The 115,343-nt window shown below is 43.3% G+C and carries 109 protein-coding genes and 2 pseudogenes (2 of these 111 running past the window's edge); 60 read left to right on the top strand and 51 right to left on the bottom strand.

Translation table 11 applies throughout. The annotated features are described in order from the left end of the window. The 3 genes from CXF83_RS06605 to CXF83_RS06595 form a co-directional block, all read left to right on the top strand. A protein-coding gene (locus tag CXF83_RS06605) for a FecCD family ABC transporter permease (protein WP_101091428.1) crosses the window boundary here: on the top strand, positions 1 to 921 show its 3' portion. It extends 96 nt beyond the left edge of the window; 921 of the gene's 1,017 nt are visible here — the last part of the coding sequence; the start codon falls outside the window, past its left edge; its stop codon occupies positions 919 to 921. Next, positions 922 to 1,755: a heme ABC transporter ATP-binding protein gene (locus CXF83_RS06600; RefSeq protein ID WP_101091427.1), complete on the top strand. Its 834-nt coding sequence runs from the start codon at positions 922 to 924 to the stop codon at positions 1,753 to 1,755. Positions 1,756 to 1,895: 140 nt separating this feature from the next. Next, positions 1,896 to 2,456 carry a GNAT family N-acetyltransferase gene (locus tag CXF83_RS06595; RefSeq protein WP_308303112.1) on the top strand — a complete coding sequence of 187 codons (561 nt, stop codon included), beginning with the start codon at positions 1,896 to 1,898 and terminating at the stop codon, positions 2,454 to 2,456. A gap of 163 nt (positions 2,457 to 2,619) precedes the next feature. Here the strand turns inward: CXF83_RS06595 and CXF83_RS06590 are convergent, their stop codons facing one another. Next, positions 2,620 to 3,564, bottom strand: coding sequence for a carbon-nitrogen hydrolase family protein (locus CXF83_RS06590; RefSeq protein WP_101091426.1), 945 nt, complete (start codon positions 3,562 to 3,564; stop codon positions 2,620 to 2,622). A gap of 365 nt (positions 3,565 to 3,929) precedes the next feature. Between CXF83_RS06590 and CXF83_RS06585 the strand changes: the two genes are divergently transcribed. From CXF83_RS06585 to CXF83_RS06535, 11 genes are all read left to right on the top strand, one after another. Continuing rightward, positions 3,930 to 4,463, top strand: a complete 534-nt coding sequence (locus CXF83_RS06585; RefSeq protein ID WP_101091425.1) for a dihydrofolate reductase family protein — start codon at positions 3,930 to 3,932, stop codon at positions 4,461 to 4,463. Between the two features lie 131 nt (positions 4,464 to 4,594). Beyond that, complete coding sequence (gene hutW, locus CXF83_RS06580) at positions 4,595 to 5,947, top strand: heme anaerobic degradation radical SAM methyltransferase ChuW/HutW (RefSeq protein WP_232775048.1); 1,353 nt, start codon at positions 4,595 to 4,597, stop codon at positions 5,945 to 5,947. Positions 5,948 to 6,007: 60 nt separating this feature from the next. Then, a complete protein-coding gene (locus CXF83_RS06575; RefSeq protein ID WP_101091423.1) occupies positions 6,008 to 6,337 on the top strand; it encodes a DUF2956 domain-containing protein in 330 nt (109 codons plus the stop codon). Positions 6,338 to 6,649: 312 nt separating this feature from the next. Continuing rightward, a complete protein-coding gene (torE, locus tag CXF83_RS06570; RefSeq protein ID WP_101091422.1) occupies positions 6,650 to 6,820 on the top strand; it encodes a trimethylamine N-oxide reductase system protein TorE in 171 nt (56 codons plus the stop codon). A gap of 41 nt (positions 6,821 to 6,861) precedes the next feature. After that, entirely contained in the window at positions 6,862 to 8,040 is a 1,179-nt protein-coding gene (torC, locus tag CXF83_RS06565) for a pentaheme c-type cytochrome TorC (RefSeq protein ID WP_101091421.1), read from the top strand. Positions 8,041 to 8,054: 14 nt separating this feature from the next. Continuing rightward, positions 8,055 to 10,547: a trimethylamine-N-oxide reductase TorA gene (torA, locus tag CXF83_RS06560; protein ID WP_101091420.1), complete on the top strand. Its 2,493-nt coding sequence runs from the start codon at positions 8,055 to 8,057 to the stop codon at positions 10,545 to 10,547. After that, on the top strand, positions 10,544 to 11,197 hold the full coding sequence (gene torD / locus CXF83_RS06555) for a molecular chaperone TorD (protein WP_101091419.1): 654 nt from the start codon (positions 10,544 to 10,546) through the stop codon (positions 11,195 to 11,197). The genes torA and torD overlap by 4 nt, the downstream gene beginning before the upstream one ends. 235 nt (positions 11,198 to 11,432) lie before the next feature. Further along, a complete protein-coding gene (locus CXF83_RS06550) occupies positions 11,433 to 11,735 on the top strand; it encodes a hypothetical protein (RefSeq protein ID WP_101091418.1) in 303 nt (100 codons plus the stop codon). Positions 11,736 to 11,828: 93 nt separating this feature from the next. Continuing rightward, entirely contained in the window at positions 11,829 to 12,368 is a 540-nt protein-coding gene (locus CXF83_RS06545) for a type II secretion system protein (protein WP_269801702.1), read from the top strand. Between the two features lie 59 nt (positions 12,369 to 12,427). Then, positions 12,428 to 13,060, top strand: coding sequence for a type B chloramphenicol O-acetyltransferase (gene catB / locus CXF83_RS06540; protein ID WP_101091417.1), 633 nt, complete (start codon positions 12,428 to 12,430; stop codon positions 13,058 to 13,060). Between the two features lie 406 nt (positions 13,061 to 13,466). Next, on the top strand, positions 13,467 to 14,108 hold the full coding sequence (locus CXF83_RS06535; RefSeq protein WP_101091416.1) for a LiaF domain-containing protein: 642 nt from the start codon (positions 13,467 to 13,469) through the stop codon (positions 14,106 to 14,108). 82 nt (positions 14,109 to 14,190) lie between these two features. Here CXF83_RS06535 and CXF83_RS06530 read toward each other — a convergent pair whose 3' ends face one another. Further along, entirely contained in the window at positions 14,191 to 15,021 is an 831-nt protein-coding gene (locus CXF83_RS06530) for a LytTR family DNA-binding domain-containing protein (RefSeq protein WP_101091415.1), read from the bottom strand. Positions 15,022 to 15,225: 204 nt separating this feature from the next. On the opposite strand from CXF83_RS06530, the gene CXF83_RS06525 reads away from it, so the two are divergent. The 4 genes from CXF83_RS06525 to CXF83_RS06510 all read left to right on the top strand — a co-directional run bounded on the left by CXF83_RS06525 (position 15,226) and on the right by CXF83_RS06510 (position 18,529). Beyond that, a complete protein-coding gene (locus CXF83_RS06525; RefSeq protein ID WP_232775047.1) occupies positions 15,226 to 15,711 on the top strand; it encodes a DUF2141 domain-containing protein in 486 nt (161 codons plus the stop codon). A gap of 94 nt (positions 15,712 to 15,805) precedes the next feature. Then, positions 15,806 to 17,323, top strand: coding sequence for a carotenoid oxygenase family protein (locus CXF83_RS06520; protein WP_101091414.1), 1,518 nt, complete (start codon positions 15,806 to 15,808; stop codon positions 17,321 to 17,323). A 240-nt stretch (positions 17,324 to 17,563) separates the two neighbouring features. Then, positions 17,564 to 17,809 carry a YdcH family protein gene (locus CXF83_RS06515; protein WP_101091413.1) on the top strand — a complete coding sequence of 82 codons (246 nt, stop codon included), beginning with the start codon at positions 17,564 to 17,566 and terminating at the stop codon, positions 17,807 to 17,809. Positions 17,810 to 18,184: 375 nt separating this feature from the next. After that, on the top strand, positions 18,185 to 18,529 hold the full coding sequence (locus CXF83_RS06510; protein WP_101091412.1) for a TM2 domain-containing protein: 345 nt from the start codon (positions 18,185 to 18,187) through the stop codon (positions 18,527 to 18,529). A gap of 234 nt (positions 18,530 to 18,763) precedes the next feature. Here CXF83_RS06510 and CXF83_RS06505 read toward each other — a convergent pair whose 3' ends face one another. Both CXF83_RS06505 and CXF83_RS06500 read right to left on the bottom strand, forming a co-directional pair. Beyond that, complete coding sequence (locus CXF83_RS06505; RefSeq protein WP_101091411.1) at positions 18,764 to 19,441, bottom strand: 2OG-Fe(II) oxygenase; 678 nt, start codon at positions 19,439 to 19,441, stop codon at positions 18,764 to 18,766. A 181-nt stretch (positions 19,442 to 19,622) separates the two neighbouring features. Continuing rightward, positions 19,623 to 20,849 (bottom strand): hypothetical protein, encoded by a 1,227-nt coding sequence (locus tag CXF83_RS06500; protein WP_232775046.1) that lies wholly within the window; start codon positions 20,847 to 20,849, stop codon positions 19,623 to 19,625. 203 nt (positions 20,850 to 21,052) lie between these two features. Here CXF83_RS06500 and CXF83_RS06495 point away from each other — a divergent pair, with 203 nt between their 5' ends. The 3 genes from CXF83_RS06495 to CXF83_RS06485 all read left to right on the top strand — a co-directional run bounded on the left by CXF83_RS06495 (position 21,053) and on the right by CXF83_RS06485 (position 23,778). Next, positions 21,053 to 21,739 carry a response regulator transcription factor gene (locus tag CXF83_RS06495; protein ID WP_101091471.1) on the top strand — a complete coding sequence of 229 codons (687 nt, stop codon included), beginning with the start codon at positions 21,053 to 21,055 and terminating at the stop codon, positions 21,737 to 21,739. Further along, positions 21,732 to 23,129, top strand: coding sequence for an ATP-binding protein (locus tag CXF83_RS06490; protein ID WP_101091410.1), 1,398 nt, complete (start codon positions 21,732 to 21,734; stop codon positions 23,127 to 23,129). The genes CXF83_RS06495 and CXF83_RS06490 overlap by 8 nt, the downstream gene beginning before the upstream one ends. 169 nt (positions 23,130 to 23,298) lie before the next feature. After that, the gene (locus tag CXF83_RS06485; protein WP_101091409.1) at positions 23,299 to 23,778 is read left to right on the top strand and encodes a YbaK/EbsC family protein; all 480 of its coding nucleotides are present in this window, start codon (positions 23,299 to 23,301) and stop codon (positions 23,776 to 23,778) included. Between the two features lie 567 nt (positions 23,779 to 24,345). Here CXF83_RS06485 and CXF83_RS06480 read toward each other — a convergent pair. The 3 genes from CXF83_RS06480 to CXF83_RS06470 all read right to left on the bottom strand — a co-directional run bounded on the left by CXF83_RS06480 (position 24,346) and on the right by CXF83_RS06470 (position 26,217). Then, positions 24,346 to 24,552: an AbrB/MazE/SpoVT family DNA-binding domain-containing protein gene (locus CXF83_RS06480; RefSeq protein WP_101091408.1), complete on the bottom strand. Its 207-nt coding sequence runs from the start codon at positions 24,550 to 24,552 to the stop codon at positions 24,346 to 24,348. A gap of 398 nt (positions 24,553 to 24,950) precedes the next feature. Beyond that, positions 24,951 to 25,475, bottom strand: a complete 525-nt coding sequence (locus CXF83_RS06475) for a hypothetical protein (RefSeq protein WP_101091407.1) — start codon at positions 25,473 to 25,475, stop codon at positions 24,951 to 24,953. Further along, positions 25,468 to 26,217 carry a winged helix-turn-helix domain-containing protein gene (locus CXF83_RS06470; protein ID WP_157822918.1) on the bottom strand — a complete coding sequence of 250 codons (750 nt, stop codon included), beginning with the start codon at positions 26,215 to 26,217 and terminating at the stop codon, positions 25,468 to 25,470. Before CXF83_RS06470 ends, CXF83_RS06475 begins: the two co-directional genes overlap by 8 nt. 657 nt (positions 26,218 to 26,874) lie before the next feature. Between CXF83_RS06470 and CXF83_RS06460 the strand changes: the two genes are divergently transcribed. Beyond that, positions 26,875 to 27,684, top strand: coding sequence for a cytochrome c3 family protein (locus CXF83_RS06460; protein WP_101091404.1), 810 nt, complete (start codon positions 26,875 to 26,877; stop codon positions 27,682 to 27,684). 17 nt (positions 27,685 to 27,701) lie between these two features. Then, complete coding sequence (locus tag CXF83_RS06455; RefSeq protein WP_101091403.1) at positions 27,702 to 28,196, top strand: hypothetical protein; 495 nt, start codon at positions 27,702 to 27,704, stop codon at positions 28,194 to 28,196. An 89-nt stretch (positions 28,197 to 28,285) separates the two neighbouring features. Here CXF83_RS06455 and CXF83_RS06450 read toward each other — a convergent pair whose 3' ends face one another. Together CXF83_RS06450 and CXF83_RS06445 are read right to left on the bottom strand one after the other, a co-directional pair. After that, the gene (locus CXF83_RS06450) at positions 28,286 to 29,767 is read right to left on the bottom strand and encodes a protein adenylyltransferase SelO (RefSeq protein WP_101091402.1); all 1,482 of its coding nucleotides are present in this window, start codon (positions 29,765 to 29,767) and stop codon (positions 28,286 to 28,288) included. Positions 29,768 to 29,869: 102 nt separating this feature from the next. Next, complete coding sequence (locus CXF83_RS06445) at positions 29,870 to 31,171, bottom strand: NAD(P)/FAD-dependent oxidoreductase (RefSeq protein WP_101091401.1); 1,302 nt, start codon at positions 31,169 to 31,171, stop codon at positions 29,870 to 29,872. Positions 31,172 to 31,671: 500 nt separating this feature from the next. Here CXF83_RS06445 and CXF83_RS06440 point away from each other — a divergent pair, with 500 nt between their 5' ends. Continuing rightward, positions 31,672 to 32,193 carry a hypothetical protein gene (locus CXF83_RS06440; RefSeq protein WP_101091400.1) on the top strand — a complete coding sequence of 174 codons (522 nt, stop codon included), beginning with the start codon at positions 31,672 to 31,674 and terminating at the stop codon, positions 32,191 to 32,193. Between the two features lie 68 nt (positions 32,194 to 32,261). Here CXF83_RS06440 and CXF83_RS22810 read toward each other — a convergent pair. Then, positions 32,262 to 32,516: pseudogene (locus tag CXF83_RS22810) on the bottom strand (hypothetical protein); the annotation flags it as partial. 416 nt (positions 32,517 to 32,932) lie between these two features. On the opposite strand from CXF83_RS22810, the gene CXF83_RS06430 reads away from it, so the two are divergent. Together CXF83_RS06430 and CXF83_RS06425 are read left to right on the top strand one after the other, a co-directional pair. Beyond that, on the top strand, positions 32,933 to 37,066 hold the full coding sequence (locus tag CXF83_RS06430; RefSeq protein ID WP_101091399.1) for a collagenase: 4,134 nt from the start codon (positions 32,933 to 32,935) through the stop codon (positions 37,064 to 37,066). Positions 37,067 to 37,297: 231 nt separating this feature from the next. Then, entirely contained in the window at positions 37,298 to 37,639 is a 342-nt protein-coding gene (locus tag CXF83_RS06425; RefSeq protein WP_232775045.1) for a DUF6482 family protein, read from the top strand. A 71-nt stretch (positions 37,640 to 37,710) separates the two neighbouring features. Here the strand turns inward: CXF83_RS06425 and CXF83_RS06420 are convergent, their stop codons facing one another. Next, positions 37,711 to 38,427, bottom strand: a complete 717-nt coding sequence (locus CXF83_RS06420; protein WP_180961012.1) for an AraC family transcriptional regulator — start codon at positions 38,425 to 38,427, stop codon at positions 37,711 to 37,713. A 187-nt stretch (positions 38,428 to 38,614) separates the two neighbouring features. Here CXF83_RS06420 and CXF83_RS06415 point away from each other — a divergent pair, with 187 nt between their 5' ends. The 4 genes from CXF83_RS06415 to CXF83_RS06400 all read left to right on the top strand — a co-directional run bounded on the left by CXF83_RS06415 (position 38,615) and on the right by CXF83_RS06400 (position 42,329). Continuing rightward, positions 38,615 to 39,859 (top strand): MFS transporter, encoded by a 1,245-nt coding sequence (locus CXF83_RS06415; protein ID WP_101091398.1) that lies wholly within the window; start codon positions 38,615 to 38,617, stop codon positions 39,857 to 39,859. Positions 39,860 to 40,002: 143 nt separating this feature from the next. Beyond that, positions 40,003 to 40,701 carry a DUF3313 family protein gene (locus tag CXF83_RS06410; protein ID WP_101091397.1) on the top strand — a complete coding sequence of 233 codons (699 nt, stop codon included), beginning with the start codon at positions 40,003 to 40,005 and terminating at the stop codon, positions 40,699 to 40,701. A gap of 405 nt (positions 40,702 to 41,106) precedes the next feature. Then, positions 41,107 to 41,706: a Crp/Fnr family transcriptional regulator gene (locus CXF83_RS06405; protein ID WP_145991653.1), complete on the top strand. Its 600-nt coding sequence runs from the start codon at positions 41,107 to 41,109 to the stop codon at positions 41,704 to 41,706. Between the two features lie 110 nt (positions 41,707 to 41,816). Beyond that, positions 41,817 to 42,329 (top strand): YgjV family protein, encoded by a 513-nt coding sequence (locus CXF83_RS06400; RefSeq protein WP_101091395.1) that lies wholly within the window; start codon positions 41,817 to 41,819, stop codon positions 42,327 to 42,329. 121 nt (positions 42,330 to 42,450) lie between these two features. Here the strand turns inward: CXF83_RS06400 and CXF83_RS06395 are convergent, their stop codons facing one another. Together CXF83_RS06395 and CXF83_RS06390 are read right to left on the bottom strand one after the other, a co-directional pair. Further along, complete coding sequence (locus tag CXF83_RS06395; RefSeq protein WP_101091394.1) at positions 42,451 to 43,833, bottom strand: Na+/H+ antiporter NhaC family protein; 1,383 nt, start codon at positions 43,831 to 43,833, stop codon at positions 42,451 to 42,453. 276 nt (positions 43,834 to 44,109) lie between these two features. After that, the gene (locus tag CXF83_RS06390) at positions 44,110 to 45,048 is read right to left on the bottom strand and encodes a hypothetical protein (RefSeq protein ID WP_101091393.1); all 939 of its coding nucleotides are present in this window, start codon (positions 45,046 to 45,048) and stop codon (positions 44,110 to 44,112) included. A 456-nt stretch (positions 45,049 to 45,504) separates the two neighbouring features. Between CXF83_RS06390 and CXF83_RS06385 the strand changes: the two genes are divergently transcribed. The 3 genes from CXF83_RS06385 (at position 45,505) to CXF83_RS06375 (ending at position 48,416) form a co-directional block, all read left to right on the top strand. Next, positions 45,505 to 46,620, top strand: coding sequence for a permease (locus tag CXF83_RS06385; RefSeq protein ID WP_101091392.1), 1,116 nt, complete (start codon positions 45,505 to 45,507; stop codon positions 46,618 to 46,620). A gap of 183 nt (positions 46,621 to 46,803) precedes the next feature. Further along, positions 46,804 to 47,037, top strand: coding sequence for a ribosome alternative rescue factor ArfA (locus tag CXF83_RS06380; protein ID WP_101091391.1), 234 nt, complete (start codon positions 46,804 to 46,806; stop codon positions 47,035 to 47,037). A 452-nt stretch (positions 47,038 to 47,489) separates the two neighbouring features. Next, entirely contained in the window at positions 47,490 to 48,416 is a 927-nt protein-coding gene (locus CXF83_RS06375) for a DMT family transporter (RefSeq protein ID WP_101091390.1), read from the top strand. 53 nt (positions 48,417 to 48,469) lie between these two features. On the opposite strand, the gene CXF83_RS22970 is transcribed toward CXF83_RS06375, so the two are convergent. Continuing rightward, positions 48,470 to 49,249: a DUF3465 domain-containing protein gene (locus CXF83_RS22970; RefSeq protein ID WP_257985280.1), complete on the bottom strand. Its 780-nt coding sequence runs from the start codon at positions 49,247 to 49,249 to the stop codon at positions 48,470 to 48,472. A gap of 13 nt (positions 49,250 to 49,262) precedes the next feature. After that, positions 49,263 to 50,129, bottom strand: a complete 867-nt coding sequence (locus tag CXF83_RS06365; RefSeq protein WP_101091388.1) for a 3'-5' exonuclease — start codon at positions 50,127 to 50,129, stop codon at positions 49,263 to 49,265. Positions 50,130 to 50,275: 146 nt separating this feature from the next. Between CXF83_RS06365 and CXF83_RS22965 the strand changes: the two genes are divergently transcribed. Next, positions 50,276 to 50,407, top strand: coding sequence for a hypothetical protein (locus CXF83_RS22965; RefSeq protein ID WP_257982761.1), 132 nt, complete (start codon positions 50,276 to 50,278; stop codon positions 50,405 to 50,407). Between the two features lie 83 nt (positions 50,408 to 50,490). Here CXF83_RS22965 and CXF83_RS06360 read toward each other — a convergent pair whose 3' ends face one another. After that, a complete protein-coding gene (locus CXF83_RS06360) occupies positions 50,491 to 51,345 on the bottom strand; it encodes a pirin family protein (protein WP_101091387.1) in 855 nt (284 codons plus the stop codon). 135 nt (positions 51,346 to 51,480) lie between these two features. Further along, positions 51,481 to 52,809, bottom strand: coding sequence for a BamA/TamA family outer membrane protein (locus CXF83_RS06355; RefSeq protein WP_232775044.1), 1,329 nt, complete (start codon positions 52,807 to 52,809; stop codon positions 51,481 to 51,483). A gap of 341 nt (positions 52,810 to 53,150) precedes the next feature. On the opposite strand from CXF83_RS06355, the gene CXF83_RS06350 reads away from it, so the two are divergent. Both CXF83_RS06350 and CXF83_RS06345 read left to right on the top strand, forming a co-directional pair. Continuing rightward, positions 53,151 to 53,549, top strand: coding sequence for a hypothetical protein (locus tag CXF83_RS06350; protein WP_101091386.1), 399 nt, complete (start codon positions 53,151 to 53,153; stop codon positions 53,547 to 53,549). A 276-nt stretch (positions 53,550 to 53,825) separates the two neighbouring features. Further along, on the top strand, positions 53,826 to 55,091 hold the full coding sequence (locus tag CXF83_RS06345; RefSeq protein WP_198553513.1) for a hypothetical protein: 1,266 nt from the start codon (positions 53,826 to 53,828) through the stop codon (positions 55,089 to 55,091). A 22-nt stretch (positions 55,092 to 55,113) separates the two neighbouring features. Here the strand turns inward: CXF83_RS06345 and CXF83_RS06340 are convergent, their stop codons facing one another. Next, positions 55,114 to 55,992, bottom strand: coding sequence for a LysR family transcriptional regulator (locus CXF83_RS06340; RefSeq protein WP_101091384.1), 879 nt, complete (start codon positions 55,990 to 55,992; stop codon positions 55,114 to 55,116). Between the two features lie 140 nt (positions 55,993 to 56,132). On the opposite strand from CXF83_RS06340, the pseudogene CXF83_RS06335 reads away from it, so the two are divergent. Then, positions 56,133 to 56,644: pseudogene (locus tag CXF83_RS06335) on the top strand (lactoylglutathione lyase family protein). Here CXF83_RS06335 and CXF83_RS06330 read toward each other — a convergent pair. Together CXF83_RS06330 and CXF83_RS06325 are read right to left on the bottom strand one after the other, a co-directional pair. Continuing rightward, positions 56,641 to 58,251 (bottom strand): diguanylate cyclase domain-containing protein, encoded by a 1,611-nt coding sequence (locus CXF83_RS06330; RefSeq protein ID WP_101091383.1) that lies wholly within the window; start codon positions 58,249 to 58,251, stop codon positions 56,641 to 56,643. The pseudogene CXF83_RS06335 and the gene CXF83_RS06330 sit on opposite strands and share 4 nt — an antisense overlap. A 73-nt stretch (positions 58,252 to 58,324) precedes the next feature. Then, positions 58,325 to 59,128, bottom strand: a complete 804-nt coding sequence (locus CXF83_RS06325) for a hypothetical protein (protein WP_101091382.1) — start codon at positions 59,126 to 59,128, stop codon at positions 58,325 to 58,327. 523 nt (positions 59,129 to 59,651) lie between these two features. Here CXF83_RS06325 and CXF83_RS06320 point away from each other — a divergent pair. Next, entirely contained in the window at positions 59,652 to 60,305 is a 654-nt protein-coding gene (locus tag CXF83_RS06320) for a thiol:disulfide interchange protein DsbA/DsbL (protein ID WP_101091381.1), read from the top strand. Positions 60,306 to 60,402: 97 nt separating this feature from the next. Here CXF83_RS06320 and CXF83_RS06315 read toward each other — a convergent pair whose 3' ends face one another. The 6 genes from CXF83_RS06315 to CXF83_RS06290 all read right to left on the bottom strand — a co-directional run bounded on the left by CXF83_RS06315 (position 60,403) and on the right by CXF83_RS06290 (position 67,200). Beyond that, positions 60,403 to 61,404 carry a glycosyltransferase gene (locus tag CXF83_RS06315; RefSeq protein ID WP_101091380.1) on the bottom strand — a complete coding sequence of 334 codons (1,002 nt, stop codon included), beginning with the start codon at positions 61,402 to 61,404 and terminating at the stop codon, positions 60,403 to 60,405. Positions 61,405 to 61,494: 90 nt separating this feature from the next. Continuing rightward, the gene (locus CXF83_RS06310) at positions 61,495 to 62,025 is read right to left on the bottom strand and encodes a cytochrome b/b6 domain-containing protein (RefSeq protein ID WP_101091379.1); all 531 of its coding nucleotides are present in this window, start codon (positions 62,023 to 62,025) and stop codon (positions 61,495 to 61,497) included. A 27-nt stretch (positions 62,026 to 62,052) separates the two neighbouring features. Next, complete coding sequence (gene hemG / locus CXF83_RS06305; protein WP_101091378.1) at positions 62,053 to 62,595, bottom strand: menaquinone-dependent protoporphyrinogen IX dehydrogenase; 543 nt, start codon at positions 62,593 to 62,595, stop codon at positions 62,053 to 62,055. Between the two features lie 179 nt (positions 62,596 to 62,774). After that, entirely contained in the window at positions 62,775 to 64,427 is a 1,653-nt protein-coding gene (locus tag CXF83_RS06300; protein ID WP_101091377.1) for a di-heme oxidoredictase family protein, read from the bottom strand. A gap of 136 nt (positions 64,428 to 64,563) precedes the next feature. Then, positions 64,564 to 65,712 (bottom strand): imelysin family protein, encoded by a 1,149-nt coding sequence (locus CXF83_RS06295; protein WP_101091376.1) that lies wholly within the window; start codon positions 65,710 to 65,712, stop codon positions 64,564 to 64,566. A gap of 75 nt (positions 65,713 to 65,787) precedes the next feature. Beyond that, complete coding sequence (locus CXF83_RS06290; RefSeq protein WP_443018873.1) at positions 65,788 to 67,200, bottom strand: hypothetical protein; 1,413 nt, start codon at positions 67,198 to 67,200, stop codon at positions 65,788 to 65,790. Positions 67,201 to 67,752: 552 nt separating this feature from the next. On the opposite strand from CXF83_RS06290, the gene CXF83_RS06285 reads away from it, so the two are divergent. Together CXF83_RS06285 and CXF83_RS06280 are read left to right on the top strand one after the other, a co-directional pair. Beyond that, complete coding sequence (locus tag CXF83_RS06285) at positions 67,753 to 68,940, top strand: MFS transporter (RefSeq protein WP_101091375.1); 1,188 nt, start codon at positions 67,753 to 67,755, stop codon at positions 68,938 to 68,940. Positions 68,941 to 68,996: 56 nt separating this feature from the next. After that, the gene (locus tag CXF83_RS06280; protein ID WP_101091374.1) at positions 68,997 to 69,857 is read left to right on the top strand and encodes a TIGR03899 family protein; all 861 of its coding nucleotides are present in this window, start codon (positions 68,997 to 68,999) and stop codon (positions 69,855 to 69,857) included. Between the two features lie 172 nt (positions 69,858 to 70,029). Here the strand turns inward: CXF83_RS06280 and CXF83_RS06275 are convergent, their stop codons facing one another. The 3 genes from CXF83_RS06275 to CXF83_RS06260 form a co-directional block, all read right to left on the bottom strand. Beyond that, a complete protein-coding gene (locus CXF83_RS06275; protein WP_101091373.1) occupies positions 70,030 to 70,491 on the bottom strand; it encodes a hypothetical protein in 462 nt (153 codons plus the stop codon). A 1,121-nt stretch (positions 70,492 to 71,612) separates the two neighbouring features. After that, the gene (locus tag CXF83_RS06265; RefSeq protein WP_198553511.1) at positions 71,613 to 72,053 is read right to left on the bottom strand and encodes a DMT family transporter; all 441 of its coding nucleotides are present in this window, start codon (positions 72,051 to 72,053) and stop codon (positions 71,613 to 71,615) included. A gap of 2 nt (positions 72,054 to 72,055) precedes the next feature. Next, positions 72,056 to 72,520, bottom strand: coding sequence for a DMT family transporter (locus CXF83_RS06260; RefSeq protein WP_101091372.1), 465 nt, complete (start codon positions 72,518 to 72,520; stop codon positions 72,056 to 72,058). 106 nt (positions 72,521 to 72,626) lie between these two features. Here CXF83_RS06260 and CXF83_RS06255 point away from each other — a divergent pair, with 106 nt between their 5' ends. Continuing rightward, positions 72,627 to 73,526 carry a LysR family transcriptional regulator gene (locus tag CXF83_RS06255; RefSeq protein WP_101091371.1) on the top strand — a complete coding sequence of 300 codons (900 nt, stop codon included), beginning with the start codon at positions 72,627 to 72,629 and terminating at the stop codon, positions 73,524 to 73,526. 155 nt (positions 73,527 to 73,681) lie between these two features. Here CXF83_RS06255 and cysC read toward each other — a convergent pair whose 3' ends face one another. From cysC to cobA, 5 genes are all read right to left on the bottom strand, one after another. After that, complete coding sequence (cysC, locus tag CXF83_RS06250; RefSeq protein WP_101091370.1) at positions 73,682 to 74,299, bottom strand: adenylyl-sulfate kinase; 618 nt, start codon at positions 74,297 to 74,299, stop codon at positions 73,682 to 73,684. Positions 74,300 to 74,380: 81 nt separating this feature from the next. Continuing rightward, the gene (locus CXF83_RS06245; RefSeq protein ID WP_101091369.1) at positions 74,381 to 76,105 is read right to left on the bottom strand and encodes an SLC13 family permease; all 1,725 of its coding nucleotides are present in this window, start codon (positions 76,103 to 76,105) and stop codon (positions 74,381 to 74,383) included. Between the two features lie 2 nt (positions 76,106 to 76,107). Continuing rightward, positions 76,108 to 77,547 (bottom strand): sulfate adenylyltransferase subunit CysN, encoded by a 1,440-nt coding sequence (gene cysN, locus CXF83_RS06240; RefSeq protein ID WP_101091368.1) that lies wholly within the window; start codon positions 77,545 to 77,547, stop codon positions 76,108 to 76,110. 44 nt (positions 77,548 to 77,591) lie between these two features. Next, a complete protein-coding gene (cysD, locus tag CXF83_RS06235; RefSeq protein ID WP_101091367.1) occupies positions 77,592 to 78,500 on the bottom strand; it encodes a sulfate adenylyltransferase subunit CysD in 909 nt (302 codons plus the stop codon). 41 nt (positions 78,501 to 78,541) lie between these two features. Continuing rightward, positions 78,542 to 79,357: a uroporphyrinogen-III C-methyltransferase gene (gene cobA, locus CXF83_RS06230; protein WP_101091366.1), complete on the bottom strand. Its 816-nt coding sequence runs from the start codon at positions 79,355 to 79,357 to the stop codon at positions 78,542 to 78,544. A 407-nt stretch (positions 79,358 to 79,764) separates the two neighbouring features. Here cobA and CXF83_RS06225 point away from each other — a divergent pair, with 407 nt between their 5' ends. The 4 genes from CXF83_RS06225 (at position 79,765) to CXF83_RS06210 (ending at position 84,046) form a co-directional block, all read left to right on the top strand. Continuing rightward, complete coding sequence (locus CXF83_RS06225; protein ID WP_101091365.1) at positions 79,765 to 80,712, top strand: phospholipase A; 948 nt, start codon at positions 79,765 to 79,767, stop codon at positions 80,710 to 80,712. 80 nt (positions 80,713 to 80,792) lie between these two features. Continuing rightward, complete coding sequence (locus tag CXF83_RS06220) at positions 80,793 to 82,274, top strand: S41 family peptidase (protein ID WP_101091364.1); 1,482 nt, start codon at positions 80,793 to 80,795, stop codon at positions 82,272 to 82,274. Positions 82,275 to 82,342: 68 nt separating this feature from the next. Next, on the top strand, positions 82,343 to 83,206 hold the full coding sequence (locus CXF83_RS06215) for a PA4780 family RIO1-like protein kinase (RefSeq protein WP_101091363.1): 864 nt from the start codon (positions 82,343 to 82,345) through the stop codon (positions 83,204 to 83,206). Between the two features lie 189 nt (positions 83,207 to 83,395). Further along, positions 83,396 to 84,046 (top strand): 5-formyltetrahydrofolate cyclo-ligase, encoded by a 651-nt coding sequence (locus CXF83_RS06210; RefSeq protein WP_101091362.1) that lies wholly within the window; start codon positions 83,396 to 83,398, stop codon positions 84,044 to 84,046. A gap of 29 nt (positions 84,047 to 84,075) precedes the next feature. Here the strand turns inward: CXF83_RS06210 and ung are convergent, their stop codons facing one another. Then, positions 84,076 to 84,744 (bottom strand): uracil-DNA glycosylase, encoded by a 669-nt coding sequence (gene ung / locus CXF83_RS06205; RefSeq protein WP_101091361.1) that lies wholly within the window; start codon positions 84,742 to 84,744, stop codon positions 84,076 to 84,078. Between the two features lie 224 nt (positions 84,745 to 84,968). On the opposite strand from ung, the gene CXF83_RS06200 reads away from it, so the two are divergent. The 3 genes from CXF83_RS06200 (at position 84,969) to CXF83_RS06190 (ending at position 86,493) form a co-directional block, all read left to right on the top strand. Continuing rightward, positions 84,969 to 85,514 (top strand): type II secretion system protein, encoded by a 546-nt coding sequence (locus CXF83_RS06200; protein WP_101091360.1) that lies wholly within the window; start codon positions 84,969 to 84,971, stop codon positions 85,512 to 85,514. Between the two features lie 36 nt (positions 85,515 to 85,550). Then, the gene (locus CXF83_RS06195; RefSeq protein ID WP_101091359.1) at positions 85,551 to 86,096 is read left to right on the top strand and encodes a prepilin-type N-terminal cleavage/methylation domain-containing protein; all 546 of its coding nucleotides are present in this window, start codon (positions 85,551 to 85,553) and stop codon (positions 86,094 to 86,096) included. A gap of 76 nt (positions 86,097 to 86,172) precedes the next feature. Next, positions 86,173 to 86,493, top strand: coding sequence for a DUF3144 domain-containing protein (locus CXF83_RS06190; protein ID WP_101091358.1), 321 nt, complete (start codon positions 86,173 to 86,175; stop codon positions 86,491 to 86,493). Positions 86,494 to 86,559: 66 nt separating this feature from the next. Here CXF83_RS06190 and CXF83_RS06185 read toward each other — a convergent pair whose 3' ends face one another. Next, the gene (locus CXF83_RS06185) at positions 86,560 to 87,174 is read right to left on the bottom strand and encodes a LysE family translocator (RefSeq protein ID WP_101091357.1); all 615 of its coding nucleotides are present in this window, start codon (positions 87,172 to 87,174) and stop codon (positions 86,560 to 86,562) included. A 623-nt stretch (positions 87,175 to 87,797) separates the two neighbouring features. Between CXF83_RS06185 and CXF83_RS06180 the strand changes: the two genes are divergently transcribed. Genes CXF83_RS06180 through CXF83_RS06170 form a run of 3 tightly spaced genes read left to right on the top strand, consistent with a single transcriptional unit; the run spans position 87,798 to position 91,627 of the window. Next, positions 87,798 to 89,186 (top strand): hypothetical protein, encoded by a 1,389-nt coding sequence (locus CXF83_RS06180; RefSeq protein WP_101091356.1) that lies wholly within the window; start codon positions 87,798 to 87,800, stop codon positions 89,184 to 89,186. Next, positions 89,186 to 90,517 carry a glycosyltransferase family 2 protein gene (locus CXF83_RS06175; protein ID WP_101091355.1) on the top strand — a complete coding sequence of 444 codons (1,332 nt, stop codon included), beginning with the start codon at positions 89,186 to 89,188 and terminating at the stop codon, positions 90,515 to 90,517. Before CXF83_RS06180 ends, CXF83_RS06175 begins: the two co-directional genes overlap by 1 nt. Before the next feature lie 54 nt (positions 90,518 to 90,571). After that, the gene (locus CXF83_RS06170; protein WP_101091354.1) at positions 90,572 to 91,627 is read left to right on the top strand and encodes an HlyD family secretion protein; all 1,056 of its coding nucleotides are present in this window, start codon (positions 90,572 to 90,574) and stop codon (positions 91,625 to 91,627) included. Positions 91,628 to 91,911: 284 nt separating this feature from the next. Here CXF83_RS06170 and CXF83_RS06165 read toward each other — a convergent pair whose 3' ends face one another. The 3 genes from CXF83_RS06165 to CXF83_RS06155 all read right to left on the bottom strand — a co-directional run bounded on the left by CXF83_RS06165 (position 91,912) and on the right by CXF83_RS06155 (position 95,017). Further along, positions 91,912 to 93,381 carry an AAA family ATPase gene (locus CXF83_RS06165; RefSeq protein ID WP_101091353.1) on the bottom strand — a complete coding sequence of 490 codons (1,470 nt, stop codon included), beginning with the start codon at positions 93,379 to 93,381 and terminating at the stop codon, positions 91,912 to 91,914. A gap of 93 nt (positions 93,382 to 93,474) precedes the next feature. After that, a complete protein-coding gene (locus tag CXF83_RS06160; protein WP_101091352.1) occupies positions 93,475 to 94,614 on the bottom strand; it encodes an HlyD family secretion protein in 1,140 nt (379 codons plus the stop codon). 1 nt (position 94,615) lies between these two features. Then, positions 94,616 to 95,017: a DUF3302 domain-containing protein gene (locus tag CXF83_RS06155; protein ID WP_101091351.1), complete on the bottom strand. Its 402-nt coding sequence runs from the start codon at positions 95,015 to 95,017 to the stop codon at positions 94,616 to 94,618. A 287-nt stretch (positions 95,018 to 95,304) separates the two neighbouring features. Here CXF83_RS06155 and purT point away from each other — a divergent pair, with 287 nt between their 5' ends. After that, a complete protein-coding gene (purT, locus tag CXF83_RS06150; RefSeq protein ID WP_101091350.1) occupies positions 95,305 to 96,480 on the top strand; it encodes a formate-dependent phosphoribosylglycinamide formyltransferase in 1,176 nt (391 codons plus the stop codon). Positions 96,481 to 96,570: 90 nt separating this feature from the next. Here purT and CXF83_RS06145 read toward each other — a convergent pair whose 3' ends face one another. From CXF83_RS06145 to CXF83_RS06125, 5 genes are read right to left on the bottom strand one after another with little or no spacing between them, the layout of a single operon-like run. Beyond that, on the bottom strand, positions 96,571 to 97,524 hold the full coding sequence (locus CXF83_RS06145) for a D-2-hydroxyacid dehydrogenase (RefSeq protein WP_101091349.1): 954 nt from the start codon (positions 97,522 to 97,524) through the stop codon (positions 96,571 to 96,573). Positions 97,525 to 97,580: 56 nt separating this feature from the next. Then, complete coding sequence (locus CXF83_RS06140) at positions 97,581 to 98,192, bottom strand: outer membrane beta-barrel protein (protein WP_101091348.1); 612 nt, start codon at positions 98,190 to 98,192, stop codon at positions 97,581 to 97,583. Positions 98,193 to 98,227: 35 nt separating this feature from the next. Continuing rightward, positions 98,228 to 99,007: a co-chaperone DjlA gene (djlA, locus tag CXF83_RS06135; RefSeq protein ID WP_101091347.1), complete on the bottom strand. Its 780-nt coding sequence runs from the start codon at positions 99,005 to 99,007 to the stop codon at positions 98,228 to 98,230. Then, positions 99,007 to 99,675, bottom strand: a complete 669-nt coding sequence (murU, locus tag CXF83_RS06130) for an N-acetylmuramate alpha-1-phosphate uridylyltransferase MurU (RefSeq protein ID WP_101091346.1) — start codon at positions 99,673 to 99,675, stop codon at positions 99,007 to 99,009. The genes djlA and murU overlap by 1 nt, the downstream gene beginning before the upstream one ends. Continuing rightward, entirely contained in the window at positions 99,672 to 100,673 is a 1,002-nt protein-coding gene (locus tag CXF83_RS06125; protein WP_101091345.1) for an aminoglycoside phosphotransferase family protein, read from the bottom strand. The genes murU and CXF83_RS06125 overlap by 4 nt, the downstream gene beginning before the upstream one ends. Before the next feature lie 156 nt (positions 100,674 to 100,829). Here CXF83_RS06125 and lptD point away from each other — a divergent pair, with 156 nt between their 5' ends. The 7 genes from lptD (at position 100,830) to CXF83_RS06090 (ending at position 109,886) form a co-directional block, all read left to right on the top strand. Then, positions 100,830 to 103,154, top strand: a complete 2,325-nt coding sequence (gene lptD, locus CXF83_RS06120; RefSeq protein ID WP_101091344.1) for an LPS assembly protein LptD — start codon at positions 100,830 to 100,832, stop codon at positions 103,152 to 103,154. A gap of 124 nt (positions 103,155 to 103,278) precedes the next feature. Then, the gene (gene surA / locus CXF83_RS06115; RefSeq protein ID WP_101091343.1) at positions 103,279 to 104,583 is read left to right on the top strand and encodes a peptidylprolyl isomerase SurA; all 1,305 of its coding nucleotides are present in this window, start codon (positions 103,279 to 103,281) and stop codon (positions 104,581 to 104,583) included. 5 nt (positions 104,584 to 104,588) lie between these two features. Beyond that, a complete protein-coding gene (gene pdxA / locus CXF83_RS06110) occupies positions 104,589 to 105,572 on the top strand; it encodes a 4-hydroxythreonine-4-phosphate dehydrogenase PdxA (RefSeq protein WP_101091342.1) in 984 nt (327 codons plus the stop codon). A gap of 15 nt (positions 105,573 to 105,587) precedes the next feature. Further along, positions 105,588 to 106,394, top strand: coding sequence for a 16S rRNA (adenine(1518)-N(6)/adenine(1519)-N(6))-dimethyltransferase RsmA (rsmA, locus tag CXF83_RS06105; protein ID WP_101091341.1), 807 nt, complete (start codon positions 105,588 to 105,590; stop codon positions 106,392 to 106,394). A gap of 154 nt (positions 106,395 to 106,548) precedes the next feature. Further along, complete coding sequence (apaG, locus tag CXF83_RS06100) at positions 106,549 to 106,929, top strand: Co2+/Mg2+ efflux protein ApaG (RefSeq protein WP_101091340.1); 381 nt, start codon at positions 106,549 to 106,551, stop codon at positions 106,927 to 106,929. A 15-nt stretch (positions 106,930 to 106,944) separates the two neighbouring features. Beyond that, positions 106,945 to 107,769: a symmetrical bis(5'-nucleosyl)-tetraphosphatase gene (locus tag CXF83_RS06095; protein WP_101091339.1), complete on the top strand. Its 825-nt coding sequence runs from the start codon at positions 106,945 to 106,947 to the stop codon at positions 107,767 to 107,769. Between the two features lie 95 nt (positions 107,770 to 107,864). Continuing rightward, positions 107,865 to 109,886 (top strand): methyl-accepting chemotaxis protein, encoded by a 2,022-nt coding sequence (locus tag CXF83_RS06090; protein WP_101091338.1) that lies wholly within the window; start codon positions 107,865 to 107,867, stop codon positions 109,884 to 109,886. Positions 109,887 to 110,167: 281 nt separating this feature from the next. On the opposite strand, the gene CXF83_RS06085 is transcribed toward CXF83_RS06090, so the two are convergent. The 7 genes from CXF83_RS06085 to rplU all read right to left on the bottom strand — a co-directional run bounded on the left by CXF83_RS06085 (position 110,168) and on the right by rplU (position 114,315). Next, a complete protein-coding gene (locus CXF83_RS06085) occupies positions 110,168 to 110,563 on the bottom strand; it encodes a DUF3718 domain-containing protein (RefSeq protein ID WP_101091337.1) in 396 nt (131 codons plus the stop codon). A 106-nt stretch (positions 110,564 to 110,669) separates the two neighbouring features. After that, positions 110,670 to 111,152 carry a dihydrofolate reductase gene (locus tag CXF83_RS06080; protein ID WP_101091336.1) on the bottom strand — a complete coding sequence of 161 codons (483 nt, stop codon included), beginning with the start codon at positions 111,150 to 111,152 and terminating at the stop codon, positions 110,670 to 110,672. A gap of 21 nt (positions 111,153 to 111,173) precedes the next feature. Beyond that, a complete protein-coding gene (locus tag CXF83_RS06075) occupies positions 111,174 to 111,644 on the bottom strand; it encodes a threonine/serine exporter family protein (protein WP_101091335.1) in 471 nt (156 codons plus the stop codon). Continuing rightward, positions 111,641 to 112,402 carry a threonine/serine exporter family protein gene (locus tag CXF83_RS06070; protein ID WP_101091334.1) on the bottom strand — a complete coding sequence of 254 codons (762 nt, stop codon included), beginning with the start codon at positions 112,400 to 112,402 and terminating at the stop codon, positions 111,641 to 111,643. Before CXF83_RS06070 ends, CXF83_RS06075 begins: the two co-directional genes overlap by 4 nt. A gap of 26 nt (positions 112,403 to 112,428) precedes the next feature. Beyond that, positions 112,429 to 113,595: an Obg family GTPase CgtA gene (gene cgtA / locus CXF83_RS06065; RefSeq protein WP_101091333.1), complete on the bottom strand. Its 1,167-nt coding sequence runs from the start codon at positions 113,593 to 113,595 to the stop codon at positions 112,429 to 112,431. 138 nt (positions 113,596 to 113,733) lie between these two features. After that, positions 113,734 to 113,988, bottom strand: coding sequence for a 50S ribosomal protein L27 (gene rpmA / locus CXF83_RS06060; RefSeq protein WP_101091332.1), 255 nt, complete (start codon positions 113,986 to 113,988; stop codon positions 113,734 to 113,736). Between the two features lie 15 nt (positions 113,989 to 114,003). Then, on the bottom strand, positions 114,004 to 114,315 hold the full coding sequence (gene rplU, locus CXF83_RS06055) for a 50S ribosomal protein L21 (protein WP_020914101.1): 312 nt from the start codon (positions 114,313 to 114,315) through the stop codon (positions 114,004 to 114,006). Between the two features lie 281 nt (positions 114,316 to 114,596). Between rplU and ispB the strand changes: the two genes are divergently transcribed. Continuing rightward, on the top strand, positions 114,597 to 115,343 hold the 5' portion of the coding sequence (gene ispB / locus CXF83_RS06050; RefSeq protein ID WP_101091331.1) for an octaprenyl diphosphate synthase. It continues 225 nt past the right edge of the window; the window shows 747 of its 972 coding nt (coding positions 1-747); its start codon is at positions 114,597 to 114,599; the stop codon falls past the right edge of the window.

The raw sequence follows: 115,343 nt of genomic DNA, 5'->3' as shown, positions 1-115,343 counted from the left end.
AGCGTGAGCTTCAGTGCCGTCATTAACTGGGCGACTCAAATTGATATAGGCAGTGTAGCCCCACACGAACAGTTAGTGATCGACCAAGTCCGCCTACCGCGCACATTGTTGGCGTTAGCTGTGGGGGCTGTGCTGGCTCAGTGTGGCGCGGTGATGCAGGGGTTGTTTAGAAACCCACTGGCAGATCCCGGTATTATTGGGGTGTCGTCAGGTGCCGCTTTTGGCGCCGCTATCTGCATTGTGCTGTTTCCCCAAGGCGGTGAATACGCCGTGGCAATCAGTGCCTTTCTAGCCGGGTTGGTAACCACCTTAGTGGTTTACCGTTTAGCCAGTAGCCCTAGCGGGACTTCGGTTGTATTACTGCTGTTATCTGGCGTAGCCGTGGCAGCACTTGCTGGCGCGGGCATAGGTCTACTCACCTATATGGCCGACGATATGGCATTGAGGGATCTCACCCTGTGGCAGCTCGGTTCTATCGCCGGCGCGCAATGGCATTACGTCATATTAAGCTTGATCGCCTTAGCCGTTGTTAGTTGGCAGTTTAACTGCTCAGCGAAGGCGCTTAATGCGTTATTACTGGGTGAAGCTGAAGCGCGTCATTTAGGCTTAGATGTTGATAAGTTAAAACTCAAGCTCATCGTACTTTGCGCTATTGGCGTGGGAATATCGGTTGCCGCAACTGGCATTATTGGCTTTATCGGCCTAGTCGTGCCGCATTTAGTAAGGATGATGGTGGGGCCTGATCATAAACAGCTACTGCCACTCAGTGCCATACTCGGCGCTGCATTACTCGTGCTGGCCGATATCGGTGCTCGCGCCATTGTTGCGCCATCAGAACTCCCCGTGGGGCTGGTCACAGCGCTTATCGGCGCGCCATTCTTCATCGTGTTATTACTCAAACAACGCAGTAAGTTGGTCTAAATGAATTATTCAACTCAGTCACAGCCAGCGGGTATAGCGGATCATCTATCGAATGCAAGCAGAACTACAGTCATAGAGATCGAGCATCTTTCAGTGCGTATTGGTCAAAAACCAGTATTAACCGACATAAACCTCAGGTTAAAAGCCGGCGAAGTCACTGCCCTTTTAGGACCTAATGGGGCCGGTAAATCAACCTTACTAAAAAGCTTATGCCAGGAAATTGAGCTTGAAGCAGGCCGGATTAACATTCACCAGCAACCACTGACGATGTGGGATAGGCAAAAACTGGCAAAATTGTTAGCGGTACTGCCACAACACGCCTCACTGACGTTTCCATTTCAAGTTCATCAAGTAGTCGAAATGGGGTTATATCCGTTAACGCTCAACCAGCGACAAGGTGAGCAGTTGATTGATGCACAATTGGAACAGGTTGCCTTGAGCCACTTAAAATACCGCAGCTACCCTACGCTCTCGGGCGGCGAGAAACAGCGAGTGCAATTAGCCCGAGTATTAACCCAGTTAGCTCAATCAGATAAGCCGCCAATTTTACTGTTGGATGAACCCACCTCAGCACTGGATTTAGCCCAGCAGCACAGAGTATTAAAGCTGGTAAAATCGTTAGCTTATGAACAAAATTATGCCGTCGTAGTGGTACTTCATGACCTTAATCAAGCATCACGCTATGCCGACAGATTGGTGATTTTACAACAAGGAGAAGTTGTCAGTGATGGGCCACCGCACGAGGCGTTAACCCCTGCAACCATTAGGCAGGTTTGGCAATACGATCCTATTGTAGTGAATGAGCCCGGGCAGCTGACACCACTATTATTTTAAACTACGCTTCCTAAAAAGTTTAAAGCCGCTTTATAAGCAGTATTTAAAGTAATTGGTATAAACAATATGTCAGAGTTTGTTCTAGAATCAATATCAACAACTTATAGGTATTTATTTATATCGAACTAAATGGGTGGATGATGACGCTCTATAAATTTAACCGGACAACCAATAACATCAACGCTGAAAAGGTCATGCGGATCAATTATCGCAAAGAGTGCGAAGCCGATATCGACGCCATTGATACGTTAACTCAGCTCGCTTTTATCAATGTCGAGCATTCAACACATACCGAGCACTTTATTGTTCGTCGCCTAAGAGACGCAAGCGCATTGAGTGTGTCTTTAGTTGCAGAAACAAATGGCGAGATTATTGGCCATGTCGCGCTGTCGCCAGTGACTATCTCCGACGGCAGCGTAAGCTGGTATGGTCTTGGCCCTATTTCGGTCAGGCCTGACTATCAAGATAAAGCCATCGGTTCAAGCTTGATAAGTGAAGCATTGAGCGAACTAAAAAAGCTCGGTGCTAACGGTTGCGTATTGCTAGGCGAGCCCGATTTTTACAGTCGTTTTGGCTTTACGGCAAATGCTTTAATCGTACTTGAGGGCGTGCCAGCAGCCTATTTTCTGCAACTGACCTTCTCCGATAAAGAGCCTCGCGGCATCGTAAACTACCACAGCGCTTTCTCAGCAACTCGTTAAGCCGAGCTTAAAATGATAACGGTAGCCTTGGATAAGCAAGGCTAGTTTTGAGCTGGCCAAACGCACCGACTCGGTGCGTTTTAGATTTAGCAAAACGAGTAATAGATAAAACAGACTGAAGTATATGAAGTAGCAATAATGCCAGTCCAGCTGCAGCACCTTGTTAACGATTGTTTTTAAAGTGAATGGGTGATTGTCTAGTCTTGTCTACTTCCAGTTTAAATACATCAGGTCTTGAGTAGTGCCCTGCGACATCCAAAGCACGCTTAGAAGTTGAGGCCAAATCAACATCAATATCCAAAATGATATAGCCTTTCTCTTTAGATAATGGCCCTGACACTATTTCACCGCTAGGCGATACCACAAGCGAATCTCCGGGGTTAATCCATTCTTCATCAGCCGGGTAAATTTCATCTATATTTGGAAAGTCCGTAGGTAAATCTTTTCGCTCTAAAGCAACACCACAAGATAAAACCCAACACTTACCCTCCCGAGCAATGTGCTGCATAGTGCCAGTCCAAGCATCACCACTGTCATAGGTTGGTGCAATATATATTTCTATCCCTTGCGAATATAGAGAGTACCTTGCCAGAGGCATATAATTTTCCCAGCATATTAGGCTACCAATTCTACCGACTGGAGTATCAATAACATTTAAACCATGCCCATCTCCAAACCCCCATACCATTCGCTCTGGGTTTGTGGGCATGAGTTTTCGATGATGATTGATAATTTGACCTTGAATATCAATGGTTATTACTGAGTTATATATTGTGGATTGGCTATTAGCATTATCTCGTTCGTTAATACCACATACGACTGTAACGCTATTGTCTTTGGCTGCTTCTAGCATAGGGTTGAGATCGTCCGAACTTAGATTAATCGCATTTTTGAGTAATCTAACATGTAGCTCTTCACTGATCCCCCAGTCACCACCAGGTCTAAGCCGCCATATCCAAGCAGGGTATCCTGCTATGAATGCCTCTGGAAAAACAATCAGTTCAGCCCCTTTGGCGGAGACGGAATTAATGATCTCTACAGCTTTTTCTATGGTACGTTTTTTATCAAGAACGTAAGGAGACTCTTGAATAAGTGCGATTTTTTTCATCATTAACTCCCTTTCGACAAGTCGTTTAATTAGCGCTCAAAACTTCGAAAAAAGAGTAAGTCCAGAACGTTAGCTGGCTAATGATTGTTAAATAACACCGCTGAGAATTGCCATTACAATCATTAAGTGCACTTAAATAATAGAAGCCTTTAAGTTTCTTTGGTGGCTCATCTTAAAAAACAAATTAAGCTAAAAATCATCATCCATGACGATGAAGTGCCAGCATAGGAAATCTGAAAAATGAATTTGCCACGGCATAAACCAGAACAACATCATTAATGGCACTCTCTTACAGCATCAATTTTCACCTCCATCTATAATACTTTTCAGCTCAAAGCGTTAACTTTCTATACCGGAGACATACCATGACCAATATCGTTTTTATCGCCACCAGTCTCGATGGTTTCATTGCAGACAAAGACAATAAAGTCGATTGGCTCCATGAAACCCCAAACCCTGATAATTCTGATCTCGGTTACAACGCTTTTATCGGGCGAGTACAGGCGTTAGTCATCGGCCGAAATACCCTAGAAACCGTTCTCAGCTTCGGTATTGACTGGCCCTATACTAAGCCCGTATTTGTGCTCAGCAATACCATGAAGGCGGTACCGGCAGGACTCGAAGATAAAGTGTTTTTAGTGAAAGGCCCACTGACAGAGGTCATGACGAAAATACACGGTCAAGGTTACAACAACCTCTATATTGATGGCGGTTTGACCATACAGAGCTTCTTAAAAGAAGATTTGATTGATGAGCTGATTATCACCACTATTCCAGTACTCTTGGGCGGCGGGATCTCATTATTTGGCGGGTTGGTCGCACCACTTAAGTTTAAGCATGTAAAGTCAAAACGCTTTGTTGATTACTTGGTACAAAATAGTTTTATTAGAGTGCGATAACTTCTACTCGCAAACACAACATCCAAAGCTTAGATTTACAATGCAAAGCAACAGATATTGATCCATCGCACCAAAGTGCTACTTGATAATGATTATCATTGCCTTTGAATTGATTTTACGATTTGAGAGTAATGATGATCCTAACGCCGACCATGACTGGCATAGCAAGTCCTGAACCATTGCAAAATGCCTTTAAAGTCAAAAGTGTTCCCCATGCCGGTCGCAGTGGCAGTCGCCCTGTCAACTTAACACCGGCACTTTGGCATCAATGGTGGCAACAACCCAGCAAGAGTAACCAACGGGCACTGTATATCCATATTCCCTTTTGTCGTAAGCGCTGTAGCTTCTGTAATTTCTTTGAAAATGGCACTAATCCTGAGCGAATTAGCCGCTATGTTAGCCGCCTCTGCGAACAGTTAAGGATTGCTGCAGACACGCCTTTAGCCCAAAGTCAGCCATTTGATACCGTCTATGTTGGCGGCGGCACACCGACCGATATGCAGGCCGATGAGATCGCGATGTTAGGCGCAGCGATAAGCAAATTCCCATTGATAAAGAATGCCGAAGTGTCGCTCGAAGGCCGCCTCAATGGCTTTGATGATGACAAATGGCACAGTGCGTTAGATAACGGATTTAACCGCTTCTCGTTTGGAGTGCAAAGCTTCGATACTCATGTACGCCAAGCCGCCGGACGCTTTGATGATAAAGACACCTTACTCAGCCGCCTTAATGAGTTGAGCCAACATCCGAGCGCCAGTATCGTCATCGATCTTATTTTTGGGCTACCCGGTCAGACCTTAGATATTTGGCAACAAGATCTGCAAGCCGTTATCGACAGTGGTGTACATGGGGTCGATCTCTATCAATTGATAGGCCTCGGCGGCACTCGCATCGACCGGGCTAGCGAGAAAGGCAAAATACTTGGCACCGACGAAAGTGAATTTCAGGCCGATAGCCAAACGCGGGCGCAGATGTACGCCTATGGCGCCAACTTACTCGAATCAAACCAGTGGCAACGGTTATCCAGCTGCCACTGGCGTCGCGACAACCGTGAACGCAGCATCTATAACTCACTTGCCAAAAGCGGTATCGAAATACTGCCGTTTGGCGCCGGTGCTGGTGGCAGTATCCATGGCCATGGGGTAATGAATGCCCGCAGCTTAACCAACTGGCACCTAGCCCACTCACAATCCACTGACGTTATAGATGAGGCAACCCCCACTAAAGTGCCCGGAATGGCATTGAGCCCAAATCCATCAGCCGAACTCGATGCGATTTTTAAACGCGGCCTAGACGGTGGAACACTGCAATTTTCTCAACTAGAGGCCAGCTTACAGCAGCAGTTACAGCCACTCTTTCATGCATGGCAAACCAATGGTCTGGCGCAACTTAATAACGACGCCCTTACTTTGACCTTGGCTGGGCGCTTTTGGAACGTGAATATGCAAACGGGTTTGTTTGAGTTTTTGGCTGAAAATAAGTAAGTAAATGATAAATGAGCTCATGTTATAGTGAGCTTATTCTTAGCTAAGCATTCATAAAATATGGCACAGCCGATCTCAGACGAAACTAAAAACGAAGCCGTAAAAGTGGCAAAATCAATTCAAAAACCAGGGCAAACTAAAGAGCAAACGAAACTCATTGCGCTAGGAATTGAAAAAGGCATTGCGGAGTATAAAAAACAGCAAAAAGGCAAAGCACGTGTTCGCGACAAACAGAAAAAACAGCAAGTGCGTGCTAAAGCCCGTACCACTGAAAACGAACATGATGTCGAGGATAATATAGAAGATCGCGCGGCCAGCCCCTACTTACCCTGGGGATTATTAACCCTCAGCTGGATTAGCTTTATCAGCTATATCGTCATCAGCAAGTAATCCACAATACTGTCGATTAATCATCACCGTTTAGCCGCGCACTTTTCAGCGCGGCGTTATTATTGAGCCATCATCCTGTTTTAACCTGCACTTCGACATTCACACCTCCAAAACCGGGTCTACACCAATCGACTAAAAACACAGTAAACACCTGATATTAAACTATAAAAACTCACCAAAACACTGCACCATAATTCTGTTCATATATTGTCATAACTTGTCTTAACTTGTTCATTGTTACCCACATCGCTGTTCACAACCTCTCCTTATAATGGCCTCATCAAAGAAAGGGTTAGCTGGAGCTAAATAGTCATGACGAATCAAAACCCCACAAAAAAATACACTAGTAATAAGAAGGATGAACTTAAAGCATTATTTTTTATCATCTTTATTTTATTTCCTGCATTAAGCATCGCTTTTGTTAGTACCTATGGCTTCATCATTTGGATGATCCAAGCATTTGGTGGCGTTGTCGCTCACTAATCCCCTTTTCCACTTTTTAAACTTATTACGAGGATGCGATTATGAGATGGTTGCTTAACATCTGGCGCACATTAAACAAACCGACACAATACCTCACACTGGGCTCAGTCAGTGTTTCAGCCTTTATTATGGGCATTATCTTTTGGGGTGGTTTTAACACTGCACTTCAAGCAACAAATACTGAAGAGTTTTGTATTAGCTGCCACAGCATGGAAAGCATGCCTTATAAAGAGCTGCAAGAGACAGTGCATTGGTCAAATCATTCCGGCGTTCGCGCAACCTGCCCAGATTGCCACGTACCCCATGATTGGAGCCGTAAAATTGGCCGCAAAATTGAAGCCTCTCACGATATGTGGGGCTGGTTACTGCAAACCGTCAATACACCTGAAAAATTCGAAGACAAACGTCTAGAAATGGCCAGCCGTGAGTGGAAACGATTCGACCGTGATAACTCTCTTGCGTGTAAAAACTGCCACAACTATGACTCAATGAAATGGGACAGCATGTCTAAGCTAGCGCAAAAGCAGATGAAACGCGCAGCTAAACTCGACCAAAGCTGTGTTGATTGTCATAAAGGTATCGCCCATAAGCTTCCCGATATGGGCACCGCTCGTGCACCAGAGTTAATTGCAGAAGTCGGTTCCGGCGTTAACGGCTTAGAGGTTAACAAAACCTATTTCTCAGCATTGACTAAACCTGTTTATTTCAACGAAAAAACCGATGTTGAGGCTGGCACATTAAACATCGCCACTAAAGTGAAAGTGTTAGAACTTAAAGGCAACCGCGCCAAGATTGGTATCAACGGTTGGAGAAAGAAAATTGGTGCAGGTCGCGTTATCTACTACGACTTTGGCTTAAATATTCTATCGGCTCAGCTAACCAAAGATGCAGCACTTGAAGAGGGTGTAATCACCACCTTCGAAGAGAAAGAAGACCCAATGACAGGCCTTAAATGGCAACGTGTAGAAACCGTAATCTGGACAGATACCGACTACCTACTCAGCGACCTACAGCCACTTTGGGATTATGCGCGTAGCACATATAGCACCAGCTGTAGCGTATGCCATACCCAACCGGACGAGAGTCACTTTGACGCCAACACATGGCCTGGTATGTTCCAAGGCATGATCGCCTTCGTCAATATGGACCAAGATACTCAAGCTTTAGTGCAAAAGTACTTACAAGAGCATTCATCAACTTTCAATAAGTCGGCTCACTAATAGGACATCACATTATGAAAAGAAGAGACTTTTTAAAAGGCTTAGTCGGCACATCTTATGTTGTACTTAGCGGGTCGTCAGTCCTTGCGCCATTGAATGCGTTAGCCGCTTCAGCAGCCAAGACTAACGAAGGTTGGCTCACCACAGGATCGCACTTTGGTGCTTTTAAAATGAAGCGCAAAAATGGCGTGATAGATCAAGTCATTCCATTTGAAAGAGACAAGTATCCAACCGACATGATTAACGGTGTTAAAGGCTTGGTCTATAACCCGTCGCGTGTACGCTACCCTATGGTGCGCTTAGACTTCTTACTCAAGGGTCACAAAAGCGATACCACGCAACGAGGCGACTTCCGCTTTGTGCGAGTGACATGGGATAAAGCGCTGTCTTTGTTTAAAGACTCGCTTGATGAAGTACAAACTAAATATGGTCCATCAGGGCTACATGCTGGCCAGACTGGCTGGCGCGCAACAGGCCAGCTGCACTCAAGCACGAGCCATATGCAACGCGCCGTAGGCATGCATGGCAACTTCATTAAAAAGGTTGGCGACTACTCAACAGGGGCAGGACAAACCATTTTGCCTTACATCTTGGGTTCAACCGAAGTGTATGCCCAAGGCACATCATGGCCGCTTATTCTTGAAAATTCTAAGACCATTATTTTATGGTCAAACGATCCGTACAAGAACTTACAAGTGGGTTGGAACGCTGAAACGCATGAGTCATACGCTTACCTTGCGCAGCTGAAAGAGAAAGTGGCTAAGGGTGAAATACGCGTTATCAGTATCGATCCTGTTGTCACCAAAACGCAGCAGTATTTAGGCTGTGAGCAGCTGTATGTTAATCCACAAACTGATGTGGCATTAATGCTAGGTATCGCCCATGAAATGGTGGCTAAAAATCTGCATGACACTAAATTCATTGAAGGATACAGCTTAGGATTCGATAGATTCCTACCTTATATCCAAGGCGAAACTGATGGTGTAGAGAAGACACCTGAATGGGCTGCTGAGATCACAGGAGTTTCCGCTGAGATCATCCGCGATCTCGCAAAAGTGATGACTAAAGGTCGCACTCAAATGCTCATGGGCTGGTGTATTCAACGCCAGCAGCACGGCGAACAACCTTATTGGATGGCAGCGGTACTTGCCACTATGACAGGCCAAATTGGTCTACCTGGCGGCGGTATTAGCTATGGTCACCACTACTCAAGCATTGGCGTGCCATCATCAGGTGCAGCAGCACCTGGCGCTTTCCCACGTAACTTGGACGAAGACCAAAAGCCACTGTTCGATAGCAATGACTTTAAAGGCACTAGCAGCACCATACCAGTTGCGCGTTGGATTGATGCCATTCTAGAACCAGGCAAAACCATTGACTCTAACGGTTCAAAAGTCACCTTCCCAGATATCAAGATGATGGTGTTTTCCGGTAATAACCCTTGGAACCATCACCAAGATCGTAACCGCATGAAGCAAGCGTTCCAAAAGCTTGAGTGTGTGGTCACTATCGATATGAACTGGACTGCGACCTGTCGCTTCTCAGATATCGTTCTGCCAGCGTGTACCACTTTTGAGCGTAACGACATCGACGTCTACGGCAGTTATGCTAACCGCGGTGTACTGGCGATGCAGAAGATGGTTGAACCGCTGTTTGACAGCTTGTCAGATTTCGAAATTTTCACTCGCTTTGCCCGCCTAATGGGTAAAGAGAAAGAGTACACCCGTGGTATGACGGAACGTGACTGGCTAAACAAGCTTTACACTGACTGTAAAAATGCCAATGCGGGTAAGTTTGACATGCCAGACTTTGATGCGTTCTGGAAAGAGGGTTACGTTCACTTCGGTGAAGGTAAACCTTGGACACGTCACGCAGCCTTTAGAGAAGACCCTGAGATCAATCCTTTAGGAACTCCTTCTGGCTTAATTGAGATCTTCAGCCGTAAAATAGCTCAGTACCAGTACGATGACTGCCCAGGTCACCCGACTTGGATGGAAAAATCAGAACGCAGCCATGGCGGTCCAGGTTCAGACAAATTCCCAATGTGGATGCAGTCTTGCCACCCTGATAAGCGTTTGCATTCACAAATGTGCGAGTCAGAAGAGTACCGTGAAACTTACACTGTTAAGGGGCGTGAGCCCGTCTACTTAAACCCTGATGACGCCAAGCAACGCGGCATAAAAGCAGGCGATGTGGTGCGGGTGTTTAACGACCGCGGTCAGCTGCTTGCTGGTGCAGTGGTTTCAAATAACTTCCCTAAAGGGGTTATTCGTATCCACGAAGGCGCTTGGTATGGTCCTGTCGGCGAAGATGGCAGCAAAGAGGGCGGCGCAGAAATTGGCGCACTGTGTAGCTACGGGGATCCAAATACTCTGACGCAAGATATTGGTACTTCAAAGCTTGCTCAAGCGTGCTCTGCTTACACTTGTTTAGTTGAATTTGAAAAGTATAAAGGTAAAGTACCTGTTGTAAGTTCATTTAGCGGACCCGTTGAGATAACACTATGAGCGCAGTAACAGCTAACCCCGTAAATCAAGTCAGAAGCACGATTTATCAGCTACTTTCATCATTGTTTGCGAAAGAGGTAGATCATAAAACATTGCATGAATTGACCTGTACTCAAGCACAAGCATTTTGGTCTCAACTTGCTAGTGAGCCCGATTTTAAAGCAGATGTTGATGTGCTGGTAGCTGAACTCGCAAAGCTTAATAGCGACAAAGCGCTACTCGAGCTTTCGGCTGATTATTGTGGTTTGTTTTTAGTCGGTACCAAGCACAGTGCCTCGCCATACGCTAGCCTCTATTTAAATAACAGCTCAAGTGATAAACCTGTCACAAAAAGCAATGAGCCATTACTCTTTGGTGAGCAGCACCAGCAGATGACACAGTTTTTAAAACAGAGTCAGTTGCAGGTGCAAAGTGAGTTCCCCGAGCCCGCAGATCATCTCGCGGTGATATTGGCCTATATAGCACATATCAGTATGCATAGCCGTCACCAAGAGCAACTACTGTTTATCCGCAACTACCTAGCTAACTGGTTACCAAAGCTTGTCGCTAAAGTCGCCAATGTCGATACCGGTAAGTTCTATATCGCATTAGCGCAGCTCACGTTAGCTTGGGTGGAGTCAGATATTGAATGGCTTGAAAACGAAAGCTAATACAGACTGAGCAACTGGTACTCTGAAAGACAACCGTAAAAAAGCCGATAATGATTATGTCATTATCGGCTTTTTTGTATCGTGAATGTGAGGCTGCACACTTGTTGTAAACACATTAAATTTGTAGACTCATAAGTTAATGTTACATACTCGCCTTATCAATAAGGATAAAAGAGCACTTTACTGCTTTACTCTCTCTAACGAGAGTGCGATACCACAATGGAGATTTTATATCATGGACGAATTACTTATTATAGGCTTATTCATACTGATTGTTAGCTTCAACACACAGAGGTCAACCGACAAACGGTTGAGAGTCATCGAACACAAAATTGACTCCTTGTTAAAAAACAACGGTATTTTTTTTCATAACAACATCAATGTATCTAAAGAAGTATTAACTGCCATTACTCTCGGTAAAAAACTAACTGCTATCAGGCTTTATCGCAAAGATACCGGTGCAAGCTTGAAAGAAGCGCGCGGCATAATTAACAGACTCGCCGCAAAAACAGCGTCGCTATTGAGACAAAGCAACTAACGCTGCGTCTGCATTGCCACACTCTTTCAACAGTAGATGATAGCTATTCAGCTACTCGACAAACTTGTAAATAATAACCAGGCGTTACTCAAAATGAATATGAATAAACAAAATGCATCACTTCCCCACAATTCAGGCTTCACCCTCATAGAGTTGGTTGTCGTTATTATTATTTTAGGTGTTTTGGCTGTTACGGCATTGCCCAAATTTATCAATATGAAATCAGATGCAAACGTTGCTGTGATTAAAGGGGCCGTGGGTTCAATTAAAACCGCAGTATCGCTATTTAAAGCCAAAACCATGACTTCAGGTAATACTTTTACTGATGTGGTCGAGTTTTCTGGCGTAAAAGGCAGTAACTATCAACCATGGGCTGCAACAGCTACTGCAAGTGGATTTTTATCTGATTACTCCTCTCCACCCGAAATATTTGAAGGTGCTGGATTAGATGTTAACGAATGGGCTTACCGTATTTACGTACCCACTAGCTATGCCGTTATTGCTGCACCTAAAAGTGTTTTAGATAAAAGTGAACCTAGTGCCGCAGAGGTTAAAGCGACTAACTGCTATTTTCAGTATCACTGGCAAACATCAGGTGAGCCAACAATCACCACAGTGATGACGGACTGCTAGCAAAATTACAACGAGTTAACATCATGCACCAGTTAAGTACTTCATAGAGGATATTGAGTTTGAACAATTATTTTGACAGCCCCTTTGTCGGCAAATCACTGCAAGAGCAAGTGACAAACCCTAATATCATTGTGGGAAAACACAGCTATTATTCTGGCTATTATCACAACCATAGTTTCGACGATTGTGCCCGTTACTTGCTGCCCGATAGAACTGATGTCGATAAACTCATTATTGGTAGCTTCTGCTCAATTGGTTCAGGTGCAGTATTTATGATGGCGGGTAATCAAGGGCACCAGAATAATTGGGTGAGCACTTTTCCATTTTTCTACCAAGAAAACGAACACTTTACTGACGCTAAAGATGGCTTTGAACGTTCAGGAGATACCGTTATAGGCAATGATGTATGGATTGGCACTGAAGCTATGATTATGAGTGGCGTTAAGCTCGGTGATGGCGCCATTATCGCCAGCCGTGCTGTGGTGACTAAAGATGTCGCGCCCTACTCTATTGTTGGTTCAAATCCAGCGAAACATATTCGTTTTCGTTTTCCTGAAACAGAGATCGCTAAACTACTTGAGATGCAATGGTGGTTATGGAGTGATATACAGCTAAAAAGTGCCATGGCATTAATGTGCTCATCTGATATCAATGGCCTATACGATTACTGGCAGACTTTGAAGCAAGAGTAATACTCATTGTTTTAGTCAGCTACGGGGCGAACTCGGTTTACATGCAAACGACCAGCCCTCTGTAGCTTCCCTCTTTGTCTGCTGCGCTTCTCTTGACTAGCTATCCGACTGGCTTATTTTTCTCATAAAATGAACAGGCGAGCCCAACTTCTCATCTGTCACACTGACCTAATTCGCTGATATAGCCACTTAATCTAACGATTAAAACAACCACATTTTAGTGCTATGTCTAACTAAATCATTAGTTTCAAACACCAGCTTAACGCAACAAACTCATAACAACTTGATTAGAAAGATGTTTAGTTAAGCGGCATAGATAATGCTTACTCTGTAGCCCATTAGTCTTTCTATTAATCAGTTTAGCAATGTTAATTGCTACATCCATGTAAAGCCAAAGGAGCGGCAGATGTCAGTCATATTAGAAGATAGACCCATTAACCAGGTTCGTGAACAAGTCATAGATAAACTCATTGTTAACTATAGCCATGGGATTATATCCGCTGAAGCATTTGAACGTCGTCTCGATGACGCGATGGCCAGTGAATCACATCAAGCGTTACTCGACTTAGTTGCCGATCTGTCCATGTCTACAGACGCCGAATATAGCAGTAAAAAAGATCAGCAATTTACACCCAATTACTCAAACAAGCAGGCAGATGACACGCTAGTTATCAGCTGTATTCTGGGTAATAATGAGCGTAGTGGTCAGTGGGTAGTGCCTAGCGAGATTAAGCTCAACAATGTGTTAGGCGAAACCACATTGGATTTTACCGATGCTATTTTTCAGCATCAAGAGATCACCATTAAGCTCAACTGCATTCTTGGCAGCTGCAAAGTCTTTATCCCTGAAAACATCAACGTGATATGTAAAACCTACTGCGCTGTAAGTAGTATTGAAAATACAGCTCCTTCGATGGCAAACCGCCAAGCACCAGTTATCACTATTGAGGGTAAAGTGGTTCTCGGTAGCCTTTCAGTATCGGTAAAGCACACGATTAAAGAGAAATTTATCGCTTTTGCCAACCAGCTAAAAAACACCTTCAATTAAGAGATGTTGAAAAGGCAGGGACATACTCGCGGTTTATGTTTTTAACCACATCCATGCCAATTAGCATGGATGTACAAAGAGACTAGATATTCACCGCTTTTACCGCATCAACAAATGTCCTTGAAACTGGCACTTCAATACCATTGGCTAGCATTAGCGACATTTTACGATTGTCTTTATTGACAGAAACTATCGCCTCAGTTGCCACCCACCATGAGCGATGAGTTTGCATACCAGCGAAGCCATCTAGCTTCTCCAAGGCATCTTTAAGTCGCATTAACAACATATGGTGACCTTTGTCGGTATGCACTTTTAAGTAATGATCAGACATTTCAAGACACATCAACTGACCACGTTTCTCTAAAGGTAGTAGCTGCATAAACTGTTCAAATTGCAGATGGACATCAACATCAGTATTTTGCTCGTGTTCTTCTATGACTTTTTTTGATGCTGCTAGCTGGCTTTTTTGCTGGCGAATATAACCTTGCACAAGACTAAAAAATGTCATCACTCCCCCAATCACAATGGCCTTAGGGAATACTTGAAAAAACTCCTTAGCGAGTTCAATCTCAATACTAAAAAACAACCAACTTATTAACGGGACCGCGACGCTCATTATCATACTGGCAATCAGTGTCGATAACGCCACTCTCCCCCACACCGCCGTTACCCATTTAGCTAAATAACGATGGCCCAAACGAATCATTGGCGTATAGATAAAGTAGCCGCTGGTACATGTCACTAACCAATAAGAGATCGACACGAGTACAGGCAGTTCATCCATACCAAACGGCGCCAAGAAACCGATAAACAAGCCTACCGCTGCGACGATTAACAGGTCATGGGCCAACTTTTGCTTACTGAAAATGGGTTCTAATGGTTGATTTTCAGGGGGTAGTTCACGATTCGTCAATGGTACATATTCCTTTTTAGTCACATTCTACGAAGTTTACGACTCACTTCACGTAAAGCTACTTTAGCTTTGCTAAGTATCCATTCTATCGTCTTTCCAACACGACGCAACGCCGATACGGTTTGCTCATGCGCAGCACTAATGAGCTTGATAATTAAAACCATCATTACGCTGCCTTTCACTGACACGAATAAGGATATTTAAATGACTTTTTACACGACTACTCACTCAAAAGTGTCAACAAATGACATCAGTAATATGCCAAAGATAGTTAGAATCTCTGCACTGCTGAGCGCTTTATTTTTTGCACACTCAGCATCTGCTGCCGATATCAATTTTGAAATATCAAGTGTAGCCGACGCACAAGGTAAGCTTTATGTTCAGCTCTTTAAAGGTGAACAAAGCTATCGAGAGAACCAAGCCGTAAACGCCACTATGATGCAGGCTACCCAAGGGACAATGGTTATCACTTTTGCCAATGTATCAGCAGGTGAATATGCACTGCGCTTTTTCCATGATCAAAATAATAATGGCAATTTGGATACCAATCTATTTGGTCTTCCCGCTGAGGGTTATGGCTTTTCTAACAATGCTAAGCCCAACTTTGGACCCGTTAGTTACCAAGACATTAAGTTCAACGTGACCGAAGAGCAAGCCTTGCTAGTTAATAAAACCGAAGTGATTTATTAACCCCTAGAGTCCATTGAGCAAAAACCATAGATTCAAAAATAGTAGTTTCAAAAAATAGTTCCAAAATCCATATATTCAAGGGAAGGGGTAAGCCATGCAACGCAGAGATTTTTTAAAGGGAATGGGTATTGTTGGTGCAACGAGTTTACTGCCAGGTTCGTTGTCAGCATTGGCAACCACAGTCGCGCCAAAAGCGGTCAATGTTAAACAGCTATTTAATGACGCATTAGCGCACAATCCTGAGTTAATTGGCTTTGCCAATATTGAAAAAGATTTCCCACAACAATCTCTAACGGTTGAAGGTAAGATCCCAGCCGACCTACAAGGCGTATTCTATCGTAATGGCCCTGGTAAACATGAGCGTGGCAATGTTCGCTATCAGCATCTGTTTGAGGGTGATGGCATGCTACAACGCTTTGAGTTTGACCAAGGAAAAGTGGTTCATCACGGTAAATTTATCAACACCCCCAAGTTTGCTAAAGAGCAAAGCGCGGGTCAGTTTCTTTACTCTGGTCCAGATACTAAATTGGCAAATGCCCTGCCAGTGTCTAAAGCTGACCAAATCAACACTGCTAACACTAATATCATTACCGTCGGCGACGACATGTGGGCACTATGGGAAGCAGGCTCCCCTACCAAGGTAGACAAAGAAACCCTCGAATTTAAACAGCAAGTCAGTCTAGGTGCAGGCTCTAAATATGGCAATAGTTTACGAGGTCTGGCTTTTTCAGCACACCCTAAAATTTCGCCCAATGGCGATATCTGGAATTTTGGCTTAAACGGTTCCGGACATATTGTGTTGTACCATTTATCCGCTAATGGCCAAGTTAAAAATGCAGGACTTATCAACGCACAATATCGCGGGGGCATGTTGCATGACTTCTTGATGACCGATAAGCACTTACTGATTATCTTGCCATCATTGTTCACTGACAAATCCATTGACGGCAGCTTCGCGAGTACGCAATACAGCAATGATATACCCATGAGTGTATTGGTTATCAGTAAGCAGTCGCTAACCGTAACCAAGCGATATGAGCTGCCTGCTGGCTTTGCTTTTCATTACGGTAATGCCTGGGAAGAAACCAATGGCACGCTACATTTCGATGCGAGTTTATACCCCAACGTCGATGTTTTACATAAGCTGAGCAACATGATGAGTGGCCAAATGAGCCTAGCCAACGCACATGCAAAAACAGCGTTTTATACCTTAAACCCCAATGGCAGCCACAGCATGCATATGACGGCTAAAAACAGTGAGTTTCCAGCCGTGTGTGATCATGTGGTCGGTCTTAAAAACGATTATCTGTATCATTTATCGAGCAATGAGCAAAGCTTGTGGAATGACGCTGTATCATCAATCAATATCAATAGCGGTGCTGAGCAACATTTCAATTTTGGCAAAGACTATCTAGTGGAAGAACACATTAGCGTATGCCCTAAAGCAGTTGAAGGTACTGGATACCTCATTGGTACCGCGTTGCATGTGCCCAGTAAGCGGACTTGTCTTAACATATTTGCCGCCAACGATATCAATTCAGGCCCCATGGCACGGGCTTGGCTGCCCTATCATCTACCTCTCGGTTTTCATGGTCACTTTCAAGCAAGTTAATCAGTGCTGGGGCACTCTAAATTGAGGGCGACTGCTGCGGTGTTAATCGAAAATAGAGCAGAGTCAGATTAGTATTTTATACCTTGACTCGGCCCTCAGTGCTTAAAACAAGTAGAATCTGCGATTTTTTGTTAACTAGATCGCTAAAATACCTAGATATACCCCTTTGTTAAAATCCATAATGCTGTAGTGTTGGTAGTACAAACAGAATAATTTTCAGTTCACCATTCAGGGGTACCTATGCTAAATGAGAATCATGCACTTATTTTTGACTTCCCAGAATTTAAACAAGACATTGTTTATTTGAATCATAAAGACGAAGCATTCCAAGAACTGTCCAAACAGTATCATTTATTAGATTATGAAATTCGTCAGCTAGAAATTGACGGTAGTCCCACCGATGACGAGCATATGCATCAGCTAAAATTACAGCGCGCTAATTTAAAAGACGTCCTATTCCTGAAATTAAAAGAGCACCACGCCTAACAATCGTATACTACGAGCTGGCCAGTCATGAGTATGCTCAGTCTGGCCAACAGCTTGCAAAAGAGCTCAGCAGGAGAACATCACTCCTCCTCTTTTCGCTAACTCTTTTATAAAAAGCCGAATCTCTCGAACCAAATGGCTATTGCAGCACTTCATTAAAAATCATCTCACCGTTCAAATAGAAAACGATGCTTCCGTTAACTTCACAGTGAAGCGAGATAATCGTACTCAGTATTGAGTATTCACCACCTCCCATGATATGGCTGCCCCGCTAACGTTCGGGTTTATTTTAATTATGTGAACTATGCACCTATGTTTCAGCGCACGCTTGTACGCATAATGGCTCATTAGCAATATTGACTATTGGAGTTTGCGATGCAAGAAATAGATTGCCCACAGTGCAGCCAAAAAATCGACATTAATCTGGTGACCTGCCCCCAGTGCCATGTCGTTCAAGGGTTAGAGGCACTCTCTGGAGTTGATCCTTATATTCGTATTAAAAATCAAAAACTCACGATATGGTTTAGCCTTTTATTCGGTGGGCTGGGCGTACATAAGTTCTATTTAGGTCAACACCTAAAGGGCAGCTTGTACTTAATCTTTAGCTGGACCTTAGTGCCGATGATTGTTGGCTGGATCGATGCGGTGCGCACCATGAAAATGAGTCCCTTCAATTTTCAGCAACGTTATTGTCGAAAAGTGAGTCACTACTACGTCTAGCCATAGGCAGCTTAGCTTAAAATGAGTTAAACACTTTATGACAATATACCGCCCACGGCAGTAGAAGTTGATGCTTATTTACATTAATGCCGCTCTACAGACACACCTCATCGCTGATGAAGCTTGCATACGTGACTATCGCCATTAAGTGATCGCTACGACCTCTGTGCAGCATGAGGCACTGCAGACATCACTCTTTCACTGAGCCATGAGTCCAAAATTAGATAAGTAACATTAACTTGGTGGGTCGATGTTATTGGCAATGCTGCAATTGAGCCTAAACCAACCCGCGATAGAGAAACGGTCACGTTTTGCGGCTAGCACTTCATGGGGAAACTCTTCACTTAAAAAGACCACCACGGTACCAAAACCGGGTGTAACGCGAACCGTATGGTCATCAATAATCGCAGATGTTGATTGTTGATTTTGATATATCACCAGCTCTCCGCCATCGTCTTTCGACCAAGATTGGTTAAGATAAACCACCACAGAAAGTATTCGATTCCCCTCACCGATAAAGGCATCTTTGTGCTTTTTATAAAAATCACCTTCAGCGTAATGTGCAAAGTGGCTTTCAAACGAAAATAGCCCTAAAAAGAGTCTTCTATTCAAGAACACTTGCAGCGCCTGAGTCCAATCAAGCCAAGCCGTGCCCGCTTCACTGTCATTATTAATCCAGCTAATCGCGTCGGTACGCACAAAGTCATTAATCTTATGATCAACTGAGCGACCAATGCCAGCGCGCTTAAAATTAGCGTCGGGCATAGTGGTAATATGTGAGGCTAATAAATGGGTTAAATCGTGTGGCAGAGCAGCAGGGTTAATGCTGTAGCCTTTGTTTGCGATGTCATTTGCAATTGATGCAAAAAGGGAGGAATCGTCACCTGTTTGAGAGGTGCGAGGTAAGATCAACTACATCCAGTCTTAGGCGTTAAAATTAACATTGATGAGTTACTTTTATAAACAGAGACCACCAGCATACACCTATAACAATCAATATAGTCATTAATATAGATTCACGACAAAAGCAGTAATAAGTGACAGAAAAGCTACTTCGATAAGCAGCTTAAATGTTAAACGTATTAGTGGCTATTTATAGTGTGACATTGCTGCCGCTAAATACCGCACTCTCAATCCCAGTCAAGGTATTAACGCCATCTCGATTACTCACCATATCGGTAATAATCGTAGCACCATTGTCTTGCTTTTCGATGCTGTATTGCGATGCCTTACCACTAAACTTCACCTCGTTTTGACCACTGTTACCGGTAATATTATTATCAAGCTGATTAACCACCACATTGCTGTTTAGGCTGCCAGTTAACGTCACATCCTTAAGATATTTCGAGTGATGCGTATAGCCAATATCACGATTGAACTTTAGGCTAAAGTCACCGATAAAGCTCGCATCAATGCGCGCATTATAGGTCAGGTACGAATGAAAGAATTTATTATTCATCAACTCAGCACCGAGAGGATCTTCAGTGCTCATTTCAGCACGTGTTTTCGCAATATATCCGCCCCACATACTGTGGGTTTCACTGCCACTCCATGCGCCCCATAAACCATAATAAGCATCGATAACTGACGCGAGGTATTCTTGAGTTAAGCTATTTTCAGCGGTGAGTTCAGTGATCCAGCTTTGATCTCCGCCCCATAATTTATCATTTAGCGCTGTGGTTTGAGCCGCTCTAATTTCAGCTTGATAGCCAGGCAAGGCGCCGATGAATTCACTATTCTGATCCACGCCGATACCGTAGTCATGCATCATATGCAGGATCTCTTCAAAACTCGCATCGCGATGTTCTTCATAGTTTTGATTGATATACCAAGCACCACCTTCTACTTGAATTTCATTTTGATACAGCGGTTGCCCGCCTAATTCTGTAGCAGGATTAGTACCATCGTCACTGCCATTAAGGAGTAATAAGATCGCGCCATTGTCTGCTATCTTATTGGTCACTGCTGATTTGTCATTACCAAATTCAGAGCCCGGTAAATTGGTCAAGTAATGGCTCAAGATAGCGCGTGCACGCACTATCTGGTTATCGCTAATCAAGTCTTGCGCAATAATATGGATAGATTTTCCATTAGGCGCTTTTATTTGCGTGTAGCGATTAAACTTCAGCGCTGCGCTATAGGTTGTTGACAGTGACGCAGGCACTGTCTCGATACCGAGTGCTTTTGTTTCTGCTGACAATCCAGAGCCAGGATTATTGTTATTATCACCTACTGCCGTGGTTGAAGAATCAGAATTACAGGCCGTTAAGGCCATTAAACTTACTGCGACAACCCCTGCCAATACTACTTTAGCTACCATATACTGCTCCTAAAACCTCTTTGATTTGAGCCATAAAATTAACATGACCATTAAATTCATAGGGTAAGAGAAAGTAAGCAAGCGGCATGCTATGTAAGCAGGTGTAAGCAAACTGTTATTAGTAACAATAATCTGTAAAATCAGATTGATTGAGCAGGTGTTTCTATCAAACGTTGGTAGACTAAATATTAAGGTAAATGTTTGTGAGTAAAGCAAATATACTCATTATTGAAGATGATAAAGAGATCTCTCGTTTAACCGCCATGTATCTTGAAGCTGAAGATTACAGTACGCGCGTGATTGCGGATGGCTTACAAGCAGTAGGCGCTGTAAGGATGGAGCAGCCCGACTTAGTCATTCTTGATTTAATGCTACCAGGGTTAGATGGGGTATCGGTGTGCAAACAGATACGCAAGTTTTATCAAGGCCCTATCTTGGTATTAACGGCCTGCTGCGACGATATTAGCGAAGTCAGTCTACTCAAACTTGGCGCCGACGATTACCTCACTAAGCCAGTGCGGCCACATGTCATGCTTGCCAGAATTGAAGCTTTACTAAGACGCAGTCGACCCGTAACCCCGAGTTACAACCAATTGCACGTTGGACAACTCACTATTGATACCGGCAGGCAAATCGTTAGCTATAACAATCTTACGCTTGTGCTCACTACCGCTGAGTACGATATGTTACTGCTACTAGCTTCCCATGCTGGCAGCATTGTTTCTAGAGAGAGTTGCTGCCGATCATTAAGAGGCATTGATTATGATTTCAATGATCGTTCAGTAGATATGCGGATCTCAGGGCTAAGAAGAAAACTCAATGATGACATGCCCCCCTACAAAACGATATTAACGATACGCAACAAAGGATACATGTTGATCAATGGCTAACTATCTTCCGCCTCTTTTTACGCGTCTTTACTTGAGTTTGCTTACGGCGCTGTTTGCCAGCATTATCCTAACATTCTACTTGAGTGAGCAGTATTTAGAACAAAGTGATGTGGTCGATTTCCATGATGATAGCTATCAAATCTTTATTGAAGCCACCTCAGGCATGCAGCGTACGCACTTGTCTGCAGAGCAATATATTAATAGCTATCAAGGGCAACATCCTCAATTTAATATTACTTGGCAAGCAAATTGGAATGCTAAGCAAGACTGCTCTGATTGTGAGTTTTTAAGCAATATCGGAGGAATATCAATATATCAATTATCTGACGAGCAACTATTAGCCATTTATCCACTTTACCAAACTAATGGCACTATCTTAATCTCAGATAGGCTGCCAAATAGTTTATTTTTTGATAGAACCAATAAACAACAGAGCAGCAGTTTTATAGAGTTATTACGTGACGACCCTTCTGAGTTCATTCCCTATTTACTGCTGCTTGTAGTGATTATTTCCTTAGGTACTACGTTATACTTTTCAGTTCGGCGGCTACAAAAACAGATTAACCAACTGGTTGATATAAATAAAAAGTTTGGTCAGGGCGAGCTCAACATTCGTGCTCTCCAGACCTATTCTGAGCCCGTTAATGAGTTGGCAGACAGCTTTAACAGAATGGCTAATGCCATTACTGAAACGGTAAAAGAGAATCAAATTTTTGCCCAAGCGGTGCCCCATGAAATACGTACACCACTGAGTAGAATTCAGCTGGCAACAGGTTTACTGCGTCAACGTAGTTTGCAAAATGAAGAGCTAGAATTACTAGATAATATCGATAACTATATCGATGATATCGAAAAGTTAACTCGCCAAGTACTCACCTTTTCTAAGCTAAATGCAGTAACAGGCCAAGATGATAGCCAAAACACACAACGAATAAAACTAGATGAATATTTGCAGAGCCGAATAATGCAGTTAACTACCGATAATGTTATCGCCGTTAAATTAAATCTGCAGCCACTTGAGCTTGAATGTGAGCCAGCATACTTACGATTGATGTTTGATAATCTATTTAACAATGCACTTATGTACGCAAGTTCTCAAGTTGAGATCACAGTCAGCTCTAGCCGCAAATCTTGCGGAAAAGGCCTCGTTGTAGTCAGTGTTGACGACGATGGGCCTGGCGTTGATAGCCATCAGTTTGAAACCATCTTTCTGCCTTTTTCCCGCTTAGATAAAAGTCGTAACCAACAAACGGGAGGGTTGGGACTAGGCTTGGCTATTGCCAAAGCAGCAACAAGACGAATGCAGGGGAAATTGCTTGTCGGTCGCAGCCACTTAGGCGGTGCCAGCTTTAGCTGCCAACTAGCCTATAACCCCAAGCAACAAAACTAAGAATACCAAGCCATTGGGTTACCTTTACCAATGGCTTAAATTTCACGCTATCAAATTCACTCCACACTCACTAAATACTTGACCGCTGTACCGTCTTTAACCACCGACAAGATCAATACGATTGAACTATAATTAAGGCTAAAGTCATATCGCAAAAAGAGGTAATACTATGACTATTTCAAGCCGATTAAATCAGTATTTAGATGATAATGACGTAAAGTACGATCTCCTGCCCCACCCTCGCAGTGCAAGTTCTATTAGCTCAGCTATTGCTGCGCACATATCCCCCACACAACTCGCCAAAGCCGTGATCTTAGAAGATCACGAAAGCCGCAAGGTGATGGCCGTATTACCCGCTAACCATAAAGTTAGTTTGCGTTCGCTCGGTGATAAACTAAATCGAGAGCTTCACTTAATTAAGGAGCAAGAGATCTATCAAATGTTCGACGATTGTCAGCATGGCGCCATCCCCTCCCTAGGTGCAGCTTATAACTTAGAGGCTGTTTATGATGATCTATTGGTTGAAGCTAAAGAGATCTACTTTGAGGCTGGGGATCATAGCAACTTAGTACGCATGAACCGAGATGACTTTATCAAGCTGATTAAAGATGCCAAGCACTTAAGATTCAGTCATCAAAGCGTGCATTAAAGCCCTGCTTGAGCATTGAGTCATGCTCAAGCTTCTCTATGCCGATACTTAGCACTGAACGCTTACCTGTACATGCTAGTGATAAGCTTCTTCGGTAAAGAATATTGTTATGCAGTGCTCTCGTCCAAGCTCGTTATTGATAATAGTAGCGTTACTGCTTGCCCTCATCATTAGCAATGCTAACGCCAATTTATTGAAAAAGAGTCAATTTCTGCACCCAATAGCTTTAGTAAGGCGCCAATAATTACCGTCTATTCAACTTCTGGAAAAAAAATGGGATAGGATTGATAAAACTAAAATCAGCAATTTTTCAATTAACTTAAATGCTGAATGTAAATTTGAAGGTAAAGACAATAAAGCCGACAAAGGGAAGATGAGCCTATCAGGATTTTTGCTGATAAGTGATAGCGCTTAGCCAGCAAATGACTTAATTCCCCATACCAAAACTTAACACCTCCACTAGGACCCCATTACCTATGTTCAAGAGCATCAGCTTTAAGGGATAAAATTAGCCCCCCTCCCCCTTACTTGTATCACTCGACGTGAACGAATTAACACAGCGAAAAGTTAAGCATCTTCTTCATGCATAAAACCTTCAATTAATGCCATCTGCTCCGACACCCCATCACTTTGGGAGGTGAGTCGATAGCAGCCGTGAGCCATCCTTTCTAAGCTAATATTATCTCCCGCACCAAGATGCAGCTGTTCAACAATCTCTTGCGGCAACTCAACCCCTAGCCCTTTCCCCACATTTTTAACCTTAAGTTCTGTCATAATCCTACCTATACATACGTCTCACACTGTGATTTCGGTACAACTAACCAAGATGTAAGAGCGAACCAATTAGTTAAAATTATAGTTGATTTAGCGAGCACTGGATTAGGCGTTGCAATGTCATAGATAAGCGATTGAGTGAATAGTGGTTGGTTATTGATAACGCGACATTCCCGCCTGCATGGTAAACCTTACGGTGCCGGCATGATTTGCTGCTGCAGCAATCAGCTTTTGCTTCACTCCACGTAAAATTCAGTTTTAGTGAACTACATTCATCATGAAATTTGCAGCATAGCCATTCCCATGACTAAACACAAAAGGGAGAGTTAGTCGTAAGAGAATAGTGTACCTGCTTAAATGGCTAGCCCTAGCTTAGCGCTAGTCATTTGGATTATTCACTACCCCATGGTCACCAGACTACAGGCACAGATATTAGTGCTGGGTAAAAAGTACAGTAGTGCGGTATTTTTAGTTTGATTACGGCTGGCGATTTGTATCGTTAAGTTATGCACTCCCTCCTTAGTAATATTACGACTGGCGAAAGCTTCTAAATGTTTGGCATGCAAGGGTAATGACAACTCACTGTTATGTCGAATAAGCTCACTACTGACCAAATTGAGGATATAAATATCCTTGTCTTTATTTGCACTCAACACATCACCTTTTAAATGCAGAGTTGCGATTGGAATGCCGTCGGATGTGAAGTATCGATAACTAATACTCGCTGAACGTTTTTGCAGGGCAAAATCAGCGATAAGAGAGTGATGTTCAATGACGTGTGTTTTGGGGTTCGTCGCCACCAATTCATTGCGACATGATAATACGATATCTACTTCGGTGGCTTTAATGTGTTGATAAACAATAATCCCGATTATTAGCGCCAGCAGCCCACTACTTAACACGATTTTTAGCTGTTTAATCACAGAGTGATACCTCCTCGAGCCAATCGTCTGAAATAAATTCAGGGCTTAACCTAAAGTCACTGGTTTTTATATTTCTCATTAATGTGCCCCCGTTTGGCGTTTTTCCTAACATCGAAACATTAAGCACTTGCATATCATTTGAAAACGCCAAGTACACTCGTTCCCATGTTAAATGCGGGCACATATTTAGCGCTGAAATAACTCTTGCTTCAATAGGGACTTCTTGGCGCAATCTTATCCTCGGTGACTCCAGCCAAGTCAGTATCACTTTCTGGCCGTTATCCAACACAATGTTGCGGTTAGTTTTAATCGGTGCATCAATCTCTTTAAATAAGATGTATTGATGCATCGCCGTCACCACCGCAATGCAGCTCAAAAACAGCACGGTTACCGTTAATATAAGATAGTTTTTACGTATTTTAGATTGCTGGGACCAACTCGCGCTCGGCGGGGTAATATTTAAGCGGTAACCTTTGCGCGGAAATGTCTCGATTAACTCAGCATGAGCTTCGCCAAAGTACTTTCGCAAGGTAAAAACAGCTTTGGCCACCGCTGATTCACTCATCACTGCAGTTTGCGATCCCGCGCAAGCAAGCTGCCCTTTGCTCATGACTTGGTTTGGGTGAGCTGCCAACTGTTCAAGTACTTGGCATTCGGTGCGTGTTAGATGAAATGAGCTTTGAGTTTCACTATTGAATAACTGACTATTAGCAATATCAAATTCAAAGATTTTTAACCGCATATCAATAGCGTCCATATAAAATCGTTGAACTATTTTACTGGAATTAACACAACACAAACATCCAGCCAATCACAATTTGGTAATGCTCGATATTATTTATCACCAAACATGCAATAGATCTAATGTTATAGTCATAATGTAGACCATATCAATGATTTTATTAGCTCTAGCTCTTATTGTGTATGACGCTAAACCGAAATAAAGCCCACTTCGGTATCACTGCTGACTCATCCCGTCAAAAATAGCTCATTTACTCTATGCCCCACGCAATAAAATAAATGGCTAATATTTAATTTAATAAGTGATTCAACCATTCATTAGATCTAGATCAATAAACGCTAGTAATAATAAGGTGGATAAAAAGTGGTAATCAGCATTATAACTGTTACAAGAACCACGCCTCAGCATTACCCTCCAATATGATATCAAAAAGCAGTGAATAACATCGAAAGATAACCCAAAGGATACCGCTAAGGTTTGCGTGAAAATTACTTTGAAGTAGCTCTCATCAGCATTTTTCAGCCCTGTCATTCTTATCTCAAGCCACTGCAGCATTGAATTGCACTTCAATAAGGGCAACTTTTCAACTGTATGCAGCTAATTCAAAACACTCAGCATAAGTATTGAGTGACATACAAAAAATGGGACGTGATTAAGATGAAAACACTAAATAGAAGACAAGCGATACACCGTATTATTGGCATTTCCTCAGTAGCCGCAGGTAGTGCTTTAGTGGCTAACCCAGTTCTAGCGGCAGTCACCGGCAGTACTGGTGAGTGGAGACTAGCAGTAGATGAAAGACTCGCTTACGCCAAGCTAGACCCTATGACCGTAGCTAAACTTGCCTATGAAACGGGCAACGGCTGTATGTTCCAAGTGTTTGACAGCATCATCAAAAGTTTAGCGTTATCAGGTTCACCAGATGCTGAGAAATTTGCCTTAGTGCCTACTGCATTGGCCAAATACGGTTATGCTGGCATGTTAGGTGAAGGAACAGTTTGCGGTAATATTAACGCGACTGGCATGCTTGCTAACTTGCTATCAATTAACGGAGAGTCTGCTAACTCCCTTTTAAGCCCAACAATGCGCTATTACGAAAGCCAAGCCTTACCGCTGCAAACGGCTGAGTTCATTACGGGCATTGGCGCAGATATGACCGAAACATTAGATCAGGTCGGCACTCCTACCTCTGCAAACAGCATCTTATGCCACTCCTCTATCAGCCTTTGGGCGAGAGAAAATGGCAAGTCGTTTAGCCAAAAAGGCATGCGTTGTAAGCAGCTATCCGCCTCTGTCGTTTATGAATTAGTGGTCATGCTTAATAAAGCATTTGATGGTGAAACAGTAAATGACCATCCGATTTCTGACACTGTTGCCGGATGCCAATCTTGCCACACTTCAGAGTCCACATTTGCACCAAGCGTGCAGACTAATATGTCATGTGATACCTGCCACACTGGCCACTAAATGCAGGGAGAAAGACTATGAAACATTCTAAATTATACTGCGCGTTCGGCCTAGGTTCGTTACTACTATTCGGTTGTGGCAGTGATGATAACAAAACGGTAGAGCCGCCTATTGAGCCACCAGTGCCACCCGTCACTACTATTGGCATAAATGAAACTGATACTTTGAGTGTTAGTTTGAAAGCAGTTGACGGTGCAAGTGGCAACGTTGCGTTAACCCTCACCGGCGATGATGACAAACTAGTGACAGATGCTAGCGGGTTTAACTTAATCATCATGGGCTATCCAAAAGAAGGCGATTCTTCCGTTAAATATAAGCTTGCTTGGCATCAGGCCAACAATTCAAATTGTATTGAAGATGAAGAGTGCACTCTGGCTGTCACTGAAGCTGAACCTGGGGTCTACAACTTAGAGTTAGATGCAATTGAATGGAAAGATGCCATCGACAACTATCGCGTCGCAGTAGAAGTTAAAGGTGAAAAAGCTCACCTAGAGTTAGCGTTCCTAGATTGATACCTCACCCAAATAATAGTTAGGTAATCAATACTCGACCACCACGCAATGACAATTCATTGCGTGTTTTTTTTTATTGAAAATGTAAATTACGTTCCACAGTAAGTGGTGAACTTGCCGAAACTTGCGGGCGCAGAAAGGCTGAACTCCTCTTTGCCTGCTTGCATCGTATAAGGATTAGCAAGCACCGAGATTAATGCCTCAAATGGCTGATAATCACTACGCTCTTCAGCGGCCTCAATCGCAGCTTCAACCAGATGGTTTCGCGGGATGTAAACAGGGTTAACCGCATTCATCATAGTGACACGTTCTGCTGTGGCTAGCGGCTCTTTTCTCAGCCTTTCATGCCACTGCACTTTCCACTGAATGAATAGACTCGGGTCAGAAAACAGCATTTCAGCATCACTGCTATCGGAGGTTAAATCTACCGCGAGTTGACGAAATAGCTGAGTGTAATCTACTGCTTGAGCTTGCATTGACTCAAGCAACTGCTCGCAAAGTGCATAATCACCCTCAACCTCAGTTGTCATGCCCAGTTTTGCGCGCATTCCTAGCAGCCAATGAGACTTAAATACATCCCAAAATCCTTTTATCACATCGGTTGCTTGCGTTATCGCATCATCAGAATCTTCATTGATAAAAGGCAGTAGTGTTTCGGCTAATCGCGCTAGATCCCACTGCGCCATTGCGGGTTGATTGCTATAGGCATAACGACCATCTTGATCGATAGAGCTAAACAAGGCATTGGCGTCATAGTTGTCCATAAACGCGCAAGGGCCGTAGTCGATAGTCTCGCCACTGATGGTCATGTTGTCAGTATTCATCACGCCATGCACAAAACCGGCTAACATCCATTTGGCGACTAATTCGGCTTGCTTATCTCGTACTGCACAGATGAGATCTAAGTAAGGTTGTTGGCTTTGCTTTAGCTCAGGGTAATGACGTGCAATCGCATAGTCGGCCAGCTGTTTGAGTTTGTCTTCTTCACCCTGAGCGGCAAAATATTGAAAAGTTCCCACCCGTAAATGGCTTGTGGCCACTCGGGTTAATACCGCGCCCGGCAAATATCGCGTTCTGTAGATGGGCTCGCCAGTGGTGACGACAGCCAACGCACGCGTAGTGGCAATGCCAAGGGCATGCATCGCTTCGCACAGTATATATTCACGTAAAATAGCGCCGAGAACCGCTTTACCATCACCACCGCGAGAAAACGGCGTACGACCAGACCCCTTAAGTTGAATATCGAGGCGTTGACCTGACTCATCCAGCACCTCTCCTAATAGTAAGGCACGACCATCACCAAGTTGTGGGCTAAATCCGCCGAACTGATGGCCGGCATAAACTTGGGCTAATGGCGCAGAACCAAGAGGCGCTTCACTTCCAGAAAAGACATCGGCCAGCTGCTCAGTATTACTATTACTGATACCTAGCTGCTCAGCTAATGCCTGGTTGAACTTTACCAGCACCGGCGTTGGCGCTTTATCTCCCTTAGCGGAGACGTAAAACCCTTTGAGTTCATTTGCGTAGCTGTTGTCGAAACTTACGCCTAAGTCAATCTCAGTGCTGCTCATCGAATATCCATCTGGTTGCGAAAAATAACAAATTCCTATTGTGCTTACTTTACCTTAGTCGACTATAGAACGATAATCCTGCTGCGCCTTGATGCGTCAATGCTAATGCAGCTTCATTCTCGGACGCACTACTCGCATCAGTTTTTCAGCTAGCCACAGTGCTATCGTTTTGAAGGTGCCATGAATTGCTTGTTGATGCATTCGGTACAGCGATATATAGACAAAACGGGCAATTTTGCCTTCAACAAACATGCTACTTTTGGTCAAATTACCCATCAAGCTACCCACAGTGCTGTAACGAGATAGATTAACCAGCGAGCCATGGTCCACATAAACATAATCGACCAACGGTTCAGCATTCATCTCTTTAATAATATTCTTCTCGGCGCACTGCGCCATTTGATGAGCAGACTGAGCTCTTGGTGGCACAAAGCTACCATCGGCTTGCTCAAACGCACAGCAATCACCAATGACATAAATATCATTGTTAACGGTACTTTTAAGATTAGCTTGAACCTTGATTTGATTGGCTCGATTGAGCTCAAAAAACTGCAGTTCTTTAATAAAGTCTGCCGCTTTTACCCCAGCAGCCCATAACATTAAGTTCGCTGCGATAAGCTGACCTTCTGAGGTCACAAAACCTGCTGCTGTCGCTTCACTAATTCGGGTATTTTCCATCACCGACACACCTAGCTGGCTCAGCTCGTGTCGAGCCGATGATGCGATACGCTCAGTTAATGCAGGTAAGATCCGTGGACCGGCCTCTATTAGATGAATATTGAGTTTGTCTGCTGTCATCTTACTTAAGCCATACACTTTTAATAGATCGGTCACATGGTAAAGCTCGGCTGACAACTCCACGCCAGTGGCACCGCCGCCCACTATGGCGATATTGAGTTCATTGATAGAGTCCGATTGATGCACCCGAGTGAAACTATCAAGCAATGCATTATGAAAACGATTTGCCTGCTGGTGTGAATCGAGAAAAAAGCAGTTTTCCTGAACGCCTGGCGTATTGAAGTCATTACTGACACTGCCGATAGCAATCACTAGCTTGTCGTATTTAATTTGGCGTTCAGGCAGTAACTCTTTACCCATTTCATCGGTTATTGGTGCCACAGAAATTAGCTTATCGTTACTGTTTAGCCCGCAAAAAGTCCCTAGCTGAAATTGATAACCCTGTTTTGCAGCATGCGCTGAGTACACAACACCATCAAGATCAGAGTCTAGCGATCCTGTAGCGACTTCATGTAAAAGGGGTTTCCAGATGTGAGTACGGTTTCGATCAACAAGTATGATTTGTGCTAAATTTTTTTTACCTAACTTACGACCTAACTGAGTTGCAAGCTCTAGTCCACCCGCTCCTCCACCGACAATCACAATTTTTGGACATGATAACATCACAACTTCCCCTTAGCGCTTGATTGAATTTACCGTTACTGTAAATAAGCATTTAATTCAAAAGCGCTTATTTAGCGTCTTCTATAGTGACTGAAACAAAAAATAAAGTCATGGTGATTACAATCAGACTTAACAGTAAAGGCAGTTAATTAAGCTGTAATTATTGTATTTAATAGCGAATGCAACCATTAAAAACCATAACGTTAAGAGTTACCCCCTGGCACAAGGTTCCCATTTAGCCTAAGAAGCATCATTAGATGAAAATAAGCCGAGGCTGCGCTAGCAACACAAATACTGCGGAATCGGATTTGATTAATTAATAGGTTTTACCCCTGCAATCTCTATTAGAGTCTTTTATAGAACGATATAAATAATTTAGCTCATAAAGATAGCTAAGTTGACTCTAATCCAAGTGATTGGTATTTTAGCACTGTAACAAACTAGCAACCTTATTTAACTATGATTTTGGTCATGGATTGAAGCTCAAATTAATGGACTAAAAAATGAAAAAAGTACTCCTATGCGCAGCACTATTAAGCCTTTGTGCATGTAAAAGCACTGACATACGCAATATCACAAGCTCGGTTTCAGATATAGCCAGTATAGGCTCATCAACGACAACGACCACTAACTCACCGAGTACTGATTACACTCATAATAAGCCACAATATTCCAATGAATCTGAGAATATTAACGCTCATCGCACAGGGAAAACTAATAGAGATTACGGTGTTATCCGTTCAATTTCTTCAGAGAAAAACCCTAAAGGTATGACTATGGTGCGTTTTGTTGCCTTTCATCTCGATAGCGGGGCGGCATTAGAGAGTAACCAATATTTATATTCAATGGATAACAACGGTTGGATGAACAAGAAATCAATCCTTACGCTTGATACCAGAACAAAAATGCTAAATAGCGGTCAATATTACCTAAAAGCACACGCTAAAAGTGGCGAGTTCTACACCACTGGAATGTTGACATTGGCGTCCGGTGTAACCAATGTCATCACCATTGATCTTGAGTAATTCATTAGTATAAAAGTCAATAATGAAAGGCCTGTTAACAGCGGTCTTTCATCTGTTACATCAGCGTTAATTTGGGCGGATTCAGCCAATGCCCCCTCAACGTTAACCAATTCAACGAGGGGATCCGTCTTTAGCTTTTCCGCCACACATGCGCTAACGCTGTCAACATCGGTGCCTTTAGCTACCGCTTCAATACCTTGACTACGGATCTGCTCGACAATTTGTTGTAATAGCAATTGCTCATCTTTGGCTAGCCATGCTTACTCCAATTTCTGCTTCTCATCACCACCGAAATAACCGCAACCACTTAGCCCAAATAACATAACCGTAGGGACTACAACATATTGTTCCTCCAGCAAACTACTAGCGAGTGAGCTAAGCCAATAGTATATCCAGAGACCTCCTTCTAAACTTTTAAATATATTTAATCTTCCTGAAAATTAACAACTAATTCCTGTTTTTAGCCATTTATATCAGAAGGATAACAAACTACCAAGCTTAATCCAAAGCTATAATATTTAGATAAAAATTCTTTTTTGCCCTCCCCAATACTCGTAAAAAAACCAACAGCACTTTGACATTGCATACATTATATTGTAAAAATAACCCCAAGTTTAACATTCTCGCAACAGAGCATTGCCGAGTAATTGAGTTTATTTAAGTAGAAATAAATAGAGGAAGGAGTGATGGCGGTCGCAGCCTAGCTTCAATACCCCCTCCCCCATTGAGGCTACACAATATGATAAAAAAGATTAAAAATAGTTTACCCTGTGTCATTTCACGCAAATCAGTTCTAACAATCGCAATTCTAGCTTCGTTAAATGTAGGAGCTGTACAATCCGCTGAAATGTGTGGTGAAAAAACCTTAGATAGGCAAGGAGAAGTTTCCGCTAACCAAGACCATTGCATTACTGATTACGGTCACTATCTTTATATCAATGTCCCCTATGAAAACAGTGATGTCACAATTACCACTTCCGGTGGAAGTTATACCGGCACCGACGCAGATATCATCTTATATGACGGTGATGACTGGAGTGGAAATCAACAGCTTGTCAGTAATACAGCAGGTACTAACGATGAGAGTATTTCATTTATTTCTCGAGCAGGTAAACGTTACTTCAAAATCAATGGCAATATCCAAGAAACCAACTTAAGAGTCAATATTACTGGCGGGGACATACCACCGCCTATGGGCGATTACATTGTTTTCGATACCAATATCAATGTCACTGTCCCTGCTCCCGCTATTTCTTCAAAGTCTGAGTACGGCGCTACTATTGCGACTATTCTCGCTGCAAGTTACAGCGACTTTGAATCCATTGCGGCTGCAAGCCAGGACCCCATCGCTGACGTTTCCGACGCACTGCATTACCTTGCTAGCACCGATGATTTAGATGACCCAGATTTAAACCAACTATTGTATTTTCTTGCCTCTTATAAATATTACGCCGCAGCGATGACGGATCCTGAAGCACTAAACCTCAGTATTGCACTGCAGGCAGTGACTCAAATGACCGGTTTTATCGGCGATGCTGGCGGAGTGATTCAAGAAGGTTACGCAGGTGCACTTAATAATTTTGAGCGTGGCGCCGGCGCCGCGTACTTTAAAGATTTATTGCCGCACCTATTAGCGACTATTCAATACTATTCAGAGCAAACAGATCCATTTGCAGGTAACAATGCAGGCGACGCGACCATGGCGTTACTTAAAGCCGTGGGTTCAGCCGCGTATTATGGAGACTCCGCGACTAAAGCGGCTTATAACGCTAATATGTTGGATGTCTTATCTGTGATGCGCTCGTTTGCCTATCTAGGCGAAACGTCACTTGATATGCGCTGGTCTACTGAAGCTGATAAAAAATGGATTATCCCCCATAGCTTTATCGCGCTAGGTAAAATTTCATCTATTGCTACCGACGAAGCTAAAGCACGCTTTGATAGCACTATTATTGAAGCCCGCGATAAGTTAGTTAATGACATATCAATTGAAACCACTGAAACCATTGTGACAAAGAATTACTTGGAGTCTGCGGGGCGACAGTGTGAGGCGAGTGATCCGCTTTATGGTCACTGTATTGTACCGCCAAAAGAGGAAGACATTTTAACCGTTCGCCATGAGTGTACCGATAAGCTCATCATTCGTGCTCAAAACAGTATTTCGCAAGCGACACTCGACCAATCTTGTGCTGATTTATCACTGCAAGAAACCGAGTTCCACGCTTTTTTCAACACCAATTCTATTCCTGTTCAAGGCGATGTTAACGACGTTCTTGAGGTGGTCTCATTTGCTTCGCCTGAAGATTATGAAAAATACGCACCAGAGTTCTTTGGGATAAGCACTGATAATGGGGGGATGTACCTTGAAGGTTCTCCAGAAGTTGTTGGTAATCAACCACGATTTATTGCAATGCAGTGCCCTGACGCTTGGGTTGGTAACTCTTGTCAATATGAAGATCAAATTTACAACTTAAGACACGAATTCGTTCACTATTTAGATGGTCGCTATATCAAGAAAGGTTCATACGGTTCATTCGATTACAACGTCTCTTGGTCAGAGGGGATGGCTGAGTACATGGCCAATGGTAACGATCATCCAAGAACCAATAATACGCTGGAAGGTAAAACCATTCCGCCGTTATACAATTTGTTATTTATGGCTTATGGATATGATGAACTTTATCCATGGAGCTATTATGCGATGCGTTATCTGTCAGAAGAACATAACGATGAAATCGTCAAGATAACTCAAGCACTGCAAGTGGGTGATAAAGATGCCTACACAGAGGTACTAAAAGGTGTTGCGGCACGCACAGAAGCAGGATTTGAAGCTTTTGTATTGGCGAATGCCGATGTAATAGCACCACCAGCAACAACCATTCCTGATACCAATGTCATTGGTGAATGCACGCTAACTCAGCAATACGCTCGCCATATTGATGCAGCAAAAATTGACTTCACCATTACCAATACCACCGATGTCCCAGTATCACTATTTTGGATAGACAATAACAAGGGAACTGCCAATTTTGCTAAGAACTACAAAACACTAAATCTGGGTGATAGCTATACATCAACGAATTGGAGCCAGGGCGATCGATTGATGTTAAGCGATAATGCCATGAACTGCCTCGGTGTTAGCGTCATGACCGACGACAGTAATAGCTTTACTATCGATGAAGAGCTTGTCAAAGATGTAGTACCTGAAGTATTGCCAGCACAAGACATGCTGGGTAGCTGTGAACTTGTAAGACCTCACCTAATAAAAGATGAGTCCCATGAGTTTACCATTACCAACACAACTGACTACCCAGTACGTTTATTCCGTATTGATAATCTAACAGGCAAGCCTAAATACGCAAGTGCTGCCACTGGTTTCGATTTTGGCTACGGTACCTTGAATAAAGGCGAAAGCTATAGCGCTGACATCTGGTATGGAGACCGTCGTTTTGTGGTTACCGATGCACGCCTCAACTGCTTAAGCGTTGGTGTACTAAACAATCCAACGGCTAACTTTACGATTGATGAGTCAACCATTGCCAATGCTGCGCAGCCTGAGATTATTCCAGAAGCTAATACCATTGGAAGCTGCGATCTTAAGGGTAAACATCTAACCGGCCCATTTGAAGCTGATTTTTCATTTACCAACAACAGTAACACCGCTGTACGAGTTCACCGTGTCGACAATGAAACGGGAGAGCTAAGTGAAAGCTTTGGCTTTACTACTCTAGAGAATGGTGAAACCTACGATAGTGCAACAACCTGGAAGTGGTTTGGTCATCGCCGCGCAGCAATTACCGACGTAAACAACCAGTGTTTAGGTGTCGCGGTGATGTCACAAGAAAATGATATCAACGATTATCTAATCACCGACGAGTTAGTTAATGGTGGCGATACCTCACCCATTGATTCAGACGGCGATGGTGTTATCGATAGCGAAGATGCATTTCCAAATGATGCCACTGAAACCCTAGACAGTGATGGCGATGGTGTGGGTGACAATAGCGATGCCTTCCCATTTAATAGTACCGAATCAATGGATAGTGACGGTGATGGAGTCGGTAATAATGGCGATGCATTCCCATTTGATGCAACTGAAACGGTTGATACTGATGGCGACGGCATTGGCGACAATAGCGATGCTTACCCAACAGACCCCGACAATAGCGTGATCATCAGCTGCGGCGCAGCAACCATCAGTTCTGGCAAGTTAACCTTAGAAAAAGAAGAGTGTATTAGCGGTGGAAAAGGCAGCTACTATGTGTGGGTTGACGCAGACAACACCGACCTATACATCTCGACTCAAGGGGGCGATGGAGATGCGAATATCTATTTCAATGCCGATACTTGGGCGTCTTCGACCAATGCACAATCTAAGTCAGAAGCAAGTGGCAATCGCGAGCAATTGCATGTCGTTGCAAATCGGGGCTGGCGCTACATTAGCATCAATTCGAGCACGAGCTACAATGGCGTGTCGATGACCGTGAGTTTAACCGACGGCTCAACGGTTGAGCCAGTTGAACCCGGAGTTCCATCAGCATTGAGCAATATGTGTGATAGCACATTGCCTCAAGATTACGGCAGCATTAGCAATGGTGTGCCCATCTGTGTAAAGAATGGTCGTTCGTCTTTCTATATCAATGTGCCTGCTGGCACCCAAAGCTTAACCGCTGAAACGGGTCATGGCAGCGGTGAATTAGCACTTTATACCGGTGAGAGTTGGCCTAACGCAGACGACAATACTGGTATGTCGACAAACCTTGGTACTCAGGAAAAAGTGACCGTACAGCAGCCAAACTCAGGTTGGTACTACATCACAGTTCAAAGTACACCTAGCAGTGAGGACGTCACCTTAAAAGTGACACTTAAGTAAGTGTGTTAGTCGTAAGCTAAACCAGCACTAACACTGGCATAGGACTAAAAAAGGCAAACCATCAGGTTTGCCTTTTTCCTGTTATATTAAACAGACTAAATCAACTGGCATTTTGGCAACACCAAGCGCACATGGCTTGAGCTCAGCCGCAAATGCCATTGGCAAAGTAAAACAGTGAACTCTTTCGCCTCTTTGAACGTAATGGAAAGTAATCAAAGGGAGCATTCTGCTATGGGTACATCTAATAAAGTTGCCACTATTGCGGCAATTGAAAGCACGAACAATCTGGATATAGTGGATAACAATATCACTCAGCAACGACAGCCATACTTACCTAAAATTATTGGCGTAGCTGATTCAACACACTATTTGGTAGGCGCTAGCGATGCTAACAACAACTTTATCGAGCTCACTGAAGAGAGCTGCGTTGTTTGTGTAAGTTCTTTAGCACAAGCAAAACAGCTACTGCGCAATCATCACTACCGGGTCGCGCAACTCGAATACCAGACGGCATACGATGAGATGTGTGGACTGTCGAGCAGTGGTAATTATCATGAAACGATTAAGCTCTAAACTCTAAATTCTAAATTCTAAATTCTAAATTCTAAATTCTAAATTCTAAATTCTAAATTCTAAGGATTTAGCTACAGATCATGTTGCTGAATATACTGCTTGGGTGACTTACCTAAGGTCTTCTTGAAAAAGGTGATAAAAGCGCTCGCCGATTCATAACCGAGTTCTTCTGCAATGCGCTGTACCGAGGTACCACTGGCTAGCTTTTGCAACGCTAAAACAATATGCAACTGACCACGCCAACGGCCAAAAGTAAGCCCCACTTCTTGCTTAACCAATCGCGTTAGTGTTCGCTCACTCATGGCATAATCCTTGGCCCACGTGGCTATCGACCGTCTATCATCTGGCGTTAACAGCAATTGCGAAGCTATCGCCTTTAAACGCGGCTCCACTGGTGTGGGGAAATCATAATGCTGTGTCGGCATCTGTTTGAGCAGGTCAATTAACACTTCTACTAACCTCGCGGTGGCAGTATTAGGCAGATAATTTTGCTCTAAGCTGGTCAAATGTACTGTTAGCTCTCTTATCAGTGGAGAGATTGATAAGGTACAACTTTTTTCAGGCATACCTTGAACGTCAGGATCAATAAACAGCATACATACATTGGCGTTACTAGAGATCAAATTACCATGTAACTCCTGGCTTGGGATCCATACCGCACAGTTAGGCGGCACCATCCAAATCGCATCCGCAATCTTACACTTAATGTAACCACTTAACGCCATCACCAACTGGCACTTATGGTGCTGGTGCTGCGGGGTTTCTGCGTCGCGTTCCCCGCCCGTCATTTTCAAAGCCACCACTTTCTGTGGGAAAGCATCAGAATCAAATACCGGGAAAGAATGAATGTTCAACAAAATACTTGACCGTTTTAAGCAATAAAAAGTCACTATAGCTCAATTCAGTAAGCACAATGAAGCGTAAGCTGCGCACTTTACTGTAAAGCAGTTATCTTTTTTGCTCGAGGACAACACAATGGCAAAGCTCAAATCTCCTTTTCTGGCCAGCAGCGCCTTTTTAATGCTGGGTGTTTTACTGATCTCAGTGAGTTTACGCAGCCCCATTACAGGAATAGGCCCTTTACTCGACGCCATTCGCGCTGAGCTCAATCTATCCGCCACTCAAGCTGGTATGCTCACGACCTTACCACTGCTTGCATTTGCCTTTTTCTCCCCTATAGCGGCAAGACTTGGGCGCAAACGCGGGCTTGAACAAGCACTGATGTTATCGCTGTTATTAATCACGTTAGGCCTGGTTATCCGCTCATTGGGCAATACATTAGGCCTCTTTAGTGGCACGGTAATCATAGGTGCCGGCATTGCCATTGCCAATGTGCTGTTACCAAGCTTGATGAAACGAGATTTCCCTAATAAAATTGCCACCATGACTTCAATCTACGTATTGATGATGGGGGCAGGTTCGGCCCTCAGTGCTGGTTCGGCAATACCACTGGCTGAGTTCGCAGATTCACTCTCTATTAGCTTTATCCCCAATTGGGCCTTTTCGTTAGTCAGTCTAGTTTTGTTTCCCATCATTGCGATGTTGGTATGGCTGCCGCAATTGCGTAACCATACAGCTCCAACAAAAGATGCAATGGAACTTGATAGCCATAGTTACCTTTGGCGTAATGCTGACGCTTGGCACATCACCCTATTTTTAGCCATGAACTCATTTTTGATGTACATCTTCATCAGCTGGTTACCAACAATCTTGGTCGAACAGGGCTACAGCCACCATGAAGCGGGCGTTATTCATGGCACGTTACAGCTGTTCACCGCAGTGCCCGCCGTACTACTTATCCCGTTAATGGCTAAAATCGACGATAAGCGACTCTTGAGTTTCGGCTTAACCCTCATGGCGTTTATTGGGATCTTAGGCTTGATCCTTGCGCCCGCCCACGCAATGATTTGGGGAATGATGTTTGGTTTTGGCGCTGGCGGTGGTTTCATTGTCGCATTAGCGCTGATCAGTTTGCGTACATCTAGCGCTCATCAAGCGGCTACATTGTCAGGAATGGCACAGTTTCTGGGTTATCTTTTTGCAGCAACGGGTCCCATTATAATGGGTGCTATTCATGAGGACACTGGCAGTTGGCAGCAACCATTAATCGTCTGTGCAGCCGTGGCGCTTGTTTGGAGTACATTCTCCGTTCTCGCCTCTAAGAGCAAGCTGATCACCTCAGCAACATTGCCTTTAGCACCGCGAGTCATGAGTAAATAATCAGCCTATATAACGCTAAATATATATCGTTTATATAAAGCTTATCTCGATTTGATAACGCCGCTCCTTTAAATCAATACACTGCAGAGACTGAAGCTAAGCACACTCGTGTTTAGCGCTTTCTTTCTTAAAGGTAACGACTGATGAATTTTTCTCCCGCTCATATACTGTGCACAAGTTTAGTATTACTACTGAGCGCATGCGCTAGCAATGCCCCAATTTCGGCAGATTATTCCACTGCAGATTTACCGACTAACCGCCAGTTTCATGAAGTTAATTATGGAAATAGTAATAAAGGGGTGCAGTGGGTCTCTAACAAAATAGAACCTCATTACTACCACTCACTTATAGTGTCCCGAGTTGAGCTAACACCTGATACCCATTATGACGCGCAGATCCCGCTGTCGGTACTCAATGATTTAGCGATTAACGTCACCAGTAAACTAGGTGATTACATATCGCCATCGATTGATGTGGTCGATAAAGCCGGTGAACATGTCGCAGTGTTATCAATCAGAGTGAGTCGTGCCACAGTGGTCAATGCCGATCTAAAACTCAGACAACTAATGCCAGTTGGCGCTGCACTTACCTTGTTAAAAGGCGTTACAGGAAATGAGAGTAAAACAGCTAAAATCATCATTGAAGCCAAGATTAAAGACAGTGTTTCAAAAGAGCTATTAGCGGAGCGGATCTCAATCATCGAAGCCACTGGGGCGATAAAAGGTGACTATGCTGAGCTTAATTACAATCAAATCCAATACAATGTCGCCAGACTAGAAGGTGAAATCCGTACTTTTATTCAGTCTGCGGCCTATGAAGCACGCCAAGCGCCTGCCCATTAACGATGGTAAATGGTTGTTGCTAAAAATAAATGAACAGTGAGAGTCAGAGTGACCATCATTTGGGCCCATTTGGGCCTGGTCACTGCCATTCTCTGGGTCATTGAGCGTTATCCAAGCTAAAATCGCGCCTTAGGATTTAACACTGGATCACCTTCACAATCTTATGGCACTATTTCCAAGCTTTAATGACGTGCACTGCTGGCTTGTTGAAGATACATTTTGATTCGTATCACTGACGTTGAGACTTAATTCTCTCAATACCATTTAGTGGGAGTAGCTTCGGAGATATTGGCCATGTAACCTTGGCGCTTGCCTAGTACGCTTTTTGATCGGAAGCGCTTTCAAGACATATAAAACAATGAGAAGCTTGGCTAGAGTGAGTGTAATAATTAATTGATGAACGCTATGAATATCGATTCAAAATCTATCCAAGTTGATAACTGTCTAAAGGTGCTCTCCACCGCGTTAAACACATTGGGCCTCGATCAAAGCGCTATTGATGAAACGTTACTTCAATGTCAGTGTTTCAATGCCAGTAGTGGCCAGATTTTATTACGCCAAGGTCAACCACAGAATAACGCCTACTTTATCGTTTCTGGGATCCTTAAAGCTTGTCATTATAGTGGGAGTGGCGCTGACTTATCTAAGGAGTTCTATTTTACGCATGAGCTTTGCTTCCTTTACGCCTGTTGGTTAACCGGACATGTAGCTGAATATCAAATAGAAGTAGTAGAAACCGCACAACTACTGCAAATACCTTTAAGTTTGCTGTCTCAACCACAATGGCAAACCGGTAAAATAGCATTACTTAGCCAGCAACTAATTTATAAAGAACAAAAAGAAGCTTTCTTGTTACTTAATACCCCTGAGCAGCGTTATCAATTCTTAATCGAACATCGGCCTATTTGGGTTAAAAAACTCAATAATATTCAGTTAGCCAGCTACATTGGTATCAGTCCTGTGAGTTTATCTCGGTTAAAGTCACGACTTTTCGAGCAAAGCTAAGTTTAATCCCCCTAATGAACTTAGGTTAATTACTGTCGCTACGATTCAATATAGTCTTAAAAAAATGAAAGGCTTACAACCCGTAAGCCTTATAATATTAAGGCTGCAGTATGTCTGCTTTTATGCTGTCACAATGCTTAATTGCTATCGCAATTGTGTTCGATATTCTTTCATTTCAATTTAAACAAAAACAAAAAATAGTGGCCTGTTTATCTGTTTCCGGCGTACTCATAACCAGCCATTTTGCACTACTTGAACAATGGACGGCCACAGCGTTAATGTTACTCGCAACCATCAGATATTTCGTCACTATTTTTAGCCACTCAAAACGCTTAATGTATATTTTTCTATCTTTAAACACACTCGTAATGATGCTAACTTTTTCCGGAATGTTGAGCTTACTGAGCTTTGCCGGCAGCTCAATTCAAACCATGGCAGCTTTTTGTCAAAGCGATCAACGTCTGCGGCAACTTATGCTCATAGGTACCAGTATATGGCTTATCAATAATATGCTCGTTGGTTCACCCGCTGCAGTGTTAATGGAGTTGCTCTTTATTGGGAGTAATCTTATTGCTTACTATCGCTACTATGGTTGGGTTGTTAAAACTAAAAAAGTGGCTTAGCTGAGATCGTTACAGAACATAAAAAAGGGCACATATACTTTAATGCTTGTCAGTTAAAACCCAACCGGCATTAGACTTATTAGTCCCCCCCCCTTTTTCTTTATTACCAAGCAACCAATTTTTACGCTAACAGTAAAAAACCGACAAACGTAAATGCGGCCACGATTAACGCATAAGGAAGTTGCGTGACTGCATGGCTCACTAGATTACACCCCGACCCCTGAGCGGCCAATACAGTTGAGTCAGAGTAAAAACAAGCCTGACTGCCAAAAGAAGATGCTGATAACAAAGCGCCAATAACCAGTGAAATATTGGCATCGACCGACTGTGCTAACGGCATAACAATTGGAATCGAGACTGCAAATATCCCCCAGCTAGATCCTGTTGCAAACGCTAGCACTGACATTGTTATAAACACCACTGCGGGCAGTAACTCTGGGGTCATATACGGACTCAAGCTGCCAATAACAAACTGAGGCAACATCAACTTGTCGCAAACATCTTTAAAGATAAACGCCGCTATAACAGTACCGATAGCGGGAAGCATGTTCTTAAAGCCATCAATCATCTGTTCCATCATATCTGACAGTGGCATCAATTTTTGTATGCCGTAATAAGGCAAGGTGATCGCTAACGTCGCAATCAGCCCTTTAAGTACATCGATATCAAAATAAACGGTAAAGCCAACCAACAACAAAATTGGCACAAAGAAGTTATGCAGTTTTCCGCCGTCATCGGCATGTTTAAATTCATCTTCAATCGCTTTAAGCGCATATTCATCAGAGGTTTGCACCGCATCTAAATCCATTTGCTTAATGGCGGGTTTACCTTGCATCGCGGCAAGCTGCGCTTTTTTCATCGGCCCAAATACCGGCACGATCCCTAAAATAACCAGCAGGACCATTAGAACGGCTAACCATGCATAAAGCATGTACGGAATAGCCTGCATATAAACCGCAATTCCCTGGCCTTCGCTAGCAATGCCGTTATCGACCAACAAGCCGCCAAAAAATACCGCCCAAGTGGACAGTGGCACCAACACACAAATAGGTGCAGCGGTTGAATCAACCACATAAGCCAGCATTTCACGCGATACTTTAAATTTATCAGTCACCCGCTTCATGGTTGAACCCACCGTGAGCGCATTAAGGTAATCATCAATAAAGATGACCACGCCTAAAATGAAGGTCATTAAAAGTGATGACTTCTGCCCTGTTGCCAATTTTAAAGCGTGACGACCAAATGCCATTGAACCGCCAGTTTTCACCAGTAGCGCAATTAAAGCACCGAAGCCACCGCACACTAAAATAAGCCAACCAATGGTTTCATCGGCCATAACAGATAACGAAGTATCAGCGAAATTGGTTAGCATATTAGCGCTGTCATACATCGCTAAACCCACTAATGCGCCAATAATCAAAGAAAGGATTGGGCGGCGTAGCACAATGGCTAACACCAATACCACCACAGGTGGGACAAGACTTAAGGCTGTCGGCTCAGACATGCGCTAAGGTCCTTATATAAAGTGCCAAAATGGCAAGGTTATTCACCAAACTCATACCGTTAATTGTTGAGTTCAATTGCTGCTTTATCCTTGAGAAGCCCGCCTTTTACCGGTCTTTAATGGAACCCTTAGAAAAACATCGCGCCGAAAATAATCCTCAATGGCTTTTGAGTCAATAAAAATTATTATTCGGTGGCCGTTTTTATTGCAAATTCATATGTAAATCAGCTAAAAATCTCAAAAGAGAGAATTAAATACTCGTTTTACGACTCATCCCTAGTCACTTTCATCAGCCTTAGAGATAAACAGACGACTAACGTCGTTGCTCCATAGCTGAATAATTTTACGGCTTTTGGCTTTATTCCAAAAACATTTACCAAACAAAATGATCCCTGCACCTTCAAAGTCGCGGCGATCCTCTAAACCAAAGCGAGAGATCAGTGAATTGGCAAACATATCAATGGGGATCCCCACATCTTTAGTCTCAGCGGGATTCAACCACAAACGCTCTTTATCGGTATGAGAGATGGTGCCCCAATACAAACGCGGTGCACCGTTTTCAGTCGGCTCGGCATCGGCAAAATTTACAAATAGGTTTTTAGCACGCCAGCGATATTTATCATCGGTATATACCCAAAGATCCGATGTTGCCAGATCACTGCCGCGCAATAAGCTATGCAATACCTTTTCCAGTCCTTGAGTAGCAACCCGCTTTTTAGCGCTGGTTTCATCTTCTGTTTTAACGGCTGTAGGCCCAGTGAGCTCAGGTTTTAATAGCTCAGCTGTTGATAAGTCTGCCGCCACTGGCATTGGGGTTATGACTGTAGGGTTGTTAGATTGGGTTTCATTTTCGATAAGCACTTTGGTGACCGCTGACGGTGTTTTGGCTTTAGTCATTTTTGGCGCACAGCTAAAATCGATAATCAGCGCATCGCTATCAACCACCAACTGATTAACTTCAATCGCGTGTTGCTCTTCACGCTCTTTGGCGGCAGAAGGTTTAAACTCAGCGCAATCAGCTTGATGATAACGCGAGCCAAAGCATGCGGCTTTACCATCTTTTGACGCTTTACGGTAATAGGCTTTACCTGCACACGCTGGACACAAGAGTGCTTGGCGATATTTTTCAATATCAGCATCAGATAACTTTTGAAACTTAAATACCGAATAGGTTATCGGCTTGGTTTCGTCATATAGGCAAACAGCATCAAGCATGATTTTTCCTTTAAGCCTTTGAAAAGACTGTTACCATCATAAGCATTTGCTCTATTTTAACAATCAAATTATCACTAATGATTCACAGCCATTGAGCTTTCATGTTTATTTTGGTCATAGCTTCGTGACCATGCAGCAAGACAAAGACGATGCAGCGACAACACCGTGAAAATGGCAAGTACACCCCCTTATATTAGCAGAGCATTATCAGTCAAATCAGCATGGTCTTCTGGTGCTTATTAGCCCCTTTCCTTGAAGTCCAAAGTGGCTACAACCAACATTGCAGCCGTTATTTTAACAAACATAAAGCCTTTTACTTTGGTATTTACCCTGACACTCATTTCGGTAAAACTCGAAATATAAATTGACTAAATTTAAAATACGTTTATTATCAGCCCATCTTAATTATTTCGGTAATTCCGGAAATAACAAACAAACATTTGTAAGGTCAATATTATGAGTCCTGAAATCATCACTATGGCAAAAGAAACAGCGAATATGTTCCTGTTTTTAGCCGCTGAATTAACGATGCTATTTCTTGCTATTAGCTACATTGTCGGTATTTTGCAGGAGTATATCCCGCCCGAAAAAATACAATCGATTTTAAGCTCTAAAAAAGGTAAAGGCTACATCATCGCCGCTCTACTTGGCGCCATTACACCATTCTGTTCATGCTCAACTATCCCCTTTTTAAAAGGGTTGCTCAGAGCAAAAGCGGGTTTTGGCCCAATGATGGTTTTCTTATTCTCTAGTCCATTATTGAACCCGATCATTATTGGCCTATTTGTGATGACCTTTGGCATTAAAGTCGCGGTATTCTATTTCTTAGTCGCTATGGTTGTGTCTGTTACCGCTGGCTATGTTTTAGAAAAACTTGGATTCGAGCGTTATGTGAAACCTGAAGCTTATGAAGCGGCAACGCCTTCTAGTTGCGGGACTAGTTGCTCAACTACGGACAAAAAACCAGTAACAGAGGCCGTAAAAACAATCTCTAGCGGCTGCGTACCTAAGCAAGAAGTGCAAGCGGTAATGCAGGGCAGTTGCAACGCAGAACCTGCACTGGCAACGGCTGGTACTTGTAGCCCTGCACCGCAAAGTGGTTGTGGAACACGTTCTAATGCAGCAAGTTCATCTGCTGTCAGTGACACCGTTAAACAAGACAACCGCTGGATACGTGTATGGCGCTCAACGTGGAAAGACTTTAAACAAGTTTTACCTTACCTAATGATAGGTATTTCACTTGGCTCATTAATCTATGGTTTTATGCCTACAGAACTGATTGCTAAATACGCAGGAGAAGGTATGTGGTATGCCATTCCTATTGCGGCGATAATCGGTATCCCTTTGTATATACGTGCAGAAGCGGTGATCCCTTTAAGCTCAGCATTAGTTGCCAAAGGTATGGCGCTGGGTTCGGTTATGGCATTGATTATCGGTAGTGCCGGTGCCAGCTTAACTGAAGTAATCTTGCTCAAGTCTATTTTTAAGAACCAGATGATAGCGGCATTTTTAGCAGTGATCCTCGGTATGGCGATAGGTGCAGGCTATCTTTACAGTTTCATTTTTGCCTAAGCTGACCCCTCTGTAATGGCTAAAGCAAAAAAGCATTAGCGCGTACAATTAATAAGCGTATAATTGCACTGTAGTTAAGACTCTATTAAACTAAGAAGGCTTAACTACAGTGCTCTACATGATTAGCGAGCACTCACCAACTGTAAGTTTGAAAATAAGTATATTAGCTAGAGGAGTCACATGATGGCAAAACATCGTCAGCAACAACCGCAGATTGAGCATGAAAGTGGTCGCGGCGTCATTAAAGATAACGCGCTAAAGGCAATCGTCACCAGTACCTTGTTTAGAACACGGACTGAGAAGCCTAGAAAGGGCAAAGGGTCTTACAACCGCAAACAACAAAAGGGGCAAAAGCTGAAGGGCTTAGCCCCTTTTGACTATCTGGCACTGAGCCTTTTTTATAGAATAGCTCGCTAGCTTCCCCTTCCCTAAAACCTAACTAACATCTGTCCCTAAACTCTCGCAGAATGACCGTTTACTTTGCCCTGTAAAAACCTGCCATTGATTAAATTAGCGATTGTTGAATTTATCGGTTGACGACAGCCTGCAACAACTAGACTATTGAGCTTTCGAGACACTATATTCAGCTTGGTTAAATGACGCTTCTATTCACCTCTATTTATACGCAAATTAATTGCCTGACACTACGACTCCTCGCCAGTGTGATGTGGCATTCTAGCTGCGCGGTAAATTGGGAATATAATAAATAGTTAGCCATTAATTCTCGATTCCACACCGCAAAGAGTCTGCAGCGCGGTGATGGATATTCCCCTCTTTACTCGCCCTTCTCTCCTGCGGTTCGATATTAATCTGTATCATTAGCGCGAGTCATGATTGATGACCCTGCTATAAGCGCAAGGAGTGTTGAAATGTCAACAACAGCATTACCCAAGATGGTTCCAGCGGCATTTTTGTCGGTGGTATTAATTTGGTCGACAACGCCGCTAGGCATCGTCTGGAGCAGTGAATCAGTACATCCAACGATGGCGGTTTTACTGAGAATGCTAATTGCGCTGACTTTAGGTGCGCTGATCATACTAATTGCACGTATTCGACTGCCATGGAGTGCTACCGCGAGAAGGCTATATGCCGTTTCTTCGATCGGGATTGTTGGCGGGATGCTACTCAGCTATTTTGCCGCCCGATATATCCCCTCTGGCATCATGTCGCTGATCTTTGGTTTATCACCATTGATCTCAGGCTTATTAGCCCAGAAAATACTCAATGAACCCAAATTTGGTCCAATGCGATTAGTAGCGTTAGTCATGGCATTCATCGGACTTGGCATTGTATGTTCATCTAAGCTTTCACTTGAGAGTGATAGTTGGATTGGACTGCTATTGATCCTATCTGCGGTGAGTTTGTTTAGCTTGAGCGGAGTATTAATCAAAACGGTTAAGATAAATATCCACCCCATTGCCAGTACCGTGGGCGCACTTATTTATTCAACACCAATGTTTGCGTTAGCCTGGTTATTATTTGATGGTACATTGCCGATTGAGACTTGGCAGCCTCGTTCACTGTTAGCGATTACTTATTTGGGCGTTTTCGGTTCACTTATTGGTTTTATCAGCTATTTCTATATTTTGCAGCATCTCAATGCCAGCACGGTTGCGTTAGTCACGCTGATTACTCCGGTATTTGCCATGATGTTAGGCGCGCAACTCAATGGTGAAGCCATTACCCAAGCCTTAGCGATAGGTGCTTGTTTTGTATTAACCGGTTTAGCCTTGTATCAGTTTGGCGATCCCTTGCTGAATAAGCTGTCTAAAAAGAGAGCCTGTCGCAAACGTTAACTGCAATTTAAGATAAACGGCGGATCATACACGCCGTTTATCGATAGCGACCACTATTGATACGTTTGCCCTTGATGCTTTAACCAGCCAGCAACATGCCGACCTTTAGGATCATGATGGGTCCAGTGCACCACGCCCCCACGATCATTATATTCATATTCCCCCTTAAACAAGACGCGATCTCCGATCTTCAAGCTATCAATCTTCGCTGCCAAATCTATATTATGCGCAATCAGTAGAGTTTGGCCGCTTGAAAGCGTAATAATAAACCTCTGGTGACGGCTGCCTTTATTGTCGTCCGGTAACAGTCGACTCACAACCCCAGCGCTCTGCACCTGTATGCCACTTCGCTGTTGAGAAAAGGCTTGGCTTATCTGCTGCTCATCCGCAGCAACGGCACTCGATATATACGCGGAAGAGCTATAAGCACCAGAATTATTAGGCGTAGACACTCGGTTATAGACAAAACTAGCAATCGCCAATACCACTAGCATTATCGCAATACGATATAACATGCCTTTTATCGATTTAGCAGGTTCAACTTGATTGTCGAGGGCTTTTTTATCGTTAGTTTTGATCGGTTCAGTACCATCTTCAAAGGTTTCTGGATTGCTTTCGACGCCTTCAATCCTTGCCGAAAATGCGCGTTGTTTAGCATCGGCTTGGGTCTCTATTTGAAAATACAAAATATCACCAACCAATGGTCGCCTAGCCATATGTTGTAGTGCTGACATATGAATAAACACATCACAGCCCTCTTCTGCATTCTCTACCCGGATAAAACCATAGCCTTTGCTGTCATTCCAGCGAACTAATTGTCCCTTATTTATCACTGCAATCCCTCGTTTAAAAACGTTGTTGTATTGATTTTGGCCACAAGGCTTTATAAGCACTGAGTTGCTCAAACAGTGCATGAAAAATATCTAATGCCGCTAAGGCATCGCCTGCGGCGTAATTAATCTGCTCTGCTGATAGTGATTTATCAAGTGGAATAGCCCAGTTAGATAACGTCACCCGCTTACTCTTAGGTAATTTAAGCGCCAGTACCGTCGCAGCTATTTGCACGGTGCCCATCTGTTTTGCTGCGCCAAGTTGATTCATCAACCAATTGAGATCGAGTATAGGATTGAGCGCAATACCAAAGTCACGCTTCACCGCATTAACGTCACTGCGAAGGCCGATACCAATCTTAACGATATTCGAATCCTCGCCTAACACCTCAGTAAGTGCCGTTTTAAAAGGCAAAATATTGCTGCCAACCATTCTAAACAGATAACAATGGCTGCTCGTCGCAATTTGAATCAAGGAGATAGGATTGGTATTACGACGACCTTTTTCAAAAGTTGCCGCCGTTTCAGTATCAAAACCAACCCATTGCTGCGCCTTAATATCGTCAATAACAGCCGCTAAAGCCTCAACGGTCACGATGACGATTTGACGCGATTTACCGTTTAAATTCTCTGTTACCATTTGAGTTTTATCGATACGGTAATCGCTCAAACGGGCGATATCCCTATCACTCATACGGCAGATTAAATTCGTACGCAGCAGCAGCCAATCAAGTTTTTGCTGATTTTTTTCGTTAGTGATAGAACTCAAGAATGCTTGTTCAGCACTTTCCATTGCCGCGAAGTAAGCATCTGCTTCCGCACCAAGTGCTTGCCTAAGCAACACCGACTTGTCTGCTGCCAATCCAAATTTATATAAGCTCATACTGTGTTTCTCAACGGTTTTAATCGCTATTAAGCAATGACTTCTCGCATCGAATCATAACTCGAAATCACACCTTATTGCGTAATAAAATCCAACTGATGAGAACCGAATCTGTCTAATACAACAAGAATAAGGTGCCGACAGACATGAAAGCTGACTTTATCTTAATCGAGCGTGATAGGTTCAACGACGATGCTAGCAGATATGGCCAACACAAGTTCACCAAACTTGGGGGCGATGGCAAAGCAGTCTTTAATATAGAAGATATTCAAGGGTAACTCGCCATTAACTAACCAATAAGGCGAGCATTATCGCTCGCCTTATTTAACCCAGTCATTTTAGGGGCTGTTCATCAATCTGCTTACGTTGGCGGAATATCACCAAAACGACCATTTTGATAATCATCAATAGCCTGACGGATCTCAGCTTGGGTATTCATGACAAAAGGTCCCATGTGCACGATATCCTCTTTGATGGGTGTCCCCACTAATAACAATACTCCAGCCCCTAAAGCCGTAGCCCTGAGCGTTAAAGCGGCTTTAGCATCGAGCAGTAATAATTGTTGCGCTTCATAGAGCTCTCCAGTGTCACTCGTTAGCTGCCCCGCATAGATATAAATCCCGACAAATGGGTGTTTATCCAGTCTCAGCTCTGCACTGCCATTGGGGTCGAGTATCAAGTCTGCTATTTCTGCTTTTCCAGCAAGCTCTTGAATGGGCGCTGTCACTGTTTTCCCTGCAAAGTTCCAATGACCAGTCAATGCTCTTAACTTAACGCCATGTGAATTGCTCACCTCTGGGATGGGCGTATTGCTGGTGTCTTGATAACGTGCTGGGCGCATCTTTTCGCTGGCAGGCATATTGAGCCAAATTTGAAAACCATGTAAGCCAGTATCAGCATCGGCTAAGGGCATCTCAGAATGAATCACGCCACTTCCTGTGCTCATCCATTGTACATCACCCGCCTGTATCGCTTTGACGTTACCGAGCTGATCTTTATGCTCCATACCGCCTTTGATAATATAGGAAAAGGTTTCGATACCACGATGTGGGTGTGGAGGAAAGCCGCCAATATAATCCGCTTTATCATCTGACTTTAGCTCATCAATCATCAGAAAAGGGTCAAAGTGACCGTGAGTAAAATCGGCGACGCGAGAGATATTAACACCGTCACCATCCATGGTACGCTGCGCTTGATGCTGACTAATAATGTTCATATGTTTCACCTAAATAGTTATCGACTATATAAGAGTAACAATCAGTGATTAGAATGAATAACGCGAAATATGGCGGTTTTCATTCTAATAATACGAAAGAAACGACCATTTTATGGGTGAGTCAATGCGTTGATACTAAAACGGATGGTCAACCATAACCCAACCGTTAGTCGCTTCATCGGAATGAGCGATATCAAAGCGGATCACAATACCGGCGGTTAATGCTCTTAACGACAAACCGTAATCAACTTTAAGATCAGACAGTAAAGTGCTGGCGGTATATTCTGGTGCCACTCTACCCGCTTCAACAAAACCAACCACTTGAAACCAATCTAATCTCAAAAACTTCAACCAATTAATGTCTTCTATCGGGTTATATTTCAAAGTATAGCGATATTCAGCACTGCTATAGATGGCCGCTTTGTCATGGAAGCGATTTTGATCGAAACCTCGCATACGATAAAATCCACCTAAAGTTGCACCTTCATTGTAGGGTGCGTTGTTGGTGACTTGTCGCCCACCGAGTGCGTCATATTCAAGATCCCATGATGGCGAGTAGCCTGTCCAAAAGTTGAGTGCGAGTATTCGCTGACTGGCATAATCTGACTCTCCAAATGAAAAATACTTACTCATATCGAGGTTCATAAAGGTCCACTCATTATCAGAGTCTAACCATGCTGCATCGTGAGAAACTGAAAAGTACTGACTGCTACCACTTGATGGGTTAACCGAAAAATCAGTGTTGTCGTATAAGATCCCCAATTCTATGGCATGGATGGTGCCATCAAGCTCGCCATCGACAAATTCAAAACTTTGATAACGGTTAAACTGGCGTAACACCACCACGGTTGCGCCGCTCTCAAGCGGATCCCAGCTTTTGCCACCACTTGGCTCTGACACTAATAAGCCATTTTTAAGCTTGTATTCAACCATACCCTTATCTTTCGTCGCACCAATTGGTAATGCATACTCAAGCTTTATATCAAACCAGTTTGATGAACCATTGGCTTCTAAGAATTGTAAATTGGTTGAATCATTACTTCCTGGAAGTGGAGTACCCGCGGGAATTAACTCTTGCCTCCCTCCAGCATAAGCACGTTGATCAGGGTAATAACCAAGAAAACCGTAGGCACTTAAGAAAAAGCGTTCTGTTTTTGGCAGTTTAAAATTCCAAACGCCGAGCCCAATACCTTGGCTCACATCACCACCAAATACGGTGCCACCAATGGTCATCTGATCTTGGAAGTAGCCACTGAGCATGCCACCTAAACCAATGTTAAGGCCCATAGATTCAGAGTTGAAAAAATAAGGTAAAAGCAATTTTTCTTTAACATTGTCGGGCGTCTCAGCCCTGTCAATTGAGGTTTTAACATTAGCCGCTGGCGCTGCAAGTGTGCACATAGGTAACAACGCGAGTGCGAAGATACCGCTATTGAACGCGCTAATATTGGTTTTTAAACCCATTTAATTCCCCAATTCAATAATGCGTGAATACGCCAAAACTCAGCAAAGCTAATTAACGTCAATATAAGTTTTATCTTACCCACAATACACATACCAACCAAGTAAACAAAACGGTATTAATAAAATAGTACCAACAAAATAACAACATCTGATATCTTACAAGTAAATAAACGACATACGCATTTAATTGACGGGAGATTCAATTAAGAGTTCATGTGAAGTAAGTCGTAAACCAGGTTATCGAAAATAGAGTGACTACTGCGTCATTAAATAACAGTCTGGTTTAAGAGCCAATAATTGCAACTATACTCATAGAGCCTTTAATAAATGGAGCAAGATTGATGGCTAAAAAAGTGTTAATACCAATCACACTGCTTTGTTGCATGCTACTGACACTAACGAGTGCAGCCGCCGCAACGCCAGCGGTTGGCACCCATCATGGGCAAGTTGATATGATAGATGGTCAAGCTATGGCGTGGGAACAAACAAGCCAGCAATGGCTTACTATTGAAGTTTTTTGGCAAAACTGGGTCAACACTCGTGGTGGCCTCACTTGGAAAAGTAGCGAACAGTACCCAAGCTATGAGCAAGTTAAAGAGCAAGATACCTTCCTAGTCGAATTAAATGGCGGCACTTGCATGATGGAGTTTTGGCACGGTCGCTGGCGCCGAGCAAACGATGTTCGCCGCTGGGACGATGCTTTTAATGACTACTCAGCCTGCCCTCGAGTGTTCGACTAGTTTTTGCCATCGGGAGTGAGCCCTGCAATTCGACCTCTACCGCCCACTGTTCACTGTAGAGGAGTCGCTTTTGGTGAAAGCAAATAATGGTTATTCCCCCGGCAAAATAAATTACACAAAATAAGGCGCTGTAAAAGGTTCAGCTAGTATTTGATTTAACTTAGTTGTTTCTAACAAGCTCACACCTTAAGCCGAAACTTCTGACGCCGTTTCGATTGTCACGTAATATTTCTTACTACTAATACTTCGTTATTAATATCCGAGTTAACTTTCATCATGTCAGAAACTTCATTTGAACGGGCTAAGCGCTCATTTATTGCTGCAATATGGGCGACGCTAGCGAGCATATCCCTAGGGTTAGCCTTTAAAATTTGGCTAGCACAATGGGTCGCCAAAAGTGATCTTGCGCTCTACCACACCGTTGTCGACATTATCTCCTTATCCTTGATCCTTTTAAGTGGTTTTAGAAGCTCCATGGTCGTGAGTTTTTCCCAAACAAAAAACGCGCAGGATATTACCAATATTTTTCGCTACTCACTCATCTTAATGGTGCTGCTGACTTGGGGGGTAGTGCTGCCTTATATCAAACATCAGCTCAAGATTGATGTCGAATACGTACAGCTGGTGGGTATTATTCTCGGCATGGGTTTTAAAGTGTATTTCACCAATCAAATTGGTATGTATCGACTTTATCATATTGCCAATAAAGCGATTTGGATTGAACCATTAGTGCAGATACTGCTGTTCTTAGTGTGTTACTACGCCCTGCACCAAAGTGCGATATCCTCGCTGTTTTTCAGCCTAATGCTCTCTAGTATAGCCGTTGCCTGCTACATGTTTATTCAACGTCGCAAAGAGATTGCCACCACCCCTTTTGCCCCCGTCCAACTCGACCCAGAGATGCGTAATTTTGTAAAAAAAAGCATGCTGTCTTCTTTAGAGGTCGGTGCTAGCATTTTGATGATCTACATTACCGTTCTACTGACCGTGGGTTACTTTACAGTGGATGAACTCGGAGATTTTCAAGTCGTTGTTAGACCCTTGTTTGCTTATATGACACTGCTATTTATCTTTCCTGTTTATCGCTATATTCTACCTGAAATAGCGCAGTGTCTCCGTGAGGGGGAGTATGAACAGATAGCCAAAATGCGACGTTGGTTTTATAGCTTAGGCGTCACAATAAGCTGTTTGTTTTTACTGAGCATGATATTTTTCAGTGAAGAACTCGTCACGCTTATCTTCCCAGCCACTTACGCTTCTGCAGCGCCAGTATTGATGCATTTCTCACTGTTCTTTGGTTTTATGATGTTAAATGCCTTTCAGATAGCCTATATCAAAGCCCACGGCCACTTTATGCAGAGTTTGTCGATTCGTATCGCTGGAATCGTCACTTTGGTTGCTATGTTTTATATTTTACGGCTTTTCACTGATAACGTGGTCGCAGTTATCCTCGCGATGGGGTGTGGTTATGTGCTGATGTTTATCATTTCGAGTGTGATGGAATATCGCCTAGTCAAACAACATAAACTAGCCTCTAACTAGAGCGATAATCTATTCTATGTCACTAAGGCTTAAGCTGCTGACAGATCGTATCAATAAACCATTGATAACGACTGGGCAGCTGCCGCTGCTTCTTGGTCACCATATAAAGCTCTTCAGCAACGTCTGACAAGGTGTTAGCAACAAAAAGTGGCTCAGGGTATTCATCCACCACTATCTGCGGTAGAACGGTAAAACCTAAGCCTTTAGAGACGGGTAACAAAATTTGATTCAACTGATTGATATAACCCCGTTGCTTGAGTTTATTCATCCCTGAAAATTCATTGCCAAAATGGGCGCTCAATAGTTGCTCTGCATAATAATGGCCATCGGGATGATTGATAAAGCCTATCTTCTCCAATAAAGACAAGGTTACGTTAGCTCCGCTATAGCTTGGCGGTAACACTAAGCATAGTGCCTGTTTGCCTAAATATTGTTGTTTAAGCTCCAATGAAGATTGCTGTTGCGTCACAATACCAACGTCCACACTATTATCTAAAATACTATTAATAATGGCGCTGTTCGGCGCAGCCTCTAGGGAAACTTGAAGCTGTTCATGCTGTAATTGATATTGCACAAAACGAGGGTAAAAGTGCATGGCTAATGCGCCAGAGCAAGCAAAGCGGCAGATCCCACTATGAGGCTCATCGACTTGGAGTTGCTGCAGTAGATGCTCCTCCTCTGCAATTTTTCCTTTGGCATAAGCCAGTAATTGCAGGCCCGCATCCGTCAGTTCAAAACTTTTGCCCTTTCGGGTTAATAACAAAGTGCCAACTTGATTTTCAAGCTTATTAATATGCTGACTCACGCCAGGCTGAGTCATAAACAATTGTTCTGCAGTGCGAGTAAAATGTCCTACCTCGGCGAGTGTCACAAACGTTATTAACCATTGTTGATTCAGCATTAATACTCCCTTCTAATTTTAAGCTACCAATATGATAACAAGTAATTATTAAAATGCTAATTATTGATAACTCAGTCTAATTCTTATTGCTGACTATACTGAATGCACCGAAACAACAACTCGCTGACAAAGGTACTCAAATGACAAAAGCATATCCACGCACGTTTTCACATATTGGTATTTCCGTTCCCGATATCGAGGCCGCGGTAAAATTCTATACTGAAGTGCTTGGTTGGTATTTAATCATGGAGCCTACTGATGTCATTGAAGATGATAGCGCTATTGGTGTGATGTGAGGGTAGACGTATTTGGGGCGGGCTGGGGTTCTTTTAAGATAGCGCATATGTCAACGGGTGACAGAATTGGGGTTGAGTTATTTCAATTCAAAAACCAAGAAAATCCTGAAAACAATTTCGAGTATTGGAAAACAGGTGTGTTCCATTTTTGCGTCCAAGATCCTGACGTTGAAGGCCTAGCAGAGAAGATTGTGGCTGCGGGAGGTAAAAAGCGTATGAAGGCACCTAGATACTATTACCCTAGTGAAAAACCATACCGTATGCTCTACATGGAAGATCCGTTCGGCAATATTCTCGAGATCTACAGCCACAGTTACGAGCTAGGCTCAGCAAATAGTATTTGGTTGGTTTCCTAGCCCACCAATTCCGGTTTAGGCTTAATATTTTCTGCTTCAATAAAGACTTGATTACGGCCATTATCTTTCGCTTTATAGAGTGCCATATCTGCAACTGCCGCAAACTTAATCATATCGTCATGTTCTGTAGGAATGATACTTGCTACCCCTACACTTACCGTCACATAAGGCCCTGTAAAAGAGCTGGCATGCGGAATATTGAGAACTTCGACATTGCTACAGCAACGTTGTGCTGGAGAGAAGCAATCACGAGTATCGGGTAATAGCACCACAAACTCCTCTCCGCCGTAACGAGCAACGACATCACTTGGACGATGCAATGCTTCAGCAATAGCTTGGGCAACTTCGATTAAACACTGATCGCCAGCAAGATGGCCATAGGAATCGTTGTAGCTCTTAAAGTTATCAATATCGATCATCAATAACGCCAATCGCGTTTTATTCTTTATGGCTAATTGCCACTCTCTTTGAAATGCCTCATCAAAAAAACGCCGATTACCAATTCGAGTCAAACTGTCAGTCATTGATAATGCTTCGAGCTTCTTCTTAGCAAGATTAAGATCTCGTGTACGCTCCTTTACTTGTATATCAATCATATGTGTATGACGCATGATAAAAAACACATAAATGGCTAAAGCTAGCGTCGCCGATATCCCAAAAGCACCGACTAAGTAAGGGAAAGCGGTGCGTCGTTCTGCAATATAACCTTCACTTGGCATTGCATGAATTTGCCATTGACGTCCACTAAAACGCATTAGTGGCCGTTGATAAACAATTTCACTGTTATTTTGGTGCAAATCAATCGACTCATTGTCGCGTAAATTACTGTATAACGCCTGATGCTTATCATTAGTGATATCTTCGAGCGTGTAGTCAATCCCTTGTACCCAGGTTCGCTTAATGGCGCTATCGAACATATCTGCAATACGAAAAACACCGCCAATAAAGCCTAACAATCGTTGTTGGCGTTTGATCAGTGTATTGGGCTCACCTTGGTAGATAGGGAGAAATATAAAGACACCAGTTTGATCACCTTTCTGCACCAGTTTGACCCCAGCAGAGGCCATTGATGTGCCTATATCCCGAGACTTATTGAGTAGTGTCATAAACTCGCTTTCCGATCCAAAATCAAAGCCTAATGCAGTTTCATTACCCGCGAATGGCTCTAAATACAAAACAGGAAAATGCTGGGAGCGAGACGTGGCCGTCACCAAGTTTTGATCCATGGTTCTTTCGGTGAATTCAAAGTCTGGATAAAACGTATGTTGGCGAGTTTCCATTGCCAATCGGTCTAGCGCATCAACCCTTGGGATCCACTCTAACGCTTGAATATTGCGATGACGCATAAGGAAACTGGTAGCAACCTGCTTAAACTCTTCACGGCTTACGTTATCGGAGCTAATAAAAACCCCTTTTAGCGCATGCAGCACCTCAATATTAAGCATTATTTCTTGTTCTAAAACTCGCGCTTTATCGTCAATATCTTGAGTAAACTCCACTTCAATAGCGCGAGTTTCTTCAACATAAAGCCGTATGCCAATAGCGACGGAAATAACAATACTCACTAATGTAGTAAACAATAAAACGGACAAAGATAAGGTTTTCATAGCGCCCAATTTTCACTTTAAAAGGCCATGTTATTCATGGCTCTCAATATTATTTAACCTTTAAAAAATTAACCTATCCCCATGGCATATCGACGTATAGCCTCACTAAAGTGTCTTTATCCCAAGGTAAAATAGCCAGATAGTCGGGATCATTTTTATCTCGGTTATCAAAAGGATCAAGATTATATTCGGTATGTTCGACACTGAGTTTGATTAAGCTATCTTCAATCCAGCTATCAGAATGATAACTAAATACAGCCGAGTATTTATTCTCTAACCAGTCGCTGCCATCATTCCATGTTTGCGCGCCGGCATAAATATCAAATGACTCACCCAGCATAATTCGAGTGTCTGCCGCGACGGAGTAAGCGCCAGTTTTGTTCTGGAAGTCCTCTCGGTCATAGCCACGTTCTCTTGGCACATCATCATCTATTTCGAGCATATAATGACCACCAGCAAGCGTTAATCCTGCATAGATTTTGTCACTGTTATAGCGAGCAACAATACCAGGGAATAGCTTTGACTGTTTCTCAACTGAACTCACAGTATTACGCTTACCGTCGAGTGTGACCTGCCATTGCAGGTTCATGGTGGGAGAAAAACGATACAAGTTGCCCTCTACAGACCAAGCCGTTTCAAACCAAATGGGAATATGGTCTGGATCAAGCTTATCTTTATCGTCATCAATAAAGATATCTATATTGCCTTTCCAACTGATATTAGACTGAGTGATATGTTCTACAAAAAAGCCCGCATGCGCGCCTAATGTATGCGAATCAACTTGCTCGACAATAGTATTGTGACCGCCAAATGCGATACGCCAATCAGTACTCTCTGTAGACTCAGCAGTCGCAGGAATGCTCATTGCGGCGCTCATGACTGAACCTATAATTAAATATGATGGTATATTCAAATCCATTTCCCCCAACATGACGTTTAAGTTTTAAAGTTGAACCAATTGAAATTCAATCATAAAAACTAAATAATGACTAAAATTTAGCACAAATCATGCGCTTAATCTGTTTAATCTTAGCTCTGATGTCGCTGAAAAGCTTAAATTAATGGGAAAAAATGACGCGCCGACTCAAACCAATGTTAAACAGACCAAATTCAAGTAGTACACAAACGTCTATTAGTTCCATCAAAAGTAAAAAATAAACACTAATTAAATTCAGTTTGTGAAGCACTACAAACTTTAAAATGAAAAGTCACTTTTCTCATCGAAAGCACTATATAAGTCACACTCTAGTGCATGTCAGAAAGTAAAATTTAAGTCATAATTAAGCATATTGTTTTATTCTTAATAACTATAAATTAAAGTCGCGAAATCTTAATAGCTGTATTTTTCGTTACGATTACACCTTGTCTAAAAAGACAAAGGTCACTTTGAGGACATTAGCTTGATTAAACATATCGCTTTAGCATTAACACTTGTCGTTGCTCCAATGAGCAGCTTTGCGGCGCAATTCATTGAAGGTACGCACTTTACCCAAGTATCAGACAAAGCGCCTAGCAGTGAGCCTAAACTAACTGAGTTTTACTCTCTGTACTGCCACAACTGCTATAACATGGAAAAACAGTATTTAGGTGATATTAAAGCCAGCTTAGATAAATCTGTTAGCTTCGACAGCAAGCACGTCGATTTCATGAACAGTGATATTGGTACAGAAGTTATGCGTTCTTTAGCTGTGATTCAAGCCGTGGGTCAAAAAGATCAACTGACCAATGCAATGTTCGCAGCAATCCAAGGAAACGAAGGTGGTCACGACCATAGTGCTGAAGGCCACGAGCATGAGCAAAAGATCAATAACCGCGATGATATCAAGCAAGTCTTCGCACAGTTTGGTGTTGATGCCGCGCAGTACGACAAAGCCGCAGACAGCAAAGAAACCAATGCTAAACTCGCTTTATGGCGTGCACAGCAACAAGAATTTCAAATTCAAAGCGTTCCAGCATTCGTGGTTAACGACAAGTATGCCGTTAACATGAACTCGGTACGTACTTTAGGTGAACTTATCAACCTTATTAATTACCTAGCGGTAGAACATAAGTAAAATGCATAAGTTTATTTAGATGATAAAAGGTGCTTAATGGCACCTTTTTTATTGCAACTGTTCACGACATTCCCGCTGAACTGGCTTTTATAAAGCGTTATAGGTATTGCGCTAACAGTTGCTGCCAACGCACTAACATCTTTTCCCATGCCTGCTGCGTTGCTTGACGTTGCTCGCCATTGACACCGATTTGGTTGCCATTTTTGACGCGCGTAATCGCCTGCGTGATCCCCTCAACCGACAGCGATTCAATCACTTCATAGCCTTGTTGATGCTTACTCAGCTCTGCAATTTGATCGGCAAGCCCATCAATTTCAGGCAAAATAACATGCCGTCCTGCTGCAATTGATTCCATACACGTGAGCCCAAAAGGCTCCCAGCGCGAGGGGATAACAACCGCATCAGCTGTGCTTAAGAAAGCGGCCACGTCATCAACTTCCCCAACCAAGGTGACTTGAGGCATCGATTTAGCCAGTTGCTGTAACGACTCTCTATCCTCGCCATCTCCCGCTATCGCTAACGTCACCTCTTGCTCGCTAAAGTTCGCCATTGCTTGAATAAGCAGGTCAAAGCCTTTCTGTTTTGCTAATCGACCATAGGCTACAAGCCTCAATGGCGTATACGGCTTTACCCCCGTAAGTGCTATACAGTTAGCGAGCTCTTTTGCTTGTCCAACTCGCGCGACTTTTTTTTCGTTTAGCGCGCCAAACTCAATTAACCAATCAGCTTGCTGATCAGAAACAGTCAGCACCTTATCCATCAATCTGTAACCCAGCTTGAGCATCATCTTAAAACGATAAGGATGACGCACACAGTGGCGCATAAACTCACGACAATAATGATGTTCTTGATACAGCAAAGGAGTCGACCTATTCGCCAGTTTTAGTATCACGAGGGCGGGGATTTTTCGCCAACTTATGGCTCCGTGAATAACAATGATATTAGCGTCATAGCGGGTCAGTTGCAGTTGTGACAGTTCGATATGCCGCAGCTGAAAATCAAAGTGCTGATTTAGCCTTGAGGCAGCAAGACTCTCTAGCGCCAAATTGACGCCACCGAGTTTTACATCATCGATAAGGTGGATAACCTTTGGTCGCAATAGCTTACCTTTATTTGTTCACCAATAAAGGTAAGTTAATTTAAAGCCCTCAAAGATAAAAGCTTTGTTTCACAATAAAACGTAGAAATGCTAATTACGAATAAAATCGAGCAGATGTAAACAGGCAAAAACAATATGTACGCCGATAAAACCAATAAAGCCTTTAGCACAAATAATGTGGTAACTGCGCCACAAAAGCGCATCACTTGAGCCTTGTGTGACAAACCATAAAACCCCCGTCACACCCACGGCCAAAAATATCAGTAAGCCTAAACCTTCAACAATACTAAACAGGCCGCGCCCACCCGCTATAGGTAACTTACCTTTTGTTAGTCCTTTAAAATCACTGATTAACTGAGAAAAATCTGCAACTAACCAGGGGAAATATTGACGCCACTTACCCTTTAAGCAGGTAGTGATTAAGAATGAAAGTGCAATAAAGGCGGCAAATAATCCAAGGTAGACATGGCTAAAATCCCATAAGCTCGCATTCGCCCTTAAGCTGCGGCCGATTAACACCCAGCCACTGGTTAATAGCAGATAAGCAACCGTAAAAATGATAACAATATGCTGCTGAGCGATGCACTTATCTAACAACCGTTGTAATTTTGATTTCGCCATGACGACCTCTGTTGATCCATTAAGTGGCTAACTCACCTTTGTCTCAACCGATAATTGATGGATCTTGTCAGCATAAGCATCGACTTTTAACCAATCGGTGTACTCAATGTTGGTATCTGCTGCCGTTGGCCCCTTAGTCATCCACATAATAAAACGGATAATGCTTCTGTCCACAATACCATAGCTTGGGTAGTTCAGATTACCACCAAACACTTCGGTAAGAGTGGGTGACCACGGCGACTTTTCCATAAATGCCTGCATATATGGATTGGTTGCTGCTGTATTTTTAAGTGGTTTTCTTGCGACTAAATTTACCGAGAAAAAGCTACTAGGTATTTGTTCAAGTGCACTTTGATTGGCTTCAATAAAATCATAAACTGTTGGATTATGTTTGCCATGACGAATACTGGCACCAATAACGACTTTATCGAATTCAGCTAAATCAATATTGTCGCTAATGCTAACGGCGTTAACTTGATGACCTAAAGCGATTAGCTTTTGTTCAAGATAAGCACAAATTTTGCGAGTCTGGCCATGTACGCTTGAATAAACCATAAGAATGTTACTCATCAGGCGGCCCCCTTTAGATAGAAATTCAATTGATTAATCATAGGGGATAATTGAATATTTTTACTTGAATCAGATCACGAGCTACAAAGCGATAATCTGCTTTAACTTTATCTAGCTCACAAAATTAAAAGGGAAATACATTAAGCCTGTATTTCCCTTTGGTTAGTCTGAGGATGCTATTAGAGAGACATCAAAAAATCAACAACTTGAGCACGTTCAGCCGCATTAAGTGCCATAAAGTCATCTGTACTTTGCTGTGCTTCTCCTCCATGCCACAAAATAGCTTCTTCAAGCGTCGCTGCCCGGCCATCATGCAAGAAACCGGCTTGTGGGTTTACCGTTTTAGTCAACCCTATTCCCCACAATGGACGAGTACGCCACTCACTGCCATCAGCAAGAAAATCAGGACGGCCATCAGCAAGACCTTCGCCCATATCATGCAAAAGCATATCGGTGAAAGGGTAAATAGTCTGACTCTTGTGACCTGCAATCATTTCTGCACCACCGATATCACCCGATGCTTTAGTGACAAAGCTTGGCGTATGACAACCGCTGCAATTTAATCGCTCAAACAGACGCGCGCCTTCGCGTACATCCGCATCGGCAACTCTGCGCCTAGCGGGGACAGCCAGCGTCTCTGCATAAAACACCACTGAATCACTAAACTCTGCGTCTGCCTCTGGTTCACCGTCTATTCCAGCACCAGTATCGACAAATCCGCTACGGGTTAAGTAATGGTCATGCAATGAAGTCCCCTTGATACTTTCATCGGGAAACAGTGGATTAGTAATACCAATGTCACCCCGTAATGCACCCAAAGACTGCACTCTGACACTTGGCGTATTTGCCTTCCAACCAAAACGACCTAAAGAGACAGGATTACTGTCACCTGCTTGTGCTTTAACAGCATCAAATACATAGTTAGCACGCCCCGAGATACCATCATTATTGGCATCATCGCTATCGACTTTTGCCACAATATCGGCCTCTGGAATCGCTTCTAGCAAACCCAAACCAAATACAGGCATACCGTTACGCCATCCCATGAGTACGTCATCTTGCAGTAAGTTAGAGGTAACATTAGCACTTGATTTGGTTTCACCCGGCGCATCATATGGGTTTTCAACATCAAACAGTGGCTTTTTCAAGGTCACGCTACTGCCATCGCTGTAGGTAATGGCTTTTGTTTCATAAGACAGATACACATCAGCCTGGCCAATAAACTTATTTTGCTCCCAGTCAGGGCGCGCTTTAAGTACGCCACGATGGAATAGCTGATCACCAAAGTCAGGAACCGCGATAGGAGCACAATAGTTATTAGCGGCAGTACCTTCTAGGCAAGGTTCATCTGGTGCTTTACTTATACGTAAAAAAATCCCAGCTTCAGAGCCGAGTTTAATCCGAGTTTTACCTGCTGCTATTTGAGGTGTTGAGTTGCGACCATCTCGTTGATGACAAGAGTTACAGTCGGTATTATTAAACACAGGTCCAAGGCCATCTAGCTCTGGATGTGCATCATTGGGAGCCGTCGTAAATGCGGTTTCAAAGCCAAGGTCGCCCTCTAAGTGTAACTCAAGTTCAGCTGCCGTAAGATTAGGGGAAGGAGTAGAAAAACCATGACCTGATTCGGAGGCATCAAAGGTGGTGGTATCACCACCACTGGCAGTAATATCAGTATAAGAAGGATAAACTTTCTCTTCAGGCGTGGGCGTAGTCTCATCACCGCTACCGCCACATGCCGATAAACTGAGTACACTTGCAATCACGAGTGCGCTTACCTTTATGTTTAGCTTTATGTTCGTATTATTGATTTTATTATTTTTAATTATCATTTGCGTTACCACACACGTTTTATCTTAAATTAGTATTTTGATTCTGTTATTTAAGACACAACAAAAAACTAAGATAAATCACATGAAAAAGAAGGCACTGAGGAGTTACTCAATGCCTTTTCAACAGACTATATATTTACACTTTCCACGTTTTAAGCAGTGGCAGCACATCAGATTCTAGACTGGTTTGCAGCTTTGAAAGAGCATCAACAGCAGTTTGAATACGCTTGCGCCCTTCGACATCGGAGATCGCTTGACGGAAAGGCATTTTATTAGCACCTTCAATGGCTTGAATCGTCAAAATAGCGTTTGATATTTCAGTACCCACTCGTGCCGCCATGTCTTTATCAGCCGCAGCAACAAAATCCACAATACCTTGCTTATCTGCAGCACCAGCTAACTCACCTTGATAAACATTACGCACACCAATGATGTTATTACTAAAGTCTGTCAGTGAATTCCATGAGTATTGAGATTCAACTTTAGAGGTGTCAGCACTGCTTGTGTCAGCACCGAATGGGTCGGCAATTTTACCGTTTCCCACTTCATCAACAATGCCGATCATGCCTTTGATTAGCTCTTCAACAACACCCACATTTGAGCTGTAGAAAGTATTATCTTGAGTACCAGGAGTCTTAAGCAGTTCACCATAGGCTTTACCTGTACTAGCATCGTGACTTATTAGCCATGCATCATCCAATTTTTCAGTGTAATCACGGAATACAGCAGCAAGACCCATTAGGTAATCACGCTCATTAGCCGTTAAATCAGCGATCATTTTGGTGTTTGTGGTCACACCGTCACCGAATAATAGGTATTCCATCGTATGGAAACCTTGCACATCATCATTCCAACCTTTAATGGTTTCCGCATCAAAACCTGTTGTAGTAGACAATACCGATGTTAAATCAGTGGTATTTAGTGGCCAGCTGTCTAAATGTGGATCGATACCAAGTGAGTCAACAGGACCAAAAATATGAGATTCTCCCTGCTCCCAAGGTTGGCGAGCTGCTTTCCAAGCTTCTTGTACGGCAACTAGATTAGCTTGTGAAGGCGTTGCCACCAATGTTTGAGTTGATGCAAACAATGCAGCACCGCGAGCCGCCAGATCGGTATAACCAGCAACAATGACATCGTCAGTCAGGTTGGTTACCATCTCTGTTGCTGTAAATGAGAAAGTTTTATCAGCTTCTGGTGTTGGCGTGCTATCAGAGCCCGAACCGCCACATGCAGCAAGTGCAGAAATAAGTGCTATAGCAACCACTGAATGAGTAAAGTGTTTCATTAAAAACTCCATTTTTTTAACTTAATAAATTTAATTAATTGGGCTAATTGAATTAGCGAATAAATAGTTGATTATTTACAACGAAAATTGATAACCCACGCCAAGCGCAAAGAAATTGGTATCTGGAATAGAAGCAATAGCCACTTGCTGTACACCCGCTTCAGCCTTGATAACGATTTCAGGAATAGGGAAATAGTTAATACCCGCACTGATCCACGTGTTTTCATAACGCTTGGTGGCAATGCCTGTTTCAACTTCTTTCAATGGGTTTGAATAATCGATGTTGGCAAAGATCGTAATTGGGATCGGAGTGAAATGACCTAAATCGACACCCGCCTCAACGAAGAAAGCTTCAGACTCGCTACCGAGTTGCGCGAAGTTACCCGGTTTTAGACCTGGCGTGGTTTTGTTTGCTTGAGTAATAGCATCAGAATCGCTCAAGGTGCCGTTAAGGTATTGGCCACGTACAGTCCATGGGCCTTCGACAAATGCACCAGCGATTGAAAATATGCTGACAGTACCATCTGAACTCAACTTATTGGTTTTATGGCGATTACCACTGGTGTTGCCGTAGTAATATGAAGCACCCACCGCAGAACCTGTTTTGAAGTTGCCGTAATCAAGACGAGCAACATAAGCCAGATCATCAGCATTTACATGTTCAAAACGCTTTTGGTGGCCCGATGCAGCCCAATCATAGGTCCGAAAATACTCAGAGTTTAATCCACTAACCACTTGTGCTTGATAGTGGAAATTAGCAACTTCACCAAAAATACCGATACCATTTTCATTCCATACCGCTGGCAACATTGCCGCTTCACTTTTATGGCGTTGCACTGTCAGGTATTGGCTAGGTTTATGGAGGGTGCTGCTAAGGCCAACGGGTAGATGGATATTACCGAACTTAACCCCAAACGCAGCGCTTGGGCGATATCGGATCTCGGCTTTTTCAATCATCACTTCGCCGCCAGCTTCAACTTCAGCTTCAAACTCACCGAATTCATCAAAACCATCGTATTCGAGTGAAGAACCGGTTCCACCATGCTCATACTCAATCTCAACTTCCATATCCCAGTCATCATTAAACTGATAGCCAAACTCAGTCACAATGCGTTCTAGGTCAAAACGTCCACGACGTTCAGGCGTTGTATCTTGGACGTTATCGTAATATTCATCACTGGTGTAAATCAGGCTGCCGTATGACTTAAATGAAAACTTGCTGAACTTACTATTAACCGACTCCGCTTTAACGGTCGCTATCGCTTCTTGTTGTTCTAACCGTTGTTCCTGGTGCTGTTCAGTTTGGGCTTGCTGTTGTTGTGCGAGCTCCTTTAACTGGACTTTAAGTTCAGTCAGTTCTGCTTCTTGCTTAGCAATCGCTGCGGCGAGTACTTCAGGATCTGTTGCTGACATTGCATTAGCGCTAAAGACAGTTGCTATCGTTGCAGCCAATATATTCAGCTTTACATGCTTAGACATGTTTTTCATAAAACAGCTCTCAGTTGATTCTTTGCTGGAAAGCCAGCATCCCTTAAATTCGCCGTCAAAATACTATAAATGAGAACGATTTGCATTACTCTTTACAATACAATTTACAATGAGCTTACATTGGACACTAAAAATCAACAGTTGCAACGCTTAAAAACGAGGCGATACATTATTTAAAATCAATGGGGGAAAAACCTATAGCGGAGTGTATAAACCAGATACTGCAGTAACCCATAAATCAGCATCAAGCGCTTTACAGCCAACTGGCCTGGGTGTTAGTGCTTTAATTGCTTATGCCAAATAAGGAAGTGGTTATCAAAAGGTAAAAAGCTGGAAGTAGCGCCAACAGAGTACGCGGTTAACGTGTTAACTTACGAAATATATTCCATTCTAATCAACAGCTAACATAACGATGATAATGTTGATACCACGCGAGTTCAACCCGCTTTATGCTACTTTTTTTCTAGGAGAGTTTTTGAATAGCCCACTGCACCTTAGTATTAATTGAGTATATACTGCTCGTCCTTTCGCCGGATCACATGGACCGTTTAAATGAAAAACAACCCGCAGAAGCTACTGCTTTGGATGACGTTTATCATGTCATTAGTCTTTGCTGTATGGCAGGTATTACTCAACAACTTTGTTATTGAACGCGCTCAATTCACCGGTGCTGAAATTGGTATATTGCAAAGCTTGAGAGAGGTTCCTGGGTTTCTTGCGTTTACCGCGATCTTTGTCTTACTACTGATAAAAGAGCAAGCGTTTGCATTATTGTCACTGGCACTACTGTGTATCGGTGTGGCTGTCACGGGTTTCTTTCCGCAAGTGCTCGGGCTTTATATCACCACCGTATTAATGTCGATTGGTTTTCACTATTTTGAAACCATCAACCAATCACTGACGCTGCAATGGGTTGAAAAGAAAAATACCGCCGAATTTTTAGGCAAAGCACTGGCATGGCGCAGTGCCGCTGCATTGATAGGTTACGGCAGTATTTGGCTAGTCATGAGCTGGCTAAAACTCGACTACCAATGGATGTACGCCATCATTGGTACTTTAGGGCTCATCATGGTGATAACCATTCGTCTATACTTTCCTACCTTTAAACAAGGAGAGGTACAGCACAAGAAAATAATCTTGCGAAAACGCTACTGGTTATACTATATGCTGACTTTTTTCTCAGGCGCGAGAAGACAGATATTCATGGTATTCGCGGGCTTTATGATGGTTGAAAAATTTGGCTATAGCATTAGTCAAATTACCTCACTCTTTTTAATTAACTATGTGGTTAATCTCTTTTTTGCCCCCGCGATTGGCCGATTTATTGCTCGAATTGGTGAACGAAATGCACTGACTATTGAGTATTTAGGGCTTATTGCAGTCTTTACCAGTTATGCAGTCGTTGAGCATGCAGAAGCCGCTGCCGCACTGTACGTGATTGACCACCTTTTGTTTGCGATGGCGATTGCCGTAAAAACCTATTTCCAGAAAATTGCCGATCCCAAAGATATCGCCGCTACCATGTCGGTAAGTTTCACCATTAACCACATTGCAGCCGTTATCATCCCTGTACTGCTAGGGCTATTGTGGTTAACCTCACCTTCATTGGTATTCTATATCGGCGCGGGCTTTGCGGTGTGTTCACTCATACTGGCCATGAATGTGCCTCGCCACCCTAAACAAGGTGAAGAGGTCGCGCTATTTGGCAAAATGCCACCACTTGTCAAAGCCGACAAATAGCTAGACAATTAACGCCCTGATTGGCATAAATTTTATAACAAAGAGGAATTAGGTTGATGGTTGAAACAGTTAAAGATACTAGAAATCACCCGCTGAAATCATCAGTCAGTGATAACGTAAAGTCAGCTGATGTTTCGGCCAGAAAAAAAGCCTTATTGCTTGGGCGCATGCTTGGGCTTGCCAGCGAAGATGATTACCGCCCCAGCAGCGCCTCCATTGCAGAGCGTTCTGCCTATAGAGCACAAAAACTCTCTAGCCAATATCAGTCAAATTTAGAAACAATTTATAAGATTGCGATAAGCCAAACCCCGTCAGATGTCACAGGTGTGGATCTCGACCCCGATTGGGCACATCAGTTTTTTCAGCTGGCTGAACAAATTCATAATCGTAAAATGCAGGAGTTATGGGGTAGAATTCTAGCCAGTGAAATCACCATTCCAGGTAACTTTAGTTTACGTACATTAGCCACTTTGAAGCAGCTTACCCATAAAGAGGCGCAGGTATTAGAAAAAGCCCTTGGGATGTCAGTGTTGGTCAACAATGAGAGTAAGTTAAAACTGGTTATTGGCTTTAAACACGCCAGTGGTTTAGGTCACTTTTTTAAGAAATCGACTCAGACAAATATTGGTCTATCGCAGTTTGGCTTACCCTATTCCAATATCTTAACCTTGATTGAGGCTGGCATTTTACATCGCAGTGAATTGGAAACGGGATTATTGAGTAGTAAGAAGCCAATTAATTTCGCCCTAAGTAACATCAAGCTCAAACTGACCCCCAAAACCGGTCAACTCTTTTTCAATTATTACCGTTTTACCCCTGTGGGCGACGAGCTAGCACAGTTAATTCACTTTAATACTGACACCAATTATATTAAGGCATTAAAAGCGGTATTTGCGCAAGATTTCAGAATTGAGTAAACTTCAGCTAAGAAGAACAGCTTACCTTAAAGGAGACACTGCCTCCATTAAGGTAAGAAAGTAAAATCAATGCTGCACTGTTTTTACTTTACGCTTGATCATACTCGGCAACCCTGCAGATATAATCGCGAGTAATTTAAGACCTAGATGATAAATTTTGTATATGGTTCGACTACGTTGTCGCTATAACCATTTGATTAAAATCATCTTCACTAAAGCTGGCATTGGATTTTAAAACCTCAACTAACAACTCTTTGACCTTGCTACTATTTAACGCCTCAGTCAGTGCATCGTGGGTAAATTCAATTAGAGACAGCACTTCATCACCTTCTTTACCAATCACATCACCAATACTCAAAAGCAAATCACTGAGTTGTGATACGTTGGCATTACCCTCGTGGAAATCACAAAGGGCAATAAACTCTGATGAGTTAAAATCTTCATATTCTACAAACTCAATCTCATCTTTATCCCATAAGTTCCAATACATATCACCATTCCAATATTCCACTGATAGTGTCATAAAAGCGAAAGCATCTTGACTTAGGTAATGTTTCAATTGAATGCTGCGTTGATTAATAAGCGTTATGAGTACGCTCTCGAAACGACCGATTAGCTCTTGTTTTTCAACCACAAAATAATACTCACTAACTATTTGAGCTTATACTCTACAAGTTATGAGTAAGAGTAACAAGTCATTAGACTATCACCAATTTTCACTATCTAGCCCCCACGTCTTCTTCAAATACCGAGCTCTATTATAGAGTACAGCTAGATCTCAACAATAAGCGACACACGCTTAGTCGTAAACGAATAGACATTAGTGAATTCACGCTTTAGATATTGCAACAAGCCCCTAGCGGCTTGATGATTAAGTTCTTTACAGTAGGATGGCGGCAGAGCCGCCACTCGATTTCCTTAGCTGACTTTAAATAGTATTTTTTGGCTTTACTTTCCAATCTTTGGATTATCGTTGAGCAAAGCAAGGAGAGGCACTAACTTCAATCGAAGTCATCATTTGCGTTTCTCCATTAACAAAGTTCTTCTAATTGTATTGCAACGGGAGACCAGCTGGAAGTGGGCTCACTTTCGTGCCAGACACAAGGTCTGTATCTGCATCATTACAATGCAGCATTGGCTTTCTCCAGCCTCCTTTACCTGCACCACTATCGGCTATCTTCACAGATAACTTTCCCAATGGGAGCGATTCAGGCTTACCGTGTTCCGTATGAAGCGTAATGTCAGTTTAGATGCCCACTCTAGTGCGGAGAGCTATATGACCACGAAAGAGCATTGCCCAATCTCTTTCCAGCTCTCATTGCCTTTTGGCTACAGCGTATTAACCACTTCCGCTGCTTCTCATATAACGCACTACGTGGATTCACATATGTTCATCATACTGAGTCCCTAGCACTTACCTGACTTGTGGTTATCAGGAAGAACGTCCTCTCACGATTCTGTTCCCGTCCAATGGACTACGTTACATTGTCTGGCTCGCTACTTTATTCAGAGCCATAGGGTCATCCGGTGATACAGATGGTTCACTCTTATCGTGGTGAACAACGCTTCATACGACTTCACGTCGCACGGGTAAAAGTGAGTTAGCTTCAGCCCAAAGTGGTTCCAATAACCTGCGGGAGACGCTGCCGCATCTACACTGGGTTAGAAAAACACAAACTCTAGGCATTTTAGTTAACATCGGCGTGATGTATATGGCAGGAGGCTGTGTTATTAATAGCTTCTGCCAGTAAACGTTTATTTCTTTTGCTGCTGGCCTTGATTGTACTTTGTCAGTAATACACCCGCCAGAATACATAAAACACCAGCCAGTTGAGAGAATTCTGCACCATGACTAATGGCATCCCAAAGCACTCCTGTCAGCAATTGTCCGCCGATAACCAGCAGTGCAGTCAGCGTCGCCCCTACCCTTGACAATACATAGCTGTTGAGAGCAACAAATAAAGCACCGATAACACCGCCAAGCCAGGCTGTCACGGGGGCTTTCATCACTATATTCACGGGTAGTGAAGATGTGCAATACACAATAATACTGAGAAAAACAAAACCGACGACATGATTCCAAAGAGAGGCATTAAAAGCACTGGTATCTTGCCCAAGTCTGCCATTAAGGATCCGACAGAAACTAATACAACAACCATTAAATAGCGCAAGAAAAACAACTATCAACATTGTCATTATTACCCCCTCCAGAACAGTGTCATCAGGCAGCCTACGCCCATCAACATCAATGACACACCGTCAATTAAATTTATTGACCGTTTAGCTAAACCGAACAAACCAAAGCTATCACTGACCACACCAAACAGCACTTGACCGACCATCATTAATGCAAGCGAGCTAGACAGCCCCAGTGGACTATTGACAGTGATAGCGGCCAAAATCACAGTCAAAGCCCCCGGTATCCCGCCTAAATAGGCCCAGAAGGGCGTTCCAGCTGTCGGCCGAATAGCCATTTTCCCTGCAACAAAGATGTTTACGAACATTAGAATGATAAAGGAAGTGATAGCACCAATGCCGTGAGCGACCCAAGCAGCTAGCAAGGGCGAACTATAAGATGCAAGCGTGCTATTAATGGCTATCATGCTGGCAAGTGTAATGCCTCCCGCAAGAGCCAGTGACAAATTAAATGGATGAGTTTTCATACTTTTCCTCATGGTTTTTATTGGAGCACAATATAATGAATTTCCTTTACGTTGATAATCCTCTATATTTTGAACTCTTTGTTTCTCTCAGGTAAACAATAAAATCATGGATACTTTTTCAACCATTCCCGTTTTCACGGCTGTCGTCGAACTGGGGAGTTTTTCAGAAGCAAGCCGCAAGCTAGGGATCAACAAGTCAGCGGTGAGTAAACGCATTAGTGCATTGGAGACACATCTTGGCGTAAAACTGATTCAGCGGACAACCCGAAAGCTAAGCCTGACGGAAGCAGGAGAACAATATTATAGCTATATCTACAAAGCTAAATATCTAGTGAATGAAGCCGAAGATGCAATTGCCAGTCTTCAGCACAGCCCTAAAGGTCACCTTAAAGTGAGTATACCTATGGTATTTGGACGGCTTCATATCGCCCCTTTACTCGGTGAGTTTATGCTTGATTTTCCGGATATAAAACTGACTTTATCAATGGATGACAGGCTGGTTGATCTCCTTGATGAGGGACTCGATATGGTCGTGAGGATTGGTGCCTTAGCAGACTCGAATCTGGTGGCTCGCAAGTTATCGCCCTGCCGCAGTGTGATCTGTGCTTCTCCTGGATATCTTGATAAATTTGGTAGGCCTGACACGTTAGCCGATCTTAAACAGCATAACTGTTTGTACTACTCTTATTTCAGGGCGGGTATAGAATGGACATTTGACGGTCCTGAAGGCCCTGTTCGAATCAAGCCAGAAGGCAACATTCAGGTCAATAGCAGCGAAGTGCTAAAACAACTGATGCTCGATGATGTCGGGATCTGCCAGATGCCGCTTTTCATTGTTGAAAAGGAACTCATCAGCGGTAAGTTGATGCCCATTTTAGAACAATATCATCTGCCGGAACACGGTGTTTACGCAGTGTACCCCCAACGAGCATTTATGCCTGCAAAGCTCAGGGTATTTATCGATTTTCTGGAGCGAAAATTGGCCCATAAAGATCAATCCTGGTGATTTTATACCGCCATGAAACGATAAGTAATGTTATTGGTATTGAGGTATATCGCCCGCAAAAAAGACGCTTTATGCCTATAAAGCGCCTGAATAAATCAATTCACAGACAAGCAGTAAACTTGGGACCATACTGAGTGGTCTTAGCCCTAATGACTTTATACCGCCGCGCGTAACTTAGCGCCATCAATCACTTGAATCGCGGTAAGATAATCTAATAGCGCGTTGACTTGCGCCGTTAGATCACCTTTGCTGGTATCAATGGTGAGCTCTGCTGCAGTAGGGGTTTCGTACGGCGCAGAGATGCCAGTGAACTCTTTTATCTCACCCGCCCGCGCTTTTTTATACAAGCCTTTAGGATCACGTGCTTCACAGACTTCAATCGGGGTCGAGACATGAACTTCAATAAAACGTCCCTCTTCAAACAAAGCACGTACACGCTCCCTCTCCTCTTTCGTTGGAGAGATAAAGGCAGATAACACCACTAAGCCCGCATCGACCATCAGCTTGGCAACTTCGCCCACACGGCGCAGGTTTTCGTCACGATCACTGGCGCTAAACCCTAAGTCGTTACAAAGTCCGTGTCGCACATTATCGCCGTCAAGCAAATAGGTGTGAAAGCCGGCATCAAACAGCGCACGCTCTAATGCGCCCGCTAAGGTTGATTTACCGGAGCCTGATAGGCCCGTAAACCAAAGTAATACCGGACTTTGTCCTTTCTGCTTTGCACGAGACTCTTGGTCAATACTATGTTGGTGCCAAACGATGTCAGACATAACCACTCCAAAAACAATAATCTAATAAATAAAAATGCGCCAAACTCACTCAATTCCAACGGTCGAGATAGTATTGCCACCTTAAAACGGGAAGAGCAACGGCACTAATATAATGACAATCGACGAGTACAACACCGACAAAGGCAATCCCACTCTTAAAAAATCAGTAAAACGGTAATTTCCCGCACTATGAACCATCAAATTTGTCTGGTAACCATAGGGCGAAATGAAACTGGCACTAGCACCAAATACCACCGCAAGAATAAACGGTCGGGTATCGACGCCATAGCTCATTGCAATAGCGTACGCGACAGGAAAAGCCAGCGCCGCAGCGGCATTATTGGTGATTAACTCCGTCAGTAATAACGTTAACAAATACACGCAAACAAAAGCTGCGAATACCCCAAAACCATTTAACGATCTCAAGATAAAATTAGCGATATCATTTGCAAGACCCGTCGACAGCATCAAATTAGCTAAACTCAACGCGCTACCCACAATCACCACCAGCTCAATCGGAAAGCGTCGCCTAAGCTCTGTTAAACTCACAGCGCCGATGGCAACGAAACTAATCAAGAGTAAAATTAAGCCTTTGACCAAAGGCAATGCGCCAACAACGCTGGCAAAAATGGTCAATGCAAAGCCGCCCAATACCCACTGGCTGCGTCTTTTATCTAAACGTACACTGAGATCGAGCCCACTCACTGCGGCGAAATCTGATGCCAATTTTGCGTTATGGCTAAAGCTATCCCCTGGAGTAATCAGTAATACATCACCCGCTTGTAACTCAATATCACCGAGGCCACCTTTTAACGGATGGTGCCCGCGTCGAATAGCCAGTACTGCACCGTCAAATCGCTCTCTAAACTTAGACGCTTTTAATGAGGTACCCACCAGTTGCGATGTGGGTGCCAGAACCGCCTCTATCAAGTTTTGCCCTTTGGCTTGTTGCTTACCAAACCATTCAAGCCCATCAAATTGATGTAACAGCTCCACCGATTCGACCGCACCGCCAAAGCGCAACACATCTTCACTTTGCAAGACAAGGTGCGGTGGTACGGGACAAATTCGAATGCCACTGCGCTCAAGCTCGACTAGATAGAGTTTTTTCAGTGCTCTTAAGCGATTATCTAACACGCTTTTACCAATCAACTGCGACTGTTTCGCCACTCTGGCTTCGAGCATGTAAGGCAAGCTTTCTTCCGTTCCGTCTTCACGTCTGTCGGGTAAAAAATCAGCGAGTAACACCAACAGACCCACACCTAGGGTCACAATAACCACACCAATGATAGAGAACTCAAAAAAGCCTAACGGCTCTAGGCCTGCGTTCTCAACAAAGGAGTTCACGATAAGGTTGGTTGATGTACCTATTAAGGTGAGAGTTCCACCCAGAATAGCCGCATAAGACAGTGGCAGTAAAAGCTTAGCCGGCGCATGAGACTGATTTCGTCTCACCACACCAATCAAGGACGACACCACCGCAGTATTATTGGTAAACGATGACAACAGTGCGGTCGAGAAGCCCAGCTTAGCGATCGTCGATGCCAAAGAACCTTCACCTACAACTTGACTCAGCTTACCAAGCAAAGAAGTTTTCTCTAGCGCGGCAGTCGCTAAAATAATCAGTACTAGAGTCACTAAGCTGGCATTGGTAAAACTCGCCAATGCCGTCTCTAACTCCACCATGCCTAAAAGATAGGTCGTTAATGCTGCCGTAAAAAACAGCGCTGCGGGTGTCCAAAGTCCTGCCATCAAAGCAACAACTAAGGCAAATAATATGCTCGACAACACCCACAATTCAGACACCACTACCCCTCTAGCTTACTAATATCAAGCGCTTGCCAATGAGGATACTGCTTGCGGATCAATGCATTTAACTCAAGTTCGAAATCAGTAAACGGGCTCGCTGATTTACTCGTCTTAGCGGTTGAAACAGCCATCACTGCGGCCACTGTCGCATTGGATAATCGATCGATTAAGATCATGCCGCCTGTGTCACGGATCAGCGTATACGGGTCGATAGCAATCGCTTCATTTAGCTCTAGCGTGACGCGAGCCATATCGTTTAAACCGATAATGTCGCTGTCTTTACGCTCTAGCGTATTGATATCGACTAGGTATTCGATATTTGTGATAGTCGCTTGTAGCTTCTTGCCCGCCACCTTTAGATCATAAAGCTGGCCAATTTGTAGCTGCTTTTCATCCATCCAAGCAATATCAGCACTGATCTGGTTTGCCAATGTTGGGGCGTTATCGACTTGCGATAATAGGTCACCACGAGAAATATCAATTTCATCTTCTAGCGTTAGCGTCACCGCTTGACCCGCGATCGCTTCACTCAAATCACCATCGAATGTAACGATACGTTCAACTTTACTGCGCTTACCTGATGGTAGGGCCACCAGCTCGTCGCCCACTTTAATAACACCTGATGATACCGTGCCAGAGAAGCCTCTAAAATCGAGATCGGGGCGCAATACATATTGCACTGGAAAACGTACCGGTAAGCTGTTTAATTCACGGCGGGTGTCTATGGTTTCCAATAGCTCCAGTAGCGTGCCATCTTTATACCAAGGCGTTTGTGTACTGCGATCGACCACGTTATCGCCTTTTAAAGCCGATAGTGGTACATAACGAATATCGATGTCACCTAACTGCGCAGCAAACTCGGCAAAGTCAGCTTTGATGTCATTAAAGACTTTTTCGTCAAAGCCGAGCAAGTCCATTTTATTGATGGCTACCACAAAGTGACGTAGACCCAGCTGCGAGGCAATAAAAGCGTGACGGCGAGTCTGTGTTTGCACCCCATAACGCGCATCAACCAAAATGACGGCTAAGTCACAAGTAGAGGCACCCGTGGCCATATTACGGGTGTACTGCTCATGGCCCGGTGTATCGGCAATAATAAACTTACGTTTGTCGGTTGAAAAATAGCGGTAAGCAACATCAATGGTAATGCCTTGCTCACGCTCAGCTTGCAAGCCATCAACGAGTAATGCCAGGTCAATCTCATCACCGGTGGTGCCCATTTTGGCACTATCACTCTTTAAAGTTGCGAGTTGATCTTCATATATTTGGGCACTGTCATGCAGTAAACGTCCTATCAGGGTACTTTTACCATCATCGACACTGCCGCACGTTAGAAAGCGCAACATGCCTTTATGTTGCTGCTGCGCTAAATATTCCTTCACCCCTAAATCTTCTAGCTCAGCGGCTAAGCGGGTGTTGTTATTGACTGCTTGGTTCATGATTAATTCCTTTGAAATCTGACAATGCTTAGCACTTACCGCGCCTAGAAGTAGCCTTGGCGCTTTTTAAGTTCCATCGATGCACTTTGATCTGAATCGATAAGTCGGCCCTCACGCTCACTAGAACGTGTTAGCAGCATCTCTTCGATGATCTTCTCAAGCGTGTCAGCTTCTGAATGCATCGCTCCCGTTAATGGGTAGCAACCTAGGGTTCTAAATCGCACTAATTCATTTTTAACCGTTTCACCCTCTTCTAAAGGCAGTCTGTCATCATCAACCATAATCATCATGCCATCACGCTCAACGACAGGACGCTTTTGGGCAAAATAAAGTGGTACCAATTTTATGTTTTCTTGGTAGATATATTGCCAAATATCTAGTTCCGTCCAGTTTGAAAGCGGGAATACTCGGATGCTTTCACCTTTATTGACGGCACCGTTATAGGTGCGCCACAGCTCTGGACGCTGGTTTTTAGGATCCCATGTGTGGTGCTTATCGCGGAATGAGTAGACTCGTTCTTTAGCACGAGACTTCTCTTCATCGCGGCGTGCACCACCAAAGGCGGCATCAAAACCATACTTGTTCAACGCTTGCTTAAGCCCTTGGGTTTTCATGATGTCGGTATGCTTAGCACTGCCATGCGTAAACGGACCCACCCCCATCGCGATACCGTCAGGATTTTTATGCACCAGCAATTCAAAGCCAAACTCCTTGGCCTGAGCATCACGAAATGCGATCATCTCTTTGAACTTCCAATCGGTATCCACATGCAGTAAAGGAAAAGGGATCTTCCCCGGATAGAAAGCCTTGCGTGCTAAATGCAGCATCACAGAGGAGTCTTTACCGATGGAATACATCATTACTGGGTTATCAAACTCTGCCGCAACTTCGCGAATAATCTGAATGCTCTCAGCTTCTAATTGTTGTAAATGGCTTAACTCTTTGGCGGCCATGCTAATTCTCCGTCTTCTTGAATCGATTGTGCTAAGCACATCTATTTAATTTGTGTTGTTAAGCTTGCTTCGCGACTCTGCACACCTTGAGGCTTAAACCAATTCAGGCTATCAGCGAGTTCAACCACCTCACCTATCACCATCAATGCGGGCATCACTAATTCTGGATCTGCCGCTAATTGCTCAATATTCTCTAATGTGCCAATGAATGTTCGCTGTTCCTGAGTGGTCGCTTTGGAAACAATAGCAACAGGGGTATTAGGTGAACGTCCGGCATCAAGTAAACCCGCTTTAATAATGTTGGCGTTAAGGATCCCCATATACACGACTAAGGTATTATTCGGGTTGGCGTATCCTTGCCAGTCCATCGGCCGACTCGCTAATTGGCAATGACCGGTAATAAAGCTCACACCCTGGGCGTAATCTCGATGAGTCAACGGGATGCCTGCATATGCTGCGGTGCCGCTTGCTGCGGTGATCCCTGGTACGACTTCAAACTCGAGGCCAGACTCAACAATCGTTTGTAACTCTTCACCGCCCCGCCCAAAAATAAAAGGATCGCCACCTTTAAGACGGACCACATTTTTACGAGTAAACGCCTTGGTGACCAGTAATTGATTAATTTCGCTTTGCGCCGCGCTATGCTTACCCGCACGCTTACCCACCGCGATTTTTTCAGCTTTACTTGGAATGAGGGCCATGATGTCCTGACTCACTAAAGCGTCGTACAGCACCACATCCGCTGATTGCAATACACGGTATGCTTTAACCGTTAGCAGATCCACATCACCAGGGCCGGCACCCACTAGCCACACCTTTCCTCCTGCGGCTTGACCCGGTAAAGATACAATCTCCATCACGCTACCTCACTCTAATTTGATGACCTGAATATAGCCGCCCTCTTATTCCATAATAAATAGAAAATTCAGATCACTTATAACTTTTAGTTATTAAGAAATTAATTGTATTCACCAATACATTAAAATAAAGCATTAAACGTATATTAATCAGAAGCTTAAACCTAAACCCTTGATAAAGCCTATACAAAGCAGAAAATACACACTTTACAATTTGGCACTAAGTTATCGCATTTAGATCTAGAGGCGGGTTTCAAAACCCGCGTTGATATCACAGTGGTAGTCACTTCACCTATTTACCGAGTGTTAAGTTGCCAGCTTGCTATAGCACTGTTAAACACAGAGATAGCTAGGTAGAATTGCGACAAACAAAAAGAAGCGCAGTTTTAACAACTTTTGGGAATATTATGAATAAGCTAGGCACGCTATTATTGTCTATGGGTTTGGGCTGCTCTTTTGCGTCGTTTGCAGCAACGACGAAAGCAGAGCCAACAGAGGTCGCTAGCAAAACAGAAGATATTGAAGTCAAAAAACAAACATCATTGGTGGCAGCGCGAGTCTCTAAAGAAATTGCAACTGCCGACTTGCCTTATGTCATTACACCACACAAGGTTAACTACATTCTTCCGGTGACTTACAACTCCTCTCCTAATATGGAACCTTTTGCTGAAGAAGTTAAAGACACCCCGTTTACGATGGATAATGTAGAAGCCAAGTTTCAAATAAGTTTTAAATTTCCGCTCTGGCACAATGTATTTGGCGATAATGGCCACCTGTTTGCAGCATACACCAACCAGTCGTACTGGCAGGTGTATAACAAAGAAATATCTTCGCCGTTTAGAGAAACCAATCATGAGCCTGAAATATTCATGATCTTCACTAATGATTGGCAAGTGGGGCCTTTACAGAACTCTTTTTGGGGGGTCGGCGCCGTACACCAATCAAATGGGCAAGCAGGATCATTATCCAGGAGCTGGAATCGCTTATACGGCATGATGATATTCGATTCAGGGCCATTTGCGCTTGAAGCTAAAGCGTGGTGGCGTATACCTGAAGATGAAAAAGAAACCCCAACCTCTCCGAGTGGCGATGATAACCCAGATATAATGGACTATATGGGTAACCTTGAGTTTACAGGGGTGTACGGACTCGATGAGCATAGATTTAGCTTAATGGTGCGTAACTACATTCAAAAGCCTAATTATGGCGCAGTAGAATTTACCTGGAGTTACCCCATCATGGGCAATCTGAGACTCTATACTCAATACTTTAATGGCTACGGTGAAAGTCTTATCGACTATAATTCACATAACCAACGCATAGGTATCGGGATCTCTATCAACGATATTTTATAACTATGCTTTTTAGTCAATTAGTTAGAGGCTATGCCAGCCTAGCCTAGAAAAGGCTAAGCTGGCCATATCCGAGAATCGATATGACAGTCAGTTTTAAAAGCATAGTCGTATTATTTGTACTTATGATGGGCATAAGTGCAGCTCAACTCATTCGACTGTCTTTTTTCCCACATACTGCCTCGTATACACTGAGCCCAGCACAGCAGCGACAAGATATTAACCAACTTTTAGCCGTAATTAATCAAAAGTCATCTTTCGCAGCATTCGATCCCGCCCAAAAATACATTTTTAATCAACAAGCACAACGACTGTTAAGCGCTAACTTACAGCCGAGTAATGCGGTTAATTTTCAAGTTAAATTGCAGCGTTGGATCTCTTATCTCAATGATCCAGCGACCTCTATAAGTCTGCCCAATCGAGCGAAGCAACTTACCGATATAAAACAGCTTCCAGGCCAGCTCTATTACGATGGTCAACATTGGTTAGTGTATACCGCAGAAAATAGTCTGTTCAATGAAGAGTTTCCCTTCTTAACCCACATGGACGGCCTCCCCATGCAACGCTGGCAGAAAGCTGCGCAGCGGTACATTCCCGACTCTATCAAGTTATCAATCAAGGAGCAGAGTCATTGGTTACACGGCATTAATCAGCTTCGGTTAGATATAGGCTTAACAACCTCTAACAGCATCGTTTTGACATTCACCAATACAGAGGGTGATAACACTCAGCGAGAGGTTGCTTTAGTCAGCAGAAATCAACAGCAAGAGAATATTCAGCAGCCGACAGCAGCGGCCATGGCCGCTTCATCTAGCTCACAGCATGTGATTCGTTACCCTGAAAATATTAAATTATCACCCCATATTTTAGAGCAACTTGCATTAAGCAAACCTGAACAAGATCTTATACTCGATATCAGACACCTAAACGTACCGGATACCGCTTTAACTCAATGGCTACAACGCCAATTTGCGCCTCAGAGTGTGGCATATAGTAGCGCTATCGGATTAATGAAATACAAACGTTATCCTCATTCATCAACAAAGTTATTTTCGACTAAAAACATAGTTCCAATTAAAGAACTACATTTTTTTGAGCAAGTTAACTTAGAAGCATTGGGGTTCGATAACCATATTCAGGACTCTATAAGCTTTAGCCAATGGCTAGTCCGTCGCTTAGTAAACAACAGAGAGGAAAATCAATCTAAGCAACGAAAATTAGTTTTAATAGTCGATTCAAGCTGCCAACAGGAGTGTGAATGGCTGGCATTGATGGCATCAGCATGGCCAAACGTACAACTTATAGGGGAAAGAACCAGAGGCAGTCTAAGCCCACGCCACTATGCCTCACTCACACAAAGTGGCATAAAGGTGAGCTTTAGTGCAGCCTTAGTCTATAGCCCTCAAGGAAAGCTAGTATCAGGTATCGGCATACGCCCTACAATTGACTTAAACGACCTCGCGCTTAATCATGAAAACATCAGGCATTTAATCACTGCTAAATCTAATAGCCCAACACACGCATCAAGCGCCAATGCACTCACAACAGCTAAAAGATCGCCATAAAAGCATCTTTTATGATGAAGATCCGCACTTTGGTTCCATAGCTTGCTTAAGTAGGGTATAAGGGCACTATGAAAACCCCTAAACGACTCCAACCATTGGTTGATGAAGGATTAATAGACGAAGTTGTTCGTCCATTAATGAGTGGCAAAGAAGCCGACGTCTACATCGTAAGATGTGGTGATGATGTCCGCTGCGCTAAAATCTACAAAGAAGCTGACAAACGTAGTTTTAAAAAAGCAGTCGAATATCGTGAGGGCCGTAAAGGCCGCAATAGCCGACGTACTCGTGCGATGGAAAAAGGTTCCAATTACGGCCGTCAAGAACAAGAGAATGCCTGGCAGAATGCCGAAGTAGATGCTTTGTATCGCCTAGCTGATGCTGGAGTGCGAGTGCCTCAACCCTATGGCTGTTTTGACGGCGTATTATTGATGGAGCTGGTTACCGATGACGCCGGCTTCGTAGCGCCGAGATTAAACGATATTAGCCTTACTGAAGAGATGGCCATTGCCCATCATTATCAAGTAATGAAAGATGTGCAGCGTATGCTTTGTGCTGGACTTATTCATGGCGACCTGTCTGAATTTAATGTGCTGCTAGATGATAAAGGCCCAGTGATTATCGATCTGCCTCAAGCTGTCGATGCTGCAGCAAATAACAATGCCAAGCGCATGTTATTGCGTGATGTGAACAACATGACCCAATATTATGGCCAGTTTGCTCCCTCAGTGCTAAAAACCAAATATGCACAAGAGATGTGGCTAAAATTTGAATCTGGCGATCTGTCAGCAGATAGTGAATTAACTGGCGAATTTATTGAGAGCGAACATACCGCCGATATCAATGCCGTATTGGAAGAGATCCAAGCAGCATTCGAAGAGGAACAAGAACGTAAAGAGCGAATTAGTGATGCCGCTGAGCAAGATGAGTATTAGGCAGACCTGCAACTCCACAAGTTAATCATAAAAAAGCCCAACCGACAGTGTTGGGCTTTTTTATGTCGTTGTAGCCTGTAATCTCTCACTATTAACTCACTCGTGAATTGAAGCATCAGCTAAATCCAATTGCGATACCGATTAACAGCCGATAGACTCCATAAGAACTTAAATGGATTAGCGACAACGATGCCCCAGACACCGACGCCCAAGATATCTCCTCAAAAAATAGCTAGGTCCCATGCCAAGACTCCAGCGGTCACCTCGCCAAAAGCCATTCGCCAAGCGATACGCGTTGCTCGCCGCAACTTAAGCAGTGTGCAACAGTCTATTTTCGCTAATACGGCAGCAATAAAAGCACTGCAAAAACTCAAACAACTGAAGGCAGATAAGGTCGCGTTATATCTGACCAATGACGGCGAACTGGATACTCAAGTGTTAATCAAAACACTTTGGCAACAAGGCATTCATGTGTACTTGCCAAGGCTGCACCCCTTTACCGCAGGCAATCTTATCTTTCTTCGCTATGACGAAGACACTACTGTTGAGAAAAATAGCTTAGGTATTTGGGAGCCACACTTAGATATAACCCAAATGATCTTACCGCATCAGTTGGATGTAGTGATAACCCCGCTGGTCGCCTTTGATGACCAAGGCAACAGAATGGGTATGGGCGGCGGCTATTACGACAGAACCTTAGCCAACTGGCAAACATGCGGAAAACCGTTCCCCATTGGCTATGCTCATGATTGTCAGCTGGTGACTAAGCTGGCTTGCGAACATTGGGATGTGCCTTTACCATTTATCATTACCCCCTCAAAAAACTACTCATTTGACTAGGGGCTAGCCATTGCAACCGGTAATGAAAACTAAACCTGCCAATTAATCGCTGTGGAGCCCTGCTGCTCAAGCAGCTGATTTACATGAGAGAAATGCTTACAGCCAAAAAAACCTCGGTAGGCAGATAATGGCGAAGGATGTGGGCCAGAAACGATTTGATGATGCCCTGCGGTAATGACTTTGCCTTTCTTTTTAGCATGAGCCCCCCAAAGCACAAATATTATAGGTTGAGGCTGCTCATTGAGATGCAATAACACGTTTTGAGTGAACATTTCCCAACCGGACTTGGCATGAGAATGCGCTTTACCCTGCTCGACCGTAAGCACTGTATTTAGCATTAACACCCCTTGCTGTGCCCACGGTAACAGGTTGCCATGCTCTGGGATCGTAAAGCCGTCTATATCGCTAGCCAGTTCCTTATACATATTAACTAAAGAGGGTGGCACTTTTACCCCTTTTTGTACCGAGAAACACAGCCCATGCGCCTGATTGGGTCCATGATATGGATCTTGCCCTATCAGAACGACTCGAACCTCATTTAACGGCGTATATTCAAATGCTGATAATATCTGTTCTTTAGGTGGGAAGATCACTTTACCGGCAGTTCGCTCAGCCTCAACAAAGGTTTCTAGTGCCATATAGTAATCTTGTTGCTGTTGCGCCTGGATGAAGGTTTTCCAGGTTGAATTAATTGTCATCGGAGAGCTCACTAAAATGTTTTATTGATAGTAAGAGTTCACATTATCGCTGGCAATCAGTTAAGGCATTTATAATCATATTTGTGACTAAAGAGCCATCAAACGAGTACGGCAGTTAATCACAATTATCCCCTGGTATTACGTGAATTTATCGTTAAGCGATTGGTATTCGGTATTTTTGATGTTAAAATGCGCGTTCAAATTTGCCCAGGATGGCCAGCCACATGTTGTACTCTTCTACTGTTAAACCCCAATCTGGATTCACCTTAATAGAGCTCGTTGTTGTCATTATTATTTTAGGTATATTGGCTGTAGTGGCCGTACCGAAATTTGTCAATATCTCAGAAGATGCACAAGTATCAATGGTTAAGGGCACGGGCGGTGCATTTAAGTCTGGGGTTGATCTCGCGCGAGCAGTATGGGCAGTAAAAGTTGGCAGCGGCCCTGCTGAAGACTTACCCGTATTCGGCACCGCTCAAGATGGCGAGGTTGACTTTAATGCTAACGGTTGGCCTGCACAGCACTATTCTCAAGGTAACGAAGCGTCACCTGCACTTGATAATGTCGAAGACTGTATCTCAGTGTGGGAAGTTCTCTTTCAAGGTGATGAGCCCAGCGTGTCTGATAACGCCAACACTAATGAAACCCATTACAAAGCGACTTATACTAACGCGACTTGTACATTCAGCTATAGAGACAATACCAATCTATCCATTCGGTACGATTCTAATTTAGGTTCAGTTACAGTAGACTCAGATCCAAGCAGTTAAAATGAGCTAATCTTAACTCAGAGAAAGTACTGAAAAATGGACCTAATCGTGACAAAAAGTAAACGTCATCACGGCTTCACACTTATTGAACTCATTGTTGCTATCATCATTTTAGGGATCATCGCTATTATCGCGATGCCAAAATTTATTAACCTAAGACAAGATGCCGAGACAGCAACACATGAAGCGACTGGCGGTGCTTTTAAAGGCGGTATTACATTAGCTAACGTAAAATGGGCTGCCGCAGGGAACTCGGGGCCCGCTGATAACTTGCAAGTGTTCGGTGGTGGCGCATCTGGTCAGTTAGATATTAACCTTTGGGGGTTTCCGGCTCAGAATTACCCACCATTGGAATCCAGTCCTCGATTGAATAACACCAACGACTGCATGTCGGTTTGGCGAACCATATTAGAAGATGCCCCACTTGTCTCAAACTCCGCAGATACTGTAGATGCCGTTTATCGTGCCGTATATCAAGGACCGGATCAATGCTACTTTTACTACCTTCCAGAACAGACTATGTCCATCTACTATGATTCTCGCGATGGTAGCGTTATTACCGATTCAGATCCCAATAGTTAATAACTAATGATTTCTTAAGTGCTAATTTACGATAGAATCAGGGTTTAGAATATCAATCACTAAGAGCATAAGCAGAATGTCAGAAGCTAAAAAAGAAACTACCATTTTTGAAATAGCCGATCAATTCATTGCATTGGCCAACGAAATTTCAGCAACAGAACAGGATGTCGGTAAAGTCGGCACTGGATTACGTTTTGCCGCAGCGCGTTTCAATGCATTTGAAGCATCACTCAAGTCAGCTGATCTAGCCGCTGAGAAAGATAATGCTGTAGAGTGGTTTGGTAACGAATATAAAGAGATGTTGAAAGACAACATCGAAGATCATATTAAAAATCCATCACAGCCAAAAGCTGAAGAGCCAGCTAAAGATGATTCAGTGCAACAATTTAACTCTTAGTGAACACGCTGTAAAACAAACAAAAACGCCATCAGTTATGATGGCGTTTTTGTTACTCGTGTAGACTTATAAGCTCGCCAGCACTCTTATGGCTAACAAAATCAAGACCACACCAGACAGTTTATCGATAAGTGCGGCTTTTTCACGTAGCTTTGGCAATACCGCTGAATGCGACAATACTAACGCAATTAAGGTATACCAAAGACCATCGACAATCAGCGGTGTTAATACAATCAGTCCTTTTGCAGTCATATTGTCTGCCACCATGACAAATTGACTGAAGAGAGCTAAAAAGAACAACATAATCTTGGGGTTAAATAACGAAATAGCTAAACCATCTCGTGCAGCCGTTAACGCATCAGTCGACTTACCTGCAGCTAACTTATCAGACATGCCACCTTTTGAACGCAGTGCTTGGACGCCCATGTAAGCTAAATACAATGCACCGATGATCGCTATAGCATTGAACACCATTGGCGCCTTCTTCAACACCACGGCAAGCCCTAATAACGTTACCAGTGCATACACCCCAATACCAATAGAGTGAGCCCATGCACAGATAATCCCTTTGGTTCTACCGCCACCAAGGGTATGCCTTACCACCATCGCCAAGCTAGGCCCAGGAGACATCGCTCCCAAACAACAGATAGCTAGCAAACCTAGCCATGCACTAAAACTCATTTAATTCTTTACCTATATTGCTAATATTTATATTAAGTAAACCGGCAAGAAGTATATAGTAAAAACAATATCTATTCGCGCATGTGTGACAAGCTATATGTTACAGAGTTTTTATGAGTCATTTGAAAAAATACATATTGTTTATAATGGCATGTACGTTTTTTGATACTTAATAGTGAGTAATTAACGATTGAAACTATTTGCCCTATTAAGGCTTAAGTCGGTTGTAATGAAACGGCAGCAACTACGTATTTTTCCGAGCCTCACACAAATTTCGCAAAATACATACTAATGAAAATACCAATAGCGTTATTAGGTAATTTGTTCCTAAAACTCTCTATGGCTAACACCCGACTAGGGTTAACTACGAGTTTTACACTTATTGTTTGAGTCCAGCTTCACTTATTAAATTTTGTTCATTTCGATTGAATGTCATACAGTTAAATAATAAGCTCCGTCAGTTAATTGTTCTTTATCCAATTGAATCACAAGAATAAATTAATTAAATGTAGCTAGTGTTACGGCAGTTAGTGCTTAACTTTCCTACACTGTTAATAGCTGCTTGTTATTTTGTTGCTCTACTTGAGTTGCAGCGATTACATTTATAGAAGGGACGGAATGGTATGTTGGTAAGTGGAATGAGTAATGATGGAGAGCTATTTCAGGAGCTCTTTTTATGGATCGGCCAAGATCTGCCAAAAACCACTGACGCTAAGTTTGAATATTTACAAACGCCCAACGAAATCATTGTTAAGCAATTATTACCCGATTGCATCGTGCTATCTATGCCAACGGAAGTACAAGATGAGGTATTGATGACGTTACGTCATCATGAGTTAACATCTCATTGTCTTATTTTAGTCTTGCAGGATAGTCCGCTGTCTCCGTATTTGGCTAATGGTACGTGGGATGAAGATTACACTCAGCATTATCAAACGTATAAGTCACGAAAGCAGCAGATTAAATTACGCTATTATGATGATAATGCTTACAAGCTACTGGCATACCTCTGGTTGCATCCTGAGTTTATCTTAACTCCTCAGAGTGTGCCTTCTAGTAGCACGTTATTCAATTATCCCTTACTCAACTCCTGGGGAATTGCCCCTGAAGAGAGTTTTTCTTGGCTGACCTCGCTCAAACGTAAAGGTTGGATTGAGTCTAATAGCTTAATTAATCGGGTGCGCTTTTGTGGCGCTTGTCAATCTGGGCACCTTAACTACATAGATACTTGCCCTCAATGTCAAAGTATCGAGATTGAAATGCAGGCAAGTCTGCATTGCTTTAATTGTGGCCATATTGGAAAACAGGATCGTTTCAAGAAAAAGTTGGGGCTTAGTTGTCCAAATTGCACCCAAAATCTACGTCATATTGGTGTCGATTATGATCGACCGATTGAAAATCAACATTGTAGCGGTTGTGACTCTATTTTTATTGAAGCCAATGTGGATGCTGAATGTCTACATTGTAAGGTTCACAATAAGCTAGCTGATCTGCAGGTGCGTAATATTTATGACTATCGTCTGGAGACAACTGGCAGACGTATTGTTCGTCAGGGAAAAGATCAAGGCTTATTTGCTTTGCTCCCGGGTGATGCAATGACCAACACTCAGTTTGATTGGTTAATCACCTGGCAGAACCAGTTAGCCATTCGTCATGGACATGAGCATACGATAGTCTCGATTCAAATGTTAAACCTAAATGCGTTTCTTGCACAAGAAGGGGAAACTAAGGGCTTTGCCCATCTAGATGCATTATTGGAAAGGATCAGAAGTACGATTCGTAACACTGATGCGTGCAGCTATTCACCAATTCATGGCTTATTGTTATTTTTGCCATTCACAAAAATAGATCAAATTAAGGTTATCTATAGCAAAATATTTGAGCTTAAAAGTAGACAAACGGTCTCTAATATTGAAGTTAGCATCAGGGCAATTGCACTACCGGATAAAAACTGGGGTGATGATGTTCAGATATGGTTAACAGACAAATTAGCGAGCGTGGAATCACTCTAATGCTAAGTGAGTTTAATACCATCAGCTATATCGTTCTCGATATTTGGTATCAGCTGGGTGAACATCTAATTTTCTTTGTGTGGCTCATTCCCCTTGTGCTTATGTATGAGATGCCTTTGATGATCATTGTCGTCGGAGGTATTTTACGTTGGTATTACACAACGTTTATGGTGCCGCAGAAAACATCACTGTTTAAGCCCAAAGTGTCTTGCGTTATCACTTGCTATGCCGAAGGAGCAGCTGTTAAGTCAACCATCGACTCTTTTGTCGAGCAAACTTACGATGGTGAGATTGAGATCATCGCAGTGGTAGATGGGGCTGTACAAAATGGCGATACTTATCGAGTCGCGATGGCGTGTGCTAAAGCCTGTAAGTCGAAAAATCGTCGAGTTATTGTTTTACCTAAATGGCAACGGGGTGGAAGAGTATCTACGTTGAACGCTGGTCTAAGTATGGCGTCGGGGGAAATTGTCATCAATGCCGATGCTGACACCTCTTTTGATAACGATATGGTCAATCAAGTGGTGCCCTATTTCGAAGACCCAAATGTACCAGCTTTAGGCGGGGCGCTCAGAGTAAGAAACATCACTGAATCCATCTGGACCCGAATGCAATCTATCGAGTATTTGATCTCCATGCAGGGAGGTAAAACGGGATTAGCTCAGTGGAATTTACTGAATAATATCTCTGGCGCATTTGGTGTGTTCAGGCGAGATTTTTTGATGCAAATTGGCGGTTGGGATACTCATACCGCTGAAGATTTAGACTTAACGGTAAGAATTAAACAGTATTTTAAGCGGCATCCGAACTGGAAGATCCCATTTGCAACGTTGGCGATTGGTCACACGGATGCCCCAGCAGATCTCAAAACATTAGTGATGCAAAGATTACGCTGGGATGGCGATCTGTTATTTCTCTATTTTAGAAAACATTGGCCTGCATTTACGCCAAAATTGTTAGGCTGGGGTACTTTTTTATTTACCTTATTCTATGGATTTTTACAGAATGTGTTGATGCCTTTCATTATCGTTCTTTATGGGGCTGGTATCATTTTACTCTACCCATGGCAATTTATCGCATCCATATCCACTGTAATTTATAGCCTATATTCTATGGTTTTAGTGTTTTTCTATCTCTTGGTGTTGTTGGCTATTTCAGAACGGCCGAAACAGGATTTAAGGCTAGCCATCTGGTTACCCCTATATCCATTTTATGCACTTTTTATGCGCCTAGTGTGTTTCTTTGCATTGATTAACGAGGTGGTTAGACGTTCACATGAAGAAAGCTCTATGGCTCCATGGTGGGTACTAAAGCGAGGGCGTAAATTTTGAATGATGAGTTACTAAGTTGGGCTACCAAACAAAGAATGAAGCAGGGATATTAAGATGAAAGTAAATTACCAAGCGACGCCTAAGGCTCATAAGCCAGATGTAGATAATGGCGTCGAGGTTAAATATTCTGCAGCTAAACGGGCTGGTTTTAAATTTAGATGGTACATGCTGTTATTTTTGGTGGCCTCTCCTGTCCTTTTAGTGAGTTGGATATTGGCAAAGCCTTATATCTTTGTGCTTGCTCCGGGGATCATTACAGCTGAACCATTGGAGATGAGAGCACCCAGTAAAGGTATGGTGAAAAGTGTGGAGAACCATGCCAGAGGTGAAGTAGAGAAAGGTGGAGATTTATTGGTGATTGCAGATCCAGAATTAGATGCCCAAGTTACAGAGCTCACTCGACAACTAAAGGGGCTCGAAGGGGGAGCATCCTTTGATGGAGAACAGGTATTACAAAGGTTACGTGGTCGTATAGAAGTGGCTCATCATGGTGTAAAGCGCCAAGATGATCTGCTCGTTACCTACTTAGATTTTCAGAAAAGAGGGGTGGTACCCACCTCTGATATGGCCATGGTTATGCAGGCCAATACCGCTTCTAAAATGGCATTAGAGCAGGCTAAGGTTGACCTGCTACATGAGCTTGAACGGCAACATATTCAGAGCATTGCGGGTGTAGTCACTCAAACGCGTAATCAACTTAAATCTCAACTTGCCAAGCTAAAGTCAAAACAAACAGAGATGAAGATAATGGCACCGTTTACCGGCAGGGTTGAGGACACTTTGGTACAAGTTGGTGAACAAGTAAATGTGAATCAACCCTTACTATGGCTAACCGGCAGAGATAAGCCCGTGGTATTAGCCTATTTAGATCCTAAATATCTCGAGTACGTTGAGATTGGCCAGCAAGCCACCATTAAGTTACCCAACGGGCAGGATATAAGGGGCAAGATAGAAGAACCTACTGAACTGGTGACTAAGATCCCTAAGCAGCTCTCTGGCCCTTTCGATGGTGAGAAGGCTGCACTAAAAGTAACGCTAACATTGGATGATGTTTTACCTTTCACTGTAGAGGGCGTTCCAGTTGAAATCAGTTTTGATTACCAATGGTAACTATAATCTGTATATGAAACATCAAATTGCCGTTTTTGATACACTCCTTAAGGGTTCAACTTCTCCGCCTTTTTCTGGTAAGTTGCAACGATTCGACAAGCTCATGTGATGTATAAGAGGGAAATTGTGATGCGTAATAGGACTTGATGAATACTGCTGTATTCATCAGAGTTTGTAGCCTATTTTATTTAAGAAATAGGCTACAAACTCTATGGAACTAGCACAAAATATCCATTGCAAACAGCTTTGTCTGACTATAACAATCTAATGAATCCACCGACTGATTAACGGTGCGCGTTTACCGTACGATCTGCCGCCCAATGTCTTAATCCTGCCAGCTTTTCACGCATGACAACCGATAACGGTCGTGTATTCATTAACTCTGCAATCAGAAGAGGTTGATCAACATCTTGGTTAGTGGCTCTTGCGGTATAAATGGCCGAGATAACAGCTTGCTCAATTTCAGCCCCCGAAAAACCTTCACTTGCCATAGAAAGCTGAGCTAAGTTCAAAATACTCGGATCAAGACTACGCTTTTTAACATGGATAAGAAAAATCGCTCTGCGGATCTCGTCATCCGGCAAGTCGACAAAGAAAATCTCATCCATTCGCCCTTTACGCATCAGCTCTGGTGGCAATGCGCTAATATCATTGGCTGTGGCAACCAGAAACACATCGGACTCTCGTTCGGCCATCCAAGTCAAAATAGTCCCAAGGATCCGCTTCGATGTGCCATCGTCACTGTCGCCACTGCTTAGGCCTTTTTCTATTTCATCAATCCACAAAACACACGGTGACATCACGTCAGCAAGTTCGAGCGCTTGACGAAGATTCTTCTCTGTTTCACCGATATATTTATTGTACAGCGCTGCCAAGTCCATCTTTAGCAGAGGCCTTTGCCACAATCCAGCTACCGCTTTGGCTGCTAAGCTTTTACCACTCCCCTGCACGCCTAACAGTAAAATACCTTTGGGACTGTCGATCGCACTTGCGTGACCTAATGATGGCGAACGGTGCTGCAACCATGTTTTAAGGTTATGTAAACCCGCCACTTGAGAAAAGTCGCTAGTGTCGTATTCAAACTGCAGTACCCCATCCATATTGAGCAGTTCAAACTTACCACGGTTAACAATATCGATATCGGAGTAAGTGATCGCACCGTCATCCACAATGGCTTTATGTGCCAAACGACGAGCATCATCAAAGGTCACCCCTCTTAGATTATCAGCAAGTTTTAACGCCGCTGACTCATCGACGTCAATATTAAAGCCTTGTTGATTAGCCTGCTTAACCTGCTCATTGATAATATTAAGTAGCTGAGTACTATTAGGTAATGACAGCCGAAAATGAGCGCAATAGCGCTTAATCTCTGCCGGGATCTCAAAGGCATGACTAATCAACACTATGGTGTGCTGCAGCGCTTCATACTCCAATGCTATCTCTTTAAGTAAGCGTATATTCTTGGGTTCATCAATAACAAAAGGATGAAAATCGCAAAGTGCATAGATCCCACGTTGGGTCGTCGACTTTATCTGCCCCAAAATATCGCTAGGCTCACTATTAAACTTCTGCACTCCCATGTCTTTATCGACTCGCGATAGCCCTTGCGTAATACTCCAACTGAACAGGGGTTGATACAGTACCAGCGACACCTTTTTGAGCAACTCAATGACTCGGTACTCTTCATAGGTTTCGATAATCACAATGGGGGTATTGGAACGCAAAACTGCTGTCAAATCCCTGATATCTTGCATTCTTTACTGCCTATTCAATGTAAAACCAATAATAAAGGGACCTTAACGGTCCCTTTCAACAATTGCATAACGCTGCGCTTATACACTATGCCATTAATGGAATAGATAGTTCAGCCAACCTTGCATTCTTAACAATACTTTTCGCATTATCGCCACGTGCGCAAAATGTTCAGTATAAATTGCGATATGGCCAGAAACACCAGCAGGAAAGCGTTTAATAATTTCATCCTGATCTTCTAGCTCAATCACAACGATAGCTCTACCACGTGCCATCATAATGTTAGAAGTAATAAGCCGACCACCAGACTGGATCTCCCCCTCAGCCATCGCAGGTAATATCTGCGCGACTTTGCCCTTAAAGACGACACCTGGTGCACCGTCCAAAATAACCTCGGCTTCGTCACCTTCCTGCAGTCTTAGTAAAGAGTTTTGCCAAAATGAGCCTGCAAAAATACGGTCGTCATCAGGTATGAAACTGAGCAGTGATCTCAGCGGCATAGGCACCGCTACGATCCCTGGACGTAATGCCAACTGTGTCACCATGCCATCAGCAGGCGCTCTAACAACGGTCTGATCTAGGTCAAATTGCGCTTTTTCAAGCTCGCCCTGGATCCCTGCAACTTTAGTATTGACCCCATCTACATTTGACTCAAACGCTAATCGCACTCTTAACTCGTCAGCATTGGCAGCAGTCAATTGAGCCTCTGATGCTAAATAAAGTTGGCGTTTATTATCAAGCTCTAACTCAGTAAAAGGTGAGTTTGCACCGCCTCTTTTACGACCTTTTTCGTAACGAGCATAAGCTGACTTGGTTCTATCTCTATCAGCCGTCGCTCTTACCACTGAAGCTTTAGCCATCTCCCAAGAGGCTTTCAGTTGTGGCACTTCAAGCTCTGCCGCCACTAACGCTGCGCGCTTTTGTTTTACAATGGCTGCATATCCCGTAGGATCGAGCTTAAATAATACATCACCTTTTTTGATCGATGTGTTTGGCTCAACGTCCACTGAAACGACCACTCCTCGTACTAGCGGGTTGATCGGCGTTGTAACGAACATCTCTTTAGCGAAAGGTGTGTAAGGATGGTTGTAGTTCATTAATACAATCAATGCGCCAACAATAAAGATGCCGCCTAAAATTGCTGTCGGTACCGTCCATTTTGTCAGTGGGATCTTGAATATTTTAAAAATAGCGATACAAATTGCGGTATAAGTAAGAACGAGTAATAAGTCCATGCTACGCCTTCCCCTCTAGTGATCCACTGGTCTCTTCGACAACGGGCTCGACCTGCTCAACAGCAGTATGACGGCCTTCAACAGCGGCTAACCTTTGTTCTAATTTTCTCACGGTTTCAGTCAAGCCCTTGACCTCGCTGTCTAAAATCTGTTCTTTCTCGATAACTTGGTTGAAACCCCAACCACGATCTTCGCGATACAAGGTGGCCCAGATCCACAAAAAAGGCCAGATAGCGTGTAGCGTAAAAAGGCTAACCCAGCCAGCAACATGAATAGCATCTTGCTGAGGATGATTTCGATCTTTTGCTATTTCATAAGGGATGTCGTGAATTGCTATCACACCATAAAAAATAAAAATGGCGACAAAAAAGATAATTCCTAATGCAAAGTAATCTAAAAACACAGCGCACTCCTTTAAATGTGTTAATTACGGGAATTAATTATCCCCACCGCAATAAAAACATCTTGGCAACAAATGTCGTACAAAGCCATATTTATTTGATTTAAAACTTTATATTAGCGTGCGCTTTTTTTCTAAAAATACGTGATCTGCCACACATTTATTACCTATCTTACTTTAGAAGGTTTAACCTCAGGGTAGACTAATAATCATAATAAACCTTGCCTCAAACCAGTGATATTACTTGGTGTGAGAGTAAGCCCCCTACACGACTAATAAAGGTACAAACCATGATAGGTACAGCGTTAAGTGCGGGCGCAAAACGCGCGATGCTTCTTGGATCGGGTGAATTAGGCAAAGAAGTGGCGATTGAACTGCAGCGCTTTGGGATTGAAGTGATTGCTGTTGACCGCTATGCCAATGCACCAGCAATGCAGATAGCTCACCGCAGTCACGTCATCAACATGCTTGATGCAGCAGCACTAGAGCAAGTCATTTCGTTAGAAAAACCAGACCTTGTGATCCCAGAGCTTGAAGCGATTGCCACTCAAGCATTGGTTGAGTTAGAGGCGAAAGGGGTCAACATCATCCCAACCGCCAAAGCCACTCAATTAACGATGGATAGAGAGGGTATTCGCCGTCTAGCAGCTGAAACATTAGCGATCCCCACTTCACCATACTTTTTTTGCGATACACAAACACAATTCAAACAAGCCATTACCGCTATTGGTTTACCTTGTGTGGTAAAGCCCGTAATGAGCTCATCAGGTAAGGGTCAAAGCGTTATCCGCACTGAATCTCAAATAGATGCTGCTTGGCATTATGCTCAAGAAGGCGGAAGAGCTGGCGGTGGACAGGTTATTGTCGAAGGGTTTATCGCCTTTGATTATGAGGTCACCCTACTGACGATTAGCGCGATTAATGGTATTCATTTTTGCGATGCGATTGGCCATCGTCAAGAAGAGGGGGATTACCGAGAATCATGGCAGCCACAGATTATGTCTGATGTCGTAAGGGCAAAGGCACATGACATCGGCGAGAAAGTAGTGCAAGCGCTGGGGGGTTATGGCTTATTCGGTGTCGAACTCTTTATTAAGGGTGATGAAGTTTATTTCTCAGAAGTATCACCAAGACCACACGATACCGGCATGGTCACCATGATAAGCCAAGATTTATCTGAATTTGCGCTACACGTGCGGGCTATATTGGGCTTACCTATCAGCAATATTGTTCAACACGGCCCCAGTGCATCGGCAGTGATCTTGGCAAAGGGACACTCAAACAACATTCAGTTTTCAGGTATAGCAGAAGCATTAGTTGAGCCAGATACTCAAGTTAGATTATTTGGTAAACCAGAGATAGATGGCTCAAGACGCTTAGGCGTCGCTTTAGCCAGAGACACCACGATTGAACGAGCAGTAGATAAAGCCCTCGCCTCGGCTAATAAAGTTAAGGTCATTCTCTAGTAAAAAGTTCTGTAGTCAAAAGCCCGTTAGCAAAAAGCCCTTTATGTAACGCTACATAAAGGGCTTTAATATTTTGACTGGCACCAACCGTTAGTTAACCGTGTTTACAGCGTCACCCTTTAGAAAGCCGCTAACATTATTAACCGCAATATTCAGTAGATTTTGCCTAGCCTCAATTGTTGCCCATGCATTATGCGGTGAAATACTAATATTGGGCGCCTTAAGCAGAGGATTGCTTGCTTGTGGAGGTTCGCTCGACAACACATCTACGCCGCTAAAAGCAATCTGCCCTTGCGCTAACGCATCAGCCAGCGCGAGCTCATCAACCAAGCCACCACGAGCAGTATTGATTAACATTGCAGTGGGCTTCATCTGCTTTAATACACTGCGATTAATTAACTTATCAGTACTCGCCGTTAAGGGGCAATGTAGCGAAACAATATCCGCATCTACAAACAAGCTATCTTGCGTAACCCAAGTGCAGCCAGTGGGGAGTACAACCTTAGCGTTACGAGTATTCACGATAACCCGCATACCGAATGCCTTTGCAATTTGAGCCGTCGCTTGGCCAATATCACCAAAACCTATCAAGCCTAATGTCTTACCTTTTAACGATTGCAGTGGCGATAAAGTAAAACAGAAATCTTCACTCTCAGACCACTGACCTTGCTTCACAGCCTCTGAGTGACGCGCTACCTGTTGAGTCGCGTGGAGGATATGGGCAAATACCATTTGTGCAACGGCATCAGGCCCGTAACCTGGCACATTGGTCACTAGGATCCCAAGTGCAGTGGCAGCGTCGATATCAACAACATTAGTCCCAGTTGCAAGTACACCAATATATTTAAGATTGGGCAATTGCTTGAGGGTCTTTGCATCGAGTACAGTTTTATTGGTCAGCAAAATCTCGGCATCTTTACAGCGAGCAAGTACGTCTTGTGGTGCAGTCCGTTCATAACAGGACAGCTCACCCATTGAGGCAAGAGGCTGCCAACTTAGGTCGCCTGGATTTAGTGTGTACCCATCTAAAATGACTATCTGCATCTATTATTCTCACGCTGGAATGTTGGCTGGAAAACTTAAGCGCTAAAGCTTAAGCCCTAAAACTTAAGACTTGCCCCTATATTAGCTTGGCCTTGCCACATGATGTCCGTCTGAATATTCCAAAGACAACCCTGTCCGCTGCAAAACAGTTCATTATTTGAATTTACAAAGGTCGCGTAACCCTTAACCTCAGCGAACAACGAAAATGCACTGGTTACTTGATACTCTACGCCCCCTCCTAATGCGACTGAAAAGCGGGTCTCATTAGAGTAGGCGCCGCTGGGTCTCATTTGAGTTAAACCCAAACTGGTGGTGACATAAGGCTTAACGTCTTTCATTGGAAAATACAAAGTGCCGCCGACATGAAAATAGTCAACATCCATTTTGGTGATAACATCGGGACTGAAAGTGCCGCTGGCACGTAGATCAGTCGATTGATGACTATAAAGCAGGTAAACATTGCCAGGATCTTTAGTCGTAAAACCTAACATCACGCCATAGTTTTCAGCTTCAGACACTTTGACGGTGCCATTATCTTCACTTTGGGTGCTGTAAATATCGAAATCACTCGCGCCAAAGCTATAACCACCAAAGGGGGCCACATAGACTTCAGCCACTGCGGGCAAAGAACAAAACGCGGTCAATACAAATGCTAGGCTTTTTCTCATAACAGATCCTTCTCGTTAATCATTATTATGCAGGGTTAGCGCATACCTCTATCACTCTTAACCCTATCATAAGCTGCTTGAATATCTTGAGCTTTTGTTTTTGCCAGTTCCATCATTTCTGCAGGTAGCCCTTTAGCGACTAATTTGTCAGGATGATGCTCGTTCATTAATTTACGATAAGCTCTTTTAATATCTTGGTCAGACATCGACTCTTCCATACCTAAAACATCATAAGCGTCTTCAACTGAAGTATGGTTACCATTGCCGCCATTTCGATGGAAATTGAACTCCGCCTGCCAGCGCGTAAGTAAATCGTCTAATTGCTTTTGGCTGAAGCCTAACTCTTTAGCAATGGTCGATAGAATTGAATGCTCTTTAGGATCCAAGGTGGCATCTGATAACGCCGTTTGAATTTGGATCTCTAAAAACATCTGCAATACTTCTTTGCGCCCCATTGAGATCAATCTGAAGGTTTTCAGGCAGGCATGGATATCAAAGTTACTTTCCTTTCCTTCTCTAAAGGCGGCTTGCGCATCCGCTCTAGCCTCTCCACTCAGTCGCATTTGATCCATCAACGCATTCGCGATCCGAATATCAACTTCGGTTACTTGTCCAGATGCTTTCGCCACATGGCCCATTACTGCAAAGGTGGTATTAAAAAATAGCGCTTGTCGCTTACTACTATTGCCAATCCCTGCCCGCTGACTCTGACGGCGATCGTACATATGTCCAAGCCACAAACCGAAAATACCGCCACCGATACGACCAAACATAAACCCGATAATAAAACCGAAAACTTTACCCCAAATTCGCATTACTTACCCTTTTGTATTTCACGTGTTTCAATTTGTGCCAAACGCTCTACCGTACCAACATCGCACCAATAATGATCAAAATAATCACCCACGACTTGCCCATTAGCCATAGCTTCACGCAGCAGCGGCGCGAGCGAAAATGCTTGCGCTGAGACTTGAGTAAACATCTCCGGGTGATAAACGCCCATCCCCGAAAACGTGAGCTTATTTTCCCCGAACATTGAAACCTTGCCATTTAATAGCGCAAAGTCACCCTGTGGATGTTGAATGGGATTATCGACTAACCAAAGATGCGCCAGTTCCCCTGCTGCTAAGCTTTCGATTTTAGGCAGCGCATCAATAAAGACGTCACCGTTAATCACAAAAAATGGCTCATCACCGAGTAAGGTTAATGCTTTTTTAATGCCACCACCGGTTTCTAAAGCCTGCGTTTCCTCACTATAAAAGATTTTCAGTCCCCATTTAGCACCATCACCTAGTGCCGACACCAGCTTATGGCCAAGCCACGCATGATTAATGACCACTTCTTTAAAGCCAGCCATAGCTAGCTTTTCTAAGTGATATACAATCAGCGGTTTGCGCGCCACTTCAACCAAAGGTTTTGGTAGACTATCGGTTAACGGACGTAGTCTTTCCCCACGTCCAGCCGCTAAAATCATTGCTTTCATTTTTTGGCCTTAACTGCGGGGATAATGACACTTCCAATCCATTGGCTAAATTTACTCAGCTCAGGATAGCGACTCGCTATATCACGAATATATTCCAATGTTAACGGAATATCGGCCATATAGGCAGGCTTGCCATCACGGTAATTTAGCCTCGCGAATATCCCAGCAGCTTTGATATGTCGTTGCAGTCCCATCAAGTCAAACCAGCGCTGATACTGTGAAAAACTAACCTCAACAGGCAATAACTGCGCTTCAATCACTTGTTTGTAATGAATAAGCATGAGTTCATTGACGTTATCTTCAGGCCAGCGAATGTAACAGTCGCGTAATAATGAAACCGCATCATAGGTCACAGGACCAATAACAGCATCTTGGAAATCGATAACCTTTAATTCATCGTCTTGCAGCATAATATTGCGACTATGGTAATCCCGATGCATGCCGACTTGAGGCTGCTGTCTGACATTTTCGGTTAACACCTGAAAGGCTATATCTGTCTGAGCTCGTACATCATCACTCGATAATCCAAGGTGATGTTCTGCTAGCCACTCAGTAAATATATTCAATTCCCGAAGCACAAACTCATCGTCATAAATGGGCAATGCTGCTTGATCAGTCGCGATGACTTTAGCGATATCGTTTAACAATAATAACGCTTGTTGGTAATACTGCCTTAGGTTGCTGGGGTTCAATACCGATAATAACTGCACATCGCCGAGATCGCTAAGCAACATAAAACCTTGCTCAGCATCACTAGCGATCACTTTAGGCACAGGTATTCCGGATCTTGAATAAGTTTCAGCTATCTGTATAAACGGAGTGATTGGCACCAGTTTAGGGGGGGAATCAACTACAATATAAGAAACTGAACCAACAATAACTCGAAAGTAACGTCTAAAACTGGCGTCTCCCGAAATAAGTTCCGGTGACACATTGGTGCTAAAATACTGGTTTACCCATGCATTTAACTGAAGAAATCTAGGATCTGACAAGGGCACCTCATGGCTCTCAAGAAGAAATTGCTTTATTATAACGACAAAATGGAAACAGCTAAGCGATTGAAACAAATTATTTGGCTGAGTTGCCCAAGAAAGGGTTCAACTTTTCTCTTCTTCAATAGTCCAAACTAAGAAATCATAATTAATTGACCTAAGATGCAGATCCGTTATTTTCTGGCCTTGAGCCTGCTTCCCCAATTAGCCTTGGCAAATGACGCCAATACTGCAACTGTTGAAAGTTCACAGTGCATTATTGAGCCTCCTGTTAAGCCTTATGTGCCTCTGTATGATTTAGATAATCCTGCAGATCTTGAACGTATCTCCATTATTTCTGACCGCTCTGAAGCTCAAATGGGCAAACAAGCTAAATTCAATGGCGATGTTAGCTTCAGTCAAGGTGGCAGAAACATCTCCGCTGACGAAGCGATTCTTGATCAAGAAGCTGAAGAACTAGCCGCTAACGGTAATTTAGTATTTCAAGATGAATTTTTCACCGTCACGGCCGACTCTTTAGTTGCAAAAATGCGCAGTAATAGCGCGACGTTACAAGGCGCTAAATATTGGCTTAATGGCCAACAGATCCATGGCGATGCCAATAAGTTAGAGATCACCAAAGAAAACAACTTGTTGATGTCGAAAACCAATTTTACAACCTGTCCCGCTGATTCACCTGCATGGTTGTTAGAAGCAGATAGAATCAAAATTGATAGTAAAGAAGAGTGGGGAGAGATTTGGGACGCCAAGCTAAAAATTGGTGGTGTACCAATTATGTATATTCCATACATGACAATTCCCGTCTCAGATAAACGAAAATCTGGTTTTTTATTCCCGTCCTTTAGTACCAGTACTACTAACGGTTTTGAAATAGCGACACCTTATTATTGGAATATCGCGCCAGAGTTCGATCTAACATTTACCCCTAACTATATGTCTGCTCGTGGCTTGTACACTAAAACCGAATTTCGGTATCTCGCTGGCGAAAAGCAACAAGGTCAACTGAACTTTGAATTTTTACCCGATGATAACAAGTTAACCAATAGCCCTAACCGTTACCTTTACCATTGGGAACATAGCGGTGCAATAGACAAAAACTGGCGCGTACTAGCAAATTATACCGACGTATCAGACAATAACTACTTCAACGATCTGAATTCAGATGTACAGCGCGCTACCGATAACCAATTGACGCGTATTGGTGAAATTAGTTATTTTGAAGAAAACTGGGATATTAGTGGTCGCGTACAAGATATCAAGGTACTTGGAGAGGAAGAGAAACCTTACCAAGTCATGCCGCAGTTCACCTTTAACTACCGAGCACCTGAATATTGGAATGGCTTTGATGTTAACTTGATGAGCGAAGTCACCAACTTCTCACATCAGGACAGTGAATACTCAACCGCTACGCGCTTACATATTGAGCCAAGCATCTCCTACCCAATTCATGGCCCAGCGGGCTCATTGACGAGCGAAGTCAAACTGCTGCAAACCAATTATTGGCAAGAAGACAATTCAAATCGATCAACTTCAACACTTGATGACACTGTTAGTCGAACTTTACCGCAAGTACGAATTCACGGTCAGATCAATTTTGAGCGCTTTACTGACTATTTTGATACTAATTACCGCCAAACCTTGGAACCGCAATTCCAATACCTTTATGTTGGCTATGAAGATCAATCTAACATCGGTATTTACGATACAGCGCAGTTACAAGAAGACTATAACGGACTCTTTCGTGAGCGCCGTTTTTCAGGCTTAGATCGCATTGCAGACGCGAATCAGTTTACGTTAGGTTTAACCACCAAACTGTTTGATGAGCAAAACAAAGAAATATTTAAATTTAGCTTGGGACAAATTATTTACTTAGAAGATAGCCGTGTCGGTCTTAATGACGTTAATGGCAGTACTGATAACTTTGTCCAAGAAAACACTTCGAACTCAGCTCTTGCTGCAGAACTAAGCACCCAGCTTTATGCTGATTGGTTCTTAAGTGGCTCAATTCAATATGATGCCAAAGAGAGTGAGAATAAGAAAAGTGAGCTCACGGTTGATTATCGCCCAGGCAAGAATAAACTGCTGCAAGCAAGCTATCGCTATGTCCCCGACCTGCTAAACACCAATACCAACGAGTCGGTTGATATTAAACAAGTCGGCTTTAGAGGTGCATGGCCAATTAATGACAGCTTATATTTGGTTGGAAACTGGTATTATGACCTCAATGAAAGCCGCAGCGTTGAAACCTATACCGGATTTCAATATGAAGCATGTTGCTGGGCACTCCGTTTGAGTTATCATTACCGCATTAAGACCAATTACATTGACGAAGACAACCCAGTCAATGATACTCGAGAACTATTTGAAAGCGGTGTTTACCTGAATTTTGTGATAAAAGGTTTAGGTGGCTCAGGTCCGTTAGGGGTCTCCGATATGCTTAATGATGGCCTCTTTAACTATCGCAAACCACTTTATTTAAAGAACTAAATTAACAAAATTAGCTAAAATGCTGAACCTAGCCGATGACAAGCAGTCAAAGCAGGATAAAAGAATCATTAACCCAGTATGAAAATACTGTAAATGACATCATAAATGCCAAGGATTTTTGTGGATGAAACGCTGTAACCGATTGATTTTTGCTTTACTAACATTGGCGATGAGCCAACTTGTTCACGCTGCGGTTGAACCATTAGATCGCGTCACAGTGCAAATTAATGAAGGCATCATTTTAGAAAGTGAAGTGGCTGGAATGGTTAAGACTATTAAAGCCAATGCCGCTACCGCAGGGCAAAAGCTACCATCAGATACTGCACTGCGAACACAGATTATAGAACGCCTTATTTTGACTCGCTTGCAGATGCAGATGGCTGACCGTATCGGTCTTCATATTGGTGATCTCCAGTTAGACCAAACGATTGAAAACATCGCTAAAGAGCAAAAAATAACCGTTGAGCAGATGAAAGTGCAGATCGAACTTGATGGCACCTCTTTTGCCCAATATCGTGAACAGCTGCGTGAAGAAGTGACTCTCGGTGAAATCCAACGTATTCAGGTGCAACGACGGATCCAAGTTTCGCCGCAAGAAATTAACAACCTAGTCAAGCTGATTAATGAGCAAGGCTTGAAAGATGTAGAATTCCAGATTGGTCACATCTTAATCGATGTTCCAAACAATGCTACCAGCGCCGAGCTTGAAGCATCAAGTAAAAGAGCAGCTACGGTATTGAAACGCCTAAACGATGGTGATGACTTTAGAAGTATTGCCATTGCAGCATCTGGAGGTCCAAAAGCACTTGAAGGTGGTCTTTGGGATTATATGAACATCAACGAAATGCCAACGCTTTTCGCTGAAGTTGTCAGCGATGCAAAAGTCGGTGATATAATAGGTCCAATCAAGAGTGGTGCAGGTCTTCACATCCTAAAAGTCATGGATGCACGCGGCTTACAGACTCAGGAAGTTAAAGAAGTCAAATCTCGCCACATACTATTGACGCCATCTCCGATCCTTTCGGAAGAGCGAGCCAAGAGCATGCTGGACCGATTCTTAGCCCAAATCCGTTCTGGTGACGCCAAGTTCGAAGACTTAGCACGCCAGTATTCAGAAGACCCTGGTTCTGCAGCTAAAGGCGGCGAACTGGGTTGGGCAGATCCAAACATCTGGGTTCCAGCATTTAAACAAACATTGAACTCTCTCAAAGAGGGTGAAATAAGCGAGCCATTCCGCTCAACTCATGGCTGGCACATTGTTCAGCTTGAAGGGAAGCGCACGACCGATGCAACCGATAAATTTAATACAAACCGAGCTCATCAGTTAATATATCGTCGTAAATTTAACGAAGAATTACAGAACTGGTTAGATGAAATGCGTAGTGAGGCATTTATCGATATTTTCGAGCCGGAACCGAATCGAGGTTAACCATATTGTCGACTAAACGAATCGCTATCACGCCGGGTGAACCGGCGGGTATAGGCCCAGATTTAGTGATACAACTAGCTCAGCAGGCTTGGCCTGCTGAGCTAGTTGTTTGTGCTGATCCGGAACTATTACAAACTCGAGCCAAAAAGCTTGGGTTATCAATTCAACTGCGACCTTACCAGCCAAATCAGCCTCCTAAAGCTCAAGAAGCCGGTACGCTTACCATTGTTCCATTTACATTGGAGAGCGAAGCGGTGTGCGGCAAACTTAATGAGCAGAACAGCCATTATGTTGTCGATACACTGCGTTTTGCAGGTGAGAAAAACATGGTTGGCGAATTTGATGCCGTGGTTACTGGTCCCGTGCATAAAGGGATTATTAACCAAGCAGGCATCCCATTTAGCGGCCATACGGAGTTTTTTGCTAACCAAGCAAATTGCCAAGATGTTGTCATGATGCTTGCTGCTCCTGGTTTACAGGTTGCACTTGTCACCACACATATTCCACTGGCTTATGTTGCAAAGGCAATTACTCGAGACCGACTACACCAGATAGTCAAAATTCTACACAAGGATCTTGTTGAGAAATTTGCTATCCCTTCACCTAAGATTTATGTCTGTGGCCTAAATCCGCATGCGGGTGAAGACGGTCATTTAGGCAGAGAAGAGATTGATATCATCATACCTGCGCTCGAAGAGTTGCGAGCGTTAGATATGAATATTATTGGTCCACTGCCTGCTGACACAATATTTCAACCCAAATACTTAGAAGATGCTGATGTGGTACTCGCGATGTACCACGATCAAGGCCTTCCAGTACTAAAAGCTAGAGGCTTTGGCAGTTCAGTCAATATTACTCTAGGATTACCCTACATAAGAACATCGGTCGACCACGGTACGGCCTTAGAGCTTGCAGGCACTGGTTCTGCTGATATTGGTAGTTTTGTCTGTGCATTAAATAGAGCCATTGATTTGGCTGCAAAGAATTAGTGAAAAAGTTATCTCATGAGTAATAAAGTACATTTAGGCCATACGGCTAGAAAACGCTTCGGTCAGAACTTCTTGACCGATCAGAACGTGATCAATCGAATCGTCGGTGCTATTTCGCCAGATAACGATCACGTTATGGTTGAAATTGGTCCAGGCTTGGCAGCGCTTACTGAGCCCGTTGCTAGCGGTATCGACAAGTTAACCGTCGTCGAGTTAGATAAAGATTTAGTTGAGCGTCTAAAAAAACACCCGACGCTAAAAGATAAGCTTGAGATCCACCAAGGTGATGCTCTTGACTTTGATTTTAAACAGCTAGTACGTGAAGATATGCAGATGAAGGTGTTTGGTAATCTGCCATATAACATCTCTACGCCACTCATGTTTCATCTATTTGAGTTTGCACAATACATCGAAAATATGCACTTCATGCTACAGAAAGAGGTGGTATTGAGATTGTCGGCAAGCCCTGGCACTAAAGCCTACGGCCGCCTTACCGTGATGGCACAATATCATTGCCAAATCATGCCGGTGTTGGAAGTTCCACCAGAGTCTTTTACTCCGGCACCAAAAGTAGACTCAGCGGTAGTACGTCTAGTGCCTTTTAAAGTCAAACCCTTCCCTTGTAAAGATGTGGAAATGTTAAGGCATTTGACAACAACCGCCTTTAATATGCGTCGTAAGACACTGAGGAATAACCTCAAACACATGTTAACTGATGATGAGTTCGCACAGCTTAATATCGACCCTACATTGCGACCAGAGCAAATAAGTGTTGAACAGTACGTTGCTATGGCAAATTTGTTCATCGACAAGCAAGTGTAAGTTTTACCCGCAACAATGGCTAAAAACAATTTGAAAGGGCATTAATTTGCCCTTTCTATTTTCTGCGATTCAAACCACATTCTCTATCAATTACAAACAACTCCCATTACTATACTGTTAACTCATTCCAGATTTTTCATACTTGAGGCTAAACATGACCCAGAGTACGACATCCGTAAAAGTTGAAGTCAAAACGGAATATATTGAAGCCCAGTCGACCCCAGAGGAAGAGAAGTATTTATTCAGCTATACCATCACCATTATTAATCTGGGTGACCAAGACGTAACCCTAAAAAGCCGCCATTGGTGTATAACTGATGCGAACGGACGTAAAAGTGAAGTCCAAGGAGCCGGAGTCGTTGGTGAAACCCCAACCATAAAGCCAAACACTGCGTATCAATATACCAGCGGCACAGTACTGGAAACACCATTCGGGGTCATGGAGGGTAGCTATACCATGCAAAACAGTAATGGTGATGAGTTTAAAGCACCGATTTCAGCATTCAGTCTTGCCATTCCTGGCTTGCTTCATTAAGGGTTTTATTGTTACATGGCAAATTATTTTGTAGGAGATGTTCAAGGCTGTTTTGATGAGCTGGAATTAGTACTCAATAAAGTGGGGTTTAACCCTTCAATAGATTGCCTATGGGCGGTAGGTGACTTGATTGCACGTGGTCAGGGATCGCTGCAAACCCTACAATATTTTAAGTCATTGCAAGGCTCAGCTAAGGTGGTGCTCGGTAACCACGATCTCCATTTACTCGGGGTGCATGGAAAAATAAAACGCGCTAACCCCAAAGATAATTTAGGCGAGTTGTTAGCCTCTCCAGATATAGGCGCATTGGTTGATTGGTTGCGTCTTCAGCCACTTTATCAAGAATATCCCGAGCAGAACATACTAATGACCCATGCCGGTATCCCACCACAATGGGATCTCAGTACACTAAGAAACAAAGCAGATATCGTCGCAGAAGCACTGCAACAGCCGGATTACTTAACCGCTCTGATTGCAAAAATGTACACTAACTCAGTTGCTCACTACAGTGATGATCTATCTGAGCTAGATAAGAAAATCTATACCATTAACGCACTGACACGCATGCGCTATCTTTACCCCGACGGTCGTCTAGATTTTGACTGCAAATTACCCATAGAACAATGTGATAATCCTCAACTGTCACCTTGGTTCACCCATCACGCCATACTTCGCCCTGAACATACACTCGTCTTTGGTCACTGGGCAGCAATTATGGGCGAAGTGAACTCTCCAGCACTACAAGCGCTCGACACTGGCTGTTGTTGGGGAGAACATTTAACCCTGTGGCACTTAGAATCAGACCAGAAAATAACTCAAAATAAGTTAAAAGAAAGTTAAACTTAACGCGCCTACGGTCGATATAACATAATAGCGCGCCTTCCAATGTGATTGTTGTCACCTAGCAGAATAAAATAATAATAAACGGAGCTTCTATGAAATTAAATGTTGCCACTAGAGTGATTGGAGGGTTTACAGTTGTGACCTTCCTGCTTATCGTATTAGGTACCGCATCATGGTTTACCAATAATAAGCTAAAAACCAGTACGACATTATTGCAAGAGCTCAGCCTGCCAGCTTTAGAATCGAGTAACCTTCTTTCTCAAACCTTATCTCAGCAAGAGAAGCAAATTTTAGTGGCGTATCACAGCCCAGATAGCAAAGCGATACCGGCAATTAAATCTCAGTTTGCATCAGCAAGTAGAACCTTCTCACAAGAGCTAAGCAAACTGACCACTTTAGTGAGTGACAAAAGTGATTTTAGCCAGGTCATTAGAAAACTAAAAAGTAGCTATGGTCAGTTTAAAAATGAAAGCGAAAACATGATTGCTACTCATGAAAATGCACTAATAACTCAATCCCAAATTAAAAACAAATACGATGCTGTTGAAGTGGCAGTCGATGATAGCGCGTCACTTTTACTCGATCTTATCGATATGGAGTTGAGCGAAGACATCATCCAACAAGAGATAGCAGCCACAGCAAGTGCACTAGATTCAAGCTTAAGCGGTATCGTCAGTACTAGCTTTGATTTGATTGGCACCACTGACAAATCAAAATTTAATACCATTTCTAAAGAGCTCGATTACATCGTCAGTGACACCAAGAGTAGACTGCAATATGTGACATCCCACTGGGAAGGTGTTGTCGAAGCGGATCTCATTGATGAGATTAATGTTGAAGCGGCAAAAGTATTTGTACTCGTCAAAGGTAACAACTCTTTAATTGACTTAAAAGCCAAAGAGATTGAGTTAATTAGCAAAGCGTCTCTTTTACTCAGTACCGTTGATAAGGAGGCTAGTAACGTCAACAAGCAGATGACAAGCCTTACTTCTCTCATTGAGTCATTCTCCAAAGACGTCAGCGAGAGCGCAATTAAAGATATCGATAGTGCCAGCATACAAACACTGATCTTAGTGCTCATTGCCATTCTGGTGGCCATTGTGGTCAGCATTGCTGTCGTTCGTCCCCTTAGCCGTTCATTAGACAAAATTAATCACGCGCTCAATGTACTCGCATCAGGCGATCTAACTCATAAGCTCGATGATTCAGGGCATGATGAGTTTGCCAAATTATCAAGTAATTGCAACAAACTTGTCGACAGTTTACGTGCCCTCATCCAAGGTATACTTGACCGCTCTGACCAACTTGCAGCCGCAGCAGAAGAAACCTCAGCCATTACAGCCCAAACAACAGTAGGCATTCAAGAGCAGAAGAGCCAAGTAGATCAAGTCGCTACTGCAACCACTCAGCTAAGCTCTAGTGCGCTGCAAGTGACAGCGAGTGCCGATGAAGCCTTAAGCCAGATAAAAGCGGCAGACGATGAAAGCCAACATATGCGTCTCATCGCTGATGAAAATAAGCGTACAATTCTTGCCTTGGCTGATGAAGTATCAAAAGCTGGAGTGGTGATTAATAAGGTTCATGCAGACAGTGCCTCAATAGGCTCGATATTAGATGTGATTAGAGCCATTGCAGAACAAACTAACCTGCTTGCACTCAATGCTGCAATTGAAGCTGCACGAGCTGGTGAGCAAGGACGAGGCTTCGCCGTGGTAGCAGATGAAGTGCGTAGTCTTGCCTCTAGAACTCAAGATTCAACCCAAGAGATCCAGCAGATGATTGAAGTACTACAACAAGGTACTCAAGAGGCTGTCGCGGTTATGGAGCTTGGTCGTTCGCAAGCAAAATCCTGTGTTGATAAAACAGAACAAGCAAATAACGCCCTTGAAAGTATCAGTAATGCTGTTCACAAAGCTCACGATTCTGGCACCCATATTGCCCATGCGGCGCAAGAACAAAATCTGGTCAGTCAACAAGTCTCAGAAAAGCTAGAACACATCGCGGCGATTTCAGAAGAAACTTCAACGGGTGCAGATCAAACGGCGCAGTCTAGCCATCAAGTTGCACAACTCGCAGAAGAGCTACAAGCCTCAGTGAAAGAATTTAAAGTTTAATAACTTTTATAATTTAAAAAGGAGGACTGTTTTACAGTCCTCCTTTTTTATAGCCAAATTATTTGGCTTCAATATTGGTAGCGATTAAATATCCGCCACAATGATTGTTACACCAAATAAATACCTGCAAGACGGATAGCACTCCAACCAACATAAGCCTGACTGCATTAATATACTAATTCACTGTTTACATTAAACCGTTATTGCTTAGTACTAAGTGACACATATAAAAAAACCGGGAAGTCCCGGTTTTTTATATTTATATACGTCGAAAAGTAGAATTAACCGCCAGCTAAACGTTCTTTAATCGCTGTCGTAATTTCACTTGCTGAATGGCCATTACTTTCAGCCCATGCAGCGATAGTAAGACCATCACTTTCAGCTCGACCTAGGTTAGATACCGGCAATCTCTTTGTGACAAAGGTACCTACTGCATTAGAGCCATTCTTCATAGCCACTCTCAGCAAGCTATCACCATTACATGAAACACCGTCATATATATTACGCAATTTAACACGGCTTTCTTTTAGCTTCTTACGCAAACGGTTTTTATCATCACTGACAACATAGTTACAAATATTGGCAGCTAATTGATCTTGGTTTGCTAAGGCTGGAGTTGAAATCGATATTGAAGATGCCACAATCAGTGTAGCGATGCTCATAGATAACAAGCGCATCAGACACTCCTTATTATTTTAGTTTTTATTTATTATATTAAGAAAGCACTTATCGATATGCCTTCTTTATTATCATTACAACAGGGTACTAAACAACCCGTCCAATTTAACACTTTTTAACCATTTTTATAAAGCTATATTCCAATTGTTTACTACTTATAGCTACATCTCTCGACATTTCCAACCAAGAACCATCATCCCAATGCGGGAAATAGGTATCGCCTTCAACATCCAGTGAAATTTCGGTTAAATATAAAACATCCGATATACACAAAAGGCTTGCGTAAAGTTGACCGCCTCCGATAACAACCAGCTCTTCACAGTCGCCTGCAGCGAGCTTAGCATCCTCAAAACAGGTCACCGTAGTGACACCGTCTATAGCCAAATCCGTTTGACGACTAATCACTATATTATGCCTGCCTGGCAACGGTCGACCAATTGACTCATAGGTCTTTCGCCCCATCACGATAGGTTTACCTAGGGTTACAGCCTTAAAATGGCGTAGATCTTCAGGGAGGTGCCATGGCATCTTATTGTCTTTACCAATAACGCGGTTATTCGCCATAGCGGCAATCATAGCAATTTTCAAAATACTTCCTTTTACATTTTGTTAGATGACTGGACGCGAGCGAAAATAAAGTAAGCTTGGCATAGCAAGGCCGACAGATAGTGCGCCGAGAATGAATACAGTTTTAAGCCCATTACTGATGACTTCTGATATCAGTTCCGGGCTGACATGGGATTGTGCCGTCAATTGGACTAATGCTATCACGGTATTAAATGCGTAGGAGCCAGGGATCATCGGAATGATCGCTGCAACAGCGTACATCAAAGGTGGCGCGAGATGACGCTTAGCAAAACCAATTGTAACTATCCCTACGAGCGCAGCAGCAAAAAATGTTGCCCATTCAATAGGGAGTCCTAGGCTTAACCACATCGTGCGGCTGCCATGCCCTAGTGCTCCCGCTATTGCACAAAAAGGCAGGAAACGACGCGGTACATTAAACAGCATCGCAAATCCTACTGCAGGAATCGCTGAAAACACCGCATCATTTAACATGCTTAGAATAAGCGACATCATAAAAACAGCCCACCTATTTGCATTGCCATAGTGATCCCTATTACTGACGATACCGTCAGTAACGTCGCGTGGCCCCAGCGAGAAATGCCGACGTTTAGGTGTCCCTTTACCATATCCGATATAGCATTAATCATCGGAAAGCCTGGCACAAGCATCAATACACTCGCGGCCATGGGTAACTTGGGCGTGTCGGTTAAATCAAATTGGTAACCCGTTTGCGCAATAATAGTCGTAACGAATGCTGTAACACTGAAATTGAGGAGTAAATTGAAATGACGTTTGGCGATAGAAAGTCGAACAAACATACCGATAGCTGAAGCTAAAAATGTAATCAGGCAAGCCGTAATGTCTCCCCCGAATAGGTGACAAAAACTAGCACAAGATAAGCCAATCATAGGGACTACATATTTTGCTGGATAAGTCTTAGGTTCGATGCGGCTGACACGTTTACGCACTTCATGCAGGCCGTATATGCCTTTTTCGGTCAACAGACAGATACGTTGAAGCTCGCATACAATGGTCATATTAATACCATGCTCACGCGTTCGTCTGGTTGTGGTTATACAGCGCCCATGAACAAGGCTAGTTAAAACGAGGCAGTTGGAGGAGATAGAGATTTCGACACTGGCTAAGCCTAAAGCATAGCCTAAGCGCTGACTAATCTCTTCAACAAGTTCAGAGTCAGCGCCATAAGCTAGAAGAAGTTGAGCAACCCTAACAACTTGACGTGTAATATCATTTTGTGTGTCGGCGTACAATTCTCAACATCCTCAATTGAAACTATCTATCTTTGATAGATAACCTCAACATCGTAATCATCATCATCAAAATCGTCGTCATCATCGTCAGCGACATAATCTTCGTTGACAGATTCGTTAGCATTTTGATGGTAATTATCCCACTTAAACTCAACTTCGGCTTCGACGTCAACTTTCTCTTCAGGAGGTAGCAACGCAATAAAGTCGAGCAACTTAAGTGCTAATTCAGCTGTACCTTCGCGATTATAAGCGGAAATAGTAAATACTTCGCCTTCCCACTCCAGTTCATTAACAATCTTATCGATTTTTACTTGCAGCTCTTCTTTGAGCATCAAATCGGCTTTGTTAATGACTAACCAGCGTGGCTTACCAGCAAGCTTAGGCGAATGCTTTTCTAGCTCAGCGACAATAGAACGCGCTGACTCTACAGGATTGCTACCATCGATAGGCTCGACATCCAAAATGTGCAACAGCACTCGGCAGCGTTCTAAGTGCTTCAAGAACTGAACACCAAGACCAGCACCATCTGCAGCACCTTCGATTAGACCGGGAATATCCGCAATCACGAAGCTTTGGCCAGGTCTTGGGTTAACAACACCAAGATTGGGCACCAACGTTGTAAAGGGATAATCTGCTACTTTTGGTCTTGCTTTTGATACTGCACGAATAAAAGTCGATTTACCCGCATTTGGCATACCCAGTAGGCCAACATCAGCAAGCAACAACAGCTCAAGTCTCAAGCTACGTACTTCGCCATCAGTACCTAATGTTTTTTGCCTAGGTGCACGGTTAGTACTGCTTTTAAAGCGCGTATTACCCATACCATGGAAACCACCTTTGGCCACAAGCATTTTCTGGCCGTGTATGGTTAAATCACCAAGAGTCTCTTCTGTCTCAGCATCTATTGCTCGTGTACCGACAGGTACTTTAAGCACTAGCTCATCACCGCCATGACCAGTACAGTCTCGACCACGACCGTTCTTACCGCGTTCGGCATTATGGAAGCGTTCAAACTGAAAGGTAATTAATGTGTTAAGGTTTTCGTCAGCCTGCAGATAAACACTGCCGCCATCGCCACCATCACCACCATCAGGTCCACCATCAGGAACATATTTTTCACGTCTAAAACTGACGCAACCACTACCACCATTACCCGCTTCAACACGGATAGTCGCTTCATCGACAAACTTCATACCAACTCCTGGCACCACAGAATGAAAGAATTATACTCTTAACGATTCTAGTCGCCAAAAAACAATTTACTTAATATTAAAAAAAACAAAGCCCCACCAATGGCGGGGCTTTGTATTAATCTTAGCAGAAGCTAAAGATTAATCTTCAATGCTGATAAACTTGCGGCTCTGTGGACCTTTAACTTCAAACTTCACTTTACCAGAGGTAAGTGCGAATAAAGTGTGGTCACGACCGATACCAACATTAACACCAGCGTGGAATTTAGTACCACGTTGACGAACGATGATGTTACCAGCTAGAACTGATTCGCCGCCAAAGCGCTTTACACCAAGACGTTTACTTTCTGAATCGCGGCCGTTACGAGTAGAACCGCCAGCTTTTTTATGTGCCATGAGTTAGACTCCTAATTAAGCGCTAATAGCTGTAATTTTAACTTCGGTGAACCATTGACGATGGCCCATCTTCTTATCGTGGTGCTTACGACGACGGAACTTAACAATAGTTACCTTCTCCGCACGGCCGTGGCTAACAACTTCAGCAACAACCTTACCACCTTCAACTAAAGGTGCACCTACGTGTACAGTCTCACCATCTGCAACCAAAAGAACTTGGTCGAACTCGATAGTTTCGCCTGTAGCGACTTCTAATTTTTCTAAACGAACTGTATGACCGGCTTCAACACGATGTTGTTTGCCGCCACTTTGAAAAACAGCGTACATAGCTATTTTACTCCGATATTCTAAACACGCCGCTCAAACTATATTAGATTGATGCAGGGGTGCTATAAAAGCTTTAATGACAATGGTCGCGGAGTTTACGCTAAGAACTAGCATCTGACAAGAGCTAATTCAGTAAGAATAAAAAAAGACCCAAATATCTCCCAGAATTAGCGACAACTACTGTCTTGCTGCACAAATTTAGGTAGAATCCCCCTATTATAACATTTATGTCTTAAATGAGCTGCTGATTGTCATAGCAGCCAACAAATCAGAGTCTATTTATGGATTTAAACGCCATTCGTCAATTGGCTGATAGCGATATGCAAGCAGTCAATCAACTGATCTATAAACAATTAGAGTCAGATGTAGCCCTAATTAATCAATTAGGTTTTTATATTATTAACGGTGGCGGCAAACGCTTAAGACCTTTATTGTCAATTTTAGCGGCTCGGGCAATCGACTATAAAGGTGATTCTCACTTAAAGTTGGCAGCAATAATCGAGTTTATTCATACAGCGTCACTACTGCATGATGACGTCGTTGATGAATCTATGCTCCGTCGCGGCAGAGAAACAGCGAATGCATTGTTTGGTAATAGTGCCAGTGTATTAGTGGGTGACTTCCTTTATACGCGTTCATTCCAAATGATGACTGAGCTTAAAAGCTTAGACGTACTTGAAATACTCGCTGACGCCACTAACGTACTCGCCGAAGGTGAAGTCCTGCAATTGATGAATTGTAACGACCCAGACACCACTGAAGAAAGCTACATGCGTGTCATCTATTGTAAGACAGCAAAATTGTTTGAAGCTGCAACACGCTTAGCGGGTTTATTAGCCGAAAGCTCTGAAGAGATACAAACAGCACTTGCTGAGTATGGTAAGTTTTTGGGTACCGCCTTTCAATTAACTGATGACCTACTTGATTACACAGCAGAAACAGAAGAGCTAGGTAAGAACATAGGTGATGATTTAGCTGAAGGAAAACCAACTTTACCGTTGATCTTTGCCATTGCCAAAGGTAACGAC

It is taken from the genome of Shewanella sp. Choline-02u-19 (assembly GCF_002836205.1).
In the GTDB taxonomy this organism is placed as follows: Bacteria; Pseudomonadota; Gammaproteobacteria; order Enterobacterales; family Shewanellaceae; genus Shewanella.
This window is presented reverse-complemented; position numbering and strand designations above follow the sequence as displayed.

Bases quoted from the DNA above. Each gene is read 5' to 3' on its own strand.
- CXF83_RS06535 (WP_101091416.1), top strand. From the start codon at position 13,467: ATGTCAGTCATATTAGAAGATAGACCCATTAACCAGGTTCGTGAACAA.
- ung (WP_101091361.1), bottom strand. From the start codon at position 84,744: ATGACAATTAATTCAACCTGGAAAACCTTCATCCAGGCGCAACAGCAA.
- CXF83_RS06285 (WP_101091375.1), top strand. From the start codon at position 67,753: ATGAAAAACAACCCGCAGAAGCTACTGCTTTGGATGACGTTTATCATG.
- djlA (WP_101091347.1), bottom strand. From the start codon at position 99,007: ATGCGAATTTGGGGTAAAGTTTTCGGTTTTATTATCGGGTTTATGTTT.
- hutW (WP_232775048.1), top strand. From the start codon at position 4,595: ATGATGATCCTAACGCCGACCATGACTGGCATAGCAAGTCCTGAACCA.
- cobA (WP_101091366.1), bottom strand. From the start codon at position 79,357: ATGGAGATTGTATCTTTACCGGGTCAAGCCGCAGGAGGAAAGGTGTGG.
- CXF83_RS06185 (WP_101091357.1), bottom strand. From the start codon at position 87,174: ATGAGTTTTAGTGCATGGCTAGGTTTGCTAGCTATCTGTTGTTTGGGA.
- CXF83_RS06180 (WP_101091356.1), top strand. From the start codon at position 87,798: ATGTTGGTAAGTGGAATGAGTAATGATGGAGAGCTATTTCAGGAGCTC.
- CXF83_RS06075 (WP_101091335.1), bottom strand. From the start codon at position 111,644: ATGATGTCGCTTATTCTAAGCATGTTAAATGATGCGGTGTTTTCAGCG.
- CXF83_RS06600 (WP_101091427.1), top strand. From the start codon at position 922: ATGAATTATTCAACTCAGTCACAGCCAGCGGGTATAGCGGATCATCTA.
- CXF83_RS06225 (WP_101091365.1), top strand. From the start codon at position 79,765: ATGAATAAGCTAGGCACGCTATTATTGTCTATGGGTTTGGGCTGCTCT.
- CXF83_RS22965 (WP_257982761.1), top strand. From the start codon at position 50,276: ATGAAAGCTGACTTTATCTTAATCGAGCGTGATAGGTTCAACGACGAT.
- torA (WP_101091420.1), top strand. From the start codon at position 8,055: ATGAAAAGAAGAGACTTTTTAAAAGGCTTAGTCGGCACATCTTATGTT.
- purT (WP_101091350.1), top strand. From the start codon at position 95,305: ATGATAGGTACAGCGTTAAGTGCGGGCGCAAAACGCGCGATGCTTCTT.
- CXF83_RS06310 (WP_101091379.1), bottom strand. From the start codon at position 62,025: ATGGCGAAATCAAAATTACAACGGTTGTTAGATAAGTGCATCGCTCAG.
- CXF83_RS06430 (WP_101091399.1), top strand. From the start codon at position 32,933: ATGATAAAAAAGATTAAAAATAGTTTACCCTGTGTCATTTCACGCAAA.
- CXF83_RS06290 (WP_443018873.1), bottom strand. From the start codon at position 67,200: ATGAAAAACATGTCTAAGCATGTAAAGCTGAATATATTGGCTGCAACG.
- torD (WP_101091419.1), top strand. From the start codon at position 10,544: ATGAGCGCAGTAACAGCTAACCCCGTAAATCAAGTCAGAAGCACGATT.
- CXF83_RS06545 (WP_269801702.1), top strand. From the start codon at position 11,829: ATGAATATGAATAAACAAAATGCATCACTTCCCCACAATTCAGGCTTC.
- CXF83_RS06425 (WP_232775045.1), top strand. From the start codon at position 37,298: ATGGGTACATCTAATAAAGTTGCCACTATTGCGGCAATTGAAAGCACG.
- apaG (WP_101091340.1), top strand. From the start codon at position 106,549: ATGACCCAGAGTACGACATCCGTAAAAGTTGAAGTCAAAACGGAATAT.
- CXF83_RS06330 (WP_101091383.1), bottom strand. From the start codon at position 58,251: ATGAAAACCTTATCTTTGTCCGTTTTATTGTTTACTACATTAGTGAGT.
- CXF83_RS06585 (WP_101091425.1), top strand. From the start codon at position 3,930: ATGACCAATATCGTTTTTATCGCCACCAGTCTCGATGGTTTCATTGCA.
- CXF83_RS06395 (WP_101091394.1), bottom strand. From the start codon at position 43,833: ATGTCTGAGCCGACAGCCTTAAGTCTTGTCCCACCTGTGGTGGTATTG.
- CXF83_RS06455 (WP_101091403.1), top strand. From the start codon at position 27,702: ATGAAACATTCTAAATTATACTGCGCGTTCGGCCTAGGTTCGTTACTA.
- CXF83_RS06385 (WP_101091392.1), top strand. From the start codon at position 45,505: ATGAGTCCTGAAATCATCACTATGGCAAAAGAAACAGCGAATATGTTC.
- CXF83_RS06190 (WP_101091358.1), top strand. From the start codon at position 86,173: ATGTCAGAAGCTAAAAAAGAAACTACCATTTTTGAAATAGCCGATCAA.
- CXF83_RS06500 (WP_232775046.1), bottom strand. From the start codon at position 20,849: ATGGTAGCTAAAGTAGTATTGGCAGGGGTTGTCGCAGTAAGTTTAATG.
- CXF83_RS06415 (WP_101091398.1), top strand. From the start codon at position 38,615: ATGGCAAAGCTCAAATCTCCTTTTCTGGCCAGCAGCGCCTTTTTAATG.
- CXF83_RS06520 (WP_101091414.1), top strand. From the start codon at position 15,806: ATGCAACGCAGAGATTTTTTAAAGGGAATGGGTATTGTTGGTGCAACG.
- CXF83_RS06300 (WP_101091377.1), bottom strand. From the start codon at position 64,427: ATGATAATTAAAAATAATAAAATCAATAATACGAACATAAAGCTAAAC.
- CXF83_RS06575 (WP_101091423.1), top strand. From the start codon at position 6,008: ATGGCACAGCCGATCTCAGACGAAACTAAAAACGAAGCCGTAAAAGTG.
- cysN (WP_101091368.1), bottom strand. From the start codon at position 77,547: ATGAACCAAGCAGTCAATAACAACACCCGCTTAGCCGCTGAGCTAGAA.
- CXF83_RS06410 (WP_101091397.1), top strand. From the start codon at position 40,003: ATGAATTTTTCTCCCGCTCATATACTGTGCACAAGTTTAGTATTACTA.
- CXF83_RS06325 (WP_101091382.1), bottom strand. From the start codon at position 59,128: ATGAGCGCCGCAATGAGCATTCCTGCGACTGCTGAGTCTACAGAGAGT.
- cysD (WP_101091367.1), bottom strand. From the start codon at position 78,500: ATGGCCGCCAAAGAGTTAAGCCATTTACAACAATTAGAAGCTGAGAGC.
- CXF83_RS06350 (WP_101091386.1), top strand. From the start codon at position 53,151: ATGGCTAAAAAAGTGTTAATACCAATCACACTGCTTTGTTGCATGCTA.
- CXF83_RS06085 (WP_101091337.1), bottom strand. From the start codon at position 110,563: ATGCGCTTGTTATCTATGAGCATCGCTACACTGATTGTGGCATCTTCA.
- CXF83_RS06195 (WP_101091359.1), top strand. From the start codon at position 85,551: ATGGACCTAATCGTGACAAAAAGTAAACGTCATCACGGCTTCACACTT.
- CXF83_RS06280 (WP_101091374.1), top strand. From the start codon at position 68,997: ATGGTTGAAACAGTTAAAGATACTAGAAATCACCCGCTGAAATCATCA.
- rsmA (WP_101091341.1), top strand. From the start codon at position 105,588: ATGAGTAATAAAGTACATTTAGGCCATACGGCTAGAAAACGCTTCGGT.
- cysC (WP_101091370.1), bottom strand. From the start codon at position 74,299: ATGTCTGACATCGTTTGGCACCAACATAGTATTGACCAAGAGTCTCGT.
- CXF83_RS06595 (WP_308303112.1), top strand. From the start codon at position 1,896: ATGACGCTCTATAAATTTAACCGGACAACCAATAACATCAACGCTGAA.
- CXF83_RS06095 (WP_101091339.1), top strand. From the start codon at position 106,945: ATGGCAAATTATTTTGTAGGAGATGTTCAAGGCTGTTTTGATGAGCTG.
- CXF83_RS06450 (WP_101091402.1), bottom strand. From the start codon at position 29,767: ATGAGCAGCACTGAGATTGACTTAGGCGTAAGTTTCGACAACAGCTAC.
- CXF83_RS06510 (WP_101091412.1), top strand. From the start codon at position 18,185: ATGCAAGAAATAGATTGCCCACAGTGCAGCCAAAAAATCGACATTAAT.
- CXF83_RS06175 (WP_101091355.1), top strand. From the start codon at position 89,186: ATGCTAAGTGAGTTTAATACCATCAGCTATATCGTTCTCGATATTTGG.
- CXF83_RS06365 (WP_101091388.1), bottom strand. From the start codon at position 50,129: ATGAGCTTATATAAATTTGGATTGGCAGCAGACAAGTCGGTGTTGCTT.
- CXF83_RS06440 (WP_101091400.1), top strand. From the start codon at position 31,672: ATGAAAAAAGTACTCCTATGCGCAGCACTATTAAGCCTTTGTGCATGT.
- CXF83_RS06165 (WP_101091353.1), bottom strand. From the start codon at position 93,381: ATGCAAGATATCAGGGATTTGACAGCAGTTTTGCGTTCCAATACCCCC.
- CXF83_RS06145 (WP_101091349.1), bottom strand. From the start codon at position 97,524: ATGCAGATAGTCATTTTAGATGGGTACACACTAAATCCAGGCGACCTA.
- CXF83_RS06590 (WP_101091426.1), bottom strand. From the start codon at position 3,564: ATGAAAAAAATCGCACTTATTCAAGAGTCTCCTTACGTTCTTGATAAA.
- CXF83_RS06485 (WP_101091409.1), top strand. From the start codon at position 23,299: ATGACTATTTCAAGCCGATTAAATCAGTATTTAGATGATAATGACGTA.
- torE (WP_101091422.1), top strand. From the start codon at position 6,650: ATGACGAATCAAAACCCCACAAAAAAATACACTAGTAATAAGAAGGAT.
- CXF83_RS06355 (WP_232775044.1), bottom strand. From the start codon at position 52,809: ATGGGTTTAAAAACCAATATTAGCGCGTTCAATAGCGGTATCTTCGCA.
- CXF83_RS06340 (WP_101091384.1), bottom strand. From the start codon at position 55,992: ATGCTGAATCAACAATGGTTAATAACGTTTGTGACACTCGCCGAGGTA.
- CXF83_RS06470 (WP_157822918.1), bottom strand. From the start codon at position 26,217: ATGCGGTTAAAAATCTTTGAATTTGATATTGCTAATAGTCAGTTATTC.
- CXF83_RS06375 (WP_101091390.1), top strand. From the start codon at position 47,490: ATGTCAACAACAGCATTACCCAAGATGGTTCCAGCGGCATTTTTGTCG.
- CXF83_RS06515 (WP_101091413.1), top strand. From the start codon at position 17,564: ATGCTAAATGAGAATCATGCACTTATTTTTGACTTCCCAGAATTTAAA.
- hemG (WP_101091378.1), bottom strand. From the start codon at position 62,595: ATGAGTAACATTCTTATGGTTTATTCAAGCGTACATGGCCAGACTCGC.
- CXF83_RS06265 (WP_198553511.1), bottom strand. From the start codon at position 72,053: ATGACAATGTTGATAGTTGTTTTTCTTGCGCTATTTAATGGTTGTTGT.
- rpmA (WP_101091332.1), bottom strand. From the start codon at position 113,988: ATGGCACATAAAAAAGCTGGCGGTTCTACTCGTAACGGCCGCGATTCA.
- CXF83_RS06380 (WP_101091391.1), top strand. From the start codon at position 46,804: ATGGCAAAACATCGTCAGCAACAACCGCAGATTGAGCATGAAAGTGGT.
- CXF83_RS06210 (WP_101091362.1), top strand. From the start codon at position 83,396: ATGCCCCAGACACCGACGCCCAAGATATCTCCTCAAAAAATAGCTAGG.
- torC (WP_101091421.1), top strand. From the start codon at position 6,862: ATGAGATGGTTGCTTAACATCTGGCGCACATTAAACAAACCGACACAA.
- CXF83_RS06345 (WP_198553513.1), top strand. From the start codon at position 53,826: ATGTCAGAAACTTCATTTGAACGGGCTAAGCGCTCATTTATTGCTGCA.
- CXF83_RS06295 (WP_101091376.1), bottom strand. From the start codon at position 65,712: ATGAAACACTTTACTCATTCAGTGGTTGCTATAGCACTTATTTCTGCA.
- CXF83_RS06090 (WP_101091338.1), top strand. From the start codon at position 107,865: ATGAAATTAAATGTTGCCACTAGAGTGATTGGAGGGTTTACAGTTGTG.
- CXF83_RS06490 (WP_101091410.1), top strand. From the start codon at position 21,732: ATGGCTAACTATCTTCCGCCTCTTTTTACGCGTCTTTACTTGAGTTTG.
- CXF83_RS06215 (WP_101091363.1), top strand. From the start codon at position 82,343: ATGAAAACCCCTAAACGACTCCAACCATTGGTTGATGAAGGATTAATA.
- cgtA (WP_101091333.1), bottom strand. From the start codon at position 113,595: ATGAAGTTTGTCGATGAAGCGACTATCCGTGTTGAAGCGGGTAATGGT.
- CXF83_RS06260 (WP_101091372.1), bottom strand. From the start codon at position 72,520: ATGAAAACTCATCCATTTAATTTGTCACTGGCTCTTGCGGGAGGCATT.
- CXF83_RS06390 (WP_101091393.1), bottom strand. From the start codon at position 45,048: ATGCTTGATGCTGTTTGCCTATATGACGAAACCAAGCCGATAACCTAT.
- CXF83_RS06460 (WP_101091404.1), top strand. From the start codon at position 26,875: ATGAAAACACTAAATAGAAGACAAGCGATACACCGTATTATTGGCATT.
- rplU (WP_020914101.1), bottom strand. From the start codon at position 114,315: ATGTACGCTGTTTTTCAAAGTGGCGGCAAACAACATCGTGTTGAAGCC.
- CXF83_RS06400 (WP_101091395.1), top strand. From the start codon at position 41,817: ATGTCTGCTTTTATGCTGTCACAATGCTTAATTGCTATCGCAATTGTG.
- CXF83_RS06220 (WP_101091364.1), top strand. From the start codon at position 80,793: ATGACAGTCAGTTTTAAAAGCATAGTCGTATTATTTGTACTTATGATG.
- CXF83_RS06255 (WP_101091371.1), top strand. From the start codon at position 72,627: ATGGATACTTTTTCAACCATTCCCGTTTTCACGGCTGTCGTCGAACTG.
- murU (WP_101091346.1), bottom strand. From the start codon at position 99,675: ATGAAAGCAATGATTTTAGCGGCTGGACGTGGGGAAAGACTACGTCCG.
- CXF83_RS06200 (WP_101091360.1), top strand. From the start codon at position 84,969: ATGTTGTACTCTTCTACTGTTAAACCCCAATCTGGATTCACCTTAATA.
- CXF83_RS06360 (WP_101091387.1), bottom strand. From the start codon at position 51,345: ATGAACATTATTAGTCAGCATCAAGCGCAGCGTACCATGGATGGTGAC.
- CXF83_RS06525 (WP_232775047.1), top strand. From the start codon at position 15,226: ATGACTTTTTACACGACTACTCACTCAAAAGTGTCAACAAATGACATC.
- CXF83_RS06140 (WP_101091348.1), bottom strand. From the start codon at position 98,192: ATGAGAAAAAGCCTAGCATTTGTATTGACCGCGTTTTGTTCTTTGCCC.
- surA (WP_101091343.1), top strand. From the start codon at position 103,279: ATGAAACGCTGTAACCGATTGATTTTTGCTTTACTAACATTGGCGATG.
- CXF83_RS06420 (WP_180961012.1), bottom strand. From the start codon at position 38,427: ATGACGGGCGGGGAACGCGACGCAGAAACCCCGCAGCACCAGCACCAT.
- CXF83_RS06550 (WP_101091418.1), top strand. From the start codon at position 11,433: ATGGACGAATTACTTATTATAGGCTTATTCATACTGATTGTTAGCTTC.
- CXF83_RS06480 (WP_101091408.1), bottom strand. From the start codon at position 24,552: ATGACAGAACTTAAGGTTAAAAATGTGGGGAAAGGGCTAGGGGTTGAG.
- lptD (WP_101091344.1), top strand. From the start codon at position 100,830: ATGCAGATCCGTTATTTTCTGGCCTTGAGCCTGCTTCCCCAATTAGCC.
- CXF83_RS06405 (WP_145991653.1), top strand. From the start codon at position 41,107: ATGAATATCGATTCAAAATCTATCCAAGTTGATAACTGTCTAAAGGTG.
- CXF83_RS06170 (WP_101091354.1), top strand. From the start codon at position 90,572: ATGAAAGTAAATTACCAAGCGACGCCTAAGGCTCATAAGCCAGATGTA.
- CXF83_RS06160 (WP_101091352.1), bottom strand. From the start codon at position 94,614: ATGGACTTATTACTCGTTCTTACTTATACCGCAATTTGTATCGCTATT.